Origin of the sequence: Mycobacterium sp., from assembly GCF_004298145.1 — a bacterium.
In the GTDB taxonomy this organism is placed as follows: Bacteria; Actinomycetota; Actinomycetes; order Mycobacteriales; family Mycobacteriaceae; genus Mycobacterium.
This window is the reverse complement of sequence record NZ_SCRH01000001.1, coordinates 1-88,765: the sequence shown is the minus strand read 5'-3', so window position 1 is coordinate 88,765 and position 88,765 is coordinate 1. Positions and strand designations below refer to the sequence as shown.

Annotated in this window: 85 protein-coding genes, 3 tRNA genes and 2 pseudogenes; 27 read left to right on the top strand and 63 right to left on the bottom strand. The window is 67.3% G+C overall.

Annotated elements, in window-relative coordinates:
• Window positions 1-408 precede the first annotated feature (408 nt).
• Window positions 409-1,128: a TetR/AcrR family transcriptional regulator gene (locus EPN51_RS00450; RefSeq protein WP_293034835.1), complete on the bottom strand. Its 720-nt coding sequence runs from the start codon at window positions 1,126-1,128 to the stop codon at window positions 409-411.
• A 51-nt stretch (window positions 1,129-1,179) separates the two neighbouring features.
• Here EPN51_RS00450 and EPN51_RS00445 point away from each other — a divergent pair, with 51 nt between their 5' ends.
• The 4 genes and pseudogenes from EPN51_RS00445 to EPN51_RS00430 all read left to right on the top strand — a co-directional run.
• Window positions 1,180-2,418, top strand: coding sequence for a cytochrome P450 (locus tag EPN51_RS00445; protein ID WP_293034833.1), 1,239 nt, complete (start codon window positions 1,180-1,182; stop codon window positions 2,416-2,418).
• Between the two features lies 1 nt (window position 2,419).
• Window positions 2,420-2,662, top strand: coding sequence for a hypothetical protein (locus tag EPN51_RS00440; protein ID WP_293034831.1), 243 nt, complete (start codon window positions 2,420-2,422; stop codon window positions 2,660-2,662).
• Window positions 2,663-2,669: 7 nt separating this feature from the next.
• Entirely contained in the window at window positions 2,670-2,951 is a 282-nt protein-coding gene (locus EPN51_RS00435; protein ID WP_293034829.1) for a hypothetical protein, read from the top strand.
• A pseudogene (locus tag EPN51_RS00430) lies at window positions 2,944-3,066 on the top strand (FAD-dependent oxidoreductase); the annotation flags it as partial. The gene EPN51_RS00435 and the pseudogene EPN51_RS00430, both read left to right, overlap by 8 nt.
• A gap of 3 nt (window positions 3,067-3,069) precedes the next feature.
• Here EPN51_RS00430 and EPN51_RS00425 read toward each other — a convergent pair.
• From EPN51_RS00425 to rpsJ, 14 genes are all read right to left on the bottom strand, one after another.
• Entirely contained in the window at window positions 3,070-3,960 is an 891-nt protein-coding gene (locus tag EPN51_RS00425) for a formylglycine-generating enzyme family protein (protein ID WP_293034827.1), read from the bottom strand.
• Window positions 3,961-3,995: 35 nt separating this feature from the next.
• Entirely contained in the window at window positions 3,996-4,913 is a 918-nt protein-coding gene (locus EPN51_RS00420; protein ID WP_293034825.1) for a DUF4436 domain-containing protein, read from the bottom strand.
• 125 nt (window positions 4,914-5,038) lie between these two features.
• Window positions 5,039-7,399: an arylsulfatase gene (locus tag EPN51_RS00415; protein WP_293034823.1), complete on the bottom strand. Its 2,361-nt coding sequence runs from the start codon at window positions 7,397-7,399 to the stop codon at window positions 5,039-5,041.
• A 118-nt stretch (window positions 7,400-7,517) separates the two neighbouring features.
• Window positions 7,518-7,865 (bottom strand): 30S ribosomal protein S17, encoded by a 348-nt coding sequence (rpsQ, locus tag EPN51_RS00410; RefSeq protein ID WP_293034821.1) that lies wholly within the window; start codon window positions 7,863-7,865, stop codon window positions 7,518-7,520.
• Window positions 7,865-8,110, bottom strand: a complete 246-nt coding sequence (rpmC, locus tag EPN51_RS00405; protein ID WP_293034819.1) for a 50S ribosomal protein L29 — start codon at window positions 8,108-8,110, stop codon at window positions 7,865-7,867. Before rpmC ends, rpsQ begins: the two co-directional genes overlap by 1 nt.
• A complete protein-coding gene (gene rplP / locus EPN51_RS00400; protein ID WP_293034817.1) occupies window positions 8,110-8,526 on the bottom strand; it encodes a 50S ribosomal protein L16 in 417 nt (138 codons plus the stop codon). Before rplP ends, rpmC begins: the two co-directional genes overlap by 1 nt.
• Before the next feature lie 3 nt (window positions 8,527-8,529).
• Window positions 8,530-9,363, bottom strand: coding sequence for a 30S ribosomal protein S3 (gene rpsC / locus EPN51_RS00395; protein ID WP_293034815.1), 834 nt, complete (start codon window positions 9,361-9,363; stop codon window positions 8,530-8,532).
• Entirely contained in the window at window positions 9,363-9,905 is a 543-nt protein-coding gene (rplV, locus tag EPN51_RS00390) for a 50S ribosomal protein L22 (protein WP_293034813.1), read from the bottom strand. Before rplV ends, rpsC begins: the two co-directional genes overlap by 1 nt.
• Window positions 9,902-10,183 carry a 30S ribosomal protein S19 gene (rpsS, locus tag EPN51_RS00385; protein WP_008260806.1) on the bottom strand — a complete coding sequence of 94 codons (282 nt, stop codon included), beginning with the start codon at window positions 10,181-10,183 and terminating at the stop codon, window positions 9,902-9,904. Before rpsS ends, rplV begins: the two co-directional genes overlap by 4 nt.
• A 28-nt stretch (window positions 10,184-10,211) precedes the next feature.
• Window positions 10,212-11,054, bottom strand: coding sequence for a 50S ribosomal protein L2 (gene rplB, locus EPN51_RS00380; protein WP_293034811.1), 843 nt, complete (start codon window positions 11,052-11,054; stop codon window positions 10,212-10,214).
• An 81-nt stretch (window positions 11,055-11,135) separates the two neighbouring features.
• Window positions 11,136-11,438, bottom strand: a complete 303-nt coding sequence (rplW, locus tag EPN51_RS00375) for a 50S ribosomal protein L23 (RefSeq protein ID WP_293034809.1) — start codon at window positions 11,436-11,438, stop codon at window positions 11,136-11,138.
• The gene (gene rplD, locus EPN51_RS00370; RefSeq protein ID WP_293034807.1) at window positions 11,438-12,109 is read right to left on the bottom strand and encodes a 50S ribosomal protein L4; all 672 of its coding nucleotides are present in this window, start codon (window positions 12,107-12,109) and stop codon (window positions 11,438-11,440) included. Before rplD ends, rplW begins: the two co-directional genes overlap by 1 nt.
• Window positions 12,109-12,762 (bottom strand): 50S ribosomal protein L3, encoded by a 654-nt coding sequence (gene rplC, locus EPN51_RS00365; protein ID WP_293034805.1) that lies wholly within the window; start codon window positions 12,760-12,762, stop codon window positions 12,109-12,111. The genes rplD and rplC overlap by 1 nt, the downstream gene beginning before the upstream one ends.
• A gap of 14 nt (window positions 12,763-12,776) precedes the next feature.
• Window positions 12,777-13,082 carry a 30S ribosomal protein S10 gene (gene rpsJ, locus EPN51_RS00360; RefSeq protein ID WP_003873519.1) on the bottom strand — a complete coding sequence of 102 codons (306 nt, stop codon included), beginning with the start codon at window positions 13,080-13,082 and terminating at the stop codon, window positions 12,777-12,779.
• 446 nt (window positions 13,083-13,528) lie between these two features.
• Between rpsJ and EPN51_RS00355 the strand changes: the two genes are divergently transcribed.
• A complete protein-coding gene (locus EPN51_RS00355; RefSeq protein ID WP_293034847.1) occupies window positions 13,529-14,791 on the top strand; it encodes a cytochrome P450 in 1,263 nt (420 codons plus the stop codon).
• Here the strand turns inward: EPN51_RS00355 and EPN51_RS00350 are convergent.
• From EPN51_RS00350 to mftA, 8 genes are all read right to left on the bottom strand, one after another.
• Window positions 14,757-15,356, bottom strand: a complete 600-nt coding sequence (locus EPN51_RS00350; RefSeq protein WP_293034845.1) for a TetR/AcrR family transcriptional regulator — start codon at window positions 15,354-15,356, stop codon at window positions 14,757-14,759. The genes EPN51_RS00355 and EPN51_RS00350 overlap by 35 nt on opposite strands.
• 153 nt (window positions 15,357-15,509) lie before the next feature.
• A complete protein-coding gene (mftG, locus tag EPN51_RS00345) occupies window positions 15,510-16,949 on the bottom strand; it encodes a mycofactocin system GMC family oxidoreductase MftG (RefSeq protein ID WP_293034803.1) in 1,440 nt (479 codons plus the stop codon).
• Window positions 16,950-16,957: 8 nt separating this feature from the next.
• Complete coding sequence (gene mftF / locus EPN51_RS00340) at window positions 16,958-18,376, bottom strand: mycofactocin biosynthesis glycosyltransferase MftF (RefSeq protein WP_293034801.1); 1,419 nt, start codon at window positions 18,374-18,376, stop codon at window positions 16,958-16,960.
• Entirely contained in the window at window positions 18,373-19,104 is a 732-nt protein-coding gene (gene mftE / locus EPN51_RS00335; RefSeq protein ID WP_293034799.1) for a mycofactocin biosynthesis peptidyl-dipeptidase MftE, read from the bottom strand. Before mftE ends, mftF begins: the two co-directional genes overlap by 4 nt.
• A gap of 163 nt (window positions 19,105-19,267) precedes the next feature.
• Window positions 19,268-20,455 carry a pre-mycofactocin synthase MftD gene (gene mftD / locus EPN51_RS00330; protein WP_293034843.1) on the bottom strand — a complete coding sequence of 396 codons (1,188 nt, stop codon included), beginning with the start codon at window positions 20,453-20,455 and terminating at the stop codon, window positions 19,268-19,270.
• A gap of 2 nt (window positions 20,456-20,457) precedes the next feature.
• On the bottom strand, window positions 20,458-21,669 hold the full coding sequence (gene mftC / locus EPN51_RS00325; protein WP_293034797.1) for a mycofactocin radical SAM maturase: 1,212 nt from the start codon (window positions 21,667-21,669) through the stop codon (window positions 20,458-20,460).
• The gene (gene mftB / locus EPN51_RS00320; protein ID WP_293034795.1) at window positions 21,666-22,007 is read right to left on the bottom strand and encodes a mycofactocin biosynthesis chaperone MftB; all 342 of its coding nucleotides are present in this window, start codon (window positions 22,005-22,007) and stop codon (window positions 21,666-21,668) included. The genes mftC and mftB overlap by 4 nt, the downstream gene beginning before the upstream one ends.
• Window positions 21,992-22,081 (bottom strand): mycofactocin precursor MftA, encoded by a 90-nt coding sequence (gene mftA / locus EPN51_RS00315; protein WP_007773607.1) that lies wholly within the window; start codon window positions 22,079-22,081, stop codon window positions 21,992-21,994. The genes mftB and mftA overlap by 16 nt, the downstream gene beginning before the upstream one ends.
• 102 nt (window positions 22,082-22,183) lie before the next feature.
• Between mftA and mftR the strand changes: the two genes are divergently transcribed.
• Window positions 22,184-22,777, top strand: coding sequence for a mycofactocin system transcriptional regulator (mftR, locus tag EPN51_RS00310; RefSeq protein WP_293034790.1), 594 nt, complete (start codon window positions 22,184-22,186; stop codon window positions 22,775-22,777).
• Window positions 22,774-23,817 carry a DUF2332 family protein gene (locus EPN51_RS00305; RefSeq protein WP_293034788.1) on the top strand — a complete coding sequence of 348 codons (1,044 nt, stop codon included), beginning with the start codon at window positions 22,774-22,776 and terminating at the stop codon, window positions 23,815-23,817. Before mftR ends, EPN51_RS00305 begins: the two co-directional genes overlap by 4 nt.
• Window positions 23,818-23,832: 15 nt before the next feature.
• Here the strand turns inward: EPN51_RS00305 and EPN51_RS00300 are convergent, their stop codons facing one another.
• Window positions 23,833-24,675: an aldo/keto reductase gene (locus EPN51_RS00300; protein ID WP_293034841.1), complete on the bottom strand. Its 843-nt coding sequence runs from the start codon at window positions 24,673-24,675 to the stop codon at window positions 23,833-23,835.
• Window positions 24,676-25,225: 550 nt separating this feature from the next.
• On the opposite strand from EPN51_RS00300, the gene EPN51_RS00295 reads away from it, so the two are divergent.
• Window positions 25,226-26,053 (top strand): inositol monophosphatase family protein, encoded by an 828-nt coding sequence (locus EPN51_RS00295; RefSeq protein WP_293034786.1) that lies wholly within the window; start codon window positions 25,226-25,228, stop codon window positions 26,051-26,053.
• A 35-nt stretch (window positions 26,054-26,088) separates the two neighbouring features.
• On the opposite strand, the gene EPN51_RS00290 is transcribed toward EPN51_RS00295, so the two are convergent.
• From EPN51_RS00290 to EPN51_RS00250, 9 genes are all read right to left on the bottom strand, one after another.
• Window positions 26,089-27,276 carry an FAD-dependent oxidoreductase gene (locus EPN51_RS00290; protein ID WP_293034784.1) on the bottom strand — a complete coding sequence of 396 codons (1,188 nt, stop codon included), beginning with the start codon at window positions 27,274-27,276 and terminating at the stop codon, window positions 26,089-26,091.
• Window positions 27,277-27,301: 25 nt separating this feature from the next.
• Window positions 27,302-28,129 (bottom strand): mycofactocin-coupled SDR family oxidoreductase, encoded by an 828-nt coding sequence (locus tag EPN51_RS00285; protein ID WP_293034782.1) that lies wholly within the window; start codon window positions 28,127-28,129, stop codon window positions 27,302-27,304.
• A 92-nt stretch (window positions 28,130-28,221) separates the two neighbouring features.
• The gene (locus tag EPN51_RS00280; RefSeq protein WP_293034780.1) at window positions 28,222-29,058 is read right to left on the bottom strand and encodes an SHOCT domain-containing protein; all 837 of its coding nucleotides are present in this window, start codon (window positions 29,056-29,058) and stop codon (window positions 28,222-28,224) included.
• A gap of 191 nt (window positions 29,059-29,249) precedes the next feature.
• Window positions 29,250-29,999: a PE family protein gene (locus tag EPN51_RS00275; protein WP_293034778.1), complete on the bottom strand. Its 750-nt coding sequence runs from the start codon at window positions 29,997-29,999 to the stop codon at window positions 29,250-29,252.
• Window positions 30,000-30,173: 174 nt separating this feature from the next.
• Window positions 30,174-31,364, bottom strand: a complete 1,191-nt coding sequence (gene tuf / locus EPN51_RS00270; protein WP_293034776.1) for an elongation factor Tu — start codon at window positions 31,362-31,364, stop codon at window positions 30,174-30,176.
• 176 nt (window positions 31,365-31,540) lie between these two features.
• Window positions 31,541-33,646 (bottom strand): elongation factor G, encoded by a 2,106-nt coding sequence (gene fusA, locus EPN51_RS00265; RefSeq protein WP_293034774.1) that lies wholly within the window; start codon window positions 33,644-33,646, stop codon window positions 31,541-31,543.
• 78 nt (window positions 33,647-33,724) lie between these two features.
• Window positions 33,725-34,195 carry a 30S ribosomal protein S7 gene (gene rpsG / locus EPN51_RS00260; protein ID WP_065046088.1) on the bottom strand — a complete coding sequence of 157 codons (471 nt, stop codon included), beginning with the start codon at window positions 34,193-34,195 and terminating at the stop codon, window positions 33,725-33,727.
• Window positions 34,195-34,569, bottom strand: coding sequence for a 30S ribosomal protein S12 (gene rpsL, locus EPN51_RS00255; protein WP_007767794.1), 375 nt, complete (start codon window positions 34,567-34,569; stop codon window positions 34,195-34,197). Before rpsL ends, rpsG begins: the two co-directional genes overlap by 1 nt.
• A 292-nt stretch (window positions 34,570-34,861) precedes the next feature.
• Window positions 34,862-35,515 carry a TetR/AcrR family transcriptional regulator gene (locus EPN51_RS00250; protein ID WP_293034736.1) on the bottom strand — a complete coding sequence of 218 codons (654 nt, stop codon included), beginning with the start codon at window positions 35,513-35,515 and terminating at the stop codon, window positions 34,862-34,864.
• Window positions 35,516-35,709: 194 nt separating this feature from the next.
• Between EPN51_RS00250 and EPN51_RS00245 the strand changes: the two genes are divergently transcribed.
• On the top strand, window positions 35,710-36,099 hold the full coding sequence (locus EPN51_RS00245) for a DUF3060 domain-containing protein (protein ID WP_293034734.1): 390 nt from the start codon (window positions 35,710-35,712) through the stop codon (window positions 36,097-36,099).
• A 47-nt stretch (window positions 36,100-36,146) separates the two neighbouring features.
• Window positions 36,147-36,632 (top strand): DUF3060 domain-containing protein, encoded by a 486-nt coding sequence (locus EPN51_RS00240; RefSeq protein WP_293034732.1) that lies wholly within the window; start codon window positions 36,147-36,149, stop codon window positions 36,630-36,632.
• A gap of 22 nt (window positions 36,633-36,654) precedes the next feature.
• Here the strand turns inward: EPN51_RS00240 and EPN51_RS00235 are convergent, their stop codons facing one another.
• From EPN51_RS00235 to EPN51_RS00190, 10 genes are all read right to left on the bottom strand, one after another.
• On the bottom strand, window positions 36,655-37,422 hold the full coding sequence (locus tag EPN51_RS00235) for a crotonase/enoyl-CoA hydratase family protein (protein ID WP_293034730.1): 768 nt from the start codon (window positions 37,420-37,422) through the stop codon (window positions 36,655-36,657).
• A complete protein-coding gene (locus EPN51_RS00230; protein WP_293034728.1) occupies window positions 37,419-38,138 on the bottom strand; it encodes a PaaX family transcriptional regulator C-terminal domain-containing protein in 720 nt (239 codons plus the stop codon). The genes EPN51_RS00235 and EPN51_RS00230 overlap by 4 nt, the downstream gene beginning before the upstream one ends.
• A 2-nt stretch (window positions 38,139-38,140) precedes the next feature.
• Window positions 38,141-39,079 carry a crotonase/enoyl-CoA hydratase family protein gene (locus tag EPN51_RS00225; protein ID WP_293034726.1) on the bottom strand — a complete coding sequence of 313 codons (939 nt, stop codon included), beginning with the start codon at window positions 39,077-39,079 and terminating at the stop codon, window positions 38,141-38,143.
• On the bottom strand, window positions 39,076-40,704 hold the full coding sequence (locus EPN51_RS00220) for an acyl-CoA dehydrogenase family protein (RefSeq protein WP_293034724.1): 1,629 nt from the start codon (window positions 40,702-40,704) through the stop codon (window positions 39,076-39,078). The genes EPN51_RS00225 and EPN51_RS00220 overlap by 4 nt, the downstream gene beginning before the upstream one ends.
• Window positions 40,705-40,751: 47 nt before the next feature.
• Entirely contained in the window at window positions 40,752-41,591 is an 840-nt protein-coding gene (locus tag EPN51_RS00215; RefSeq protein WP_293034722.1) for a PHB depolymerase family esterase, read from the bottom strand.
• Between the two features lie 27 nt (window positions 41,592-41,618).
• Window positions 41,619-42,374: a deoxyribonuclease IV gene (locus EPN51_RS00210; RefSeq protein ID WP_293034720.1), complete on the bottom strand. Its 756-nt coding sequence runs from the start codon at window positions 42,372-42,374 to the stop codon at window positions 41,619-41,621.
• Between the two features lie 138 nt (window positions 42,375-42,512).
• The gene (locus EPN51_RS00205; protein ID WP_293034718.1) at window positions 42,513-46,463 is read right to left on the bottom strand and encodes a DNA-directed RNA polymerase subunit beta'; all 3,951 of its coding nucleotides are present in this window, start codon (window positions 46,461-46,463) and stop codon (window positions 42,513-42,515) included.
• Window positions 46,464-46,505: 42 nt separating this feature from the next.
• Window positions 46,506-50,039 carry a DNA-directed RNA polymerase subunit beta gene (locus EPN51_RS00200; protein ID WP_293034716.1) on the bottom strand — a complete coding sequence of 1,178 codons (3,534 nt, stop codon included), beginning with the start codon at window positions 50,037-50,039 and terminating at the stop codon, window positions 46,506-46,508.
• Window positions 50,040-50,443: 404 nt separating this feature from the next.
• A complete protein-coding gene (locus EPN51_RS00195; protein WP_293034714.1) occupies window positions 50,444-51,454 on the bottom strand; it encodes an ATP-binding cassette domain-containing protein in 1,011 nt (336 codons plus the stop codon).
• Window positions 51,455-51,627: 173 nt separating this feature from the next.
• Window positions 51,628-53,130, bottom strand: coding sequence for a carotenoid oxygenase family protein (locus EPN51_RS00190; RefSeq protein ID WP_293034712.1), 1,503 nt, complete (start codon window positions 53,128-53,130; stop codon window positions 51,628-51,630).
• Between the two features lie 71 nt (window positions 53,131-53,201).
• Between EPN51_RS00190 and EPN51_RS00185 the strand changes: the two genes are divergently transcribed.
• A complete protein-coding gene (locus EPN51_RS00185; protein WP_293034710.1) occupies window positions 53,202-53,885 on the top strand; it encodes a TetR/AcrR family transcriptional regulator in 684 nt (227 codons plus the stop codon).
• A 59-nt stretch (window positions 53,886-53,944) separates the two neighbouring features.
• On the opposite strand, the gene rplL is transcribed toward EPN51_RS00185, so the two are convergent.
• The 5 genes from rplL to EPN51_RS00160 all read right to left on the bottom strand — a co-directional run bounded on the left by rplL (window position 53,945) and on the right by EPN51_RS00160 (window position 61,070).
• Window positions 53,945-54,337 (bottom strand): 50S ribosomal protein L7/L12, encoded by a 393-nt coding sequence (rplL, locus tag EPN51_RS00180; protein WP_293034708.1) that lies wholly within the window; start codon window positions 54,335-54,337, stop codon window positions 53,945-53,947.
• 33 nt (window positions 54,338-54,370) lie between these two features.
• Complete coding sequence (gene rplJ, locus EPN51_RS00175) at window positions 54,371-55,006, bottom strand: 50S ribosomal protein L10 (protein ID WP_293034706.1); 636 nt, start codon at window positions 55,004-55,006, stop codon at window positions 54,371-54,373.
• Window positions 55,007-55,333: 327 nt separating this feature from the next.
• Window positions 55,334-56,254, bottom strand: coding sequence for an ROK family protein (locus tag EPN51_RS00170; protein ID WP_293034704.1), 921 nt, complete (start codon window positions 56,252-56,254; stop codon window positions 55,334-55,336).
• A 5-nt stretch (window positions 56,255-56,259) separates the two neighbouring features.
• Window positions 56,260-56,877 carry a malonyl CoA-ACP transacylase gene (locus tag EPN51_RS00165; RefSeq protein WP_293034702.1) on the bottom strand — a complete coding sequence of 206 codons (618 nt, stop codon included), beginning with the start codon at window positions 56,875-56,877 and terminating at the stop codon, window positions 56,260-56,262.
• The gene (locus EPN51_RS00160; protein ID WP_293034700.1) at window positions 56,874-61,070 is read right to left on the bottom strand and encodes an NEW3 domain-containing protein; all 4,197 of its coding nucleotides are present in this window, start codon (window positions 61,068-61,070) and stop codon (window positions 56,874-56,876) included. Before EPN51_RS00160 ends, EPN51_RS00165 begins: the two co-directional genes overlap by 4 nt.
• Window positions 61,071-61,131: 61 nt before the next feature.
• Here EPN51_RS00160 and EPN51_RS00155 point away from each other — a divergent pair, with 61 nt between their 5' ends.
• From EPN51_RS00155 to EPN51_RS00125, 7 genes are all read left to right on the top strand, one after another.
• Window positions 61,132-61,716, top strand: a complete 585-nt coding sequence (locus EPN51_RS00155; RefSeq protein WP_293034839.1) for a DinB family protein — start codon at window positions 61,132-61,134, stop codon at window positions 61,714-61,716.
• Between the two features lie 40 nt (window positions 61,717-61,756).
• The gene (locus tag EPN51_RS00150) at window positions 61,757-63,103 is read left to right on the top strand and encodes an AarF/ABC1/UbiB kinase family protein (protein WP_293034698.1); all 1,347 of its coding nucleotides are present in this window, start codon (window positions 61,757-61,759) and stop codon (window positions 63,101-63,103) included.
• Window positions 63,104-63,113: 10 nt separating this feature from the next.
• Entirely contained in the window at window positions 63,114-64,022 is a 909-nt protein-coding gene (locus EPN51_RS00145) for an alpha/beta hydrolase (RefSeq protein ID WP_293034696.1), read from the top strand.
• Between the two features lie 88 nt (window positions 64,023-64,110).
• A complete protein-coding gene (locus EPN51_RS00140; RefSeq protein ID WP_293034694.1) occupies window positions 64,111-64,971 on the top strand; it encodes a cyclopropane mycolic acid synthase family methyltransferase in 861 nt (286 codons plus the stop codon).
• Window positions 64,972-65,134: 163 nt separating this feature from the next.
• Window positions 65,135-66,031: a hydroxymycolate synthase MmaA4 gene (mmaA4, locus tag EPN51_RS00135; RefSeq protein ID WP_293034692.1), complete on the top strand. Its 897-nt coding sequence runs from the start codon at window positions 65,135-65,137 to the stop codon at window positions 66,029-66,031.
• Between the two features lie 92 nt (window positions 66,032-66,123).
• The gene (locus EPN51_RS00130) at window positions 66,124-66,822 is read left to right on the top strand and encodes a YciI family protein (RefSeq protein ID WP_293034690.1); all 699 of its coding nucleotides are present in this window, start codon (window positions 66,124-66,126) and stop codon (window positions 66,820-66,822) included.
• 4 nt (window positions 66,823-66,826) lie between these two features.
• Window positions 66,827-68,044, top strand: coding sequence for a sigma-70 family RNA polymerase sigma factor (locus tag EPN51_RS00125; protein WP_293034688.1), 1,218 nt, complete (start codon window positions 66,827-66,829; stop codon window positions 68,042-68,044).
• A gap of 69 nt (window positions 68,045-68,113) precedes the next feature.
• Here the strand turns inward: EPN51_RS00125 and rplA are convergent, their stop codons facing one another.
• From rplA to EPN51_RS00065, 12 genes are all read right to left on the bottom strand, one after another.
• The gene (rplA, locus tag EPN51_RS00120; protein WP_293034686.1) at window positions 68,114-68,821 is read right to left on the bottom strand and encodes a 50S ribosomal protein L1; all 708 of its coding nucleotides are present in this window, start codon (window positions 68,819-68,821) and stop codon (window positions 68,114-68,116) included.
• Between the two features lie 69 nt (window positions 68,822-68,890).
• On the bottom strand, window positions 68,891-69,319 hold the full coding sequence (gene rplK / locus EPN51_RS00115) for a 50S ribosomal protein L11 (RefSeq protein WP_007767860.1): 429 nt from the start codon (window positions 69,317-69,319) through the stop codon (window positions 68,891-68,893).
• A gap of 48 nt (window positions 69,320-69,367) precedes the next feature.
• Window positions 69,368-70,165, bottom strand: a complete 798-nt coding sequence (gene nusG / locus EPN51_RS00110; RefSeq protein WP_293034683.1) for a transcription termination/antitermination protein NusG — start codon at window positions 70,163-70,165, stop codon at window positions 69,368-69,370.
• 42 nt (window positions 70,166-70,207) lie between these two features.
• Entirely contained in the window at window positions 70,208-70,657 is a 450-nt protein-coding gene (gene secE / locus EPN51_RS00105) for a preprotein translocase subunit SecE (RefSeq protein ID WP_293034681.1), read from the bottom strand.
• 147 nt (window positions 70,658-70,804) lie between these two features.
• Window positions 70,805-70,877 (bottom strand) — tRNA-Trp (locus tag EPN51_RS00100).
• A gap of 144 nt (window positions 70,878-71,021) precedes the next feature.
• Window positions 71,022-71,522 (bottom strand): (3R)-hydroxyacyl-ACP dehydratase subunit HadC, encoded by a 501-nt coding sequence (gene hadC / locus EPN51_RS00095; RefSeq protein ID WP_293034679.1) that lies wholly within the window; start codon window positions 71,520-71,522, stop codon window positions 71,022-71,024.
• Window positions 71,523-71,525: 3 nt separating this feature from the next.
• Window positions 71,526-71,954, bottom strand: a complete 429-nt coding sequence (gene hadB, locus EPN51_RS00090) for a (3R)-hydroxyacyl-ACP dehydratase subunit HadB (RefSeq protein ID WP_293034677.1) — start codon at window positions 71,952-71,954, stop codon at window positions 71,526-71,528.
• A complete protein-coding gene (gene hadA, locus EPN51_RS00085; RefSeq protein WP_293034675.1) occupies window positions 71,941-72,420 on the bottom strand; it encodes a (3R)-hydroxyacyl-ACP dehydratase subunit HadA in 480 nt (159 codons plus the stop codon). The genes hadB and hadA overlap by 14 nt, the downstream gene beginning before the upstream one ends.
• A gap of 48 nt (window positions 72,421-72,468) precedes the next feature.
• Window positions 72,469-72,636 carry a 50S ribosomal protein L33 gene (gene rpmG, locus EPN51_RS00080; RefSeq protein ID WP_003898538.1) on the bottom strand — a complete coding sequence of 56 codons (168 nt, stop codon included), beginning with the start codon at window positions 72,634-72,636 and terminating at the stop codon, window positions 72,469-72,471.
• Between the two features lie 46 nt (window positions 72,637-72,682).
• Window positions 72,683-72,756, bottom strand: a tRNA-Met gene (locus EPN51_RS00075).
• A 51-nt stretch (window positions 72,757-72,807) separates the two neighbouring features.
• Window positions 72,808-72,880: transfer RNA gene (locus EPN51_RS00070), tRNA-Thr, on the bottom strand.
• Between the two features lie 151 nt (window positions 72,881-73,031).
• A complete protein-coding gene (locus tag EPN51_RS00065) occupies window positions 73,032-73,238 on the bottom strand; it encodes a type II toxin-antitoxin system VapB family antitoxin (protein ID WP_293034673.1) in 207 nt (68 codons plus the stop codon).
• Between the two features lie 53 nt (window positions 73,239-73,291).
• Between EPN51_RS00065 and EPN51_RS00060 the strand changes: the two genes are divergently transcribed.
• The 3 genes and pseudogenes from EPN51_RS00060 (at window position 73,292) to EPN51_RS00050 (ending at window position 75,621) form a co-directional block, all read left to right on the top strand.
• The gene (locus EPN51_RS00060; protein WP_293034671.1) at window positions 73,292-74,005 is read left to right on the top strand and encodes an MBL fold metallo-hydrolase; all 714 of its coding nucleotides are present in this window, start codon (window positions 73,292-73,294) and stop codon (window positions 74,003-74,005) included.
• A 70-nt stretch (window positions 74,006-74,075) separates the two neighbouring features.
• Window positions 74,076-74,929, top strand: a pseudogene (locus EPN51_RS00055) (hypothetical protein).
• A complete protein-coding gene (locus EPN51_RS00050) occupies window positions 74,926-75,621 on the top strand; it encodes a crotonase/enoyl-CoA hydratase family protein (protein WP_293034669.1) in 696 nt (231 codons plus the stop codon). Before EPN51_RS00055 ends, EPN51_RS00050 begins: the two are co-directional and overlap by 4 nt.
• Window positions 75,622-75,834: 213 nt before the next feature.
• Here EPN51_RS00050 and EPN51_RS00045 read toward each other — a convergent pair whose 3' ends face one another.
• Genes EPN51_RS00045 through EPN51_RS00035 form a run of 3 tightly spaced genes read right to left on the bottom strand, consistent with a single transcriptional unit; the run spans window position 75,835 to window position 78,084 of the window.
• Window positions 75,835-76,839, bottom strand: coding sequence for a patatin-like phospholipase family protein (locus tag EPN51_RS00045; protein ID WP_293034667.1), 1,005 nt, complete (start codon window positions 76,837-76,839; stop codon window positions 75,835-75,837).
• A 3-nt stretch (window positions 76,840-76,842) separates the two neighbouring features.
• Window positions 76,843-77,307 (bottom strand): cyanase, encoded by a 465-nt coding sequence (gene cynS / locus EPN51_RS00040; protein WP_293034665.1) that lies wholly within the window; start codon window positions 77,305-77,307, stop codon window positions 76,843-76,845.
• Window positions 77,308-77,334: 27 nt separating this feature from the next.
• Window positions 77,335-78,084 (bottom strand): class I SAM-dependent methyltransferase, encoded by a 750-nt coding sequence (locus tag EPN51_RS00035; RefSeq protein WP_293034663.1) that lies wholly within the window; start codon window positions 78,082-78,084, stop codon window positions 77,335-77,337.
• 223 nt (window positions 78,085-78,307) lie between these two features.
• Between EPN51_RS00035 and EPN51_RS00030 the strand changes: the two genes are divergently transcribed.
• The 6 genes from EPN51_RS00030 to EPN51_RS00005 form a co-directional block, all read left to right on the top strand.
• On the top strand, window positions 78,308-79,174 hold the full coding sequence (locus tag EPN51_RS00030; protein ID WP_293034661.1) for a cyclopropane mycolic acid synthase family methyltransferase: 867 nt from the start codon (window positions 78,308-78,310) through the stop codon (window positions 79,172-79,174).
• Window positions 79,175-79,211: 37 nt separating this feature from the next.
• The gene (recC, locus tag EPN51_RS00025; RefSeq protein ID WP_293034660.1) at window positions 79,212-82,508 is read left to right on the top strand and encodes an exodeoxyribonuclease V subunit gamma; all 3,297 of its coding nucleotides are present in this window, start codon (window positions 79,212-79,214) and stop codon (window positions 82,506-82,508) included.
• Entirely contained in the window at window positions 82,508-85,810 is a 3,303-nt protein-coding gene (gene recB / locus EPN51_RS00020; RefSeq protein ID WP_293034659.1) for an exodeoxyribonuclease V subunit beta, read from the top strand. The genes recC and recB overlap by 1 nt, the downstream gene beginning before the upstream one ends.
• On the top strand, window positions 85,807-87,531 hold the full coding sequence (gene recD, locus EPN51_RS00015) for an exodeoxyribonuclease V subunit alpha (RefSeq protein WP_293034658.1): 1,725 nt from the start codon (window positions 85,807-85,809) through the stop codon (window positions 87,529-87,531). Before recB ends, recD begins: the two co-directional genes overlap by 4 nt.
• 8 nt (window positions 87,532-87,539) lie before the next feature.
• Window positions 87,540-88,277: a TVP38/TMEM64 family protein gene (locus tag EPN51_RS00010; RefSeq protein ID WP_293034837.1), complete on the top strand. Its 738-nt coding sequence runs from the start codon at window positions 87,540-87,542 to the stop codon at window positions 88,275-88,277.
• 160 nt (window positions 88,278-88,437) lie between these two features.
• A partial coding sequence (locus EPN51_RS00005; RefSeq protein ID WP_293034657.1) for a DUF222 domain-containing protein occupies window positions 88,438-88,765 on the top strand: 328 nt, incomplete at its 3' end.

Genomic DNA, 88,765 nt, shown 5'->3' with positions numbered 1-88,765 from the left:
TCACTCGATCTCCTGACCTGGTTGCGTGTGCACGGCAGGAGAACCCACCTGAGTGGGCATTCGGTGGGCATGACCCACCAAAAACCTGACGTGCGCGGTCTTTGTCACCGAAGGGCACGCGGGGCCGATTCGCACCGGCCGAGGTCTGCCCAAGGCAACCCCTAGGTTCTAGGGGTTGACCCGGGCCGACACAGGCATTTCAGGTTCGACGCATGTTCGTAATCGATCCTCTTCGCAAGTATGTCCGGCGAGCGGCGTACCTGAGCGCGCGGAGGATCGGCCTCGCGGTGCCAGTCGTCAACGACCCGGTCTCGACCCTGAGCAGACTTTTACGACCGGCCTGGGCGCCCCAACTAGGGAGCAATGCCGTTACCGGGCACCGTCGTCGGTCGCACTGAGGTTGAACACTCACGGCGGGGTGTCAGCGGTGCCCGCACGCAGCTGAATATCGGGTAGCTTCCGGCGGGCAATGTTGTGTGCGTCTTGTGCTGTCAGCCCGAGTGCGCCCAGTAGCACCTCTGCACTAGATGTTTCGGCGTCTGCCCCCAGCCGCTGTTCGAGCACAGCGCGTGTCACAGCGATGGTGGCGCCGATGAAGGAGGTAAGTGCGGTGTCGACGTCCATCGGCCTGAACCGTCCGCAAGCAACCCCATGTTCGAGAAGGCGCTTTCCGTAACCGGCCAACGCGTCTTGGAAGACAACGTCCGCGCGATCGAGATTGACGATCAGCCAGGCGGTCTGCGGTTCGGTCGCGGCGTTACGCACAAACCAGCGATGCGCAGCGGACGCCGACTCGGCGGGATCATTGAACCGGCTCGCTTGCATGGCCAACTGACTCGCAATCTCCGACGTCAGTTCCGTGGCCACAGCTTCAACAAGGTCCTCCTTGCTATCGAAGTAGTTGTAGAACGACCCGAATCCGATGTCTGCCACAGCAGCGATCTCGCGAAGTCGCAGCGCTGCCACGCCCTTCTCGGCGATGAGCCGTGACGCGGCCGCCGTGAGTCGGCGCCGCGTGAGTAACTTGCGCCGGGCAATTCGTGTCGATTCGCCGGATCGAGAGACGTGTTCAAGCTCCACGGGGCCATCATCGCAGAAAGTTACGATCAACTGATCAGTATTGACCATATGTTCATAACTGATCTACGCTGCGACTGACCACACCCGCTGGAGGTTTGCATGTCACAGACCGAAATCCAGGACCCGGAAATGGGCCTGCGCCTCACACGGGATGCCAGCGACCCCCGCTTCTATATGGAGGCCAACAGACAGGCCTACCTGGGTATCCATCGTGACTGTCCGATCTACTGGGTCGACGCACGCTACACACAGCCGTTTTGGAACGTCTGCCGCCATGATCTGATCCGAGAGGTCGGCAACGATGTGGAGGCATTCACGACGGAATTCGGTGTGCATTTAAACGGGGCCGCATTCACCCTCAAAGACGTTGAGCCTCAATCGATGATGCAGGCACTACCGGTCGCGCTGAGACCGGCCAACATCATGGATGCAGCCAGTCACCGGAGATTGCGCACCCCGCTGAACCGACATTTCCGGCCAACCAGCATCGCGAGAATGAGTGGTGCCGTGCGCCATGCGATTACGACGATTCTCGACGCGGTTGAAGAGAACCGGGAGGTGGACCTCGTTGACGTGTTCGCCAGCCGCGTTCCGTTGCTGGTCACCACCGAACTGCTCGGAGTAAGCACTGATCGCGAACATGACTTCGCGATCTGGGCTAACACGATTCTTGAGTCGTTCGAACCAGGGGCGACACCGGATTTCGACGCGTTGGCCGACATGGTGGCCTTCTTCACCGCCGAGGTGGACTCCCGTCAGGCCGACCCACGCGAAGGCGACCTGATGTCGGCACTGATACAGAGTGATTTTCAGCGCGACGAGGTCGTCATGTGGTGCTGGCTACTGCTGGTGGCAGGGCTGGAGACGACGGGCAACCTTATCGCGGGCGGAGTGCATCTGTTGCTGCGCGACTTACGCAATCGTGACCGCCTCGTGCGCGAGCCCCAGCTGGTCCGCTCCGCCGTCGCCGAGATGCTGCGTGTCATCACTCCGGGACGCTACATCCGGCGAACCGCCACAGTGGACATAGAACTCGGTGGGCAGGCGATAAAGAAGGGCGACGCGGTGGTGATGAACTTCACCGCGGCCAACTTCGACCCCGAGATGTTTACCAACCCGCTCGAGTTTGATCTCGATCGCAACCCTGATCCGCATCTGTCTTTCTCGTGGGGACCGCATAGATGCGTGGGACAGTCCCTGGCACTACTGGAGTCGGTAATCGCGTTCGAGGAATTTCTGGCGCGATTTCCTAACTCGGAGCTTCGCGGCGAAGCGATATTCCGACCAAGTCTGGCCACCGCGGTTGTCGAATCGCTGCCCGTCGTGTTCAAGTCGTAGGTTGCGCAACAATTCGAGCCGGCTGCGGATGCGGGCTCGTCAGTACGATCGGCCGTCGCAATCGACGATTGCGGGCGGTGCCCAAAAATCCCCGCCCGTAGGATGGTCACCCGCCTACTTCGGCGACGACCTCGCGTTCAACGTCACCAGCATCGAAGCCCCCGACACCAACCCGGCGTGGCGGGGACTCTACGACATACCTGACGGTTGCGCCGACGTCGTATTACCGCTGGCTGGTCCGTGACGGTGAAGTGGTCGAGATCGCCGCGGTCCGACGCAATGTCCTCGAGTATCACCCGGTGCTCAACAGCGCGATCCGCCAGGAGCTTGAAATCGTGGACGACACTGGGCGCACCCACCGCTTTAAGGGTCAGGCCCTCTCCGTCGCGCCCATCCATTCATGGCCCAACATCGCGTTCACCGACAGCGTGCACCGCTGGCAGGACGAGGCCGGCCGTACCACTTACTGCACCTACCAGGAAATCTGGTGGGACGCATACCAACACCGAATGAAGGGGGCCAAACATGGCTAACGACTCGCGCAGTGCCGACGTGATCGTCGTGGGCGCCGGACACAACGGCCTGACCACAGCAGCGTATCTGGCCAAAGCCGGCCTGGATGTGCTTGTCGTGGAAGCGTATTCGACACGCCTAGCTCGACGGCACCTCCGCCACGCAGCGAAACCCGATGTGGGTCGTCGCGGAGTCCTGTGATTGCGGAGACCGGGCCGCCGGCCGATAGCGGTGGCAGTACTCCGGCGCGCACAGATGGCTGCCGCCCTTCAACGTCTGGCTGACGGCCGGATCGGCGGGACCCGACGGGGTGCAGCAGGCCTTGGCCGGCAAGTCGAGCCGGTGATGCGGGGAGAACTCGGTGGCGGTCCACTCCCAGACGTTGCCGATCATGTCGAGCAGGCCGAACGCGTTGGGCGCAAACGCGCCGACCGGTGAGGTCCCCACCCAGCCGAGCGCCCCGTCATTGCGGTAGGGGAAGCTGCCCTGCCAGGTGTTGGCCATCAGCCGCCCCTCGCTGGTGGCCTCGTCGCCCCACGAGTACGTCGTCGTACTTCCGGCGCGGGCCGCGTACTCCCACTCGGCCTCGCTCGGCAACCGCCGCCCCGCCCAGCGCGCGTAGGCCACGGCGTCGGGATAGGCGACCTGCACCACCGGATGATCGCCGCGGTCCGCGACGTCGCTCTCGGGTCCGAACGGGTGACGCCAGCTGGCGCCCGGCACCCACTGCCACCACTGTCGCCAGTCACGCAGGTCCACCGGCCCCGGCGTCGGCCGGAAAACCATTGCGCCCGGGCACAGCTCGTCGGGGTCCGCCCCGGGGTACAGCGCGGGGTCGATCGGTTGCTCGGCCACCGTCACATACCCGGTCGCGGCGACGAATTCGGCGAACTGCGCATTGGTCACCGGGTGCCGTTCCACCGCAACGGGACCCACGGTGACCGTATGGATCGGCGCCTCTTCGGGGTAAAAGCCGGTCGAGCCCATGCGGAACGTCCCGCCGGGGAGGTCAACCAGCTCGCTTAGCACCCGTCCAGGGTATGACGAACCCCAAATGAATGGGTTCAGGTCTTATTGGGCGTTCTTCGATCGCGTTGGCGCCACCAGCCGACCAGGAACAACGTCAGCGCGACGACCAACCCGATCAGCACCCACAGGACGATGGCCTGGTCGACCCACGAACCGTACGGCGGGCTGCCCGGCAGGATGTTGCGCAGCGGGACGATGGCGAACAGCATTGCGCCGTACCACGTCGTGAGCGGCGGCAAGAACGAGGTTCGGCCCAACGCCACGGGAATGGCCACCCACAACGCCAGCACGGGCAGCGAGATCAAGACCAGGCAGATGCCGACGTCGAAGATCAGCTGGCCCTTAGACCTCTGCAGCGTAATGATCAAGTCGTCCTTGACATCTGGGCTGGGGTCTTCGGCGTCGTGCACGCGGGTGACGGTGGCATCCCAACCGTCCAGCCGCCCGGTGGCTTCGACACGGGCGGCCGTTTTCTCCCGGTGCGACCCGGACCCGGTGAACACATCGGCCGAGATAACCCCCGTTTCATACGAATCGAACGGCCAGTTGGCCGGGTCACCGTGCGCCTCGATGGTCGTACTGACTTGCGCCGGAGCCTTTCCCACCGGGTAGTGCAGGTCACCCAGGTCGTTGTCCGGATACAGCCGCACCGCCGCATCGGTGGTGAGCACGCCGAAGTTCTTGTCGTACAACGCGTCTTTGGGGTAGACGAGCACATTGACCGTCAACCGGTTGGCGACGGTGTCAAGCTTCTCGAGGCGCACCTGCACGACGCTGTCCTCGGCCTCGAACTTGCTCAGGTCCACCGCGGGAAGCGCGGGCGCCGATTGGGCCAACAGGTGCACGGCGATCAACGACAGCACATAGATCACGACGAGAAAGGCGACGATCCCGAACGCGATCGCGGCCTGCCGTCCACGCGCGCCGGCCGGGGCCGCGGGCGCGGCGATCATTGGGGCATCACGCAGCGTGATGCTAGCAGCGCAAACCGCACTTTTCAGCGGATAGCGAAGGCGGCTCCCGGCCCGCGATTTCACCGCTCCGGCGGCGGGCTCGGCGCTCCCCTCACCTGGTCGCCTCAGTCGCGCGAAAAGGCAAGGGCGATCTCGGTTTCCACGTCCCGATAGGGCCGGCCGGACAGGTCGACGGTGACCTGGGCGATGGTGCCGCCGGTGAACGCGAACGGCGCCTTGAAGCGACTGGACACACCCGATCCGCCGTTCCGCCCGACGGTGATGCCGGCCCCCGCCAGCCCGAAGGTGCCGGGGTGGGTGGTCACCCCGGCCAGCGTGCCGACGACCTCGTCGTCGATGAACAGCGTGACGTCACCGAGTGGCGTGTGGCTGTTTTCGACCGTGCCGGTCCGCGCATAGCTGGCGCCGAACAGATGCCTGCCCAACGGCACCGCCCGCGACGAGGAGACCTCCTGCTGGCGCTCGCCGAGGAAGTTGTACACGTAACGCAGCCGGCCATCCTGCACGAACAGGACATGCCCACCGTGGGCGCCGCCCTGCTTGAACAGCACCCCCTCGGCGCCGGTGATATCGATGGTCACCTCGGCCAGCACCGAGAACGACCGGCCGCTGATCTCGGCGGCCGCGCCGATGCCCACATCCGCGCAATCGGGATAGTAGATGTAGCTGGACCGCTCGCCGACCAGATATGGCCGTGACCGCCCCAGGGTCTCCAGGATGTTGAAATCCGCGAGCGGCAACCCGTTGTACTTGTCGGCCTCCGAGAACCACAGCGCCTTGAGTTCCTCTAGTTTGTCCGGGTTTTCGGCCGCCAGGTCGTGGCACTGGCTACGGTCGGCCTCGATGTGGAACAGTTCCCAGCGGTCGGCGTCGAAATGCGACCAGCCGGCCGGCGTGGCCGCGTGCACGGTGTTGGCGAACCAGCCCTCATGCCAGATCCCGCGGGTGCCCAGCATGGTGTAGAACTGAGTGCTTTTCCCCGTGATGGCGTCCGGAGCAGCAAGGGCCGCTTTGAAACTCACGCCCTCCAGTGGCTTTTGAGCGACGCCCTTGACGGTTTCCGGCGGGGTCAGACCGACCAGGTCGTAGATGGTCGGAGTGACGTCGCAGACGTTGACGTAGTTGTCGCGGACCTCGCCGTGCGCGGCAATCCCGTTGGGCCAGGAGATGATTGCCGTATCGGCGATGCCGCCCTCGTGGGAGGCGTACCGCTTGTAGAGCTTGTAGGGCGTGTTGAACGCCATCGCCCACCCGATCGGGTAGTGGTTGTAGGTCTGCGGGCCGCCGAGTTGGTCGAAGAGCTTCATGCTCTCCTCGACGGTGTCGATGTAGCCGTTGAAGAACTTGCCCTCGTTGACCGATCCGTTCGGGCCGCCCTCACCGCTGGCGCCGTTATCCGAGATCACCACGATGATGGTGTTGTCCAGCTGACCGGATTCCTCGAGATAGTCCAGGACGCGGCCGATCTGCGCATCGGTGTAGCTCAGGAAGCCGGCGAACACTTCGGCCATCCGGGAAAACAGCTTCTTCTCTTCGCCGGTCAGCGTGTCCCAGGGCCGCACCGTGTCCTGCAATGGCCAGTCCTGGCCGTCGGGCCCCTTCACGTCGAGGTACGGGTTGACCGGCGACAGTTCGGTGTCCGGCGGCACGATTCCCAGCGACTTCTGCCGTTCCAGCACGATCTCTCGGTAGCGCTCGTAGCCCATGTCGAAGCGGCCGGCGTAGCGGTCCGCCCATTCTTTGAAGACGTGATGCGGCGCGTGCCCGGCGCCGGGACACACGTAGGAGAACCAAGGCTTATCGGGTGCAATCACTTTCGCATCGCGGATGAACTCGATCGTCTTGTCGGCGATGTCCTTCGAGAGGTGGTAGCCGTCCTCCGGGGTCGCCGGCGGGCTCACCGGGTGGTTGTCGTACACCAGATCGGGATACCACTGGTCGGTCTCCCCGCCCAGGAACCCGTAGAAGCGTTCGAAGCCACGCGAGATCGGCCAGTGCCGCTTCGTGGAAGCCAGGTTCGATTCTTCCAAGGGGGTCAGGTGCCACTTGCCCACGCAGTAGGTGTTGTACCCCTGTTCCACGAGAGCCTCGGAAAGCAGCGCGGTTTCGAACGGGATGCGGCCGTTGGCGTTGGGGAAGCCCTCGGTGAATTCTTCGATGGTGGCCATGCCCACGGTCGTGGCGTTGCGTCCGGTGAGCAACGAGGCCCGGGTCGGTGAACACAGCGCGGTGGTGTGGAACTGCGAGAGCCGGACGCCGCGCTCGGCGATGCGCGACATGGCGGGCATCTCCACCAAGCCGCCGAAGCAATCCCAAGTCGCGATGCCCGTGTCATCCCAGACCAGATAGAGGATGTTCGGTGCGTTCTTCGGCGCGGTCGGCGCGGCGTAGGGGCCCCAATCCGGTTCGGAATCCCGGATATCGAGCTCGATCTTGCCTTGAAAGGCTCGCAAGTCAGTGGACATGCGCCGAGCGTAACGTGACGGCGAATGTTCCGATCATTTTTCGCAGTGGCGTCACATTCGGCAAAGCAAAACGCCCGAGACGATCAGGTCTCGGGCGTTTCGATGTTGCTAGGAGGGCTTACTTCGCCTTTTCCAGAATTTCGACGAGTCGCCAACGCTTGGTCGCCGACGTCGGGCGCGTCTCCATCAGCGAGACACGGTCGCCGATCCCGGCGGCGCTGTTCTCGTCGTGCGCCTTGACCTTCGTGGTGGTCCGGATGATCTTGCCGTACAGCGGGTGACGCACGCGGTCTTCCAGTTCGACCACGATGGTCTTCTGCATCTTGTCACTCACCACGTAACCGATGCGCGTCTTGCGCCGGCCGCGCACCTTCGGGGTGGCCGGAGTGTTCTTGGGGCCTTTATCCTTCGACGCGGCCTGGGCTGCGGCGGCCTTCTTGGGTGCAGCCTTCTTGGCTTCTGCCATCACGATTCCTCACTTCCGTCGGACCCGTCGGGTCCGCTGGCCAGGCCCAGTTCTCGTTCGCGCAGCACGGTGTAGACGCGCGCGATCTCCTGACGCACGGTGCGGAGCCGGCGGTTGTTGGTGAGCTGGCCGGTCGCCATCTGGAAACGCAGGTTGAACAGCTCTTCCTTGGATTCGCGCAACCGCTCGGTCAGCTCCTCGTCGGTGAGCTCACGCAGTTCGCCAGGCGAAATTCCCACTGCCATCAGAGCTGATCCTCTCGAGTCACGATGCGCGCCTTGATCGGCAACTTGTGGATCGCGCGGGTCAGCGCCTCCCGTGCGGTCTGCTCGTTGGGGTAACTGAGCTCGAACAGCACCCGGCCCGGCTTGACGTTGACCACCCACCACTCCGGCGAACCCTTACCCGAACCCATCCGGGTTTCCGCCGGCTTCTTGGTCAGCGGACGGTCGGGGAAGACGTTGATCCACACCTTGCCGCCACGCTTGATGTGCCGGTTGATGGCGATACGAGCGGACTCGATCTGCCGGTTGGTGACGTAGGCGTGCTCCAGAGCCTGGATGCCGTAGTCACCGAAGTTCACCGCCGTGCCGCCGCTGGCGATGCCGCGCTGGCGGGGGTGGTGCTGCTTACGGTGCTTAACTCTGCGGGGAATCAACATGATTCAGCTCTCCGTGCTTTGCGGTTCTGCAGCAGGTGCCGCAGGTGCGGCCGGCGCGGCGCTTTCTTCGGCGCTGGCGGCCCGGCCGGCCTCGGTGCTGGTGGCCGTGGTGCCCGACGCGCCGCTGCGGCGCGGGCGGGTGCCCGACGGACGCTCGCGGCGCGAACGCTCGGCGCCCGCGGGCGCGGCGGCAGCCAATTCGCGCTTGCCGCCGACGATGTCGCCCTTGTAGATCCACACCTTGACGCCGATCCGGCCGAAGGTGGTCTTGGCCTCGTACAAGCCGTAGTCGATGTCGGCGCGCAGCGTGTGCAGCGGCACCCGGCCCTCGCGGTAGAACTCCGAGCGGCTCATCTCGGCGCCGCCGAGACGGCCGGAGCACTGCACCCGGATGCCCTTGACGTTGGGCTGACGCATCGCCGACTGGATGGCCTTGCGCATCGCCCGGCGGAACGCCACGCGGTTGCTCAGCTGCTCGGCGACGCCCTGGGCCACCAATTGTGCTCGCGACTCAGGGTTTCTGACCTCGAGGATGTTGAGCTGCACCTGCTTGCCGGTCAGCTTCTCCAGGTCGGCACGGATCCGGTCGGCCTCGGTGCCGCGCCGGCCGATGACGATGCCGGGACGCGCGGTGTGGATGTCCACCCGGACGCGGTCGCGGGTGCGCTCGATCTCCACGTCGGCGATCCCCGCCCGCTCCAGGCCGGTCGACAGCAGGCGCCGGATCGCGACGTCTTCCTTGACGTAGTCCGAGTACTGCTTGTCGGCGTACCAGCGTGACTTCCAGTCGGTCGTGATGCCCAGCCGGAAGCCGTGCGGATTGATCTTCTGGCCCACTAGTCTGAGCCTCCCTTCGCGTCAGAAGTCTCAGACGTCTTGGCTTCGGCCTTCGGTGCGGCCGTCTTCGCGGGCGCTGTTGCTGCGGCCTTCTTGGCCGGCGCCTTGGTGGCCGGCGCCTTCTTGGCGGCGGCCTTGCTGGCCTCGGCGCGACGGGCCCGGGTCGACTTCGCCGACCGCTGGTCCTTGCCCGGCCGGCTCTCCACCACGACCGTGATGTGGCTGGTGCGCTTGCGGATCCGGAACGCGCGGCCCTGGGCGCGCGGACGGATGCGCTTGGCGGTCGGGCCCTCGTCGGCGTAGACGGTGGCGACCACCAGGGTCGCCGGGTCCAGCCCGTTGTTGTTCTGCGCATTGGCCGCGGCACTGGCGATCACCTTGGCCACCGGCTCACTGGCGGCCTGCGGCGCCCAGCGCAAGATGTCCAGCGCGTCGGCCACCGAGCGGCCGCGCACCAGGTCGATCACCCGGCGTGCCTTTCTCGGCGACACCCGCACGAAGCGTGCTTTGGCCACCGCCGAGGGAAATTCCGTCGTGGTCATCGCCGTTTGGCCTTCCGGTCGTCCTTGATGTGTCCCTTGAAGGTGCGGGTGGGCGCGAATTCACCAAGCTTGTGACCGACCATCGACTCGGTGACGAACACCGGGACGTGCTTGCGTCCGTCGTGGACGGCAAAGGTGTGGCCGATGAAGTCAGGAATGATCGTCGAACGACGCGACCATGTCTTGATCACCTGTTTGGTGTTCTTCTCGTTCTGTGTGTCCACCTTTTTGAGCAGGTGGCCATCGACGAACGGGCCCTTCTTCAGGCTGCGTGGCATGTCTGATTACTCCTGGTCCTGGGCTTCCTCAGCGACCGTGCTTCTTGCCGGTACGCCGGCGCCGGACGATGAGCTTGTTGCTGGCCTTGTTGGGATGGCGGGTGCGGCCCTCGGGCTTACCCCAGGGGCTCACCGGGTGGCGACCACCCGAGGTCTTACCCTCACCACCACCGTGCGGGTGGTCCACCGGGTTCATGACCACACCACGGACCGAAGGGCGCTTGCCCTTCCACCGCATGCGGCCGGCCTTGCCCCAGTTGATGTTCGCCTGCTCGGCGTTGCCCACCTCGCCGACGGTGGCGCGGCAGCGCACGTCGACGCGGCGGATCTCACCGCTGGGCATCCGCAGCGACGCGTAGGTGCCCTCCTTACCGAGCAACTGAATGCTCGCACCGGCCGATCGCGCCAGCTTGGCGCCACCGCCCGGCCGCAGTTCCACGGCGTGGATCACGGTACCGGCCGGGATGTTGCGCAACGGCAGGTTGTTGCCCGGTTTGATATCCGCGTTCGGACCCGTCTCCACCACGTCACCCTGCGAAAGACCCTGCGGCGCAATGATGTAGCGCTTCTCGCCGTCCAGGAAATGCAGCAACGCGATGTTGGCGGTCCGGTTGGGGTCGTATTCGATGTGCGCGACCTTGGCGTCGACGCCGTCCTTGTCGTTGCGACGGAAGTCGACCACCCGGTAGGCACGTTTGTGGCCACCGCCCTTGTGGCGGGTGGTGATGCGGCCGTGCGCGTTACGCCCACCGTGACCGTGCAACGGGCGCACCAACGACTTCTCCGGGGTGGAACGAGTGACCTCGGAGAAATCGGACACGCTTGCGCCGCGACGGCCGGGGCTCGTCGGCTTGTACTTACGAATTGCCATGTCTAATCAGGTCTCCCTCTCGCGGCGGCTCGGTTGGATTACCCAACTCCTCCTCATCGCTTCGCTCTGCATCGTCGTCGGCTAGCTCGGTGCCCCGAACAGATCGATCGGCTTGCTACCCGGGGCCAGTGTGACGATGGCCCGTTTGGTGCTCTTGCGCTTGCCGAATCCGGTCCTGGTGCGCTTCCGCTTACCCTGCCTGTTCGCGGTGTTCACCGATGCGACCTTGACGGAGAAGATCTTCTCGATGGCGATCTTGATCTGCGTCTTGTTCGAATCGGGGTGCACCACAAACGTGTACACGTTGTCATCGAGTAGCGAATAGGACTTCTCCGAGATGACCGGAGCCAGAATGATGTCGCGGGGGTCGGTGATGGTCGCCATCAGGCCGAAACCTCCTCGGGAGTACCGGTGTTGGCGCTGATGTAGGCGTTGAGGGCCTCCACGCTGAACACCACGTCGTCGGAGCGCAGCACGTCATAGGTGTTGAGCTGGCCGGGAGTCAGGACGTGCACACCGGGCAGGTTGCGCACGCTCTTGGCGCCGGCTTCGTCGCTGCGCCCGATCACGACCAGCACCTGCTTGCGGTCGGTCAGTGTGCCCAGGAACGCCCTGGCGTTCTTGGTGGACGGCGTCTGACCCGACACCAGCTCGGTGATCGCGTGGATGCGCCCGTTGCGCGCCCGGTCGGACAGCGCACCGCGCAGCGCCGCGGCGATCATCTTCTTGGGTGTGCGCTGGCTGTAGTCACGCGGCTTGGGGCCGTGCACGACGCCACCGCCGGTGAACTGCGGGGCCCGCGTCGAACCCTGCCGGGCCCGGCCGGTTCCCTTCTGCCGGTAGGGCTTGCGGCCACCGCCACTGACATCGCCGCGCGTCTTGGTCGAGTGCGTGCCCTGACGCGCCGCCGCCCGCTGTGCGGTGACCACCTGGTGCATCAGCGCGATATTGGCCGGGGCGTCGAACAATTCGGCCGGCAACTCGATCGAGCCGTCGACCTTGCCGGCCGGCGTCTGGACGTCGATCTTGAGCGTCTTGGAACCTTGTGTTGCCATCATTTCTCACCTCGTTTGACCGCGCTGCGGACCACCACGAGCCCACCGGTGCGGCCGGGGACCGCACCCTTGATCAGCAGCACGCCGTTCTCGGTATCGACCTTGTGCACCAACAGGTTCTGGACGGTCACCCGGTCGTTACCCATCCGGCCCGCCATCCGGGTGCCCTTGAACACCCGGGCGGGAGTGGCGCAACCACCGATGGAACCGGGTCGACGGTGCACCGCCTGGGCACCGTGACTGGCACCCTGACCACGGAAGCCGTGGCGCTTCATGGTGCCGGCGAAGCCCTTCCCCTTGGAGGTTCCCGTCACGTCGACGTAGCTGCCGTCGGTGAAGATCTCCGCCGTCAGCTCCTGGCCGACCTGGTATTCGGCCGTCGCGTCCGGGTTGTCCAGCCGCAGCTCGGCCAGGAACCGGCGGGGGTTGACGCCCGCGGCCGCGTATTGACCGGTCACCGGCTTGTTGACCTTGCGGGGACTGATCTCGCCATACGCCAGCTGAACGGCGCTGTAGCCGTCCTGCTCGGGCGTGCGGATGCGGGTCACCACGTTCGGCCCGGCCTTGACGACCGTCACCGGCACAATCCTGTTGTTCTCGTCGAATACCTGCGTCATGCCCAGCTTGGTACCGAGAATGCCCTTACGCGCCATTGCTCTGTAACTCCCTACTGGATGTTGACGTCGACACTGGCCGGAAGGTCGATGCGCATCAGTGCGTCAACGGTCTTCGGCGTCGGGTCGAGGATGTCGATCAACCGCTTGTGCGTACGCATCTCGAAGTGCTCCCGCGAGTCCTTGTACTTATGCGGAGAGCGGATGACGCAATACACATTCTTCTCGGTCGGCAGCGGCACCGGCCCTACGACACTGGCACCCGTGCGGACGACGGTCTCGACGATCTTGCGCGCCGACGCGTCAATAGCCTCATGGTCGTAGGCCTTAAGCCTGATGCGGATCTTCTGTCCCGCCACGCTTCTCCTACCCTCGCTCCTGTTGAGGCCCGGTATCCGGGCTCAAATAATCCGTGTCCTCAGTGCCACCGGCGCGCCGATCGGGCCGGCCGCTGCTGGGCCGATCGAGCGTTGCGCCGGATACTGCGCCGCTGTTTACCTGTCGTGGTCCACCGGCCCCCGCGGTCGGGTGTGTCACCCTCACGCAGCCTCATCCGCGACCGAAATTCGTCGCTCTCAAAGGATGGGACCGGACGCGCCCGTTTGGACGCTGGTCGTATGCCCGACCAGGCGCAAACCCGGCTCAAGGCAACCTGAACAGTATGCCTTAGATCATGGCCCGAACAAAATTCGGCCCGGATCTCGGGCCGAATCCGGCGCACCCGCCCGGAGCGTGGTCACGGCCGGGGGCTAATGCGCAGGTCAGAAGCCTTGAGATAGCCGGTGCGGAGGCCAAGACTGGTGCCATCAGCATACCGACCGTTGATCCGGAAACAGCACAGGCCGTCCAGGTGTTCGCCGACCCCACCGCGTACGCCGACGAGCCGCGGCTGCATGCGGCGCTGACGCACCTGCGCGCGCACGCACCGGTGTCGTTGGTCGACTGTGCGCCGTACCGGCCGTTCTGGGCGATCACCAAGCACGCCGACATCATGGAAATCGAGCGGGCCAACGACCTCTTCCTCAGCGAGCCGCGGCCCCTGCTGGCCCCCGCCGAGGCCGACGACTTCGCGCGCGCCCAGCTGGACGCCGGGATGGGGCTGCGCACCCTGATCCACATGGACGACCCCCAGCATCGGGTGGTGCGCGCGATCGGTGCCGACTGGTTTCGTCCCAAGGCGATGCGCGCGCTGAAGGTCAGGGTCGACGAGCTGGCCAAGATCTACGTCGACAAGATGACGGCGGCCGGCGGCGAATGTGATTTCGTGCAAGAGGTCGCCGTGAACTACCCGCTGTACGTGATCTTGTCGCTGCTGGGCCTGCCGGAATCGGATTTCCCGCGCATGCTCAGACTCACCCAGGAGCTGTTCGGCGGCGACGACGAGGAATTCAAGCGGGGGGCCACACCCGAGGAGCAGATGCAGATCCTGCTCGACTTCTTCAGCTACTTCAGCGATCTCACCGCGGCGCGGCGGGCCGACCCCACCGACGATTTGGCCTCGGCGATCGCCAACGCACGCGTCGACGGCGAACCGCTGTCGGACGTCGACACGGCCTCCTATTACGTCATCATCGCGACCACCGGGCATGACACCACGAGTGCCACAATCTCCGGCGGCCTGCAGGCGCTGATCGAAAACCCCGACCAGCGCGCCCGCCTGACCGCTGACCCCGGGCTGATGCCGCTGGCGACCGAGGAGATGATCCGCTGGGTGACGCCGGTCAAGGAGTTCATGCGCACCGCGGCCGCGGACACCACCATTCGCGGGGTGCCGATCGCCGAGGGGGAATCGGTGTACCTGTCCTACGTGTCGGCGAACCGCGACGAGGAGGTCTTCGAAGACCCGTTCCACTTCGATGTCGGCCGAGACCCCAACAAGCACTTGGCCTTTGGCTACGGCGTGCACTTCTGCCTGGGGGCCGCGCTGGCCCGCATGGAGGTGAACAGCTTTTTCACCGAGCTGCTGCCCCGGCTGAAGTCCATCGAGTGCTCCGGAGAACCCGAACTCATCGCCACCACGTTCGTGGGCGGCCTCAAGCACCTGCCGATTCGGTATTCGCTGCGTTAGCCCGGTCGACCTGAACGTGTAGGAAACCATCGACCGCCGCCAGCGCGCACTCGCGGTAGTCGAAATCGGGCAGGGTGGACAGGCGGCCCAGCACCAGGGGGCCGATAAGCAGCGCGATCGCCCGGGAGCGGTCCACCTCGCCCAGCTCGGCGGCCTCCGGGCTGTCGAAGATGACATCGAAGGGCTCCGCATACTGCTGGGCGATCCGCTCGCGCAGCGTGGTGATCGCCGCGCTGTCGCCATTGACGCTATGCCGGGGTTCGGGCAACCCTTCCAGGTCACGCCCCAGCGCCAGCCAGGACATGGCCGTCATGAGGGTGGGCGCGTGGGCCACGGCTTCGGCCTGGGCCAGCACCACCGCGACCAGACGGTCGCGCAACGAGCCCTCGGCCGGCGGCATCGGTGACGCCGGGATCAGGCTGTTGAAAGCCGCTGCCAACAAGTCGTTTCCGCTCGGGAAGTGGCGATACAGGGTCGCCCTGGCCACGTTGGCGGTGCGGGTGACCGCGTCGACCGTCACCGCACTGGGACCGCCGGCGCGCAGCAGCGTGACCGCGGCGTCCAGCAGCCTGGCCCGCGACCGCGCTGGCCGGGGATCGGTCGTTCCGGCGGCAATGGTGACCACCTCCTGTGTGAAATCCAGACTATCGGGTCGCCACCCTCGTCGGGCTTGACCAGCGTACTGACGGGATCGGCATCGGCGATAGCTTCCCGGGCGTCACCGCACGAATTCCGCGGCCCGATGCCCGATCATCACGATGGTGGCGTGCGGACCGCGGCTGGTGATCGCGGGCAGGATCGAGCCGTCGATCACCCACAGGTTGTCGACGCCGTAGACCCGGCACCGGGGGTCGACGACGGCCCGCGGGTCGCCGTCGATGCCCATCGGCGCGGTGCCGCAAAGATGTTGCGACGTAGACCACACGGCCGTCGCGGCATCGGTTGTGCTACCCGCCAATTCGCGGGCCAATTCGCTGCCCCGGCGCAGGGCCGCGACGTCGTCGGGCTCGCTGTCGTAGCGGTGCTCGATGCGCGGCGCCACGCCCGGATCGGCCGAGACCAGCGTGAGGTGCCCGCGCGCGCGTGGCCGCATGAGCGCCACCCCGATATGCGGCCAGTCGGCATGCCCGGCGGTGCCGTCACCGGTCATCGTCACGAATCCACCGGTATACGGCCTGATCTCGAGGTCGTCAGCCGTGCTGAGCACCACCTCGAGCACCGGCCGCCCGGGAGCCACCGCCCAGTCGGTGGGCAGGACCCACTCGGCGTGGTCACTGAACGACGCCCCCACCGGCAGCGGCGTGACCACCGGTACGCCGACGGCGGCCAGCATCCCCGCTTCGCCGATGCCCGAGAGCATGAGGAGATGCGCCGTTTCAATGGCGCCGCCGCACAAGACGATTCGATCGGCGGTGAAGGTGATGTGTCCGTGTGGACCGATCGCGTCCACCCCCGCCGCGACGGTGCCCGCGAAACGCACTCGCGCCACCCGGGTCTGCGCGTGCAGGCGCAGGTTCGGCCGGCTCAGCGCCGGGATCAGAAAGCCCGCGCCGGACCCCCTGCGCACGCCGTCGACGATATTGAGCGGGACGGCACCTATCCCCGAAACCGGCGTCACCGCAACGTCGTTGAGGTCAGCAATCCAGCCGAACCCGGCGCGCTCCGCCGCGGCGATGAAACGCTGTGTGGTTCCGGTCATGTCGCGGGTACGACGCACCAGAATGGGGCCGCTGTCGCCATGGGCGGGGCCGACGAAGTCCAGGTCGGTCTCGATGGCGCGGAAGCTCTCCAGCACGTCGGACCATCCCCAGCCCGGCATCCCGATGCCGTCGAAATCGCGGGGCAACCCGCGGCAGAAGTAGCCGCCGTTGATCGCGCCCGACCCACCCACCGTGGCCCCGCGCACGATGGGATGCTGGCGGGCCGGTTCCTCGGTAAGACGGGTCTGATAACGCCGGACCAGCGGGCTGCCGACGCCTATCGGCAACTGCAACCCGTTGGCGGTCTGCGCGAGCAGTCCCGGATCGTCGAGCGCCGGCCCCGCCTCGAGGACGGTCACCGTGCGCCCCGGATTGGCGGAAAGACGTTCCGCGACAACCGATCCGGCACTGCCGGCGCCGACGATCAGCACATCGCTGTGCGAGACGGCTGCGGTCAAGGCGGTGGCTAACTCCGGATCTGGGGTTTCAGGGCGCGCACGTTGCGCTCCCGTAGCACACCCCACCACAACCCGAGTCCGTACGCCAGGTCGTCGACGCGCTTGAGCACCAGGTAGGTCGGCAGCCCGATCGGTTCGACATCGTCACCGATGGCGTCGCGGCGGCGAAGCCAGTCGACCACTCCGTCCATGACGGCCGCTACCACCACCACCCGGCGGAAATGGCGTGACATGGTCGCGGCCACCAACGCCAGCGGCCAATAGTGCCGGCACAGCGCCGACGCCAGCTGCAGCGCCGCCGACCACAGGCCACGGCCGGCGATCATCGCGACATCGGTCATCGACGTCTCGGCGCAGCGCATCGCCCGCGCGATCCGGCGACCCGTCAGGACGGCCAGCACGACGGACGCCAGCCGCGACAGCGTGGACCCGAATGCCATCAGAATCCAGGTCATCAGCGCCCAGCCGGAAATCACCACCGGCGCCGTCTTGTCCGGGTGGCGCACCGACAGCGGAGCCGCCGAGCCGCCGTAAAACGCTTTCCGCGCAAGCCAATCCCGTAGTTCGGTGCGGTGGTCGTGGGCGACCAGCGCGATCGGCTCGTAACGCAGCCGAGCACCCGACTCGATCAGCCGCCAGCACAGGTCGACGTCCTCGCCGGACTGCAACGTCTCGTCGAACCCGCCGACCTCCCGGATGGCCGAGCACCGACAGATGATCGCCGCGCTGGGGACGTAGGACACCGTGCTGTGGGGCAACACCGGCGCTTCGCGCTCACCGAGGTCGAGCGAGGAGTGCACCGCCTCGTAGCGCGCCACCACGTTCTCGCTGTGCGAGAGGCCGACGATGCGCGGCGCGACCAGCGCGACGGTGGGATCGCAGAAGTGACCGAGCAGAGCTTCCAGCCAGCCCCGGCGCGGCGCGACGTCGGAATCCAAGAATGCGACGAAGTCCGTCCGGCAGGCAGTCAGCCCGCTGTTGCGGGCCGCCGCCGGGCCCTTGCTGCGGTGGTGGCGCAACACCTCGATGTCGCAGTGCGCGCCGACGAAGTCTTCCGGCTCGACCGGGTGGAACGAGCCGTCGTCGACCACGACGACGCGCATGCCGCGCAGCGAGCTCACCAGCCGCCGCACGCCAGAGAGGTTGTTCCGCACCGGAATTACCACGGTCACGTCGTGGTGCGACGGGCCGCCCGCCGGCCGGGGATGCGCCACCGTGGCGTCCAGCAGGGTACGGGCGAGCTGGGCGCTGACATCGTCGCGAACCTTCAGCCGGCCGTCGCAGAGCAGGTCCTGTGCGGCCGGGGCCAGCTTCAGCAGCCGGGTCGGCGAACCGCCCAGCAGGGCCGAGCCGTCGCCGAGCACCCGCACGCGGCGGTCGACCTGGACGGCGAACCCGTCGGGCAGCCGGGGTGCCGCCGCGCTCACGTCAGCATCCCGTTGGGGCCGGGCCCCCACCGGGCGACCCGGCGAACACACTCATCGACCATCCCGGTGAAGATGCGCTCGCCCTCGGCGGCCGTGGCGGTACTCGGGTCGCCCAGCACGCCGACCGGGCTGACGGCAGCGACTCCGCCACGGCGCATCGAGGCGAGCAACTCGGGCAAGGGTGCGGTGTTGCCGGCCAGCCACCGGTCGGTCCGGACATCGGCCGGCGAGATATGCAGCAACACCGATGTTTCGGTATGACCGGCGTGGGCGTCACCGCCGACGGCCACACAGGGGCACCATCCGGCGTCACGGCCCTCGGTGCGCAGTCGGGCCACCGCGGCGCCCAGCGCGGCGACGTTGCCGCCGTGGCCGTTGACGAAGACGAGGCGCCGGGCCCACGTGGCCGCTGACCTGCCGTACTCGACCAGCAGCAGCGTCAGCGCCTCGGTGCCGAGCGAGATCGTCCCGGCGAAACTCTGGTGTTCGCCGCTCGCGCCGTAGGCGATGGCCGGCGCCACCAGCCACTGGTCTTTCAGACGGGCCTGCGCCGCGCGGGCAACCGCCGCCGCGATCCGGGTGTCGGTATCCAGCGGCAGGTGTGGCCCGTGTTGCTCGGTCGACCCCAGCGGAACCATTACCGACGGCGAGATGCTGGACAGCTGGCTCGACGTCGCTGTTCCTAATTCGCCGAGTACGGGCACTCGGTGATGGTAGGACGAATTCACCTGGCGTGCACCAATTGTTGAAGCTTGAAATTAACTTTTTTTCCGCACCGTTCATCGGGCATTCGAATTGTGGGCTCGTTCGTCACGGCTATCCCGCCCGTACCACGATTTCCGTGGCCGTCAAATAATTCGGGCAAAGCCGCCCTGGATAGCCAGGCTTGCGTTATCCGCCGGCCGACGGCACGCCCAGCGCCCGGGTGAAACCGGGCGGCACCAGGATGTCGTCCGGACCCAGGTCGTGCACCGAGGAGTGCCCCAGACCCATCAGCGCCGAGTCGATGCCGCCGCGCAAGATGTCGAGGACGTTCTCCACGCCCGGTTGGCCCGCCGCGGCCAGGCCCCACAGGTATGCCCGGCCGATCATCACCGCGCGCGCCCCCAGCGCCACGGCCTTGACGACGTCACTCCCGCGCCGGATGCCGCCGTCGAGCAACACCTCGACCTGATCGCCGACGGCCGCGGCTATCGCGGGCAGCGCGCGAATCGAGGCCGGGGTGCCGTCCAGGTTGTTGCCGCCGTGGTTTGACACCGAGATCGCCGAAACCCCTGCGTCCACAGCCTTTTTGGCGTCATCGACGCGTATTACGCCCTTGAGCATGAACGGACCGCCCCACACTTCGCGAAGCCAGGCGATGTCTTCCCAGGTCGGCGGCGGAGTACCCATCCACTCGCCGTAGGCCGCGAAGAAGGGGGGCCCGGGCTCGCCGCGGTGACCCTGGTTGGGCACCCGCAGCTCCGGCGGCCGCATGGTCTTCGCCCACTGCAAAAACCACCGCGGCTTGGTGATGACCTCCGGGCTCATCTTGACGATGGTCTTCAGGTCCATCTTCTCCGGGATCGAGGGGCTGCCCCAATCCCGGCCGTGCGAGAAGCTCCAGTCGGTGGTGACGATCAGGCCCACCGCCCCGGCCGCCCGGGCGCGCTCGACCCGCGCGGCGATCGCGTCGCGGTCACCCAACCAGTACACCTGGAAGAACAACTTGGGGTTCGCCGCGATGACCTCTTCGATCGGCTTGCTGGCGAACGAGGACAGGCCCATGGCGGTGCCGCGGGCGGCGGCGGCCCGCGCGACGGCCACCTCACCATCGGGGTGCACGGCCTGCACACCGGTCGGTGAGATCAGCACCGGCATCGAAATATCCTGGCCCATAACGCTGGTCGACATGTCGCGCTTTTCCGCCGCGCCGACGACATGGGGAGCGAAACCGAGCTCACCGAATGCTTCGACGTTGTCGGAAACCGTGATTCCCTTTTCGCTGGCCGAAACCAGAGACGAATAGGCCGATTTCGGCAACCGGCGCTTGGCGCGTTGCTGCGCGATGGCAACGGTTTCAAACCATTTGTGGGCCAACGTCACACCGGACTTTCATTACACAGGCGGGCCGGTGGCTTCGCGGGGGTGATCGCCGGCGGTCGCATCGACAGCGTGAGGGGCAGCGGCTGGCGGATGTGCTTCCCACGGGAGTGATCGGCCCGGGAGCGAGGCGTCTCGCGGTCGTTCTCCAGCGCCGACGCGCTGTGCCCCTGGACGCATTCGGGGTCCGGCCCGTCCAGCGGCAGGCCGGTGAAGAACTTGGCGGCCATGCATCCGCCCCGGCAGCTGTCAAAGAACTCGCAGCTGGCGCAGGCGCCCGCCGACTGCGGCTCGCGCAGCTCGAGGAAGAGCGGGGCGTTTTTCCAGACGTTGTCAAAACCGCCGTCGGAGAGCACATTTCCGGCCAGGAAGCGGTCATGGATGGCGAACGGGCAGGCGTACACGTCGCCGACCGGGTCGATCAGGCACACCACGCGGCCCGCCCCGCACATGTTCAGACCGGCCAGCGCGCCGGATTGGCCCAGCGGGGCCAGGTGGAAGAAGGAGTCGCCGGTGAGCACCCGCTCGCCCTTGGCGACCAGCCAGTTATACAGCTGGACCTGCTGGTCGGCGGTGGGATGCAGCTCTTCCCAGACATCGGCCCCGCGCCCGGACGGGCGCAACCGGGTGATCCGCAGCGTGGCGCCGTAACGGCTTGCCAGCGCGGCGAATTCGTCGAGCTGGTCGACGTTGTGCCGGGTGACGACCACGGAGATCTTCGCGTCGGTAAATCCGGCCTCCGCAAGGTTCTCCAGCGCGCGCACCGCCATGTCGAACGACCCGCGTCCGCGGACCGCGTCGTTGACCTCGGCGGTGGCGCCGTCCAGCGAGATCTGCACGTCCACGTAGTCGCTGGCCGCCAACCGCGCGGCGACCTCGGGCGTGATCCGGACGCCGTTGGTGGAGAACTTCACGCCGACGTGGTGGGCGGTCGCGTAGTCGACCAGCTCCCAAAAGTCCGGGCGCACAGTGGGTTCCCCGCCACCGATGTTGACGTAGAACACCTGCATGCGTTCCAGCTCATCGATGATGTCCATGCATTGACGGGTGGACAGCTCGCGCGGATCCCGCTTGCCCGACGACGACAGGCAGTGCACGCAGGCCAGGTTGCAGGCGTAGGTGAGCTCCCAGGTGAGGCAGATAGGTGCGTCGAGCCCGTGCTCGAACTGGTCGATCAGCCGCGGTACGGCCGCTTGGGACGGTGCGTTCATTGATGGTCCTCCCGGGGCACCAGCATCTTGGAGTCGACGAGCACACCCAGCGCATGCAGGTAGGGACCCTGCCCGGCGTCGTCGATGCCCGCCGCGCGACAGGCGGAGCGGACATCGGGGTGGTCGGCCAGCGACTGCACCACCGCGAGGATGGTGCGGTTCTTCAGGAACGACAGCTTGCGGGTGCCGAAGTGGTAGAGCAGCGCGCCGAACGGTTCCGGCCGCACCGCCACCTGCGGGTGCAGGCGCCAGCCGCGATCAGGATCGAACATGGTGTCGCCGACGGGGCGAGCCGTGTGAGCCCGCGCGGGCGCAGGCACGGTCAGTAGACCCCGCACATGCCGTCGATGGATACCTCTTCGACCAGGGTCTCGGTGACGAGTTGGGTGTCAGTTTCGGTCTCGTGGTCCACGGGGCCTTGCCTTTCGTCGGGTCTTGACAACGATGGGGTCTGAGTCACACTCGACGCCAGAATATGGCATCGAGTGCCGAAATGGAAGGGCGGGGTCCGAAGATGCCGCAGCCGCGGGTGGGCAGGCGCCGCTCGACCACGCCGGCCCACATCACCGACGTCGCCATCGACCTGTTCACCGCCCGCGGCTTCGCCGACGTGAGCGTCGACGACGTCGCCCGGGCCGCCGGCATCGCCCGCCGCACGCTCTTCCGCTACTACGCGTCCAAGAACGCCATCCCCTGGGGCGATTTCGACACCCACCTCGCCCACCTACGGGACTTGCTGGACAACGTGGATTCCCGGGTACGCCTGGGTGACGCACTGCGCGCTGCGTTGTTGGCGTTCAACACCTTTGACGAATCGGAGACCGCCCGGCACCGCCAGCGCATGCGGGTGATCCTGCAAACCGCCGAGCTGCAAGCCTATTCGATGACGATGTACGCCGGTTGGCGCGAGGTGATCGCCGGGTTCGTGGCCCGCCGGTGCGATTGCAAGACCACCGATCTGCTGCCCCAGACCGCCGCCTGGACGATGCTCGGGGTGGCGCTGTCGGCATACGAACACTGGCTGAGCGATGAATCCGTCCCGTTGCCGGTCGCCCTGGGCAATGCCTTCGACGTTGTCGGCGGCGGACTGAACGGGCTGGACAATTGAGCGTCGAGCACCTGGTGCACACGCTGCGGGCCCAGGGCAGGTTCTGCGCCTCGTCGGGCTCCGCGATGTACGGCGACCTGTTCGAGCTGGTCGCCACCGACGTCGCGGGCGGCGGCGTGTTCGCGACCATCCTGTCCGGGCACCGGGACGCCCCGTCGCGCGACGCGGTACCGCTCCGGTTGCTCGGCGGGCTGCACCGGCTGGTGCTCGACGGCCGGGCGGGGCGGTTGCGCCGCTGGTACCCCAGCACCGGGGGATGCTGGGATCCCACCTTGGCCTGGCCGGAAATCCGCGACACCGCGGCCGGCCACGCCGATGCCCTGCGCGCGGCGTTGGGTCAACCACCGCAGACCAATGAGGTGGGCCGATCGGCCGCACTGATCGGCGGGTTGCTGCACATCAATGCATTCGATTTGCCCATAAGGCTTTTCGAGATCGGTTCGAGTGCGGGGCTGAACCTGAGAGCGGACCATTACCGCTACCGCTTCGCCGGGGGCCAGTGGGGACCGGCCGACTCGCCGGTGAGCATCGATGACGCGTGGCGCGGCGCGCTGCCGCCCGAGCGCGGGGTGCGGATCGTCGAACGGCGTGGGTATGACATCGCTCCCATCGACGTCGGCGGCGCCGACGGGGAGACGGCCGTGCTGAGCTACATCTGGCCCGACCAGGGCGCGCGGGTCGCGCGGCTGCGCGGGGCCATCGAGGTCGCCCGCCGCGTCCCGGCCCGGCTCGAGCGCCAGACGGCGGCCCGCGCGCTCGCCGGCGTGACGCTGGCCGACGGCGCGCTGACCGTCGTGTGGCATTCGATCACCTGGCAATACCTGTCCACCGACGAACGCGACGCGGTGCGCGCTCAGGTGGAAAGGCTGGCCGCGCTGGCGGAGACGCGCTCACCGTTCGCCCACCTCACGATGGAACCCGCACGCTCTCACCCCGGCGCACCGATCAGGTTCGTGGTGTGCGCCCGCAGCTGGCCGGACGGCGATTCGCGCGTTCTGGGTGAATGCCATCCGCACGGCCCACCGGTGCACTGGCAGTAGGGTTTTCGCGAACTTCTAGGTCCCCATGAAGGTCATCGGATCGTGCAGCACCCGGGTGCCGTCGTGCAGTCCTTCGATGGCCTCCATGTGCTCGGGCTCCAGGGTGAAGTCGAACACGTCCAGATTCTGGGCGACGCGTTCGGGCTTGGACGACCGCGAGACGACGACGTTGTCCAACTGCAGGTTCCAACGGACCAGCACCTGCGCGGGCGTGCGGGCGTACTCGGCGGCGATCGACGTGACGACCGGCTCCTCGATGAGCCTGCCGACGCCCAGCGGGCTGTAGGACTGCGTGGTCACGTCGTGCTGGACGTGGGCCTGGCGCAGTTCGGCCTGGTTGAGACGCGGGTGCAGCTCGACCTGGTTCACGGCGGGCACCTCGGCGCTTTCCTCGATGACCGTCGCCAGCAGTTCCTCGGTGAAGTTGCAGACGCCGATCGAGCGGACGTGCCCCTCTTCGCGGGCGACCTTCATGCCCTCGAAGCTCTCCACGTACTTGCCCAGCTTCGGCGCCGGCCAGTGGATCAGGTAGAGGTCGAGGTAATCCAGTCCAAGTCGGTCCAGGCTCTCCTTGCACGACTCCTGGGCACTGTGGAAGCCCTGCTTGGAGGTGCCCAGCTTGGTAGCGACGAACAATTCCTCGCGGGGAATGCCCGACGCGGCTATCGCACGGCCGACGGCTTCTTCGTTTCCGTAAGAGGCAGCGGTGTCGATAAGACGGCAGCCGGCTTCCAGGGCCGCGAGTACCGAGCTTTCCGTCTCCACATCGGACAACTTGGCTACCCCCAAGCCAAGCACGGGCATCTTCGCCTCGTCGTTGAGAGCGACGGTCGGAATCGCGCTGGGAGTGCTGTACATCTCATCAATCACTGTCACTTGTCAATCACCTGCCTGCCAAGTTCGGTACTGGGTTATCTGGATTAGAACGATCAGTGGCGGCCGCCAAGCCGGGCGGTTTAAGCCAACCCCTTGCATTGCGCAGGGTCCCGGACGTCGTTCGCTTGCAGACACTAACGGAGCTCGGCAACCGATGCACAGAGTTCGGCGATCCCGTCGCCGCAGCAACAATCATCGGTTATCGGAGTTACGCTTTTCCAGCGCAATAGGTTTGGCGTCGAGGTGCTGGCAATTATGTGACCGCGACTACAGGAGCCGCCCAATGCCCGCCTTCGGCCATTCAAAACATTTACGACAGTGATGTGCATCACCATCGAATTCGACTGTATTCCATGCCTGATTCGCGCCAAAGCCCCAGTAAGACGAATATGTCTGGCGAAAACCTGTGCGGTCCAAGTGTTTTCGATCGACAGTCGATCCAGCGGGGTGCGTGTGACGCGAAATCGCCTACCCCTTATGCTCGAAAAACGCCGACCGCACGCCAACACCGGAAGCGAGGCAAATCTGTCCCATGAAGACAATGCAAGAACTTTTCGAAATCGCCTGGCAGGCAACGCAAATCGGTGCCGTCACGCTCAAGAAATCGCAACCGAGTTCGGTGCAGCACAAAGGCGACCGTGACCTGGTCACCGACATCGATCTCGCGATCCAGCGCGATATCGCCGACTACCTGGCCCAAACCACATCTGACATCGCATTACTGGCCGAAGAGTCCGAGCGACAGCCGGACATCGAAACGTCCGAGTGGCTCTGGGTGCTCGACCCCATCGACGGAACATCGAACTTCGTCCACGGGCTCCCGCTGTGCGCGGTATCGCTGGCCCTGCTCCACAAGGGCGTCACCGTCGTCGCGGTCACCCACGCGCCCCTGCTCGGCAGGACGTATCACGCGATCAAAGACAAGGGTGCGTTCCTGGGCGGCCAGCGGATCAACGCCAGCGCCACCGACAGCCTCAGCGGGGCCGTCGTGTCCCTCGGCGACTACGCGGTCGGCCACGACGCCGGCAGGCTGAATCAGCACCGGCTGGCGCTCACCGCCGAGCTGGTGCCCCGCGTCGAGCGCATCCGGATGATCGGGGCCGCGACGCTGGACCTCGCCTTCGTCGCCGAGGGCGCCCTGGACGCCTGCGTGATGATGTCCAACAAGCCCTGGGACACCGCCGCCGGGACGCTGATCGCGCGCGAAGCGGGAGCGCAGCTCACCGACGCGCACGGCAATCCCCACACCCACAAGTCAGCGTCGACCGTCATCAGCGCGCCGGGCATCGCCGAGCAACTCGCGACCGTCATCAAGAACACCGAGATCCCCAGCGAGCGGTACGCGGCCGCCGTCGGCTGACGCCGAACAGCCAACCCGGACAACCAAAGAGGCGGTCAGCCCAACATTTCGGCGATCGGCACGGCCGCGGCGATCTTGGCGCGGGTCTTCATGACCTTGCCGGGCATCCCGCCGCCGACCACCCCGACCAGCGCACCGTCGCGTTCGTAGTAGGCCAGGAATTTGCGGCCGTCGTCCTCGACGATATGGACGATGTCGTCGGCCTCCGGCTCGCCCAGGCACTGGATCTTGACGTCGTACTGGTCGCTCCAGAAGTAGGGGACGACCACCGCGGGAGGCACATCCTGCCCCAGCATCGCGGGCACCAGGGCTCGGGCCTGATCGGCGACGTTGCTCCAATGTTCCACGCGCCCTTGGTGTCCCGTCGCGTTACGCCACGACGCGACATCACCGAGAGCCCACACGTTGGGCGCGCTGGTGCGTCCGGCCTCGTCGCAGATGACGCCGTTGTCGACGGTTACGCCGCTGCCCTCGAGCCATTCGGTCGCCGGGCGCGACCCGATGCCGACCACCACCACGTCGGCCGTCAGCTCGGTGCCGTCGCTCAACACCACCGCCTCGACGCGCGTGTCACCCCGCACCTGGGCCACGCCGACCCCGAGGCGGACGTCGACGCCTTCGGCGCGGTGCAGGCGGGCCACCAGCTCACCGATCTGCTCGCCTAACACGGCGGCCAGCGGTGTCGGCTGCGGCTCCACCAGCACCACGTCCACCCCCAGGCTGCGCAGGCTGGCGGCCACCTCGCAACCGATGAAGCCGGCGCCGATGACGACCGCGCGCTGCGCCGCGGACGCGTGCTCGCGCAGCGCCAGGCACTCGTCGAACGATCGCAGCACGCGGATGCCGTCGAGATCGGGGATCGCCGGGATGCGGCGCGGTACCAGTCCCGTGGCGATCACGAGTTCGTCGTAGCGCAGCGTCGTCCCGTCGTCGAGCGTCACCGTCCGCGCCGCGGTGTCCAGACTGCCGGCGGCCGACCCCAGGCGCAGCGTGACGCCGTTCTCGTCGTACCACTCGCGCGGTTTGAGCGCGGTGTCGTCGACCTCTTTGCGCAGCACCTCTTTGGACAGCGGCGGGCGGTCGTAGGGCAGGTGCACTTCGTCGCTGACGATCGTGATGAGCCCCGAATACTCCGATTTCCGCAGCTGCTCGGCGGTGCGGGCGGCGGCCAATCCGCCTCCGACGATCACGATTCCGTTGGTGGCGCCTTCGTCACTACTCACGTGGAGTTCTTAGCACGGTGGCCGGTCAGTACTTTAGGGCACCCTTATCCACGGGGATCTGCGAACCGGTGAGTGTGCCCGACCCATCGCCGGCGAGCCATGCCACGACGTCGGCCACTTCGCCGGCCGTCATGAAGCCGTTGGGCTGCACCGGCATTGGGGGGAAGCTGTGCACGAAGCTGGGATGCCTGGCAAAAATCTCCATCATCGCCTCGGGCTCGATCATCGGGGTTTCGACCGAGTACGGATGGATGGAGTTGACCCGGATGCCGTATTCGCCGAGCTCGATGGCGAGCGTGTTGGTGAGCGCGGTGAGCCCGTGCTTGCTGGCCGAGTAGTGGCCGTTGCCCGGTGTCGCCTTGAGGCCCGCCGACGAGCTGACCACCACGATGGAACCGCCGTTGCCCGCCTCGATCATCGCCGGCACGGTGGCGCGCAGCGTGCGCCAGGTGCCGGTCAGGTTGACGCCGATGACCGTGTCCCACTGTTCATCGGTGAGCTCCCAAACGCGGCCCCAGCTCAGCACTCCGGCGTTGGCCACCACGATGTCGAGCCGACCGAACTGCTCCATCCCGTCGGCCACCAGCCCCCGCAGCGCGGCGTCGTCGCGGACGTCGACCTCGCGGGCCAGGATCTTGCGTCCCTGGCCTTCCACCAGGCGCGCGGTCTCGTCGAGGTCCTCGCGGGTGGCGGGCGCGTACGTCACGCTGGCGGACGCCGGCGCGCAGATGTCCAGCGCGATGATGTCGGCGCCGTCGGCGGCCAGCCGCACCGCGTGCGATCGTCCCTGGCCTCGGGCGGCCCCGGTGATGAATGCCACCCGTCCCTGCAGTGATCCGGCCTGTTGCGCCACGTGTAACCCCTTCGACCGCGGATAGACCAAGCCAGGCTAGCAGCGGAACTGAAACGTGTTCTAATTCACCCGCCGGCGGCCGGGCGAGCCCTCTAGATTTCGGAGATGATCTGCGCGCGCCGGCTGTTGTATTCCTCGTCGGTCAGCGCCCCGCGGGCGCGCAGCTCGCTCAGTTCCTGCAGCCGCGCGGCGATCGACGGTTCGGGCGGTGTCGCGACGGCCGCCGCCGCGGGCGCCGCAGCCGGTGCCGGTTGGGCGGCCGGGGCCTGTTGTTCGACCGCCCGGCGCACCACCGCCTGAATCTGGCCGCGCAGCGCCGGGTTCGACCGCATGTCGACCATCCGGTTGAGCGGAACGTTGTTGGCCTTGAGGATCTGCAGGATCTCCATCAGCGGGCCCGCCTGTCCGCTCAGGTCGTAGGTTTGGTTGTCCTCGGCCACCGTGAACTGCGCGGGCATCAGACCGTTGACCAAAGCGCTTCGCTCCCAGTCGATTCGGTATTCATTGGTGGTGGGGTTGACCAGGACCACCACCTTGCGGGCATTGAGGTTGCCGAGCCGGGTGACGCTGGCGATCACGCGGTCTTCGCTGTCGAAGGGCAGGAATCCGGGACCGGCGATGTGCAGATGCACCTTGACGACCTGCTGGTTGTTGACCCACGTGCCCGTTTCGGTGATGCCGGTGATCTGGGCGAGCGCCAGCACGCCGCTCTGCTCGAGCGCGGCCACCTTCGCGGACGACTTGGCCCCATAGTTCGCCAGCACGAGCGCGATCAGCACGTCCGCCACGGTGATGAGCAGGCCGACGTAGAACATCCACTGCAACAGGCTGCCGAGCCCCATGACGAAGTAGACGACCAAGAAAATCGGCCCGACCAGGCCGCCGCACAGCAAAACGACCAGCTGTGCCTTCAGGTAGCGTGCTAACACTTGCCCCTCCTCGGCTTGCTGGGGATTTGTGTCAGATTAGCGCTCGCGGTCACCGGTGAACGCGATACGCGCAAACCGGTTTCGGCCGTCTACCGGCGATCGCAAGCGCGGCCGCGGCGATCGCAAGCGCGGCGTGGCCGGGCGCAGCGGGTCGCCGCATAGTCCAAGCCGGCCGCAGCGGGTCGCCGCCGTCAAACGAGCGGATCGGACGGCACGATGGGCACGCGGCGCACCGGCGGCTGCGCCGCTGACGGGGAAGTCGGCGAGTGCGGCGCCGCGCGCGGCGATACCGGCAGCGTCGTGGCGGGAGAAGGCTGCGGCGCCACCTCGGGCTGCATGGGTGCGGCGGCCGTGCCGGGCGATGCCGATACCGCAGGCTGGACGGCGGGCGGGGAACTGGCCGGGGCGTACGCCGGCGTCGCCACCCGCGCCGGCCCGGCCGGAGCGGTGGCCGAGGCCAGCGTCGCCGATCCCGTCGGCGCCGCCGCGACGGGCGTGCCGGCCGGTGCCGGCGTGGCGACGGCCGCCGCCGGCGCCACCGCCGCCGCCAGGGGCCCGGCGGGCGCGGTCGGCGCGGACGTTCCCACGGCGCCGGCGGTCATCGTCGGGACCTGCGCGGCCATCGACGCGGGCGCCGCGGCGGTCTGCAAGGGCGTGGTGTTGGCGGCCTCGGCGGCGGCGTACTGCATCGCGCCGCCGTTCATCAGCTGCACGAACTGGCTGTGGAAGGCGGCCGCCTGAGCGCTGAGCGCCTGATAGACCTGGGAGTGGGCGTCGAACAGAGCGGCGATACTCGCCGAAACCTCGTCGGCGCCGGGGGCCAGCACACCCGACGTCGGACCCAGTGCCGCCGTGTTCGCCGAGCTGATCGTCGACCCGATCGTGGCCAGGTCCGTCGCGGCAGCCGCGACGAACTCGGGAGTCGCTTGAACGAACGACATCGGCACCTCCCCGCCACGCCCTACGGTCACCGAGAACCAATGAGGAAATCCTAGTCCAGGCCGCGCCGCGGCCGCATGATTTCAGCGCGCCGGTTCCGACCGACGATGCGCACAGCGAACAAAGCCCGGATTGCCGAGTCGGCAATCCGGGCTTTGGACTAACTCAGTAGCGAACTACTTGACGATCTTGACGACCCGGCCGGCGCCGACGGTGCGGCCGCCCTCGCGGATCGCGAACCGCAGACCGTCGTCCATGGCGACGGGCTGGATCAGCTTCACCGAGATGTTGGTGTTGTCACCGGGCATCACCATCTCGGTGCCCTCCGGCAGCGTCACCACACCGGTCACGTCGGTGGTGCGGAAGTAGAACTGCGGACGGTAGTTGTTGAAGAACGGCGTGTGCCGGCCGCCCTCGTCCTTGGACAGGATGTAGACGCTGCCCTCGAACTCGGTGTGCGGCGTGGTGGTGCCGGGCTTGACCACGACCTGGCCGCGCTCGACGTCCTCACGCTTGATACCACGCAGCAGCAGACCGACATTGTCGCCGGCCTGGCCCTGGTCGAGCAGCTTGCGGAACATCTCCACACCGGTGACCGTGGTCTTGGTGCTGGTCGGCTTGATACCGACGATCTCGACTTCCTCGTTCACGTTGATCACGCCGCGCTCGACACGACCGGTGACCACCGTGCCACGCCCGGTGATGGTGAAAACATCCTCGACCGGCATCAGGAACGGCTTCTCCGTCTCACGGACCGGGTCCGGGATCGACTCGTCGACGGCATCCATCAGCTGCTCGACGGACTCGACCCACTTCGCGTCGCCCTCGAGCGCCTTGAGCGCGGAGACCCGCACCACCGGGGCGTCCTCGTCGAACTCCTGGGCGGCCAGCAGCTCGCGGACCTCCATCTCGACGAGCTCGAGCAGCTCCTCGTCGTCGACCATGTCGGCCTTGTTCAGGGCGACCAGGATGTAGGGCACGCCGACCTGACGCGCGAGCAGCACGTGCTCACGGGTCTGCGGCATGGGGCCGTCGGTGGCGGCGACCACCAGGATCGCACCGTCCATCTGGGCCGCACCGGTGATCATGTTCTTGATGTAGTCGGCGTGACCCGGGGCGTCGACGTGAGCGTAGTGACGCTTCTCGGTCTGGTACTCCACGTGGGAGATGTTGATGGTGATACCGCGCTGACGCTCCTCGGGCGCGTTGTCGATCTGGTCGAACGCGCGGGACTCGTTCAGGTTGGGGTACTTGTCATGCAGAACCTTGGTGATAGCCGCGGTCAGCGTGGTCTTGCCGTGGTCAACGTGACCAATGGTCCCGATGTTGACGTGCGGCTTCGTCCGCTCGAACTTCGCCTTCGCCACTTCTGTGTCCTCCTGGACTAGTTGGTGCTTGTTAAAGCAGTGTTGGTGTTTTCAGTTGTGCCGCGCCCAAGGCATTCCAATGACCCGGCAAGGTTACTCCGAGGGAACTTGAGCTGATGGCTCGACTCCTCGCTCGTAAGCTCCGCTTACTCGCCTCCGAACTCGTTAGTCTTCGCTCACTGACCCGTCGCCTTCGCGATGATCTCCTTTGACACGTTCGCCGGCACTTCGGCGTACGAGTCGAAGACCATGGAGTAGTTTGCCCGGCCTTGGGTCTTGGACCGCAGGTCGCCGACGTAGCCGAACATCTCCGACAGCGGCACATGCGCCTTGACCACGCGCGCACCGCTCCGCTCCTCCATGGCCTGGATCTGGCCACGGCGGGAGTTCAGGTCGCCGATCACGTCGCCCATGTAGTCCTCGGGCGTGGTGACCTCGACGGCCATGATCGGTTCCAGGATGACTGGCTGGGCTTGCGCCGCAGCCTTTTTCAGCACCTGCGAACCGGCGATCTTGAAGGCCATCTCCGACGAGTCGACCTCGTGGAAAGCCCCATCGAGCAGGGTGACCTTCAAGTTGACCAGCGGGTAACCGGCCAGCACGCCGTACTGCATGGCGTCCTGCGCGCCGGCGTCCACCGACGGGATGTACTCACGCGGGATACGTCCACCGGTGACCTTGTTCTCGAACTCGTAGGTCGCGCCGTCTTCGCCGTGGAACGGTTCCAGGCTGATCAGCACCTTGGCGAACTGGCCGGAACCGCCGGTCTGCTTCTTGTGGGTGAACTCGACCTTGTCCACCGTCCGCTTGATGGTCTCCTTGTAGGCGACCTGCGGCTTACCGACGTTGGCCTCGACCTTGAACTCGCGGCGCATCCGGTCCACCAGGATGTCCAGGTGCAACTCGCCCATCCCGCCGATCACGGTCTGGCCGGTCTCGGAGTCCTGGTGAACCTTGAAGGTCGGGTCCTCCTCGGCGAGCTTCTGGATCGACAGGCTCAGCTTCTCCTGGTCGCTCTTGGTCTTGGGCTCGATGGCCACCTCGATGACCGGGTCGGGGAAGGTCATCGACTCCAGCACGATCTGCTGGTTCGGGTCGCTCAGGGTGTCACCGGTGGTGGTGTCCTTCAGCCCGATCACCGCATAGATGTGACCGGCCGAGGCGGTCTCCACCGGGTTCTCCTTGTTGGAGTGCATCTGGAACAGCTTGCCCAGCCGCTCCTTTTTGCCCTTGGTGGCGTTGATGACCTGGCTGCCGGAGTCGACCTTCCCCGAGTACACGCGGACGTAGGTCAGCTTGCCGAAGAACGGGTGTGTCGCGACCTTGAACGCCAACGCGGAGAACGGCTCGTCGGTCGAGGGGTTGCGGGTGATCTCCTCGCCCTCCTTCCCCGGCGCGTGGCCGACGGCCGGGGGCACGTCCAGCGGCGAGGGCAGGTAGTCGATGACGGCGTCGAGCATGGGCTGCACGCCCTTGTTCTTGAACGCGCTGCCGCACAGCACCGGGTACGCCTCCGAGCTGATGGTCAGCTTGCGGATGGCGCCCTTGATCTCGGCGACGGTGAGCTCCTCGCCACCGAGGTACTTCTCCAGCAGCGCCTCGTCGGTCTCGGCGACGGCCTCGAGCAGCTTGGTGCGGTACTCGTCGGCCTTTTCGGCAAGTTCGGCCGGGATGTCGATGGTCTCGTAGGTTTCGCCCAGCTTCGTCTCACCGCGCCAGACCTTGGCGTTCATCTCGACCAGGTCGACGACGCCCTCGAAGTCGCCCTCGGAGCCGACGGGCAGCTGGATCGGAATGGCGTTCGCGCCGAGGCGCTCCTCCATCGTCCGCACGGAGAAGTAGAAGTCGGCGCCGATCTTGTCCATCTTGTTGACGAAGCAGATGCGCGGGACGTCGTATTTGTCGGCCTGCCGCCAGACCTGCTCGGACTGCGGCTCGACACCTTCCTTGCCGTCGAAGACGGCGACGGCTCCGTCGAGCACGCGCAGGCTGCGCTCCACCTCGACGGTGAAGTCGACGTGCCCGGGCGTGTCAATGATGTTGATCTGGTTGTCTTTCCAGAAGCAGGTGGTGGCCGCGGAGGTGATGGTGATCCCCCGCTCCTGCTCCTGTTCCATCCAGTCCATGGTGGCGGCGCCGTCGTGCACCTCACCGATCTTGTAGCTGATACCGGTGTAGTAGAGGATGCGCTCGGTCGTCGTCGTCTTGCCGGCGTCGATGTGCGCCATGATGCCGATGTTGCGGACCTTGGTGAGGTCGGTCAGCACGTCCTTCTGTGCCACAGAAGTCTTCCCACTCTTTCGATTGCGTAGTTGCTGTCGTTCGCGGTCAGGCCGGCCCGGCACCCGCGCCGGAGAGACCTACCAGCGGTAGTGCGCGAAGGCGCGGTTGGCCTCGGCCATCTTGTGGGTGTCCTCGCGTCGCTTGACGGCGGCCCCCAGGCCGTTGCTGGCATCCATGATCTCGTTTGCCAGGCGCTCGACCATGGTCTTCTCCCGGCGTTGCCGCGAGAAGCTGACAAGCCAGCGCAGCGCCAGCGTGGTGGACCGATCCGGACGCACCTCGACCGGCACCTGATAGGTGGCACCACCGACGCGGCGGCTGCGCACCTCCAAGGCGGGCTTGACGTTGTCGAGAGCACGCTTGAGCGTGATCACGGGATCCGTGCCCGTTTTATCCCGGGCTTGTTCGAGCGCACCGTAAACAATGCGCTCGGCGAGTGATTTCTTCCCCTGCAGCAGGACTTTGTTCACCAGCTGGGTGACCAGCTGTGATCCGTAGACCGGGTCATTGACCAACGGACGCTTCGGCGCGGGCCCCTTGCGCGGCATCAGCTCTTCTCCTTCTTGGCGCCGTAACGGCTGCGAGCCTGCTTGCGGTTCTTGACGCCCTGGGTGTCGAGCGAACCGCGGATGATCTTGTATCGGACACCGGGCAGGTCCTTCACCCGGCCACCACGCACCAGCACCATCGAGTGTTCCTGCAGGTTGTGACCCTCGCCGGGGATGTAGGCCGTGACCTCAACCTGACTCGTCAGCTTCACGCGGGCCACCTTCCGAAGCGCGGAGTTCGGCTTCTTCGGAGTGGTGGTGTACACGCGCGTGCATACGCCGCGGCGCTGCGGGCTGCCCTTGAGGGCCGCGGTCTTGACCTTGGCGACCTTGTCCCGGCGACCCTTGCGGACCAGCTGCTGGATGGTTGGCATCTACCGGCTTTCTCTATTCGTGTTCGGCATACTTCTGGCGATTTCAAGTCTGTGTACTGCAGTTATGTCCGTCCGCCTCACCCCGCGGCCGGGTGTGTCGCATGCGCTGCGCACCGGACTTGGTCCGATGCGTCATGGACAGGCGAATTCGCCCGGCATCCACTTCCTTACGGTTGGGCGCCGTAAGCCGCCAGGCACGAGGAACCACAATACCCGCCGCCGGTCTCGCAGGTCAAAGCGGCGGACCCGTGGCGATCGCCAGCGCGGCATAGCCGGGCGCAGCGGGTCGCCGCTATCGGGCCGCGCCCGTGGCGCCGTCGCCGGCGGTGCGCCGTTCCAGACCCGCCGCCAGGCGCAGCACCATGTCGGAGAACAACGCGTCGGTGTCGATGTCGTCCATGACACCGGTCATCTCCAGCAACACGAAGCCGTGCAACGCCGACCAGAACTCCAGCGCCGCGAAAAAGGCCGCCTCGCCGTCGAGACCGTAGGAGGACAGCACGGCGATCACCGGCGCGGCCGCGCCGCGGGTCGCGGCCGTGTATTCCGGATCGTCGCCACCCAGCGGCATCCGGGTGAAGGCCGAGTAGCGGCCCGGGTGATGGTGGGCATAGCTGCGGTACGCGCCCGCCATGACCAGCACGGCATCGTCGCGGGCGCGGCCCACGCCCACCCGGTTGAGCATCATGATGATGTCGTCGATGACGCGAATCCGCACCGCGCGGCGCAAATCCTCCAGGCTGTCCACATGGTTGTACAGCGACGGCCCCTTGGTGCCCAATCCCATCGCCAGCGCGTTGATGGTCAGGGCGTCCCAGCCCTCGCGATCCAGGAACGTCAGTGCGCCGTCGATGATCCCTTCCCGGCTCAGCTTGGTCGGGCGAGAGCCGGGCCGTCCCGCGCGTTGGCGCCCGGCCGCCGACGGCGGATCCGGTTGAGCTGCCATGCGGTCGCCCTTCGATCGCGGAAACGGGTTGCGGTTAACTAATGACTCTAGTTGACGCCCGTTCAGACAGTAATCTCCCCGGCGGGACATGCGCGCCCGGCGGAGGAAAATAAATCTGCCATCGGGCAGGCAAATGCACGTAATGTCATGCTTGGCTCATTCGAGCAGACGACCCGTCCAAAAGGGGGCCCGCAGTGAAGTGGACAACCGCCGCCGGGTCACTGGCCACCGGCGCTCTCGCCGTCGCCGCCGGTTTCGCCGCCACGGTCGCCGCCCCACCGCCGCTCGCGCAGGCCAAGAACGGCGACACCCATGTCATCGGGGAGGATATCGAGCAGACGATCGACTGCAACGACGCCACGCTGCTGGTCAACGGCACGGGCATCACCGTCACCGCGCTGGGCAACTGCTACGCCGTGACGGTGATGGGTTCGTCGAATGTGGTTGTCGCCGACTCGGTTTCGCACGACATCACGGTGTACGGCTACGACCAGACGGTGTTCTACAAGAGCGGTCAGCCGTTCCTGTGGGACCGCGGCCGCGAATTGGGCATGACCAACCGGCTCCAGCAGGTGGCGAGCTGAGGCACCACACCGAGCGGAACCAAAAAACGAGAGGGAATCAAAAAACGATGTGCGTCCATACCTTCGAGCACCGCCGCAGACTGGCCGCATTCGCTTTGGCACCGGCGGCCGCGGCCCTGGTGCTGGCCGGCTGCAGTTCGACGGCCAACCCGCCGGCGGGGTCCTCGACGACCACCACCAAGAGCAGCGCGACGACCAGTGCGGGCGCCGCGCCGACGACGGGATCGGGCGGTGCGAGCACCACCGCGTCCATCGAGATCGGCAACTCGATCAATTACGGGTCGATGGGCACCACCACCACCCTGGACTGCGCCAGCGGCAAGTCGCTGAACGTCGGCGGCTCGGACAACAACCTGACGATCACGGGCACCTGCGAGACGGCCACCATCAGCGGCACCAACAACAAGATCACGTTCGACAAGGTGAACACCCGCATCACCGTGCTGGGGATGAACAACACCATCACCTACAAGGACGGTGACCCCAAGGTGGACAAGATCGGCCAGAGCAACACGATCAACAAGGGCGGCTGACCGGCCGGCGGCTAACCGGCCCTTATTCGGCGGCCGCGCCGTGCCTTCCCGCGCCCGCGGCGAACCGCCCGGCTCCTTCGTTCGCCTCCGCGGCCACCCGGGAGATGCTGGCGAATTCGAAGTCGAGCGCCTCGGATTCCGTTGTCCCCCATTGATGTAGCGCCGAGAGCCGGTCCGAGCGCAGGCACTGCTGTGGCAGCGCCGCCAGTTGCTCCGCCAATTCCTCTGCGGCCTGGCGCGATTGGCCCTTGGGGACCACCCGATTCGCCAGTCCGATGGCCTGGGCTTCGTCGGCGGCCACGGCGCGGCCCGTGAGAATCATGTCTATCGCGCGGCTGTGTCCGATCAGCCGCGGCAGCCGCACGGTGCCGCCGTCGATCAGTGGGACACCCCAGCGCCGGCAGAACACACCGAACACGGCATCCTCCTCGGCGACCCGCAGATCACACCAGATGGCCAGCTCCAGACCGCCGGCGACGGCGTAGCCGCTGACCGCGGCGATGACGGGTTTGGACAGCACCATTCGTGTCGGCCCCATCGGACCCGGGCCCGTCCGGTGCACGGCGTTGGCGTCGGGTGTGCCAAAGGCCTTCAAATCGGCTCCGGCGCAGAACGTTCCGCCGTCGCCCCAGAGCACGGCCACCGACGCGGTGTCGTCGCGCTCGAATTCCTCGAAAGCCGCATACAGCGCGGCGGCGGTCGGCCCGTTGACCGCGTTGCGCGCCCCCGGCCGGTCGATGATCACCGTGGTCACCGGGCCGTTGCGCTCGACGCGCACCGGATCACTCATGTCGCCTCCGCAAATAGTGGTTCACGCCGCTGCAGCAGCTCGGCGGCGAAGTCGTGGTAGGCCGCCCGCAACCGGGCACCGGGCCAGTCGGCCGGGAGTAGTTCGTCGGGCAGGACCGGGTCGGTGAGCAGGTGCCGCACGGTCGCTGCGGCCACCACGAAGCGACCGGGAATATCTGGCGCGGCGGCCATTTCGCCAAGCAACTGATGACCGGACTGCGCCCAGCCGGGCAGGTCCCACAGCCGCGCGGCCAGCTCGGCGGGATCGTCGTCGCGCGCGCGCAGGACCCGCACCCTGGCCGTGACGTCGGGGCCGAGCTCCGCGGCGATATTGTCGGGCCGCATCCACACCCCCTCGCGTAACTCACCAAAGCGCTTGTCGTGCATGGAATTACGCAGCGAGGCGCGGGTGCGCGCATCGTCACCCACGCTGGTCACGATGAGCGTGGTCCACTCCTGGCGCCACGGGCGGACCCGTGGGTCGATGGCGGCGTCCTGACGCCGCTGGCGGGCGAGCAGGCGATCCGAGAGCCGATAGCCGTCCGCGTTGCGGACCAGGTCGCCCGCACCGACCATCCGGGTCAGCGCCACTCGCAGGGTCGACTCCTTGATGCCGAAATCGGCAGTGAGCCTGACTAGTTCGCTGGCGCGGGCGCGCGCCGGGTGAGCACCGAGCAACACGCTGAGCACCACCGACCGCGCTGTCATGTCCGCCATGGCTACACTCCGGACGCGCGACGCCCGTGGTCGCCGAACGGCTCGTCGCGATGCCGTACCGCCTCACGGAATCCGTGCTCGACCGCGTCGGCGACGAAGGCGTGGCCCTCGGGCGTGTGCCGAGCGACACCGTCGAACACCGTGCTGACCATCCTGCTGGTGGCCACACCCTGTTGCAGCAGAGCGGAATTCAGCGCGAGCTTGACCATGATGAGCTGGTTGACCGGCACCGCGGCGATCCGCTCGACCAGCCGCTCGGTGCGCTCGTCGAGGTCCGCGGGATCGGGCGCCTCGACCGCCCATCCCCACTCGGCGGCCTGCGCACCGGTGATGCAATCGCCGGTGAACAGCAGCCGTTTGGCGCGCTGGTCGCCGAGGCGGTGCGCCCACAGGCCCGCGGCGGGAACACCCCATACCCGAGTCGGCGGGTACCCGATCTTGGCATCGGCGGCGGCGATCACCTGATCGGCGTGCAGCGCCATGTCGGTGCCCCCGGCCACGCAGTAACCGTGGATCTTGACCACTGTGGGCTTGTCGGCGTGCATGAGGCTGGAAAAGCCCCGCACGAAGCGACTCATCATCTGGTAGTCGATCATCGGATCCCACGGCTGATCCGCCAGATGGTTGACCGCCTGGGTCTTTCCGTCCAGCACCGTGCCCGCATACGCGCCGGTTCCGCCGGCGGACCCCGTGCGGTCGGCGTAGGCGCTCAGGTCGAAGCCCGCGCAGAAACCCTCACCGCGGCCGGACACCAGAATGACATGAACGCCCGGGTCGAGATCGGCCCGCTCCACCAACGCCGAGAGCTCCAGCGGCGTATCCGCGACGATCGCGTTGCCCTTGTCCGGCCGATTGAACGTGATGCGCGCAACCCGGCCCGTGACCTCGTAGGTCATCGTTTTGAGGTTGTCGAAGTCGACCGGCCTGATGGCGTGAGTCATCCCTTTACTAGAGCACGCTCGAGGATGGGCGCCAGATCCAGTCCGTCCGGCATGGTGCCGAACGCACCGCCCCACTGGCGGTCGAGCCGGGTCGTCAGGAATGCCTCGGCGACGGCGGGGTGCCCGTGACGCACCAGCAGCGAGCCCTGCAACGCCAGGCAGATGTCTTCGGCGACCTTGCGGCCGCGGTAGGCGATGGTGTCCAGGTTGGCCAGGTCCGCTCGCAGCCGCCCGACGTGGTTGCCCAGGCGCGGGTCCTGACCCGCGCTGTCGGCGATCTCGTCGAACAGGACCTCGATGCATTCGGGGCGAGTCGCCATGGCGCGCAACGTGTCCAGCGCGCTGACGTTGCCGGAGCCCTCCCAGATGCCCATCAGCGGCGCCTCCCGGTACAGCCGCGGCATGCCGGAGTCCTCGATGTAACCGTTGCCGCCCAGGCATTCCAGCGCTTCGGCGGCGTGCGGGGTGGAGCGCTTGCACACCCAGTACTTGCTGGCCGCCAGGCCGATTCGGCGCAGCAGCGTCTCCTTCTCGTCGCCGCGCACGGCTTTGTCGGTGGCACCGGCCATCCGCATCGCGACCATGGTGGCCGCCTCGGCCTCGACGGCCAGGTCCGCGAGCACGTTGCGCATCAGCGGCTGGTCAATGAGGTAGGCGCCGAAGGCCTTTCGGTGCTGGGCATGGTAGATGGCGCGGGTCAGGCCGGTGCGCATGCTGGTGGCGCTGCCCAGGGTGCAGTCGAGCCGGGTGAGGTTGACCATCTCGATGATGGTGGACACGCCGCGGCCTTCCTCCCCCACCAGCCAGGCGATCGCGCCGTCGTATTCGACCTCGCTGGAGGCGTTGGCGTGGTTGCCGAGCTTGTCCTTGAGCCGCTGCAGGAACATCCGGTTGCGGGTGCCGTCGGGCAGCACGCGGGGAAGCATGAAGCACGACAGCCCCTGGGGTGCCTGCGCGAGCACCAGGAAGATGTCGCACATCGGCGCCGAGGTGAACCACTTGTGGCCGGTCAGGCTGTAGGTCCCGTCGCCGTTGGGGGTCGCCCGGGTGGTGGCCGCCCGCACGTCGGAGCCCCCCTGCTTCTCGGTCATCGACATGCCCGCGGTGATACCCGGTTTGGTGGTGGCGAGCCTGAGTTCCGGGTCGTATTCGCGGCTGGTCAGCAATGGCTCGTAGACCTTGGCGAGCTCGGGGTTGTAGCGGAGCGCGGGCACCACGGCGTACGTCATCGAGATCGGGCAGATGTGCCCCGGCTCGACCGTCCACACCGAGGTCTTGGCGGCGCGGACGACGTGCGCGCCCGGCCGCTCGTCGGCCCAGGGCGCGGCGTGCATGCCATGCGTGATCGCCGCGCGCATCAGTTCGTGGTAGGCCGGGTCGTATTCGACCTCGTCGACGCGGTGACCGTTGCGGTCGTGGGTGTGCAGGATGGGCTGGTTGCGGTCGGCGAGCTCGCCCCACCGCTGCGCCTCGCGGCTGGCCGACAGCGCCCCGACCTCGTTCACCTCGTCCAGGCCCCACTGCCCGCCCTCGCGAATCAGGGCCTCGATGAGCACCGCCGAGGTAGCGGGGTTGTGGTCTTGCAGGGGCGGGACCTGGTTGGTGACGACATGGGTATCCGACATGCCACCAATGTTACATTTTCTCGACAATTGCACAAGAGCTGTAATGATCAGCGCGAGTGTGCGACGAAGAACTCCCACAGTTCTCGCGTCGCGAAATCCGGCCACTCGTGGTCACCCTGGTCGACCGTGATGAGCACGACGCCGCGGCCCTCGGCGCACCCCGCGGTCGACGTGGTGATCGGACCGTCGGTCGTGGCCGATGGGGCGCCGCACTGATCGACGTTGCGCCAGAACGCATTCACGGTGGGCACGGAAGGGCCGTTGATGACGCTGTATCCCGGCCCGCCACCGTAGGGCACAAGCCGATCGGCCGTGCCATGAATGTGCATGACCGACATCGGATGCGGGGTCCGGCATGGGTTCAGCTGGGTGCCCGCAACCGGGCCGATCGCCGCGAAAATCTCGGTGGTGCACGCCAGCGTGTAGGACATGATGCCGCCGTTGCTCATACCGGTGGCATAGACCCTGGCGGCGTCGATGCCGACGTTCGTGGCGATGTCAGCGACGGCCGCGGCGATGAAGCCGACATCGTCGACGCCTTCTCGTCCAGACCGGCCGCAGCAGGTTTGCCCGCCGACGTTCCAGGCCCGGTCGAGGCCATCCGGGTAGGCGACGACGAACTTGCCCGAATCGGCCAATCCGTCCCATCGGTAATCCCTTTCGGCTTCCCCGGCGCTTCCCGACACACCGTGCATCATGACCACCAGCGGGGCCTTGGCGGGCACACCCGCGGGTTTGTACAGCCGATAGCTGCGCTCGAGCCCGCCGACCTTGATGTGGTGGACGCTGGTGCCGGTCGCGAAGCCCGACGGCAGGTTGGCGGCTCCCGGGAAGCAGCCCGCGACCACCAGGACAACGCCCAACAGCGTGGGCAGTCGGCGCAGCATGGATCAAAGGTAAGCGCTGGCCCGGTTTCAGCCGCTTGTTTTCTCCCGCAGGAACGCGATGTCGTCCTTGCGGCCCTCGTCGGCGGTTTCGCAGATGACCGGCGCGTCGGCGGCCTTGACCACCCCGGCGAGCAGCTCGGGATCGATCTGCCCGGCGCCGAAGTTGGCGTGCCGGTCGGCACCGGAGCCGGCCGCGTCCCTCGAGTCGTTGCAGTGCACCAGGTCGATGCGGCCGGTCAGCGCCTTGATCCGGTCGACCGCGTCGATCAGCTTCTCACCCGCGGCCCAAGCGTGGCAGGTGTCCAGGCAGAACCCAATACCCTTGTCGCCGATGTGATCCCACAGCCTGCCGATGGTGTCGAAGTGGCGGGCCATCGCGTGGTCGCCGCCGGCGGTGTTCTCCAGGTAGACCTGCACGTCGGTGTCCAGGTAGTCCAGCGCCTTGACCCACCGCCCGAAGCCTGCGGCCATGTCGTTGTCGTCGGCGTGCCCGCCGTGCACGATCACCGCCGTCGCGTTGATGGCCGCGGCTGCGTCGCAGGTATCTTGCAGAATCTTGCGCGACGGGATCCGGATGCGATTGTTGGCCGATGCCACGTTGATCAGATACGGCGCATGGACGTACAGGGGAATGGTTGAGGCCTTCAGCGCCTCGGTGTCGTCACGCGGCTTGGGCTTCTTCCAGCTCTGCGGGTTGCCGAGGAAGAACTGCACCACGTCGGCGCCGTCCGCCTGCGCGGCGGCCAGGGGATCGTCTTGGTGGACGTGCGAACCGATGAGCACGGCTGCCAGTGTAGTGAGGGGTGCCGACGCGAGGCGAGTGTGCGGCCGGCCGCACACTCGACGCCGAACGTGCGGCTTGCCGCACACTCGACGCATAGAAAAAGCCCCCGCACGAGGCGGGGGCTTTTCCTACAGCGACTACCGGTAGTCGCTGTAGCCGTAGTCGTCCAGCGGAACCGCGGCACCGGCGGCCTGGCCGAAGTCCGGACTGTAGTACTGATCCTCGTAGGACGGGATCGTGTACGCGGCGGCCCGGGCCTCCTCGGTCGGCTGCACCTGGATGTTGCGGTACCGGTTGATACCGGTACCGGCCGGGATCAGCTTTCCGATGATCACGTTCTCCTTCAGACCCTTGAGCTTGTCGCTGCGGCAGTTGATCGCCGCATCGGTCAGCACTCGCGTGGTCTCCTGGAACGACGCCGCACTTAGCCACGAGTCGGTGGCGAGGCTCGCCTTCGTGATACCCATCAGCACCGGCCGGCCGGCCGCGGGCTCGCCGCCCTCGGCAACCACCCGGCGGTTCTCCGCTTCGAACCCGGCGCGTTCGATCAGAGAGCCGGGCAGGAACTCGGTGGAGCCGGAGTCGATGATGGTGACGCGACGCAGCATCTGGCGAACGATCACCTCGATGTGCTTGTCGTGGATCGACACACCCTGCGCCCGGTACACCTCCTGGACCTCGCGGACCAGGTGGATCTGCACCTCACGGGGGCCCTGCACCCGCAGCACCTCGTGCGGGTCGGCCGAGCCTTCCATCAGCTGCTGGCCCACCTCAACGTGGTCGCCGCCGGACAGCACCCGCTCGGAACCGTCTTCGTGCTTGAACACACGCAGCCGCTGCCGCTTGGAGAGCTTGTCGTAGACGACTTCCTCGCTGCCGTCATCGGGCACGACGGTGATCTTGTAGAAGCGCTCACCTTCCTCGAGCTGAATCCGCCCGGTGACGTCGGCGATCGGCGCCTTACCGCGCGGTACCCGCGCCTCGAACAGCTCCTGCACGCGGGGCAGACCGCCGGTGATGTCCTCACCGACACCACCCTGGTGGAAGGTACGCATGGTCAGCTGAGTACCGGGCTCGCCGATGGACTGCGCCGCGACGATACCGACGGCCTCACCGATGTCGACCAGCTTGCCGGTGGCCATCGACCGTCCGTAGCAGGTCGCGCACACCCCGGTGCCGGTGGTACAGGTGAGCACCGAGCGCACCTTGACCTGCGTGATGCCCGCGGCCAGCAGGGCCTCGATCGAGGGGTCACCCAGGTCCTCGCCGCGAGCGACGACGACGTTGCCGGCCTCGTCGACCGCGTCGGCGCCCAAAGTCCGTGCGTACGCCGAGGTTTCGATGTACGGGTCACGGATCAGCGTGCCGTCCGGCTGACGCTCGGCCAGCTCGACGATGATGCCCCGCTCGGTCTCGCAGTCGTGCTCGCGGACGATGACGTCCTGGCTCACGTCCACCAGACGACGAGTCAGGTACCCCGAGTCGGCGGTACGCAACGCGGTGTCCGCCAAGCCCTTTCGAGCGCCGTGCGTGTTGATGAAGTACTCCAGCACCGTCAGGCCCTCGCGGAACGACGACTTGACCGGACGCGGGATGAACTCACCCTTCGGGTTGGTCACCAGACCCTTCATGCCGGCCAGCGTTCGCGTCTGGGTGAAGTTACCCGTGGCACCCGAGTCGACGATCGTGATGATCGGGTTGTCGGCCGGGTAGTGCTCGCGGAGCGCCTGACCGACCTCGTCGGTGGCTTCCTTCCAGATCTCCACCAACGCCTCGTTGCGCTCGTCATGGTTCAAAGCACCACGCTGGAACTGCTTTTCGACCTTTTCGGCCCGCTCCTCGTACTGGTCGAGGATCTCCTTCTTGCGGGGCGGGACCAGCACGTCGGCCATCGACACGGTGACACCGCTGCGGGTCGCCCAGTAGAAACCGGCGTCCTTGAGCTTGTCCACGGTCTGCGCGACCACGATCATCGGGTAGCGCTCGGCCAGGTCGTTGATGATGGAGGCCTGGACCTTCTTGTGCATCTGCTTGTTCACGAACGGATAGCCCACCGGCAGCAGCTCGTTGAACAGGACCCGGCCCAGCGTCGTCTCGGCCATCCAGGCGTCCCCCGGCCGCCAGCCGTTGGCGCCGAACTGCTCGGCCTCGATCTCGGCAGGCGGACGCAGCTGGGTCAGCCGCACCTTGATCTTGGCCCGCACCGACAGCACACCGCGGTCCGAGGCCATGATGGCCTCGGCCGGTGACGAGTACACGCCCACCTCCGGCCTGTCCTTCGCGGCCGCAACGTATTCGCCTTTATCGCCGTCGACCTCGGTGGTCAGGTAGTACAGGCCGGTCACCATGTCCAGACGCGGCATGGCCAGCGGTCGGCCCGACGCGGGCGACAGGATGTTGTTCGAGGACAGCATCAGGATGCGGGCCTCGGCCTGCGCCTCGGCGGAAAGCGGCAGGTGCACCGCCATCTGGTCACCGTCGAAGTCGGCGTTGAACGCCTCGCAGACCAACGGGTGCAACTGGATTGCCTTGCCTTCCACCAGCATTGGCTCGAAGGCCTGGATGCCCAGGCGGTGCAGGGTCGGTGCACGGTTCAGCAGCACCGGGTGCTCGGCGATGACCTCCTCGAGGACGTCCCACACCTGCGGACGCTGACGCTCCACCATGCGCTTGGCGCTCTTGATGTTCTGCGCGTGATTGAGGTCCACCAGCCGCTTCATCACGAACGGCTTGAACAGCTCCAGCGCCATCAGCTTGGGCAGACCGCACTGGTGCAGCTTGAGCTGCGGGCCGACCACGATGACGCTGCGGCCCGAGTAGTCGACACGCTTACCGAGCAGGTTCTGACGGAACCGGCCCTGCTTGCCCTTGAGCAGATCGCTCAGCGACTTCAGCGGGCGGTTACCCGGCCCGGTGACCGGACGGCCGCGGCGGCCGTTGTCGAACAGCGCGTCCACGGACTCCTGCAACATCCGCTTCTCGTTGTTGACGATGATCTCGGGTGCACCGAGGTCGAGCAGCCTCTTGAGGCGGTTGTTCCGGTTGATCACCCGGCGGTACAGGTCGTTCAGGTCGGACGTGGCGAACCGGCCACCGTCGAGCTGCACCATCGGACGCAGTTCCGGCGGAATCACCGGTACGGCGTCGAGCACCATGCCCATCGGCGAGTTACCCGACTGCTGGAAAGCCGCGACGACCTTCAGACGCTTGAGCGCACGAAGCTTCTTCTGTCCCTTGCCATTACGAATGACGTCACGCAGCGTCTCGGCCTCGGCGTCGATGTCGAAGTTCTCGATCAGCTTCTGGATCGACTCCGCGCCCATAGCGCCGGTGAAGTACTCGCCGAAACGATCGATCAGCTCGCGGTAGAGGTTCTCGTCGACGATCAGCTGCTTGGGAGCCAACTTGGTGAACGTGGTCCAGATCTCCTCGAGCCGGTCCAGCTCACGCTGGGCCCGGTCGCGCAGCTGGCGCATCTCGCGCTCACCACCGTCGCGGACCTTGCGGCGCGCGTCGGCCTTGGCGCCTTCGGCCTCCAGCTCGGCCAGGTCGGCCTCCAGCTTTTGGGCGCGGGCCTCCAGGTCTGAATCGCGCTGGTCCTCGATGGCCTTGCGCTCCACCATCATCTCGGCCTCGAGAGTCGAGAGCTCGTTGTGGCGCATCTCGTCGTCGACCGCGGTGATGACGTAGGCGGCGAAGTAGATGATCTTCTCGAGATCCTTCGGCGCCAGGTCGAGCAGATAGCCCAACCGCGAGGGCACGCCCTTGAAGTACCAGATGTGCGTGACGGGTGCGGCCAGCTCGATGTGACCCATGCGCTCGCGGCGCACCTTGGCACGGGTCACCTCGACGCCGCAGCGCTCACAGATGATGCCCTTGAACCGGACCCGCTTGTACTTGCCGCAGTAGCACTCCCAGTCGCGAGTCGGTCCAAAGATCTTCTCGCAGAACAGGCCGTCCTTCTCCGGCTTCAGCGTGCGGTAGTTGATCGTCTCCGGCTTCTTGACCTCGCCGTAAGACCATTGCCTGATGTCCTCCGCGGTGGCCAGACCGATACGAAGTTCATCGAAGAAGTTGACGTCGAGCACGTAACTTCCTTTCCCCTTGCGGGTTTAGTTACCTAAAAGTGATTAAGCCAGGTCCTCAACAGAAGCAGATTCGTTGCGGGACAAGTTGATTCCCAGGTTTGCCGCGGCCCGCTCGAGGTCCTCGTCCTCGCCTTCGCGCAACTCGATCGCCGCGCCGTCCGAGGAGAGGACCTCGACGTTGAGGCACAGCGACTGCAGTTCCTTGAGCAACACCTTGAAGGACTCGGGGATGCCCGGCTCCGGGATGTTCTCGCCCTTGACGATCGCCTCGTAGACCTTGACCCGGCCGACGGTGTCGTCGGACTTGATGGTCAACAGCTCCTGCAGCGTGTACGCCGCGCCGTAGGCCTGCATGGCCCAGCACTCCATCTCACCGAAGCGCTGGCCACCGAACTGCGCCTTACCACCCAGCGGCTGCTGGGTGATCATCGAGTACGGGCCGGTGGAGCGGGCGTGGATCTTGTCGTCCACCAGGTGGTGCAGCTTCATGATGTACATGTAGCCAACGGTCACCGGGTACGGGAACGGCTCACCGCTGCGGCCGTCGAACAGCACCGCCTTGCCGTCGCCGTTGACCATGACGTCGCCGTCGCGGTTGGGCAGCGTGCAGGACAGCATGCCCTGCAGCTCCTCCTCCTTGGCGCCGTCGAACACGGGCGTCGACACGATCTGGTCCGGCTGCGCGTGCCGCAGCTCCTCGGGCAGGTTGGCCGCCCACTCGGGTCCGCCGTCGATGTTCCAGCCGGACTTGGCCACCCACCCCAGGTGGGTCTCCAGGATCTGACCGATGTTCATCCGTCGCGGCACACCGTGGGTGTTCAGGATGATGTCCACCGGCGTGCCGTCCGGCATGAACGGCATGTCCTCTTGCGGCAGGATCTTGCCGATGACGCCCTTGTTGCCGTGGCGTCCGGCCAGCTTGTCACCGTCGGAGATCTTCCGCTTCTGGGCCACGTAGACCCGCACCAGCTCGTTGACACCGGCCGGCAGCTCGTCGTCGTCCTCGCGGGAGAACACCCGGATGCCGATGACCTTGCCGGACTCGCCGTGCGGCACCTTCAGTGAGGTGTCGCGGACCTCGCGGGCCTTCTCACCGAAGATCGCCCGCAGCAGCCGCTCCTCCGGAGTCAGCTCCGTCTCCCCCTTCGGGGTGACCTTGCCGACCAGGATGTCGCCGTCGCGGACCTCGGCACCGATGCGCACGATGCCGCGCTCGTCGAGGTCGGCCAGCACCTCGTCGGAGACGTTCGGGATGTCCCGGGTGATCTCCTCGGCGCCCAGCTTGGTGTCGCGGGCGTCGATCTCGTGCTCTTCGATGTGGATCGAGGTGAGCACGTCCTCCTCAACCAGGCGGTTGGAGAGGATGATCGCGTCCTCGTAGTTGTGGCCCTCCCACGGCATGATCGCCACGAGCAGGTTCTTGCCCAGCGCCATCTCACCGTTCTCGGTGCACGGACCGTCGGCGATGACCTGGCCGGCCTCGACCCGGTCACCCGCGTCGACGATCGGCGACTGGTTGGCGCAGGTGCCGTGGTTGGACCGCTCGAACTTGCGCATCCGGTAGGTGTGCCGGGTGCCGTCGTCGGCCATCACGGTGACGTAGTCGGCGGAGACCTCCTCGATCACCCCGGACTTCTCCGCGACGACGACGTCGCCGGCGTCGATCGCCGCGCGCAGCTCCATACCGGTACCCACCAGCGGCGCCTCACTGCGTACCAGCGGAACCGCCTGGCGCTGCATGTTGGCGCCCATCAGGGCACGGTTGGCGTCGTCGTGCTCGAGGAACGGGATCATCGCGGTGGCCACCGACACCATCTGGCGCGGTGACACGTCCATGTAGTCAACCTCGGACGAGGGGACGTATTCGACCTCGCCCGCCTTCCGGCGGACCAACACACGCGACTCTTCGAACCGGCCCTTGTCGTCGATCGGCGAGTTGGCCTGAGCCACGACGTGGCGGTCCTCCTCGTCGGCGGTCAGGTAGTGGATCTCGTCGGTGACCACACCGTCGACCACCTTGCGGTACGGGGTCTCGATGAACCCGAACGGGTTCACCCGCGCGTACACCGACAGCGAGCCGATCAGACCGATGTTGGGACCCTCCGGGGTCTCGATCGGGCACATCCGGCCGTAGTGCGACGGGTGGACGTCACGAACCTCCAAGCCGGCGCGCTCACGGGACAGACCGCCGGGCCCCAGGGCCGAGAGGCGCCGCTTGTGGGTCAGCCCCGACAGCGGGTTGTTCTGGTCCATGAACTGACTCAGCTGGCTGGTGCCGAAGAACTCCTTGATCGCGGCGACGACCGGCCGGATGTTGATCAGGGTCTGCGGCGTGATGGCCTCGACATCCTGGGTGGTCATCCGCTCCCGGACGACGCGCTCCATCCTCGACATGCCGACCCGGATCTGGTTCTGGATCAGCTCACCGACGGTGCGCAACCGGCGGTTGCCGAAGTGGTCGATGTCGTCGGTCTCCACCGGCACCTCGGAGCCACCGGGGACAGTCATGACAGCCGGCTGGCCATCCGAACGGGCGTGGTGCAGGCGCACCAGGTACTCGATCGTGGCGACGACGTCTTCCTCGGTCAGCGTCGAGCTCGTGATCGGCTCGCCGACATTCAGCCCGAGCTTCTTGTTGACCTTGTAGCGGCCGACTCGGGCCAGGTCGTAGCGCTTCTCCTTGAAGAACAGGTTCTCCAGCAGGGTCTGCGCGGACTCCTTGGTCGGCGGCTCGCCCGGACGCAGCTTGCGGTAGATGTCCAGCAGCGCCTCGTCGGTGCCGGCGGTGTTGTCCTTCTCCAGCGTCGACATCATGATCTCGGAGAAGCCGAACCGCTCGGTGATCTGCTCGTTGCTCCAGCCCAGGGCCTTGAGCAGGACGGTGACCGGCTGACGGCGCTTGCGGTCGATGCGCACGCCGACGGTGTCGCGCTTGTCGACGTCGAACTCCAGCCACGCGCCCCGGCTGGGGATCACCTTGACGCTGTGCAGCAGCTTCTCGGTCGACTTGTCGATGGACTCGTCGAAGTACACACCGGGCGAGCGGACCAGCTGGCTGACCACCACGCGCTCGGTGCCGTTGATGATGAAGGTGCCCTTCTCGGTCATCATCGGGAAGTCACCCATGAACACCGTCTGGCTCTTGATCTCACCGGTGTTGTTGTTGATGAACTCGGCCGTGACGAACAGCGGGGCCGCGTACGTCATGTCCTTGTCTTTGCACTCGTCGACCGGCGCCTTGACCTCGTCGAAACGCGGGTCGGAGAACGACAGCGACATCGAGCCGGAGAAGTCCTCGATCGGCGAGAGCTCCAAGAGCACCTCTTCCAGGCCGCCCACCGGGGTGACCCCCGCCTTGCCCTCGGCGCGGTCGGCGGCGGCCGCACGCCACCGCGGCGCGCCGATCAACCACTCGAAGGAGTCGATCTGCACGTCAAGCAGGCCCGGAACCTCGAGTGGCTCGCGGAGCTTGGCGAAGGAAACTCGGTTGGGCGCTCCAGGCACTGAGCCGTTCGACGAACTTCCGTTAGAGGAATTTTGTGGGCGATCCGTCTTGCTCTGGCGGAAATCAGCCAAGATGCATCCTTCCAGCACCTCGTGCGACTCACGAAAGCCGGGAACACCGGCCAGCTCGCCGCGAATTGTGTCGGTTCGGCCGGCGAACGATCTGTCCGGATCTCACGCGCGCAACTAAAGAACTAAGCCACGTAAGGGGGCTCAGGCTTAGACCACGGTGTCAAGTGGCGGGTGAGGTGGGCAGGAGGTAGCCAGCGCAACGTCCAACAATAGCGCAGGACTGCGCATTCCTCAACTTCCCAGCACTGGCGGTCCAGGGATATCGACGCTGGCTGGCGATCCCGACTTCCCTTGAACAGTTCAGGTACATGCTGCCCAACAGACTGGCCCGTTTGGGGCCCGTCGTCAAGAGGGCGGGCCGCCGTGTTACGGGGAGTTGTCGAGGAACCCGCCGGGCCGACGCACTAGTCGCCGAACTCGTGCGCGCGGAACCTGCGAGTGCCTTCGAGGTCGTCGAGGATGGCGGCCTGAGCGTTCTTGGGCAGGGTGTGCAGAATCTCGCGCACCCGGGCCTGGCGGCGCGCGACGGCCTTGCGCTCGGGCATCCCCGGGGTCGCCAGGATCTGCGGCGGCACACCCTCGATCTCCTCGACGCCGCCGGCGTGGTGACCGGCATCGATCATGGCCTGCTCTTCGGCCATGGTCGCCTCGTCCTTTTCCTCGGACATGCCGATCGGCCCGATCCGGCGGCCGTTGAGGAACTGCCGCACCACCGGCTCGTCGCTGGTCAGCAGCACCTCGCGCGGGCCGAACATGACCAGCTTGCGGCGGAACAACATGCCCATGTTGTCCGGCACGGTGCGGGCGATGTTGATGTTGTGCGTCACGATCAGGACGGTGGCGTCGATCTGGGCGTTGATGTCCAGGATCAGCTGGCTCAGGTAGGCGGTACGAACCGGGTCCAGACCGGAGTCGGGCTCGTCGCACAGGATGATCTGCGGGTCCATCACCAGGGCGCGGGCCAGGCTGGCGCGCTTGCGCATACCGCCGGAGATCTCCCCGGGGAACTTCTTCTCGTCGCCGCCGAGGCCGACCAGGGTCAGCTTCTCCATGACGATGTCACGGATCTCGCCTTCCTTCTTCTTGGTGTGCTCGCGCAGCGGGAAGGCGGCGTTGTCGAACAGGTTCATCGAGCCGAACAGCGCGCCGTCCTGGAACATCACACCGAACAGCGTGCGGATCTCGTAGAGCTCCTTGGCCGAACACTGCAGGATGTCGGTGCCGTCGATGACGACCGAGCCGCGCTCCGGGCGCAACAAACCGATCAGCGACTTCAAAAACACCGATTTGCCGGTACCCGACGGCCCCAGCAGGACGCTGACCTCCCCGGCAGGGATTTCCAACGTCACGTCCTCCCAGATTCTCGAGGAACCGAAGGACTTCGTAAGTCCATTCACCTCGATTGCGACGCCCATGGGAAATCCTTCCGTCGACACTCGTGCCCGCCACCTGCCCTTTTGTGTGGCATGAGTCACTGTAGCGCACGCCCGCCACACGGCATCAGGGTTGCCGAACACAGCCGGTGGAAAATTGGCCGTCCGCAGACTCAGCCGGAAGCCCCGACGGCGCAAGTTATTTGACGTGCGTGTTAGCCAGCTGGCGCCCAGTTGCCGTGGAAGCCCATCGGCACCCGCTGCGGCAGATGGGCGGTGGCGACGTGCTCGAGTGTCTGCGCGTCCAGCAACAGCAATTGGCCTTCGTCGCGGCCGCGGTGATAGCCGAAGCCGATCAGGATGCCGTCGTCTTCGGCGCGTGCCGCGGGGTTGGGCACAAACGACATCTCGCCGAGCAAAAGGCCGGCATCGAGTTCGGCGACGGCGCTCGAGCCGGTGGCGTAGTCGTGTTTGTAGAGGGCGGTGGACATCTCGGATGCGCCGCTCGACAGGTAACCGCCGTCGGTGCCGATGGTGTAGCCGAACCGGTGCCGCCCGCCCAGCAAGGTCTCGTTGATACGCGGGAACTCCTGCGGGCGATCGTCGCGGCGTTCGCTGGTCACCGCCCCCGTGGCCAGGTTGAGCGTCCAGCGGTCCAGCGTCGGCCGGCTGTCGCCGGGACCGCGCAGGTCACGGTCGAACATCCGCGAGTAACGCACCACATCGAGCACCAAAACCTCTGCCCCGTCTTGCATTTCGGAGTAGGCGTTGAGCGGGTGGTAGACGTAGCAGGGCTCGATGTCGAACCAGCGCATGTCTCGATTGCCGCCGTCCCGTGGCATGACCCCGATGCGCGCCGGGTAGTCGTCGTCCCACTTGTAAGGCATCCGATCGATCGGCCGCCGATTGCGATTGAGCATCGTCGTCACCGGGCTGGGCAACCGCACGCGCCCGATGAGCGACTGCATGACCAGTCGTGCCGGCAGACTCAACCACCCGGGCACGTTCGCCGGCATCACCTGGACGGGGTCGAACGTGACCGGCAGGTCGTAGATCACCACATATTTGTCGGTCAGCGAAAAGTCGTGCATCATCGGCGACCCGCTCACCTCGATGTCGACGGTGCGCCGGGCTCGGCCCCGGGTGTCGATCACCGAGTACTGCACGGTCCGCCCGCGGGTGAACGAGTAGGACACCGCGTGCAATTCGCCGGTCCGCGGATCGGCGTGCGGATGGGCGGTGTATCCGCCGAACAGGGTTCCGCCGAAATCGCAGGGCCCTTCGGTGTCCAGCTCGTCGGTCAGCCGGTAGTTCGCCCCGCCGCCCTCGACGAGCGCAAGCGTTTGCCCGGCATGGCTCAGCACGTTGGTGTTGGGACCGACGGAGAGCATGCCGGCGCGCGGGTTCAGCCCGCTGGGCGCCGGCTCGCCGAGTTCGGCACAGACGTGGGCGGTGCGCACCCATCGGTTGCGATACCAGCATGCCTGGCCGTCGCGCAGGGCAACCCCGTGCACCATGCCGTCGCCGCTGAACCAGTGGTAGGTGGCGGGGTCGACCTCGGCGACCGGGTTCGGCCCGTTGCGCAGGTAGCGCCCGTCGAGGTGTCCGGGGATGCGCCCGGTGACCTTGAGGTCGGTGGCGGTGACCTCCGCGCTCACCGGGGCCAGGAAGCCTGCGAGGTAGGGATTCGGCGACTTGACGGTTTCTCTGGTCGTCACGGCTGAGCTCCTATAACATCGTTATTTCAATGTTATTGGCACGCTACGCCCCGGGTGGGAAGGTGGCAAGGATGACTTCGGAGATACAGGACGGCGTCCGCAGCGTCCGGGACGACATGCTGTCCGCGGCGGTCGACCTGCTGCACGAGGACGGCCCCGATGCGCTGCAGACCCGCAAGGTGGCCGGCGCCGCGGGCACCTCGACGATGGCGCTGTACACCCATTTCGGCGGGATGGGCGGGCTGATCGCGGAGGTGGCCGAGGAGGGCCTGCGGCAGTTCGACGCCGCGCTGGCCGTGACCGAAACCGACGATCCGGTCGCCGACCTGTTCGTGATCGGTGCGGCCTACCGGCGCTACGCGATCAAGTGCCCGCACATGTATCGGCTGATGTTCGGCAGCACCAGCGCGCACGGCATCAACGCGCCCGCCCACGATGTCCTGACGCTGACGGTCGCCGAGATCGAGCGGGGCTACCCCAGCTTTGCGCACGTCGTGCGCGCCGTACTCCGGTGCGTGCTGGCGGAGCGGATCGGCACCGGTGCGGCCGATGACGACGCGGCGGTGGTGGCGATAGCGGCCCAGTTCTGGGCGTCGATCCACGGGTTCGTCATGCTGGAGCTGGCCGGCTATTACGGCGATGACAGCTCCGCCGTCATCGCGGTGCTGGGTTCGATGACGTCGAACCTGCTTGTGGCGCTTGGGGATTCACCGGAGAAGGTGAACCGGTCGCAACGATCGGCCACGTTGCGCTGAGCGGACGCAAAAGCCCCCGACACGCGAGGCGTGCGGGGGCTTTTGTGTGCTCGGCAGAACTACTTGACGGTGACGGTGGCGCCGGCGCCCTCGAGCTTGGTCTTGGCCTCCTCGGCCGCCTCCTTGGCGACCTTCTCCAGCAGCGGCTTGGGCGCGCCGTCGACCAGGTCCTTGGCCTCCTTGAGGCCCAGGCCGGAGACGATCTCGCGGACCACCTTGATGACGCCGATCTTCTTGTCGCCGGCGGACTCGAGGATCACGTCGAATTCCGACTGCTCCTCGGCGGCCTCGGCGGGCGCGCCACCGGCGGCCGGGCCGGCCGCGGCGACGGCGACCGGGGCGGCCGCGGTGACCTCGAAGGTCTCCTCGAACTTCTTGACGAAGTCGGAGAGCTCCAGCAGGGTCATTTCCTTGAAAGCGTCGAGCAGGTCGTCGGTAGACATCTTTGCCATGGGTGTGGGTCCTTCCTGATTTCGGGTTGGGGTTTATTCGGCTTCGGCCGGGGTTTCCGGAGCCTCAGAGGGTGTTTCCGAAGCTGGTTCTGGGGCGGCTTCCGCGGCGGCGGCGGGTTCCGGGGCAGCGGGCTCGGCGGAAGCTGCCGGCCCCTCCGCGGCCTTCTTGTCCTGCAGCGCGGCCGCGAGCCGGGCGACCTGCGAAGCCGGAGCGCTGAACAGCCCGGCCGCCTTGGCGAGGTTGCCCTTCATCGCGCCGGCCAGCTTGGCCAGCAACACCTCGCGCGACTCGAGGTCGGCGATGCGCTCGACTTCGGCGACCGTCAGCGCGCGGCCGTCCATGTAACCGCCCTTGATGACCAGCGCCTTGTGTTCCTTGGCGAAGATCTTGATGGCCTTCGCGGCGTCGACCGGTTCCCCGGTGACGAACGCGATGGCCGTCGGACCGGCGAAGAGTTCGTCGAGACCCTCGACCCCGGCTTCCGAAGCAGCCCGTTTGACCAGCGTGTTCTTGGCCACCGAGTAGGTGGCCGCCCCGCCCAGCGAGCGCCGCAGCTCGGCCAGGTTGGCGACCGTCAGGCCGCGATACTCGGTGACCAGGGCCGCGGTCGATTCCTTGAACTGCTCGGCGATATCTGCAACGGCGGTGGCCTTGTCAGCCCTGGCCATGCCTACCTCCTGAAGTGAAAGTCATGCGACGTGTCATCTCGATTCCCCCGAAAAACGACGAACGCCCCGGCGCAGGAAGCGGCCGGGGCGTAAAAACACACCGGTGCGAACCGGCGCTGGTGCCTCGTCCTCCTGCGTGGGCCGCCGGGATGCTCCCGGACCTTCAACCGATTGCTCGGTGACCGACGGTCTTCGGTGGATCGGCTAACAGAATAGCGTGGCCTGCGCGGTCAGCCAAAACGGCGACCTCAGGTGACGGCTCAGGTGACGGCGATGCCGTGGTCCACGCAGCCGGCGTAGGGAGCTGTCCGCGGCGCATGCGGCGCGTCAGCCCAGGGCCGCGAGCCGGGCGGCGCCGATCAGACCGGCTGCACCGCCGAGCTCGCCGGGTACCACGCGCAGGCCGGACAAGAAGTCCAGTCCCGCGTAGTCGGCGAGCTTGGCCCGCAGCGGGTCGAAGAGCAGCGGACCGGACTTGGAGACCCCTCCCCCGATCACGACGAGGTCCAGATCGCAGACCGCGCCGACCGAGGCGATCATCGCGGCGAGAGCGTTGGCCGACCGGTGGAACGCCCGCTGCGCCAACGGGTCTCCGGCCGCCGCCGCAACGGCCAGGTCGCTGGCGCCCGCGCCGGGCGGTGCGGCCCATCCGTTTTCCCGCGCCCAGCGCACCATCCACGGCCCGGACGCCACCGTCTCCACGCAGCCGTGGCCGCCGCAGGTGCACGGCGAACCGTCCAGTTCGACCACGACGTGCCCGACGTGGCCGGCGTTGCCGGTGCGCCCCGTGTAGGGGACACCGTCGAGCACCAATCCGCCGCCCACCCCGGTGGAGACCACCATGCCCAACAGGAACCGGGCGTCCGGGCCCGTCCTGCGGCCCGCCCCAATCCAGTGCTCCCCCAACGCCATACACACGCCATCGCCACCCAGCGCGACCGGCAGCCCCGGCACCGTCGCGGCGACCCTGTCGCGTAGCGGGAAGCGGTCCCAGCCCGCGATGTTGATCGGGCTGACCGATCCGGTGCGCAGATCGATCGGCCCGGCCGAGGCGATGCCGACGGCGGTGATCGGGGCGTCGGCCGCCCGCAACGCGTCGGTGATCATGGCTTCGACGACGGCCCACACGTCGTCGGAGGCGGCCGTGGCCGGGGTGGGGCGGATCGCGGTATACGCGAGCGCACCATCCGAATCGACCAGTGCGGCGGCGATTTTGGTGCCGCCGATGTCCAAACAGAGGGTAAGCATGGCGCTCAGTGCCGGTGGGTGTTGTCGGGCTGGCGGGGGTCGCCGGGATGCTCGTAACCGGGTGCTAGCCACACCAGCTCGGCGCGGCGGGCATCCAGCCACAGCCGGAAGGCGCGCCGCCGCGCGGCGCCACGCAGATGTTCGGCGATCACCGATCGCACCTCATTCAGCGGTGATGCAACCAATACTGTTGTGCGCCAGCCACTTTGATCTCGCTGGGTTGCGACGAACCGCAGCGGGTTGCGGGCGTGATAGGCGGCCACCTCGTCATCGGTGACGTGCACCGCGGCGGTGACATCGGCGAACAGCGCCCGGGCGCGCGGATCGGCCAGCACGGCCGCGGCGACGCTGCCGATCTCCAGCCGCGCGGTCGCGTCGGGCAGCAACTCGGTCTCGGTCGGCGCGCCGCGTGCGGTCAGCCCGCGCGCGCCCGCCTCCGTGGCGATCACGCGTTGGGTGACGATCAGTTGGGTCAGCCAGCGCCGCAGCTGGCGGCCCTCGCCGGTGCCACCGGCCGGCAGCGCACCCGCTCCCCGGGCGGCGCGCAGCCGCGTTTCGGCCGCGTCGATTTCGGCGGACGACACGGGGATGCCGGCGACGGTCGCGATCGGGTGGTTGCTCATGTCACCGTCACCCGCACGGCGGGCGAGTAGATCAGCCGGCCGGCGCAGCCGATGCGTACCAGCGCCCACCACCGGCCGGGTTCCAGCCAGGCCGGCGGGGTCAAGCGAAAGCCGAGGTCGACGGTGCCGCGGGCGGGCAGGACCGCGCCGAGCGCGGCGGGGCCCATCCATTCCCAGGTGCCCCACGGGCTGATCAGATGCGCCTCCAGCCCGAGGTCGGCCCGGCCGTGGGTGCCGACCGTGACGGTCAGGTCGCCCGCTGCCCCGGGTCGCAGCGTGACCTCGCTGGGCCCGTCGGCAAGGTAGATCAGCTCGCCGGGGTCGACCGGTCCGCCGCCCACGGCCACCACGCACACGTCCTCCACCCCTTGCCGCCACGAAGCCGGGATCTCATCCCCGGCGAGGCGCAGCTCGGCCCGCACCGGATAGAGCCCGGGTTCGGCGCGGGGCGGGATCGACACCACGACGTCGGCCTCCAGGTGGTCGCCGCTGCACAGGGTCAACGGCAGCTCGGCGGGTGAAACCGACCAGCCGTCGGGGCACGCAAGGACGACCCCACCGCGCAGCGGGGCGTCGCTGCAGTCGCTGGCCGCGGTGAGGCGCAGGGTCATCTCGCCGCCCGGCCAGGCGCTGACCAGCGACGGGTGCAGGTGGGCGACCGCAGGCAGCCCACCGAGCGGCGCCGGACCCCGGTTGTGCAGCCAATAGCGGGCGTACAGGGGCTGGGCGGCCTCGGCGTGCGGAGCCAGGGCGGCGGCATCCGATATCGTCCCGGGCGTCTCGAAGCGGGCCAGCACGGTCGCCACCTGATAACCGTGCAGGTCGACCGAATCCAGGCGCCCGGTCGGTCTCTCCAGGAGATCGGCGCGCCGCAAGTCGCTGATCGCCGCGAAGTCCGAGCCGAGAACGACACGCGCGCGGGCCCCGGTCGTTTCCACCAGCCGCAGGGCGACCGCGTTCGGGTCGAGCGGCGCCGCGCTGCCCGCGGTCAGTGGATTGCCGGCGGCCTTGAGGGCCGCCAGGTGCACCGATTCGGCGGGCTCGACGCGCAGCAGCGAACCGGCCGGCGGCAGCGCGCCATGCCGCCGGCCTCCGGCGGCGACGAGCAACGGGTGGGAGAACTGTGCGCTGCGGGCGGGGATCTCGGCGCGCCGCCAGTCGCCCTGCCCGCTGACCAACGCGTACTCGAAGGCGTGGGTCCAGTGCTGGAGGCCGAAGTTGGAGCCGTCCGGCGCGGTGCGGCGCGGGTCGTCGATCCAGATGCCCGACGGCCAGCCGGTGCAGGAGCGCATCAGCGCGGTGTGCAGGGTGCCCTCGGTGTCGACGGCGAAGCTGGGCACCCCCCGGTTGAGCAGGGCGACGGTGCGGTCGTCGAATGCATCGGTTCCCGACGGGGGTTGTTGCGCGACGACGATCTCGGCGTCGCCGAGGTCGTCGGCCACCGAGGCGATCGCCGCCCGCAGGTCTTCCTCGTCGCGGCCGTCGATCACCAGCACGGGCAGCGCGCGCAGCGGGCGCAGGTCGGCGCCGGGCACCCACACCGCGGCCAGCTGCGTCTCGGCCGGCACCCACACCCTGGCCCGGCCGGACGCCGCCAGCTGACGGTCCAGTTCCTCGGCGTAGGCCGGATCGGCGTGGGCCAGCACCGCCCCGGTGAAAGCGTTGCGATCCGGCCCGCCCAGCGCGACGCGCACGTCGGGCAGATTGGAATCCACCGCGAGGTGGCCGTAGCGCGGCTTGTCCGCGGCGCTGCAGGTGGCCGTGACACCGGCACGAACCAGCGCCACCATCAGCTCACGCGCCAGCGGTCCGGACAGCGTCTCCGCCGGCGACACCACCTCGGCGACCGATATCGCCCGCACGTCGGCCCCCGAAACCCGGATCCGGGCCGCTGAGGACAGGCCGAACCAGCCGTACGCCGGGTTGTCCAAAGTCCACAGGTGCCGTGCGGTATCCACCGAGCGGGAGCCCTCGTGCAGCAACGCGAAACCCCGGCCCACGACGGCGTCGCCCACTTCGCTGACCGGCATGGCGCCCGGCACCGGGCACGGCCAGCGCAGCCGCACCAGCTGATCGGCGCCGGTGAACTCGTCGATCGTGGTGCGGCAGGCCACCCGCGCGACGCCCCGCCACAGCGTCAGGGTTTGGGTGTAGCGCAGCAACGTGCCGACCCGGCCGCGCACCACCACCCGCTGACCGAGGGGACCGTGGTAGGCCTGCACCCGCGCCCGTGCTTGCGACGAGCACACCACCGGCCCCTTGGGCAGCAGATGCCACGGGCCCTCGCCCTGCGTCGGGTGCGACGGGTATTCCTCGTAGACGGCGAGCTCGTTGCCCACCCGGCCGTCCGCGATCAGCTCGCGGCCCCCCGGGCCAGACAGGTCGATCAGCGAGGCGACCGCCCCGCCGCGGGCGGCGTCGACCTCGATCCGGTAGTGCTCGTTGGCGATCATCGATCCCGGCACCGGCGCCCAGCCGCTCGCCCGGTCGGCTTTATCGGTGGGAGCCAGCCGGTAGGTTTGCCAGCCCAGCGACGGGACGTCGCGGGCCAGCCAGGTGACCGAACTGCCGTCGTGCTCGACAAGCGCGGGCAGCTCGGCGCCGTCGGCGTCCAGCACCCGCGCGCCCGCGCGCAGCGGCGGATCGACCCGGGCGGTGACGATGTCGGTGCGCCGGTGGGCCAGCGAGTTCCACACGATGACGTCCCCGGAATCACCGATCGCCCCCGACAGCAGCGCCAGTGAGTTGTCCCGGGCCGCGCGACCCAACTCCCACGCGTCACGCCAGCCGGTCAACAGGTCGAGGTAGACCTGGTCGGACTCCGAGCCGGTGATCGCGTCGTGGTGCGCGCCGTAGGCCAGCTGCACCCACGCCTTGGCCAAGGCGGCATGCGGGTAGTCGGCGCCGGTCATCAGCGCCGCGAACACCGCGAAGCGCTCGGCCGCCAAGACGGCGTTCTCCGCGGCCCGGTTGGCTTGTTTGGTGTCGATGTGGGACACGTCCTTGCCGGTGTAGATCGGGTTCATGTCGCGGGTCTGCGGCGACGGCGCACACTCACGCTGCGCCAGTTCGGCGCGCACCGCCGCAAAGAATTCGCGCGGCAGCGCGCACACGAATCGCGGCCAGGTGTAGCGGGCGGCCCAGGCGCGATGGATGGCGGTGACCCACGTGTTGGGCGGGGTGTAGTCGGTGCCGACGGGCAGCAGCACATTGCGGGTCAGCGCGACCTTTTTGAGCTGATCGAACAGCTCGTACGTGGCGTCCTCGGCCTCGCCCAGCGACGTCGCGGAATCCATCCACCAGCCCGCCGAGTAATGCGCGGGCATGTAGTGGGTGAGCAGGCCGCGGCCCGACGGCGAGATCCACTCGAACTCGCTGCAGAACTGCATGCCGCCCAGTCCGCCGTCGCTGTGCGTCGGGCCCCACTGGTGGTGCGGTCCCCGGGCCCACGAGCTCGAAGTCAGGCCGGCGTCGGCGGCCAGCCCGGGGAACTGCGGGTCGTGGCCGAACACGTCCAGCTGCCACGCGGTCGCCGGGTCGGCACCCAGGATGTGACGCTGAAAGCCCATGCCGTGCACCAGGTTTCGAATGGTCGTTTCCGGGCTGGTCAGATTGGTGTTGGGTTCGTTGTAGGTGCCGCCCATCACCTCGACGCGGCCCTGCGTGATGAACCGCCGCAGGTCGGCGCGGTCCTCGGGGCGGGTGTCCCAGTACGGCTTGAGGTAGTCCACCTCCGCGAGCACGAACTTGTACTCGGGCTCGCGGCGCGCCATCTCCAGGTGTGCGTGCACGAGTTCGAAGCCGTTGGTCTGCCGGGCCCGCCCCGGCGGATCCTCGATCCACTCGCTGGTATAGGCGCCCTGGGTGTTCCACCACACCGGGTCGTAGTGGAAATGACTGACCATGAACATGGTCCAGCCGGGCTCGGCGATGGTGAAGTCAAACGGCAGTCGCGCACCGCCGGCGTGCACCCGCGCGGGCCGGCGCTCACCGACCACCGGATGGTCCACGGTGACCGGGACCTCGATCACTTCCCGGCCGGCCTCGGCGAGGATCTGTCCGCCCAGTCGGTCGCCGTCGATGCGGATCGGCGTCGGCTCGGCGCACCCTGAGACCGAGACCCGGACCAGCTGCAGCGGGGCGTCCGGCGGCCCGACGAATAGCTCGGTCGAGCGCGCCGAAACCAGCTGCATCCCCGCACTTTACGGCGTGTGGGCGAACTACGATCGGACAATGCCCGCCCTCGCCCGGCCCGTGGCCGACGAACGCAGCGCCCTGCGTGAATTCCTCGCGTTCCACCAAAGCGCGTATTTCGCCGTCTCGCACGGCCTCACCGACGAACAGGCCCGGTCCACGCCCTCGGTCAGCGCGCTGTCGATCGGCGGGCTGGTCAAGCACGCCACCGGGATGCAGCGCAGCTGGATGGCGCGCGTCGCCGCCGCGCCGGATGCGCCGCCGAAAGACACCCGCCCCTTCGAGCAGATCAGTAAGGAGTTCGCGGACCAGCACGTGATGCGGCCCGACGAGACGCTGGACGGGCTGCTGCGGGCATTCGAGGCGCAGAACGCCGAATCGCTTCGGCTGGCCGAGACCGCGGACCTCGACGCCGCGGTGCCCGTTCCGCGGGACATCCCGTGGTTCCCGAAGGACCAGGAGGCCTGGTCGGTGCGCTGGGTGATCCTGCACGTGATCAACGAGCTGGCGCGGCACGCCGGGCACGCCGACATCATCCGGGAGACGATCGACGGCGCCACCATGTATGAGCTGATCGCCGGGCTCGAGGGCTGGGCGATCCAGGGGTGGGTGCGGCCGTGGCGAAGCGGGCATCGGCCCCGGTAGAGATTGGGACTTGCCAGAGCCGATTTGGCAGACTGCTGGAATGAGTTCTACCAAACATCGAGAGGTGGCCAAGCTGGACCGGGTGCCGTTGCCGGTCGAAGCGGCCCGGGTAGCGGTGACAGGCTGGCAGGTCACCCGCTCCGCCGCTCGTGTCGTCACCAAACTGTCGGGCCGGGGGCCGTGGCAGCAGAAGGTGATCAAACAGCTCCCACAGACCTTCGCCGACCTGGGACCCACGTACGTGAAGTTCGGGCAGATCATCGCGTCCAGCCCCGGGGCGTTCGGCGAATCGCTGTCCCGGGAGTTTCGTGGCCTGCTGGACCGGGTGCCACCCGCCGACTCCGGCGAGGTGCACAAGCTGTTCATCGACGAGCTCGGGGCCGACCCGTCCGAGCTGTTCGCCACCTGGGACGAAGAGCCGTTCGCCTCGGCGTCCATCGCCCAGGTGCACTACGCGACCCTGCACAGCGGTGAGGAGGTCGTCGTCAAGATCCAGCGGCCGGGCATTCGCCGCCGGGTCGCCGCCGACCTGCAAATCCTCAAGCGCTTCGCCCAGGCCGTCGAGGTGGCCAAGCTGGGCCGCCGGCTTTCCGCGCAGGACGTCGTCGCCGACTTCTCCGGCAACTTGGCCGAGGAGCTGAATTTCCGGCTCGAGGCGCAGTCGATGGAGGCCTGGGTGTCGCACCTGCACGCCTCCGCGCTGGGCCAGGGCATCCGGGTGCCGCAGGTGTATTGGGACTTCACCAGCGACCGGGTGCTGACGATGGAGCGGGTGTCGGGCATCCGCATCGACGACGTCGCCGCCATCCGCAAGGCCGGGTTCGACGGCGTTGAGCTGGTGAAGGCGCTGCTGTTCTCGCTCTTCGAAGGCGGGCTGCGGCACGGGCTGTTCCACGGCGACCTGCACGCGGGCAACCTCTACGTCGACGATCAGGGCCGCATCGTGTTCTTCGACTTCGGCATCATGGGCCGCATCGACCCGCGCACCCGTTGGTTGCTGCGCGAATTGGTGTACGCGTTGCTGGTCAAGAAGGACCACGCCGCGGCGGGAAAGATCGTGGTGCTGATGGGCGCCGTCGGCACCATGAAGCCCGAGGCCGAGGCCGCCAAGGACCTGGAGCGTTTCGCCACCCCGCTGACCATGCAGACGTTGGGTGACATGTCGTACGCCGACATCGGCCGGCAGTTGTCGACGCTGGCCGACGCCTACGACGTCAAGCTGCCCCGCGAGCTGGTGCTGATCGGCAAGCAGTTCCTCTACGTCGAGCGCTATATGAAGCTGCTGGCGCCCAAGTGGCAGATGATGTCGGATCCGCAATTGACGGGGTATTTCGCGAACTTCATGGTCGAAGTCAGCCGCGAACACTCCTCCGACGTAGAGGTATAGGAGCGCTGCGGTGCAGGTCCGCACGGGGCATGCCATATCAGGCGACCTAAAGCTGTACTACGAGGACATGGGTGACATCGACGACCCGCCCGTCCTGCTGATCATGGGGCTGGGAGCCCAGCTGCTGCTGTGGCGGATCCCGTTCTGCGAGAAGCTGGTCAGCCGCGGCCTGCGTGTCATCCGGTACGACAACCGCGACGTCGGCCTGTCCAGCAAGACCCGCTATGGCGGTAGCTCGGGGCAGCCGCTGGCGACGCGGTTGGTCCGGTCCTGGCTTGGCCTGCCCAGCCGGGCGGTGTACCGGCTCGAGGACATGGCCGACGACGCCGCGGCCGTGCTGGATCATCTGGACATCGACCGTGCCCATGTCGTGGGCGCGTCGATGGGCGGCATGATCGCCCAGATCTTCGCCGCGCGATTCCGCGAGCGGACCACCACCCTGGCGGTCATCTTCTCCAGCAACAATTCGGCTCTGCTGCCGCCGCCGGCGCCGCGCGCGTTGCTGGCGCTGCTGAAGGGGCCGCCGCCGAACTCGCCGCGCGAGGTGGTCATCGACAATGCGGTGCGCGTCGGCAAGATCATCGGGAGCCCGCGCTACCGGGTGGCCGACGAGCAGGCCCGCGCCGAGGCCGCGGAGGGCTACGACCGCAATTACTACCCGCAGGGCGTCGCGCGGCATTTCGCCGCGGTGCTCGGCAGCGGCAGCCTGCGGCGCTACAACCGCGGGACCGTCGCCCCCACCGTGGTGATCCACGGCCGGGCGGACAAGCTGATGCGGCCCTTCGGAGGCCGCGCGGTGGCCCGGGCGATCGATGGCGCCCGACTGGTGGTATTCGACGGCATGGGTCATGATCTGCCACAGCAGTTGTGGGATCAGGTGGTCGGCGTGCTGGCAAACAACTTCGGCAAGGCGTGCTGAGGCGAAAAGTATCCCGTAGACACATTTCTTCGCAGTTTCAGTCCCTGTCACAGGGTTGTACGGTTGTCGAAGGAGGGTGGGTGTACCAATGGTCAGGCTGGAGCCGTATTACGAAGAGTCGCAGGCAACCTACGACATTTCGGACGACTTCTTCGCGTTGTTCCTTGACCCCAATATGGTGTACACCTGCGCCTATTTCGAAACCGACGACATGACGCTGGAAGAGGCACAGCTTGCCAAGCTGGATCTGGGACTGGACAAGCTGAACCTCGAGCCGGGAATGACGGTGCTCGATGTCGGCTGCGGCTGGGGCGGGGCGGTGGTCCGAGCTGTGGAGAAGTACGACGTGAATGCCATCGGCATCACGCTCAGCCGCAACCACCACGCGCGCACCGAAGCGAGGCTGGCCGCGATCCCGACGACTCGGCGAGCCGAGGCCCGGCTGCAAGGTTGGGAGGAGTTCGACGAACACGTCGATCGGATCATCAGCTTCGAGGCCTTCGACGCATTCAAAAAGGAACGCTGGCCCGCGTTCTGGGATTGGGCGTACGAGACCCTCCCCGGCGACAGCCGGATGCTGATGCACAGCATATTTACGCACCCGCAGTCGCACTGGAGGGAAGTCGGCATCAAAATCACGATGTCAGACCTGCGTTTCCTGCACTTCCTCGGCAAGGAAATCTTTCCCGGCGGGCAGATGTGCGGCGAATCCGACATCGTCGACTTGTCGCGAGCAAGCGGTTTCTCGCTCGAGCAGACCCAATACCTACAGCCGCATTACGCCCGGACCCTGGACACGTGGGCGGCCAACCTGCAGGCCAATCGCGAACGCGCCATCGCCATCCAGTCCGAAGAGGTCTACGACCGCTTCATGCGCTACCTGACCGGCTGCGCGGGCCTTTTCCGCAAAGGCATCTCCAACGTGGCCCAGTACACTCTCACCAAGTAGCGCCGGAAAACGTAGACTTTGCATCCGCGGTTGGGCCCCGCGACGCGCACTTCCACCCTTAGCAAACGACGCCCCGACGTTGGTATCGTTGCCGGTCACACAGGACCCCTCGATGCGTACGTGAGTAGAGGCAGTAAACGTCATCCAGGAGAACAGGACGAAAATGGCTGAGCACACGACTGGCCCGACGAAGACGCGAACGCGTTCGGAGGACATCCAGGCGCATTACGACGTCTCCGACGATTTCTTCGGGCTGTTCCAGGACCCGTCGCGGATCTACAGTTGCGCGTACTTCGAGCGCGACGACATGACCCTGGAGGAAGCGCAGTACGCCAAGATCGACCTCAATCTCGACAAGCTGGACCTGAAGCCGGGCATGACCCTGCTGGACATCGGCTGCGGCTGGGGCACGACCCTGAAACGCGCCGTCGAGCGGTTCGACGTCAACGTCATCGGCCTGACGCTGTCCAAGAACCAGCACGCCCGCGCCGCGGCGTTGCTCGCTTCCATCGACAGCAACCGCTCGCGCGAGGTCCGTCTGCAGAACTGGGAGGACTTCGACGAGCCGGTCGACCGCATCGTGTCGATCGAGGCCTTCGAGCACTTCGGCCACGAGAACTACGACGACTTCTTCAAGCGGACCTACGACATCATGCCCGACGACGGCCGGATGACGGTCCAGAGCAGTGTCAGCTACCACCCGTACGATCTTGCCGCGCGCGGCAAGAAGCTGAGCTTCGAGACGGCGCGGTTCATCAAGTTCATCGTCACCGAGATCTTCCCCGGCGGCCGGCTGCCCTCCACCCAGATGATGGTCGATCACGGTGAAAAGGCCGGTTTTGTTGTGCCCGAACCGATTTCGCTGCGGCCGCATTACATCAAGACCCTGCACATCTGGGGTGACACGCTCGAGTCGAACCGGGACAAGGCCATCGAGGCCACGTCCGAAGAGGTCTACAACCGCTACATCAAGTACCTGCGCGGCTGCGAGCACTATTTCACCGAGGAGATGCTCGACGTCAGCCTGGTGACCTACCTCAAGCCGGGTGCGGCCGCCTGATTCCCCCGAGCCTGTCGGATTAGCGCTGCGCGGTTCGTCGAGTAGGTAGAGAGTGGAGCAGACGGCTTCGCTCACTACCGGAGGTGACGACCATGCAGTATTTCGCCTTGTTGATCAGCAAGGAGCAGGACCGTACGCCCGACGACGCCGCCGCCGCGATGGCAGCATTCGAGGGCTTTCACGCCAAAGCCGGGCGGGCGATCAAAGCCGGTGACGCGCTGGCGCCCGCCGCGGCCGCCGTGGCCATCACCGGCGGTCCGGATGCGCCGATGGTGACCGACGGCCCCTTCGCGGAGGCCGCCGAGGTGGCTTGCGGCTATTACGTGTTCGAGGCCGAAAACCTCGATGAGGCGCTGGCGTTGGCACGCGACGTCCCGGTGGCCGCGTTCGGGGCGGTGGAGCTGTGGCCGGTGGTCCACGCCGTCGAGCCGTCCCGCGCGCTCACCGGCGACGACTGGCTCGCGCTGCTGCTCGAACCCGCCGAATCCGCCCACACACCGGGTACGCCGGAGTGGGAGGCCGTGGCGGCGAAGCACGTGGATCTGCACGCCGCCGCCGGCGATCACGTGATCGGCGGCGCCGCGCTGCACGACCGGTCCACGGCGACGACCGTGCGGGTGCGCGACGGCGAGGTCCTCATCACCGACGGGCCGTATGTGGAGGGCGCCGAAATCGCCACCGGGGTCTACCTGCTGAGCGCCGCGGATCGTGACGAGGCCGTCAAGATCGCATCGATGATCCCCGCCTCGACGGTGCACCTGCGCCAGCTGGCGGGAGTCTCCGGCCGGTAGGCAGATGGCCGACCTGGACGGCGTCTTCCGCCGGGAGTGGGGCCCGGCCGTGGCCGCGCTCGCGCGGTGGTCGGGTGACCTCACCGTCGCCGAGGACGCCGTCCAGGAGGCCTGCGCCGAAGCGCTGCGCACCTGGCCGCGCGATGGGGTGCCCGTCAATCCGGGCGGATGGCTGGTAACCGTCGGCCGCAATCGCGCCCGGGATCGCCTGCGCCGCGAATCGGTGCGCCCCGGAAAGGAATTGACGGCCGTGCTGGACGACATCAGGACACGCACCGAGCACACCGACCCGCATCCGGTTCCCGATGACGAGCTGCGGATGATGTTCACCTGCGCGCACCCGGCGCTGGACCGGCAATCACAATTGGCGTTGACGCTGCGGCTGGTGTCCGGCCTGACCGTCGGTGAAATCGCCCGCGCGCTCCTGCAGACCGAGACGGCGATCGGCCAGCGAATCACGCGCGCCAAGAACAAGGTTCGGCACGCCAACATCCCGCTGCGGGTCCCGCCCGCCGAGCTGCTGCCCGAGCGCATACCCCACGTGCTGGGTTGCGTCTATTCGGTGTTCACCGAGGGCTACTGGTCGACCGCGGGGCCCTCGGCCATCCGTGACGACCTGTGTGACGAAGGGATCCGGCTGGGCGGGGAGCTGTGCGCGCTGCTGCCCGATGAGCCGGAGGCGCACGCATTGTCCGCCCTTACGCTGCTCCATGATTCGCGACGCGCGACCCGGGTGGACGAGTCCGGGATGCCGGTGCCGCTCGAGGACCAGGACCGCCGCCGGTGGGACCGCGCACGCATCGTCCGCGGGCTGGACCGGTTGCGGCGGGCCCAGGGTTCGACGGGCGCTTATCTGCTCCAGGCGGTGATCGCCGCACTGCACGCGACGGCGCCGTCGTGGGAACAGACCGATTGGGTCGCCATCTGCACCGCCTATGACCGGCTGGTGGGGATCACCGGCTCCCCGGTGGTGGCCGCCAATCGCGCGCTGGCGATCGGGTTGCGCGACGGTCCGGACGCCGGCCTCGCCGCCTTGGACGACGTGGCAGGCGATCCGCGGCTCGACCGCTCCAATCTTGCGGTGATCGTGCGCGCCGACCTGCTCCGGCGCGCGGGCAGACCAGCCGAAGCGCTCACGTGGTACCGAACGGCCTTGACATCCAACGGATCTGACCCGGGCCGCGAGTTCCTGCGGCGGCGCATCGCCGAGTGCGGCGGCTAGGATGCCGAGCAGACACAAAAGCACCCGACACGCCGAGAAAGCGGGGCTTTTGCGTCTGCTCGCGAAAAATTACGCCTCGGAGAAGTTGCGGGTGACGGACGGGTCGACCGGAATGCCCGGGCCCGTCGTCGTCGAGACGGTGATCTTCTTCAGGTAGCGGCCCTTCGACGCGGACGGCTTGTGCCGCAGCACCTCGTCAAGCGCGGCGCCGTAGTTCTCGGCCAGGGCCGTCTCGTCGAAGGAGGCCTTGCCGATGACGAAGTGCAGGTTGGCCTGCTTGTCGATGCGGAAGTTGATCTTGCCGCCCTTGATGTCGGCCACGGCCTTGGCGACGTCGGGGGTCACGGTGCCGGTCTTGGGGTTCGGCATCAGGCCGCGCGGACCGAGCACCCGCGCGATGCGACCGACCTTGGCCATCTGGTCCGGGGTCGCGATCGCGGCGTCGAATTCCAGCCAGCCGCCCTGAATCTTCTCGATCAGGTCGTCGCTGCCGACGATGTCCGCACCGGCGGCCTGTGCCTGCTCGGCCTTGTCGCCGACGGCGAACACCGCGACGCGGGCGGTCTTACCGGTGCCGTGCGGCAGGTTGACCGTGCCGCGGACCATCTGGTCCGCCTTGCGCGGGTCGACGCCCAGCCGGATCGCCACCTCGACGGTCGCGTCCTGCTTGCTCGACGACGTTTCCTTGGCGAGCTTGGCCGCCTCCAGCGGGGAGTTGAGGTTGTTGCGGTCCACCTTCTCGGCGGCGGCGCGGTATGCCTTGCTGTTCTTGCTCATTGATTCATCCAATCTGGTGTTGGGTCGTGGTTCGCGGGCCGAAGCTGGCCCTCCCACTGTGGTCGGGTATTACTCGACGGTGATACCCATCGACCGGGCGGTGCCGGCGATGATCTTGGCGGCCGCGTCGATGTCGTTGGCATTCAGATCGGCCTTCTTGGTCTCGGCGATCTCCTTGACCTGATCCCAGCTGACCTTGGCGACCTTGGTCTTGTGCGGTTCGGCCGAGCCCTTGCCGACGCCGGCGGCCTTGAGCAACAGCTTGGCGGCGGGCGGGGTCTTGAGCGCGAAGGTGAAGCTGCGGTCCTCGTAGACCGTGATCTCGACAGGGATAACCTGGCCGCGCTGGTTCTCCGTGGCGGCGTTGTACGCCTTGCAGAACTCCATGATGTTGACGCCGTGCTGACCGAGCGCGGGCCCGACCGGCGGCGCCGGGTTGGCCTGCCCCGCCTGGATCTGAAGCTTGATCAGCCCGACGACTTTCTTCTTCGGGGCCATGAGATGTTGTTCGTTCCTTCCTGGTTTGTGCCCGGCGTATCCGCCGGTTTAGAGCTTGGAGACTTGGCTGAAGGTCAATTCGACCGGTGTTTCGCGGCCGAAGATCGACACCAGCACCTTGAGTTTTTGCTGCTCGCCGTTGACCTCGTTGATCGTGGCCGGCAACGTCGCGAAGGGCCCGTCCATGACCGTCACCGATTCGCCGACCTCGTAGTCGACCTCGATGGCCGGACGTTCCAGCCCGCCGGCCTCGGCGGCGGTGGCGGTGCTGGCCGCGCCCTTGGCGGCCTTCTTCGTCGCGCCGCGCGGCAGCAGGAACTTCACCACGTCGTCGAGCGTCAGGGCCGACGGGCGCGAGGTCGCCCCGACGAACCCGGTGACCCCGGGGGTGTTGCGCACCGCGGCCCACGAGTCGTCGGTCAACTCCATGCGCACCAGGATGTAGCCGGGCAGCACCTTGCGATTGACCTGCTTGCGCTGGCCGTTCTTGATCTCCGTGACCTCTTCGGTGGGCACCTCCACCTGGAAGATGTAGTCACCGACGTCAAGGTTCTGCACACGCGTTTCGAGGTTGGCTTTGACCTTGTTCTCGTATCCCGCGTAGGAGTGGATCACATACCAGTCGCCGGGCTTGCTGCGCAGTTCCGCCTTGAGCGTGGCGGCCGGGTCTGCCTCTTCGTCCGGCTCCTCGTGCGCCTCGGCAGCGTCGTCCGCAGTCGCCTCGGCGGCCTCGGAGGTCGCCGTGCCGTCAGAAGCCTCGGAAGCTTCAGCAGCCTCGGTGGCGTCGGCGGTCTCTTTCAGGTCGACCGCTTCACCCGCTGACGGGTCACCGTCGAAGGTAGTCACGGTGTGAGTCCTCTCTGTCACTTTAAAAGCGGCGTCACTCGCTCAGCCGAACACCAACAGCACCAGCTTGGTCAGGCCGAAATCCGCCAGGCCGACCAGCGCCACCATGAAGGCCAGGAAGGCCAGCACAACGGAGGTGTACGTGAGCATCTGCTTGCGGTTGGGCCAGATGACCTTCCGCATCTCTGCAACGACCTGCTTGAGGTAGTTGTAGACGAACACGAACGGATTGGCCCGGTGGTCCCCGGATTTCTTCGGCTTGGCGGCCTTCTTGGCTTTGGCGCCCTTCTTGGCCTTCTCCTTGCCGAAGATCTCGATCTCGTCCGACGACTCGGCGTCCTCGCCGGCGCCGGCGGCTTTCTGCCGGGACCGCTTACCGGTGGGGCGTTGTGGCCGCGTCACCACCGCCGTCCGACCGCCGCCGGCGCGGCCGTCATCTGTCTCAGCGCCGTCGCCGGCGGCGTCGTTGGCAACATCGCCTTCGTCGCTCACCGCACGCTCCTTTGATTGCTCGTACCCGAGAGCCGTCCCCTCGGTGGCGGCACATTCTTCCAGTGTCCACCATGGCACACCTCAGCGGTCGCCCGTGTCCTCCTCAGGCCATCCCGGCCCGCATCGTCAACGGACGTTCGTCTTCAGCAGGGGCGACAGGACTTGAACCTGCAACCTGCGGTTTTGGAGACCGCTGCTCTGCCAGTTGAGCTACGCCCCTTCGCGGTTGGCAGGCCAACCTGCGCTTACCTACCCGGGCTTACATGACACGCGCGCCTTCCGATTGCTCGACTCACGGAAAGCGCGCTAGTGCTGGGAAAACCCCGACGACCGAGTGTACATCGGTGCGGGAGTCAGATACTAATTACGCCGTCCTCACGACCTGGCCGGACTCTGCGTCCCACCGCAGGTTTGCGGACCCGTCGGTGTACTGGCTCATCAACGTGGTGTAGGCCTCCATGACGACCTCGCCGGCTTCGTCGGTACAGATGTTCTTGGTGACGACAATGTCGGCGCCGAAACGCTCGGCCACCGATTGGACCTCCATCCGGGCCCACAGCTTGTCGCCGGCCTTGATCGGCCTGGAGAATACGAACCGCTGGTCGACCTGGACGATCACCATGGTCTCCATGCCGATGTCGACATGCCGGAAGAAATCGAGCTGGACCAGCTTGGCGAAGATCGTCCCAAAGGTCAGCGGCGCCAGGATCGCGCTGTGGCCGAGCTCCGTGGCCGCGTCTTCCTCGAAATACGCCGGATGGTCGTTCTTGATGGATTGCGCAAACGCGCGGAGTTGCTCACGACCGACCACGAAATAGTCCGCGTAGCGCCAGATCATTCCCCTGATGTCTGTTTTGAGCGCCATCAGCTATGCCAGGGTTGCGGACGCGATCGCCCTGCCGAAGATCTTCTTGCCGCCGGTGGTGGCAGTGAGCGCGATGGTCACGGACTTGGTCTCGGGATCGGCGGATTTCACCCGGCCGCTGAAGATCAGCTCGGCGCCCTTGCCGTCGTTGGGCACCGGTACCACGGCGGTGAACCGCACGTTGTACTCGGTGACCGCCCCGGGATCACCGATCCACGAAGTGACATAACCGCCGCCAATGCCCATGGTCAGCATGCCGTGCGCGATCGCGGTATCCAGGCCGACGACCTTGGCGATCTCGTCGTCCCAGTGGATCGGGTTCAAGTCACCGGAAACGCCCGCGTAATTCACCAGATCCTGGCGGGTCAACGGGTAGGTCTTCTCCGGAAGCTGGTCGCCCACCTTCACGGAGCTGAACTCACGCAGTGGCATCAGTAAACCCCTCTTCTCCCTCATCGCCGGCACGGCCCGCCAGGGTCGTGTAGGTCTCTTGCACGACGTCACCGGCTTCATTGGTGATGACATTCTTCGTGACGATGATCTGGGTGCCGTGCGACACGCGCACCGAGTCCACATAAACGTCGCAGTAGAGCCTGTCACCGGCCACCAGCGGCGCGAAAAATTTCAGCACCTGGTCGACCTGAACGACCTGCGCGTCCTGGACGGCGACCTTGGCGTACTTGAAGAACGCCATCTGCGCCGTGTAGCCGAACACGCAAACAAACGTCAGCGGGGCCAGCAAACCCTTGTAGCCGAGGTCGGCGGCCGCCTTCTCCTCGAAAAACGCCGGGGTGTCGTTTTGCACGGCGACCGCGTATTCGCGGATCTTCTCCCGCTCCACCTCGTAATGATCGGGATAGCGGTAGTGCATCCCGACGATGCTTTCGGTTAACGGCACGGTTCGTAAACTACCTAATCAATCGGAATAAGCGCTGGCGGGTCGCCGCTAGCGCGTCTCCCGATGCGCCTGGTGCTTACCGCAGTTGGGGCAGAACTTCTTCAGCTCCAGTCGGTCCGGGTCGTTCCGGCGGTTTTTCTTGGTGATGTAGTTGCGGTGCTTGCACACCTCGCATGCCAAGGTGATCTTCGGCCGTACGTCGGTACTGGACGCCATGACGGTTCTCTCTCGATTCTTGAAAAAAATCTGTGCTGTTCTGTTGTAGCGATGGCCGGACTCGAACCGGCGACCTAACGATTATGAGTCGTTCGCTCTAACCGACTGAGCTACATCGCCTCTGGCCACCCCTTTTGGGGTCGGGGCCGCCACGCTGCTCGGCGTCCGCCGAGCCCCCTAACGGAATCGAACCGTTGACCTTTTCCTTACCATGGAAACGCTCTACCGACTGAGCTAAGGGGGCCGTTCACCCGAAGCGATCAGTCGCGCGGGCCTAAAAGAGGGTACAACCTGGCTCGCAGCGGCACCAAACCACGAGTACCGATGGGCGGTGGCACGCCGCGGTCGCCCGAAACGCCGGGCTCATTCGGCCCTCGACGAGGCCGGCGCGCAGCTCACCCGCTCCCGCCGGTACGGCGAGGTTGCCACGCGTCGAGGTCGCTGAACTCGTCGTACTCGTCGTCCTCTTCGATGGAATCGTCTTCATGAAGCAGGGTGCGCAACGCGAGATTGACGGCCTCACGTGTGTCGGCGAGATGGAAGCGCCGGATCGCCTCATCGACCAGATCGAGGTCGACCTCGATTTCGACCTTCTTCCTCATGCGCCAACAATACCCACCGCGGCCCGCCCTGATCCGGGTCCTAATCTGGTGACGTGTCACAAGACCGGCTGTACTTTCGTCAACTGCTCTCCGGTCGCGACTTCGCCGCCGACGACATGGTCGCGACCCAGATGCGCAACTTCGCCTACCTGATCGGCGACCGGCAAACCGGGGACTGCGTGGTCGTCGACCCGGCATATGCCGCCGGTGATCTCATCGACACCCTCGAGGCCGACGGCATGCGTCTGTCCGGGGTGCTGGTGACCCACCACCACCCCGACCATGTGGGCGGATCGATGATGGGCTTCTCGCTGCAGGGCCTGGCGGAACTGCTGGAACGGGCGTCGGTGCCGGTGCACGTCAATACCCATGAGGCGCTGTGGGTTTCGCGAGTCACCGGGATCGGTCTGGGCGACCTGACCGCACACGAGAACCATGACAAGGTCAGCATCGGCGATATCGAGATCGAGTTGCTGCATACCCCCGGCCACACCCCGGGCAGCCAGTGTTTTCTGCTCGACGGCCGCCTGGTCGCCGGTGACACGTTGTTCTTGGAGGGCTGCGGGCGCACCGACTTCCCCGGCGGCGACTCCGACGAGATGTACCGCAGCCTGCAGCGGCTCGCGACCCTTCCCGGTGACCCGATGGTGTTTCCGGGGCATTGGTATTCGGCTGAACCGAGTGCCTCGCTGTCGGACGTCAAGCGTTCCAACTATGTGTATCGGGCCGCGGACCTTGACCAATGGCGGATGCTGATGGGCGGCTGAGCGTCGCGGTGATCACTCGATGGTGACCCTTCGGCGCCCGGCCCTGTGATATAAGCGGGGGGTGGATTCCATGGGTTGGATCCAGGACAGCTGGCATGAGGTCACGCACGTCGGGTCCAGCACCTGGATTGCGTGGGCGGCGTGGGCGGCGATCGCCCTCGCCGTCGTCACGCTGGTCTTCACCAACAGCCAGATCACCCGCAATCGCCGCGCGGCGGCGGAGCAAACCCGCCCGCACGTCGGGGTGTTCATGGAACCGCATCCCGCCGACTGGCACGTGATCGAACTGGTGGTCCGCAACTTCGGTCAGACCGCGGCCTACGACATCGAGTTCTCGTTCGTCAATCCGCCGACGGTGGCCGAATACGAAAGCGCCGCCGACGGCTACGCCGACGTCGTCGAATTGCGGCTGCCCCGCGAGTTGCCGGTGCTCGCACCCGGTCAGGAATGGCGGATGGTGTGGGATTCCGCGCTCGACCGCGCCGAAATCGGCAGTGGTATCGAATCGCGCTTCACCGGCACCGTCAGCTACTACGACCGGCCCGATCGGCCGCGCGGCCTGCGGTTCTGGCAGCGCGAACGCTCTCCGCTGCGCACCGAGGTGGTGCTGGACTGGGATGCGCTGCCTCCCGTCCAGCGCATCGAGTTGATGACCACCCATGACCTGGCGAAGCGGGAAAAGGAGAAGCTGGAGCTGCTGCGCGGCCTGCTGACCTATTTCCACTACGCCAGCAAGGAGACCCGGCCCGAGGTCTTCCGCAGCGAGATCGAGCGGATCAACGCGGCGGTCCGAGAAACCCAAGACAGATGGCGCACCCGCCAAATCGACGAACCCACCGATGTCAGCCTGCGCTGGAGTAACGCCGAAGGCGATTTGGGCAAACACCACGGCCAGCCCGCGTGACGGCAAGGAGCAAGCCATGACCGCCCCGGTCCACTACAGCACCAAGGACTCCGTCGCCGTCATCAGGATGGACGACGGCAAGGTCAATGCGCTGGGTCCGACCATGCAGCGGGCCCTGGGCGACGCGATCGACCAGGCCGATCGGGACGACGCCGGGGCGCTGGTGATCACCGGCAATGAGCGGGTGTTCAGCGGGGGCTTCGACCTGAAGGTCCTCACCTCCGGTGAGGTGCAGCCCGCGATCGACATGCTGCGAGGCGGGTTCGAGCTGGCGTACCGCCTGCTGTCTTATCCGAGGCCGGTGGTGATGGCGTGCACCGGCCATGCGATCGCGATGGGGGCGTTCCTGTTGTCGTCGGGCGATCACCGGGTGGCCGCTCACGCCTACAACATCCAGGCCAATGAGGTCGCGATCGGCATGGTCATCCCCTACGCGGCGTGCGAGATCATGAAGCTGCGGCTGACGCCGTCGGGATACCAGCAGGCCGCCGGGCTGGCCAAAACGTTCTTCGGTGAAACCGCCCTTGCCGCGGGCTTTATCGATGAGATCGTGCTGCCCGAGATGGTTATCGACCGCGCCGAGGAAGCCGCAATCGAATTCGCCGGCCTCAATCGGGGCGCCCACGCCGCCACCAAGCTGCGCGCCCGCGCCGACGCCCTGGCGGCCATCCGAGCCGGCATCGACGGGATCGAAGCCGAATTCGGGATGTAGGCCGCGCGGCGGATCCGCCTGAGGTGGTTTCGGGGGCCGCCGCCGGGGAAGTCCTCGCCAACGCGATGCTCAAAGAGTTTTCACCGCAGGTGCTGATGAACTGAAACGGCGAACGCGGTGGCCGCATAAAGCCGCCACCGCGTTCACTTCGCCTCCTCGCCGCCAGTCTGACACGTACACGCCGGCCCGTCACTTCACCCGCCGGGACACGGCTTACCGGAACCGGTCCAGATAAGCCGGCCAATCCCACGTCGACAGGAAGGCCTGCGCCGCCGCATAGCCGCTCTCATAGAGCTCTTCGAGCCGGCCCCTGGAGGTGGCGAAGTCGAGCACGCCGACATCGGTCGATTCGACCGCGATGGCGCGCGCCGCAACCCACGGCTGGCTGAGATGGGTCTGGTCGTGGCCGGCCAGCATGGTGGTGAGCAGGCTTTCCAGCAATGCCGTCTGCTCGAAGAAGCGCAACGGTTTCAGGGCCGGCATCACCGCACCCAGGCCCTCGGTCAGCCTCGGCAGGACCGTGATCCCGAAGGTGGGCCAGGCCGGCGCCCTGCCGTCGCGCCGGTCGAAGGTGTCGACGGGGAAATTCGACAGCACACCGCCGTCGACGAGGGTGGACGTCGTGCCGTCGGCGCCGGTCAGCTTGACCGGGCGATAAAAGAAGGGAATCGCCATCGAGGCGCGCACCGCGTCGGCCACCGGCTGCTCATCGGGGTCCAGACCGTAGAGCCGCCGATAGTCCCACGGGAACCGCACCAGCTGGGCCGCGGTCACGTCGGCAACGGTGACCACCAGCCTGTCCCGCCGCCCTTCGACCAGGTCGTCCTCGTCGAGGTGCAGATCGCCGAAGGAGGTGACCCCGAAGTTCCTCAACTCGCTGCGAATCCAGTCGTGGGCGACGTCGCCGCGGTACATGCTCGTCTCGGTCACCAGCCCCCAGGCCGCACCGAGATAGGGGACGGGTCGGGCGTCGCGCCACTTATGGAGCGGGACCGAGAAGGCGAGCTCTTTGACCTGCGCGCCGGTCAGCTGGGACCCGATGGATCCGGCCGCCAGGATCGCCGCGACCACCGAGCCGGCCGAGACCCCCGACACCCTCTTGATCGAATACCCGGCATCCATCAGCGCGACGATGGCGCCCACCAGACCGATGAACTTCACGCCCCCGCCGGACAGCACGAGGTCAACGGGTTTCGGCTCGTGCGTGTTGGACACCATCCGCTACTCCGACGAAACCCATTGATAGGGAAGGAATTTCCCGTCGAAGGTGACCACGACGCGGTCGCCGGACGGGTGCGGCTTCTTCTGTAGGTCGACGCTGAAGTTAATGGCGCTCATGATTCCGTCGCCGAACTGTTCGGCGATCAGCTCCTTGAGGGCGCCGCCGTACACCTGCAGGGCCTCGTAGAAGCGGTAGACGGTCGGGTCGGTCGGCACCGCGCTGGGCAGGCCGCCTCGCATGGGGGCCGCGGCCAGCACCGGCACCGCGGACTGGTCGAGGCCGAGCATCTCGGCCAGGACCTTGGCCTGCTCGACCGGAATCGGATGCTGTCCGAGCAACGCGGCGGTGGTCCACACCACCGGTGCGCCGATGGCGTCGGCCAGCTGTTGCCACGTCAGCCCCTTGGCCAGGCGCGCGACGACGATCTGTTCGGTGAGTTCGTTTCTCGTCATGCGTATCAGCATTGCACCGCCCGCGCGCGAGCCCACGCCTCAGCCCGGTTTGGTCGCGGTGACCAGCCGCGTGGAGAACCAGGGGCCGCCGTACCACATGCGCCAACCGAGGTTGCGCCGTCGCACGCTGCGCCAGCCCAGTTCGCGCAGCCGCGCGGCGTGCTGACGCGTCTCCCAGAGGTCGGCGATCGCCAGCCGGCCACCCGGTCGCAGCACGCGTACGGCCTCGTCGAGCGCCTGCCGCCGGCCGGTGTGGCCGCCGATGTTGTGGATGGCCAGGTTGCTCACGATCACGTCGACGCTCTCGTCGGCCAGCGGCAGCGCGGTCATGTCGGCGGTGTGCACCTCGACGCGGTCGGCGACGCCTTCGGCCACCGCGTTCGCCAGCGTGGCCTGCTGCGAGTTGTCCGTCTGGTCCGCCTGCCACAGGTCCACACCGATCGCGCGGCCCCGCGGCAACCGTTTGGCCGCGGCCAGCAGCACCGCACCGCGCCCACACCCGAGGTCGAGCACCGTTTCGTCGCCCGTGAGCCGCAGGTCGCGCAGAACCCGTTCCCACACAACGAATTTCCCGGTCCGCGTCGCATACATGTACAGGAGCGTGTTGGCCGCGATCCCGGCGCTGGACACCGCGGCCAGCGCCGCCCTGAGCCGCTTGCCGCGCGCCCAGCTGATGCCCGCCCACACGGCCAGGGCGGCGGCCTGAGCGCCGATGCCTATCGCCTGGGTTCGTGCGGAGACTTTGTGGAAAGACCCGTCGATTCCGTAATCGCCCTGGTGGTCATGCACGCCCGCCAGCTTACGGCTCGACAAGTCGCCGAAGGTTTTTCACGCGTTCTCACCAGCGGCCGCGGTGTACTTCCCGGCAGCTGTTTTCCCGAGTTCTGACGAGGCTCGCCCGCAGGGCCGGCGACGTTTGCTTTTTGCGATATCGGGAAGCCCTGGTGAACCAACCGTGCGACCCGCTCGTGAACAGCTGAATGGCCCCGAGTCAGAAAGGCGGGTGCCCGCCGTGGCAGAGAACCTGACGCCGCACTTCGAGGAGGTGCAGGCCCACTACGACCTGTCGGACGACTTCTTCCGGCTGTTCCTCGATCCCACCATGACCTATAGCTGCGCGTATTGGGACCGCAACCGGGACATACCGCTGGAAGAGGCGCAGCTGCGCAAGATGGACCTGTCGCTGGGCAAGCTGGGTCTGCGGCCCGGGATGACGCTGCTGGATGTCGGCTGCGGCTGGGGCGCCACCATGCGCCGCGCGATCGAAAACTACGACGTCAACGTCATCGGATTGACCCTGTCGAGACACCAGGCCGAACACGTCCAGCAGCTCCTCGACGCGCTGGACACCGAACGCAGCAGGAGGGTACTGCTGCACGGCTGGGAAGAGTTCGACGAAACCGCGGACCGGATCGTCTCCATCGGCGCGTTCGAGCATTTCGGGTATGACCGCTACGACGACTTCTTCGCGATGGCCTATCGCACCCTGCCCGACGACGGGGTGATGCTGCTGCACAGCATCACCATGCTGACCCCGCAGCAGATCGTCGAACATGGCCTGGAACTGTCCGACGAACAGACGAGCTTCAACGAATTCATCGCCACCGAGATCTTCCCGGGCGGCCAGTTGCCGGCGATCGAGATGGTGGAGTTCCACGCCTCCAAGATGGGTTTCAACCTGAAACGCAGGCAGTCGCTGCAGCTGCATTATGCCCGCACGCTCGACTGCTGGGCCGAGGCATTGCGGGCGCACCACGACGAGGCCATCGCGATTCAGTCCGAAGTGGTCTACCGGCGCTACATGCGATACCTGACCGGCTGCGCCAACGCATTCCGCGCCGGATACATCGACGTCAACCAGTTCACGCTGACGAAGTAGGCCCCGCCGGGCGCTGGGGGTTTATCGTGACAGCGCAATGCCGCTTCATCTGCACCGCGCCGAGCGCACCGATCTGTTGGCCGACGGTCTCGGCGCTCTGCTGGCCGACCCGCCGGCCGACCCGTTCGCCACCGAGCTCGTCGTGGTCCCCGCGCGCGGCGTGGAGCGCTGGCTGAGCCAACGGCTGTCGCATGTGCTCGGTCGCGCCCGCGGCGGCGACGGGGTGTGCGCCGGGGTTTCATTCCGCAGTCCCGGCTCGCTGATCGCCGAAATCACCGGCACCGCCGACGACGATCCGTGGTCGCCGGACGCCATGGCCTGGCCATTGCTGGAGGCGATCGACTGCTCGCTGGATAAACCGTGGTGCCGCACGCTGGCCATGCATGTCGGTCACTTCCACACCGGCGCGGAAGCCGAGCTGCGCCGGGGCCGGCGCTACGAGGTGGCGCGGCGGCTGGCCGGGCTGTTCGCCTCCTACGCCCGCCAGCGCCCGCAGCTGCTGATCGACTGGGGCAACGGCCACCCGGGCGATCTCGACGAGGACCTGCGCTGGCAGCCGGAGCTGTGGCGGGCGCTGGTGTCGCGAGTGGCGGCCGATCCGCCGCACGTTCGCCACGGCAAGACCCTCGCGCGGCTGTCCGAAGCGCCCAGCGACCTGCCCGCTCGGCTGTCGCTGTTCGGGCACACCCGGTTGGCCTGTACCGATTCCGAACTGCTGGCCGCAGTGGCCATCCACCACGAGCTGCATTTGTGGCTGCCGCACCCCAGCGACCGACTGTGGCGCGCGCTGGCCGGTACGCACGGGGCGATCCCCCGCCGGGAGGACACCAGCCATCGGGACGTGGGTCATCCCTTGCTCGCCACCCTGGGACGGGATCTGCGCGAACTACAACGCAGCCTGCCGGCGGACCCGCAGACCGACGAGTACCTGGCCGGCGATGCGCGCCCGGACACGCTGCTCGGCTGGGTGCAGTCCGATATCGCCGACAACGCCGTTCGGCCGCGGGGGCGTTCGCTGGCCGCCGAGGACCGATCGGTGCAGATCCACAACTGCCACGGCGCGGCCCGCCAGGTCGACGTGCTGCGCGAGGTGCTGCTCGGCCTGTTGGCCGACGACCCGACGCTCGAGCCGCGCGACATCCTGGTGATGTGCCCGGACATCGAAACCTACGCGCCGCTGATCGTGGCGGACTTCGGCCTCGGCGACGTGGTGCACGGCGCGCATCCGGCCCACCAGCTTCGGGTGCGGCTGGCGGACCGGTCACTGATTCAGACCAACCCGCTACTGCAGGTGGCCTCCCAACTGCTGGCGCTGGCCGGCGGCAGGGTAACGGCCAGCGAGGTGCTCAACCTGGCCCAGGCGGCGCCGGTGCGCGCCCGGTTCGGCTTCACCGATGACGATCTGGAGGCCATCACCCGCTGGGTGCGGCAGGCGAACATCCGGTGGGGATTCGACCAGGAGCATCGGCGGCCCTACCACGTCGACTTCGTGCACAACACATGGCGTTTCGGTATCGACCGGATATTGGCCGGGGTCGCGATGTCCGACGACTCGAACGCGTGGATCGACGCGACGCTGCCGCTCGACGATGTCAGCAGTAACCGTGTCCAATTGGCCGGCCAGTTCGCCGAATTCGTCGCCCGGCTGCAACACGTGGTCGACTCGCTCACCGGCACAAGGACGTTGGCCGAGTGGCTGGCCACCCTCGACGAGGGCATCACGCTGCTGACGCGGGTGCACGATTCCGACGGATGGCAGGCCGGTCAGGTGCAGCGCGAATTCGCCGCGGCCCTGCGGCACGCCGGGTCGCGGGGCGACACCGTGCTGCGGCTGCCCGACATCCGCGCGCTGCTCACCCGGCGCCTCGCCGGACGCCCGACGCGGGCGAACTTCCGCACCGGCACCCTGACCGTATGCACCATGGTGCCGATGCGCTCGGTCCCCCACCGGGTGGTGTGCCTGGTCGGCCTGGACGACGGACTGTTCCCGCGTCTCGGCGTCGTCGACGGCGACGACGTGCTGGCCCGGCGCCCGATGACCGGGGAACGCGACATCCGTTCCGAGGACCGGCAATTACTGCTCGACGCGATCGGTGCCGCCACCGAGAAGCTGGTGATCACCTACACCGGCGCCAACGAGCACTCGGGGCAGCCACGACCGCCCGCGGTGCCGCTGGCCGAATTCCTGGACACCCTCGACATGACCACGACGACGAAGGTTCGCCACCGCATCGTCGTCGAACATCCGTTGCAGCCCTTCGACATCCGAAACGTCATCCCGGGTGAACTGGTGCCGGAGGTGCCGTTCAGTTTCGACCCCACGGTGCTGCGCGCGGCGCGCGCGGCCACCGGCGAACACACCGAACAACCGGGGTTCATTGCCGCGCCGCTGCCGCCGCCGACGGCCGGCGACGTCAACCTGGCCGACCTCGTCGGCTTCTTCAAAGACCCGGTGAAGGGCTTCTTCCGCGCCCTGGAATTCACGCTGCCGTACGACGTCGACGGCGTCCAAGATGCCATGCCGGTCGACATCAACGGCCTCGAAGAGTGGACGGTCGGCGACCGGATGCTGGGCGACATCCTGCGGGGGATGAGCCCCGATGACGCGCGGCAGGCCGAGTGGCGCCGCGGCACGCTGCCTCCGGGCCAGCTCGGATGGCGCAAGGTCACCGAGATTCGCGACCAGGCCGCGACGTTGGCGCTCGAGGCGCTCCGCCATCGGCACAGCCACCGGCTCGGCGCCGCCGCATACGACGTCGACATCGACCTGGGTAGCGGGCGGCGACTCACCGGCACGGTGTCCCCGGTCTACGGCGATGCCCTGGTATCGGTGACCTATTCCAGGCTGGACGGCAAGCACCTGCTCGAGTCGTGGATTCCGTTGCTGGCGTTGGCCGCTCACGATCCCCGCCACGACTGGTCGGCGGTGTGTCTCGGCCGTATGCGCAGGGGAACCAGCATCCGGGTGGAGGGCCTGGGGCCGCCGGGCGGCGATCCGGTCGAGGTGCTCCGCGAGCTGGTGACGATCTACGATGCGGGACGACGGGAGCCAATTCCGTTGCCCATCAAGACGTCCTATGCCTGGGCGGCCGCGCGGTACGGCGGCGACGACCCGGCGGCCGAGGCGCGGCGCCGATGGAAATCCAGCGACCGGTACCCCGGTGAGGACCAGGCGCCCGCGCACGTGCGGGCGTGGGGCCGCGGCGCACCGCTGGACGACCTGATGCAGCCGGTGCGGCCGGGCGAGGAGTGCGACGGCGAAGACAACCGGCTCGGCGCCTACGCGGGGCGACTCTGGCTGCCGATGCTGCGCGCCGAGCGGAAGCCGGTCTGATGGAGCGCTTCGATCTTGTGGGCGCGCTGCCGGCCGAGCGCTCCACCACCGTGCTGGAGGCCAGCGCGGGCACCGGCAAGACGTTCGCGTTGGCCGCCCTGGTGACCCGGTATCTCGCCGACGGCGCGGCGAGCCTGGATCAGATGCTGCTCATCACGTTCGGCCGCGCCGCCAGCCAAGAGCTACGGGAGCGTGTCCGCTGCCAAATCGTCGATGCCGTAAGCGCTTTCGCCGATCCGTCGACGGTCGGCGACAACCAGTTGGTGGAGTACCTGCTGGACGGCACCGACGATCAGCGCGCGGCGCGTTACCAGCGTCTTCGCGACGCGCTGGCCGGCTTCGACGCGGCGACGATCGCCACCACCCATCAGTTCTGCCAGCTGGTGCTGCGCTCGCTCGGTGTGGCCGGCGACACCGCCGCGAGCGTGACCTTGCTCGACAGCCTCGACGACCTGGTGACCGAGATCGTCGACGATCTGTACCTGGCCCACTTCGGACAGGAGCGCGACGAACCGGCGCTGCACTATCGCGAAGCGTTGCGGCTGGCACGCGAGGTGGTCAACAACCCGTCGACCCAGCTGCGGCCGCAGGATCCAGATCCCGATTCGCGGGCCGCGGTCAGTCTCAGGTTCGCCAATGATGTTCTGGCCGAGCTGGATACCCGCAAGCGCCGACTCGGCGTCCTGGGCTACGACGATCTGCTCACCCGACTGGCCGACGCGCTGGCCACCGACGACTCCCCCGCCCGGCTGCGCATGTATCAACGCTGGCCGATCGTGATGGTCGACGAGTTCCAGGACACCGACCCGGTGCAATGGCGGGTGATCGACCGCGCGTTCAGCGGGCGCTCCACCGTGATTCTCATCGGCGACCCCAAGCAGGCGATCTATGCGTTTCGCGGCGGTGACATCGTGACCTACCTGCGGGCTGCCGAGACGGCGGGCCGGCGCAAGACGCTGGACACCAACTGGCGCAGCGACTCCGCACTGCTGCAGCGGCTGCAGGTGGTGCTGCGCGGTGCCCAGCTCGGTGACCCCGCGATCGTGGTGAACGACGTCGACGCGCAGCACCGGGGCCATCGGCTCGCCGGCGCACCGCGCAACGATCCGTTCCGGCTGCGCGTAGTGTCGCGAAAGACACTGGGGCGTCGCGGTATTCAGAACATACCCATCGACGAGCTGCGAGAACACATCGGCGCCGATCTCGCCGCCGACATCCGCGCATTGCTGGCCCGCGGTGCCACGTTCGGCGATAGACCGCTGCAGGCCCGCGACATCGCCGTCATCGTGGAAAGGCACCGCGACGCGCACGCCTGCTTCAAGGCGCTCTGCGACGCGGGCGTTCCCGCCGTCTACACCGGGAACACCGACGTGTTCACCTCCGAGGCCGCCGGGGACTGGCTGTGCCTGCTGGAGGCCTTCGATCAGCCGCACCGGCCCGGGATGGTGCGCGCGGCCGCGGCGACGATGTTCTTCGGCGAGACCGCCCAAACGCTGGCGGCCGGCGGCGACACGCTCACGGACCGGATCGCGAAAACCCTGCGGGAGTGGGCCGGTCATGCGCGCGAGCGCGGTGTCGCGGCTATTTTCGAAGCCGCCCAACTGCTGGGGATGCGGGATCGCGTGCTCGGCTGGCAGGGCGGCGAGCGGCACATGACCGACCTGGCGCATGTCACCCAGCTGCTGGGTGAGGTGGCGCACCGCGAGCACTACACCCTGCCGGCGCTGCGCGACTGGCTGCGCCGGCAACGCGACGAGCGCACCGGCGCACCCGAACGCAACCGCCGGCTCGACAGCGACGCCGCCGCCGTCCAGATCATGACCGTCTTCGTCAGCAAGGGCCTGCAATACCCGATCGTGTATCTGCCGTTCGCGTTCAACCGCAACACCCAGGACAGCGACGTGGTGCTGTTCCACGACGAGGACGGTGCGCGTTGCCTGCACATCGGCGGCAAGGACAGCCCCGACTTCAAAGCCGTTGAGCGGCTGGGCCGTAAAGAGGACGCCAGCGACGACAGCCGGCTGACCTACGTCGCGTTGACCAGGGCGCAGGCCCAGGTGGTCGCCTGGTGGTCACCGGCGTACTACGAACCCAACGGCGGCCTGTCGCGGCTGCTGCGCGGCCGCCGGCCCGGCGAGCCGGTCGTTCCGGATCGCTGTGAACCCGCGAAGATCTCCGACGACGACGCCCTGGCCCGGTTCCGCGAGTGGGAGGCCGCCGGCGGGCCGGTCATCGAGGACTCGGTGGTGGCGCCGGCCCCCGCGCTGCCACCCGCCCCGATGCCCCCGAACCTGGGGAGCCGCCACTTCCACCGCGGCATCGATACCGCTTGGCGGCGCACCTCCTACTCCGGCCTGATCCGGGGCGCCCACGCCAGCGGGGTGAGCAGCGAACCCGAATCCGCCGAACTCGACGACGAGGTCGGCGATATCCCGCTGACCTCCCCGGTGGCCGGGCCGGACGTGCCCTCGCCGATGGCGGACCTTCCGGCGGGCGCCACCTTCGGCACCCTGGTGCACGCCGTGCTGGAGACGGCCGACCCGTTCGCCGCGGACCTGGTCGCCGAGCTGGCGGCGCATGTCCGGGAGCACGCGGCGTGGTGGCCGGTCGCCGCGGCCCCCGAGGAGCTGGCCGCGGCGATGGTGCCGATGCACGACACACCGCTGGGCCCGTTGGCGGGCGGGCTGACGCTGCGCCAGATCGGGCTGTCGGATCGATTGCGCGAACTGGACTTTGAGCTGCCGCTGGCCGGTGGCGATCGGCGTTCGGCGGCGCCCGAGGTCCGCTTGGCGGATCTGGCGCCGCTGCTGCGCGAGCACCTCCCGGCCGACGATCCGCTGGCATCGTATGCCGACCGGCTGATGGACCAGGCTCTGGGTGCTCAGTCGTTGCGCGGATACCTTTCCGGCTCGATCGACGCCGTGCTACGCATTCCCAACGCCTCGGGGCACCGCTTCGTGGTGGTGGATTACAAGACCAACCGGCTCGGGGATCCGGAGCGACCGCTCACGGCCGCCGACTATGACCGGCCACGGATGGCGGAGGCGATGTTGCACTCGGACTATCCGCTGCAGGCGCTGCTGTATAGCGCGGTGTTGCATCGGTTCCTGCGTTGGCGATTACCGGATTACGACCCGGGCCGGCATCTCGGTGGCGTTCTTTACCTGTTCGTGCGGGGTATGTGCGGCGCGGCTACCCCGGTGCTCGACGGACATCCGTCGGGCGTCTCCAGTTGGCAGCCGCCGCCGTCGTTGATCGCGGCCCTGTCGGATCTGCTCGATGCCCAACGGGTGCCCGCATGACGGTGGAGGCAGTGCTGTCCGCAGCGGGATTGCTGCGCACGTTCGGCGATGCCGGCGTCTTCGAGGCCGCGGATATTCATGTGGCACAACGGCTTACCGCGCTCACCGGTGAATCCGACGAACGGGTGGCGCTGGCGGTCGCCCTGGTGGTGCGCTCGCTGCGGGGCGGTTCGGTCTGCGTCGATCTCCGCGCGGCGCCGGCACAGATCGGCGACCCCGACCTGCCCTGGCCCGGCACCGACGACTGGATGGCGGCGGTGCGGGCCAGCGCCTTGCTGGGGCCGCCACCGGTGCTGCGGTTCTTCGGCGATCTGCTGTACTTCGACCGCTACTGGCTCGAGGAAGAGCAGGTGTGCACCGACCTGCTGGCCCTGTCGGCGGCCCCGGTCACCGTCGAACCATCCAGCTACGAAAGGCTTTTCGAGGCCAGTTACGAAGAGCAGCGGGCGGCCGCCGAAATCGCGGTCTCGCAGCCGGTGACCGTGCTGACCGGCGGGCCCGGCACCGGCAAGACCACCACGATCGCGCGACTGCTCGCCCTGCTGGTCGAGCAGGCAGAGCGGGCCGGTGTGCCACCGCCGAGGATTGCGCTGGCCGCGCCGACCGGCAAGGCGGCGGCGCGGCTGGCCGAGGCGGTGGCCGCGGGAGCGGAGGAACTCGGCGCGGCCGACAGGGCGCGGCTGAGCGGCCTGCCGGGGACCACGCTGCACCGGCTGCTGGGGCCCCGGCCGGATACGTCGGTGCGGTTCAAGCACAATCGCGCCAATCGGCTGCCGCACGACATCATTGTGGTCGACGAGACGTCGATGGTGTCGTTGACGATGATGGCGCGCCTCCTCGAAGCGATCCGGCCGGATTCCCGGCTGATTCTGGTCGGCGATCCGGACCAGTTGGCCTCGGTGGAGGCGGGCGCCGTGCTGGCCGATCTGGTGGATGGGCTGGCCGCCCGGGACGACGTGCGGGTCGCCGCCCTGCGCACGCCGCACCGATTCGGCACGTCGATCGGCGCGCTGGCCGAAGCGATCCGGGCCGGCGACGCGGACCGGGTCGTCGGGTTGCTGGCCACCGGCGGTGAGCATGTCGAGTGGGTGGATTCCGGGCGCCCGGCCGACCGGCTGCGCGACGTGCTGGTTGCGCACGCGCTGCGGCTGCGCTCGGCGGCGCTGCTGGGTGCGGCGCACGAGGCGTTGGCCACGCTGGACGAACACCGGCTGTTGTGCGCGCACCGCGAGGGGCCGTACGGAGCGACGCATTGGAACACGCTGGTGCAGAAGTGGATTGCCGAAGCGACCGGCCAGCCGGCCTGGTCACAGTGGTACGCCGGGCGTCCACTGCTGGTGACGGCGAACGACTACGGGCTGCGGCTCTACAACGGCGACACCGGCGTGACGGTGGCCGGCGCGGACGGACTGCGGGCCGTCATCGCCGGCGCCACCGGGCCGCTGGACTTCGCGACCAGCCGCCTCGGCGAGGTGGAGACGATGCATGCCATGACCATCCACAAGAGTCAGGGCAGCCAGGCCGACGAGGTGACCGTGTTGATACCGCCGGAGGATTCGCGACTGCTGACGCGGGAACTGTTCTACACGGCCGTGACCCGGGCGAAGACCAGGGTGCGGGTGGTGGGGCCCGAGGCCTCGGTGCGCGCGGCGATCGAGCGGCGGGCGATGCGGGCCACCGGACTGCGGCAGCGGTTGCGCGCCGGTGCCGCAACGACGTGACGGCCGCCATGGACGACAACGAGAATCTCGCCCCGCCATCGCAACCCGTATCGCGGCGGGGCCCCCTCGTGCGGCTCGCGGTATTCACCGCCTTTTTGGGGGTGGTCTTCTACCTGGTGGCCATCGCGCACGTCATCGACATCGCGGAGATCCGGCGGGTGGTCTCGGCCACCGGGCCGGCCGCACCGCTGACCTACGTCGTGGTCTCGGCGGCGGCCGGGGCGCTGTTCGTGCCGGGGTCGATCCTGGCCGCGGGCAGTGGGTTGTTGTTCGGTCCGTTGCTCGGCGTGTTCGTCACGCTGGGCGCGACGGTGGGCACCGCGATCGTCGCGAGTTCCGTCGGCCGCCGGGCCGGCCGCGACAGCGCCCGGGCGCTGCTGGGCGCGGAGCGGGCCGACCGCATCGACGCCCTGATCGGGCGCCGGGGCCTGTGGGCGGTCGTCGGGCAGCGGTTCGTCCCCGGAATCTCGGATGCGCTGGCCTCGTACGCGTTCGGGGCCTTCGGAGTTCCGTTGTGGCAGATGGCCGTTGGCGCGTTCATCGGTTCGGCTCCCCGGGCTTTCGCCTACACCGCGCTGGGCGCCTCGATCGGCAACCGGTCATCGCCGTTGGCCTACGCGGCCATAGCGGTGTGCTGCGTGAGCGCCATCGTCGGCGCGTTCGCCGCGCATCGTGGATACCGAAAATGGCGTGTGCACGGCCGCGAGGGCAACGGTTCGCCTGAGTCGGATTCCGCCGCCCGCTAGCGAACCTTGGTGGCTAACGGCGTCGAAAGCGCCGTCTGCCAATGTCAACCGGGTTCATCGTCAGGCACGGTCCAGGTGCGCGGCGGGGATGTGCGCACGGAATTCTTCAGCGGGGTTCGGGTGGCCCGGTGTTGTCGGTGGTGGTTGTGATGATGGCGTTATGTCGTCGATCGCATCGCCTGGCGCGGCGGTGAGCTGTGCCGATCGTCTTGAGGTGTTGTTTGAGGAGTTGGCGGAGTTGTGTGGTCAGCGCAATGCGATTGATGGGCGCCTCGTGGAGATCGTGGCCGAGATCGATCGCGACCAGTTGTGCGGGGTCACCGGGGCGCGGTCGGTGCCGGCGTTGGTGGCCTGGAAGACGGGCTGCTCACCGGGAAATGCGCATACGATCGCCGCGATCGCGGGCCGGCTGGGCGAGTTTCCCCGCTGTGTCCAGGGGATGCGGGAGGGCCGGCTGTCGGTCGATCAGGTTGGGGTGATCGCGGCGC

Coding starts and splice junctions, on each gene's coding strand:
- EPN51_RS00450 (WP_293034835.1), bottom strand. CDS start 1,128: ATGGTCAATACTGATCAGTTGATCGTAACTTTCTGCGATGATGGCCCC.
- EPN51_RS00445 (WP_293034833.1), top strand. CDS start 1,180: ATGTCACAGACCGAAATCCAGGACCCGGAAATGGGCCTGCGCCTCACA.
- EPN51_RS00420 (WP_293034825.1), bottom strand. CDS start 4,913: ATGATCGCCGCGCCCGCGGCCCCGGCCGGCGCGCGTGGACGGCAGGCC.
- EPN51_RS00415 (WP_293034823.1), bottom strand. CDS start 7,399: ATGTCCACTGACTTGCGAGCCTTTCAAGGCAAGATCGAGCTCGATATC.
- rpsQ (WP_293034821.1), bottom strand. CDS start 7,865: ATGGCAGAAGCCAAGAAGGCTGCACCCAAGAAGGCCGCCGCAGCCCAG.
- rpmC (WP_293034819.1), bottom strand. CDS start 8,110: ATGGCAGTGGGAATTTCGCCTGGCGAACTGCGTGAGCTCACCGACGAG.
- rplP (WP_293034817.1), bottom strand. CDS start 8,526: ATGTTGATTCCCCGCAGAGTTAAGCACCGTAAGCAGCACCACCCCCGC.
- rplV (WP_293034813.1), bottom strand. CDS start 9,905: ATGACCACGACGGAATTTCCCTCGGCGGTGGCCAAAGCACGCTTCGTG.
- rpsS (WP_008260806.1), bottom strand. CDS start 10,183: ATGCCACGCAGCCTGAAGAAGGGCCCGTTCGTCGATGGCCACCTGCTC.
- rplB (WP_293034811.1), bottom strand. CDS start 11,054: ATGGCAATTCGTAAGTACAAGCCGACGAGCCCCGGCCGTCGCGGCGCA.
- rplW (WP_293034809.1), bottom strand. CDS start 11,438: ATGGCGACCATCACCGACCCCCGCGACATCATTCTGGCTCCGGTCATC.
- rplD (WP_293034807.1), bottom strand. CDS start 12,109: ATGGCAACACAAGGTTCCAAGACGCTCAAGATCGACGTCCAGACGCCG.
- rplC (WP_293034805.1), bottom strand. CDS start 12,762: ATGGCGCGTAAGGGCATTCTCGGTACCAAGCTGGGCATGACGCAGGTA.
- mftC (WP_293034797.1), bottom strand. CDS start 21,669: ATGAACGCACCGTCCCAAGCGGCCGTACCGCGGCTGATCGACCAGTTC.
- mftR (WP_293034790.1), top strand. CDS start 22,184: ATGCCGCAGCCGCGGGTGGGCAGGCGCCGCTCGACCACGCCGGCCCAC.
- EPN51_RS00300 (WP_293034841.1), bottom strand. CDS start 24,675: ATGTACAGCACTCCCAGCGCGATTCCGACCGTCGCTCTCAACGACGAG.
- EPN51_RS00295 (WP_293034786.1), top strand. CDS start 25,226: ATGAAGACAATGCAAGAACTTTTCGAAATCGCCTGGCAGGCAACGCAA.
- EPN51_RS00275 (WP_293034778.1), bottom strand. CDS start 29,999: ATGTCGTTCGTTCAAGCGACTCCCGAGTTCGTCGCGGCTGCCGCGACG.
- rpsG (WP_065046088.1), bottom strand. CDS start 34,195: ATGCCGCGCAAGGGGCCCGCGCCGAAGCGTCCGTTGGTCAATGACCCG.
- rpsL (WP_007767794.1), bottom strand. CDS start 34,569: ATGCCAACCATCCAGCAGCTGGTCCGCAAGGGTCGCCGGGACAAGGTC.
- EPN51_RS00250 (WP_293034736.1), bottom strand. CDS start 35,515: ATGGCAGCTCAACCGGATCCGCCGTCGGCGGCCGGGCGCCAACGCGCG.
- EPN51_RS00240 (WP_293034732.1), top strand. CDS start 36,147: ATGTGCGTCCATACCTTCGAGCACCGCCGCAGACTGGCCGCATTCGCT.
- EPN51_RS00235 (WP_293034730.1), bottom strand. CDS start 37,422: ATGAGTGATCCGGTGCGCGTCGAGCGCAACGGCCCGGTGACCACGGTG.
- EPN51_RS00230 (WP_293034728.1), bottom strand. CDS start 38,138: ATGGCGGACATGACAGCGCGGTCGGTGGTGCTCAGCGTGTTGCTCGGT.
- EPN51_RS00225 (WP_293034726.1), bottom strand. CDS start 39,079: ATGACTCACGCCATCAGGCCGGTCGACTTCGACAACCTCAAAACGATG.
- EPN51_RS00220 (WP_293034724.1), bottom strand. CDS start 40,704: ATGTCGGATACCCATGTCGTCACCAACCAGGTCCCGCCCCTGCAAGAC.
- EPN51_RS00215 (WP_293034722.1), bottom strand. CDS start 41,591: ATGCTGCGCCGACTGCCCACGCTGTTGGGCGTTGTCCTGGTGGTCGCG.
- EPN51_RS00195 (WP_293034714.1), bottom strand. CDS start 51,454: ATGGGCGTCGCAATCGAGGTGAATGGACTTACGAAGTCCTTCGGTTCC.
- EPN51_RS00185 (WP_293034710.1), top strand. CDS start 53,202: ATGACTTCGGAGATACAGGACGGCGTCCGCAGCGTCCGGGACGACATG.
- rplL (WP_293034708.1), bottom strand. CDS start 54,337: ATGGCAAAGATGTCTACCGACGACCTGCTCGACGCTTTCAAGGAAATG.
- rplJ (WP_293034706.1), bottom strand. CDS start 55,006: ATGGCCAGGGCTGACAAGGCCACCGCCGTTGCAGATATCGCCGAGCAG.
- EPN51_RS00170 (WP_293034704.1), bottom strand. CDS start 56,254: ATGCTTACCCTCTGTTTGGACATCGGCGGCACCAAAATCGCCGCCGCA.
- EPN51_RS00165 (WP_293034702.1), bottom strand. CDS start 56,877: ATGAGCAACCACCCGATCGCGACCGTCGCCGGCATCCCCGTGTCGTCC.
- EPN51_RS00160 (WP_293034700.1), bottom strand. CDS start 61,070: ATGCAGCTGGTTTCGGCGCGCTCGACCGAGCTATTCGTCGGGCCGCCG.
- EPN51_RS00150 (WP_293034698.1), top strand. CDS start 61,757: ATGAGTTCTACCAAACATCGAGAGGTGGCCAAGCTGGACCGGGTGCCG.
- EPN51_RS00140 (WP_293034694.1), top strand. CDS start 64,111: ATGGTCAGGCTGGAGCCGTATTACGAAGAGTCGCAGGCAACCTACGAC.
- mmaA4 (WP_293034692.1), top strand. CDS start 65,135: ATGGCTGAGCACACGACTGGCCCGACGAAGACGCGAACGCGTTCGGAG.
- EPN51_RS00130 (WP_293034690.1), top strand. CDS start 66,124: ATGCAGTATTTCGCCTTGTTGATCAGCAAGGAGCAGGACCGTACGCCC.
- EPN51_RS00125 (WP_293034688.1), top strand. CDS start 66,827: ATGGCCGACCTGGACGGCGTCTTCCGCCGGGAGTGGGGCCCGGCCGTG.
- rplA (WP_293034686.1), bottom strand. CDS start 68,821: ATGAGCAAGAACAGCAAGGCATACCGCGCCGCCGCCGAGAAGGTGGAC.
- rplK (WP_007767860.1), bottom strand. CDS start 69,319: ATGGCCCCGAAGAAGAAAGTCGTCGGGCTGATCAAGCTTCAGATCCAG.
- hadC (WP_293034679.1), bottom strand. CDS start 71,522: ATGGCGCTCAAAACAGACATCAGGGGAATGATCTGGCGCTACGCGGAC.
- hadB (WP_293034677.1), bottom strand. CDS start 71,954: ATGCCACTGCGTGAGTTCAGCTCCGTGAAGGTGGGCGACCAGCTTCCG.
- rpmG (WP_003898538.1), bottom strand. CDS start 72,636: ATGGCGTCCAGTACCGACGTACGGCCGAAGATCACCTTGGCATGCGAG.
- EPN51_RS00065 (WP_293034673.1), bottom strand. CDS start 73,238: ATGAGGAAGAAGGTCGAAATCGAGGTCGACCTCGATCTGGTCGATGAG.
- EPN51_RS00050 (WP_293034669.1), top strand. CDS start 74,926: ATGACCGCCCCGGTCCACTACAGCACCAAGGACTCCGTCGCCGTCATC.
- EPN51_RS00045 (WP_293034667.1), bottom strand. CDS start 76,839: ATGGTGTCCAACACGCACGAGCCGAAACCCGTTGACCTCGTGCTGTCC.
- cynS (WP_293034665.1), bottom strand. CDS start 77,307: ATGCTGATACGCATGACGAGAAACGAACTCACCGAACAGATCGTCGTC.
- recC (WP_293034660.1), top strand. CDS start 79,212: ATGCCGCTTCATCTGCACCGCGCCGAGCGCACCGATCTGTTGGCCGAC.
- recB (WP_293034659.1), top strand. CDS start 82,508: ATGGAGCGCTTCGATCTTGTGGGCGCGCTGCCGGCCGAGCGCTCCACC.
- recD (WP_293034658.1), top strand. CDS start 85,807: ATGACGGTGGAGGCAGTGCTGTCCGCAGCGGGATTGCTGCGCACGTTC.
- EPN51_RS00010 (WP_293034837.1), top strand. CDS start 87,540: ATGGACGACAACGAGAATCTCGCCCCGCCATCGCAACCCGTATCGCGG.